Below are 115,343 nucleotides of genomic sequence, written 5' to 3' on the forward strand. Positions count from 1 at the left end.
TTCAACGCCGAAGCGGCCGACAAACAGCTTCGCAAGCCGCTCAAGCTCCTCGAAGGAGAGCAATTCCGTCTTTTGTAAAAATGGATAATCCGGTCCGAATAATTCGGCTGGCATACAGTACGTGCATCTGAAGTTGCAGCGGTCGGTTACAGAGATACGAAGATCCCTGAGCGGCCTTTCCCTTTTGTCTGTCACCCGGCGCGTTTCTGTATTCATAAGCCCAAGACCCCTTTCTATTGTTCAACCCGTTCAGGATGTGTGTATACGTTAAATGATCCGTTTCTGACAAAACCTATCGCGGTTATGTTCAGCTCTTCCGCCATTTGCAGCGCGAGCTCCGTCGGGGCCGATTTTGAAATGACAATCGACACCCCGATTTTTGCGGCTTTTAATAAAACCTCTGAGGAAATCCGGCCGCTGAAGACGATCAGCTTGTCACGGACCGGCATTCCGTTTTTCAAACAGCAGCCGTACAGCTTATCCAGCGCGTTGTGGCGCCCGATGTCCGTCCTCATGAAGAGCAGCTTATCCGTATCGCACAGCGCCGCATTATGGACACCGCCCGTTTCCCGGAAGGTGCCGCTCCCGCTTTGCATCTCCTTCATCAGGCGAAGGCACGTCTCAGGAGTTATGGTGATACGGCTGACGGCGGTTTTGGCCGTTTTCACATCCTGCTGAAAGTAAAAATGGCGGCCTTTCCCGCAGCATGAACCGATGACCCTCTTCGTATAGTCTTTTTGCTCAAGCACTCCGGGATTCGTCAGTTCCACATATGCAAATCCGAGACTTTCATCTATAGTAAAGCTTTTGATCTCTTTTTCAAAACGAATGACGCCTTCTGATGCGAGAAATCCGATGACGAGTTCCTCTAAATGGTCAGGCGTGCAGACGAGCGTAACAAATTCCTGCCCGTTCACCATGACGGTCAGCGGATACTCTGAAACCATCCGATCTGCCGTCTTTGTTAATACCCCTTTTTCATAGCGGTATATGTCTCTTACCGCTGTTGTTTTTTCATCCACTGTTTTCCCCTCCGCAGTATCCTTCTCTTTTATTCTTCCACAATCCCTGTATTTTGTCGAATTTGCGGTTTAAAAAAAGAGCCCTCTTAGGACTCTATGTTTCATTGCGATGATGTCTGCTCAGAATGGTGAATAAAATAACTGCGGCGATAATGGCCAATATACTGACGAATATGAAGGCGGCAAGCTTCAGAAAAATTCCCATCAGAACAAAAACGACTGCCGCCAGCACTAATATAATGCCTGCTCCTTTTAACAACAGCGTTCATCTCCTTTTATCCGTATCATTCCCGCGGTTCCGTTTTCTAAACAAAAAAGACGCCGCGCGGGCGTCCTTTTTTAACCTATTCTTTTGCTAAATCCTTTGCAGCGTCTTCCCAAGCCTGTTTGAACTCGTCCGCGCTGTCAGCTGAGACATATGTGCCGCCTCCCGCTTCCGCCGCTTTTTCAAGGCTTTCGCTTCCTTTCATGCCGAAGTTGAAGCCGATGATATTGACGATCGTGTTGACATTCGCTTTACGGAGCTTTTGAATTTCGGCCTGAGGATTCCCGCCGCATGTTTCTTCACCGTCTGTGATCAGATATACGACGTTTTTCCCCGTGGCGCCGGCCCGCTCAAATTCTTCACGCGTATCAGAAAGCGCTTTCGCAATCGGTGTCCAGCCGGTCGGTTTAATCTTGCTGAGTGATTGCTCAAATGGAGTCACGGCGTACGGCTGAAGGCCGTATAACGTTTCTGTCGCGTTACATGATACGGCTTTGCCTGAGTTTTTATTATTGCCCTTATGCCCGAATACCCGAAGCATCAGATTCGTGTCTTCAGGAAGAACTTCCGCAAAAGAAGTGACAGACTCTTTCGCAACATCTATTTTACGCTCTCCCCCTGTTTTTTGTATCATGCTTCCGCTTGCATCAAACAGCACGGCAACGTTTGTTTCTTCGTGCTTTTTCTCAGCTGCAAAAACAGGTGATCCGAGTGAAAGCGTCAAAAGTCCGACAATCCCCGCAGTGAACATTTTTTTCATTTCCTTCATTCCTCTCCGTTTGTTTTTGGCCGATGGGCCCCCGGCTCTTCTCTATGCTAGATGACGAGTATGCAAAAAGATATAGGGCGGGATTCCTTTTGTATAAGCGGCGGTACGCCGTTAAAAATGAGCAGAATTATGCGCATCATCCTAAAAAGATTGGATAAATGATGACAGATTTAATGCCTTTTTCGCCCTTTTTGTAATATAAGTCCGGAATCTGATTCTTTTTACAGTTTTCTCTTCATCTTTTCTTGAAATTTTTGTTAAATAAAAATAAAAAAAAGGGCCGATAAACGGCACCTTTTCTTATTCCGCTAATGAACTCGCTGCCATTGTAAAGATGCGGTTCATATCCTTTTGGCTGTGAGCTTCGTAATATTTTCCTCCGCCCGCTTTGGCAATCTCGTGAAGCTGGCCGTTGAAGCCTTCCTTAAAGTCAAAGCCGATCACGTTGACTTTAATATGCTGTTTGCGGAGTTCTTTCGCTGTCTTAACAGGATCTCCTCCGCATGTCTCCTCGCCGTCCGTCAACAGGAAAACGGATTTACTGCCAAGTTTGTGCAAACCGGTAAAGGAAGCCTTCGCATCCTCTAATGCTTTTGCAATCGGTGTCCAGCCCGTAGGCCCGATTCCGTTAAGAGAGTTAAGGAAGCTCTGTCTGTCAAACCTTTGGAATCCGTACACACCGCGAATGGATTCACAAGATTGAACCTTTCCGGAGTTTTTATTATTGCCTTCCGAACCGAAAACCGTCATTCTGACCTGTGATTTAGATTTAATTTGATCCGCAAAACGGACAATTTCTTCTTTTGCCATGTTGTATTTAGAAACACCGTCAATCCGTTTTGCCATACTGCCGCTCGCATCAAGTAAAATGGCGGTATTGTTTTTAAATGAAAGAGTCTTCTCGTTTGCATTCTCGGCAGCAAAAGCAGGAGATGCAGCAGTCAGCATCAATCCGAGCATGAGTATGAGTGAAAATGTTTTTTTCATTGCTTTTTCCCCTTTTCAATAGATTTACGTTCAACGCCGAACAATATTTATCGTAAATGAGATGAAAAGGGAAATAAATAGGACGGCGTTCCTCATTATTTTTGCGTATATTCACATAGAAGCGGCATTTTTATCAGTGATTTACACCCGGCGCTCAGCCTTCAATCGGCATTTGTCAGCCTTTAGGCTTTCGTTATATGAGTCTGTTGGTTGCTTTACCGTTTATGGAATAGTTTTCAAAAAAAACAGACGCTCATGAAAGCGTCTATTTTTTCGCCATATATTTGTTTAAAAATGAATCTGCTTCGGAAATGTCCACTCCCTGATAATAATGCTTGACGATGTCCGCCACGGATTTCCCCTGCTGCGCCATGTAATTGGCCCCGTACTGGCTCATGCCGACGCCGTGGCCGAATCCTTTTGTCGTAATGGTGATGCTGCCGCCGTTTCGTTTCCATTCAAAGTCGGCAGAACGGAGTCCGAGTTTTTCCCGGATGTCTCTTCCCTTCAGCTTTTTGCCGTTTATGACGGCCGTCGCCACTTGATGGCCCGGCGTTCTGGCTGTAATCTGTCCCACTGTGTTTTGTCCCGAGAGCTGTACGCCGAGCTTTTGCTGAAACTCCGGCACACTGAAGGTCTGGGTGGCGAGATATTTCGGCGATTGTTTATCCCACGGACTTTTCACGCTCTTTAAATAAGGAATGGCGCTTGTCCAATAGGCTTCCGCATTTTCCGTATACCCGTTGCTCGTAGAGAAGAAAGATGCCTCAATCGGCTTGTTGTCGTACGTTAAAATCTTTCCTTGCGTGCCGGCGACCGCGTTTGTGATTTTCTTGAGGTTGTGTGCGTACTTAGAACCCCATTCTTTTTTCAGCTGGCTTTTGCTTTGATAGACTTGGAACATTTGCGTATCATCCACCAGTGATCCTTTCGGCGCCTGAACGGCTGAGTCAGCGACCATCAGTCTGACGATGAATGTCCGGGCGGCGAGCGCCTGGGCTTTTAAGGCCTCCGGTTTAAAATCTGCGGGCATTTCGGAAGCCACAACACCGACCACGTACTCTTCAAGCGGAATGTTTTCTACAGAATGATTGGATGTCCGATAAACCGGAATGGATACAGGTGATTCTTTCAATGTTTCTGCTCCTTTTGTTTCTCGTGTGGTGTGTGCTGTTTTGTGTCCGGGCTCTCTGTTTACGGCTGCTCCTTTTTCTGCCTGAAACGGAAGGACGAGAATGGTGGGGACTAGAAGAATAAGTATACACAGCCCGGATAGTAGAAATACAATCGGTTTCATATATCAGCTGCCTCCTGCTTGGGATTCGACTCTACTTCATCTTATGGGCAGGGACAAGCTAATATGACTTCCTTTTGGACAGAATCTTTATTCCATTTTTCACGCGAAAAACGTATTCTTTTTTGGAAATCAGAGCATAATAATGATGATAAACCATAAAAAAACAGTATGCCAGATTGACATACTGTTTTTACAGCCATTATGCGTTTAGGTCAGTTACGACTTCTTTGCTTTCTTGTTCAGCGGCCGTTTCATCAACGACACGCTCGATGTCAGCTCCGAGAGCCGCAAGTTTTTGATGGAAATTCACATAACCGCGATCCAAGTGCTTCAGTTCCGTGACGCGTGTATGACCTTCAGCCACTAATCCCGCAAGAATCAGCGCCGCGCCCGCACGCAGGTCCGTAGCGGCAACTTCTGCGCCTTGCAGCTGTACAGGACCGTTAATGATCACAGAACGTCCTTCAATTTTAATGTCGCCATTCATCCGGCGGAATTCTTCAGCATGCATAAAACGGTTTTCAAACACAGTTTCAGTAATCATGCTTGTTCCGCTCGCACGGAGAAGCAGCGCCATCATTTGCGACTGCATATCAGTCGGGAATCCTGGGTGAGGCATCGTTTTAATGTCGATCGGCTTCAGCTGGGCAGGACCGATGACACGAAGGCCTTCTCCTTCATCCGTAATTTTGACTCCCATTTCTTCCATCTTCGCAATTAAAGACGTAAGATGCTCAGGAACCGCACCTTTGACTAATACATTTCCTTCCGTGATAGCCGCAGCCACCATGAAAGTACCCGCTTCAATACGGTCAGGAATGATGTTGTGTCTTACGCCGTGAAGCTTCTCGACACCTTCAATTTTAATGGTGCCTGTGCCGGCTCCGCGGATTTTTCCGCCCATCGCATTGATATAGTTCGCTAAGTCAACGATTTCAGGCTCTTTTGCCACGTTTTCAAGCGTTGTTGTTCCTTCAGCTAAAGCAGCTGCCATAATCAAGTTTTCTGTCGCACCCACACTTGGGAAATCTAAATAGATTTTTGCGCCCTGCAGACGGCCTTCCACTTCTGCTTCAATAAAGCCGTTGCCTACTTTGATTTTTGCACCCATTGCTTCAAAGCCTTTTAAATGCTGATCAATCGGTCTTGAGCCGATTGCGCAGCCGCCCGGAAGCGCTACTCTTGAATGACCCGTACGGGCTAACAGAGGGCCCATAACAAGCACTGACGCGCGCATTTTACGCACATATTCAAAAGGTGCTTCTGTTTCTAAAGCGTAAGAAGCGTTTACGGTAACTTCATTATTCTCAAAATGCACATCTGCTCCTAAATGACGCAACACTTCGTTGATTGTATATACATCGGAGAGCGTAGGTACATCACATATTACGCTTTTTTCTTCACTTGCTAATAAAGATGCAGCGATAACTGGTAAAACGGCATTTTTTGCTCCTTCAACTTTCACTGTGCCGTTTAACTTCTGACCGCCGCGGACGATGATTTTTTCCAAGGTATTCCCCTCCGCGTCCCTATATTCTCTATATTAATATTCAGTCGTCACGATTGGTGTGCCAACCGTAACGGTATGTTTTTCGCCCATTCCCGCACTTCTAAGCGCAACTTGCACATTCATCTTATGTTTCGATGTCATGATGTAATCTGTCCACTTATATGTAAATGCAGAAACAGAAACGAAATGAGGCTCAACTACATGTTCAACTGGACTTGCTTCAAATTCTTTCATGAGCTGTTCTGCTTTTTTTTGCAAAACAATACTCATATTATCATTTAAATGACCCTTTAGACAAGTAAAAATAAATACTTTATTTTGAAATATGTCATGTGCCTGCCGTTCAAACTGTTCATATGTATCATTCCAGTTTTCCGGTTGCTCCGGGCTCATTTGCTCATATAATAAATACGAAGTTGGGTTCTGGTTTTTGAGGGTAGTGACGAGCTGCAGTTTAAAAGTTGTGTGATTTTTTTTGTCAGAATACGTGCCGACGGCCTTTACGATTTTATCTTCCCGCGCGGTTTTCCAGTGATATTGCGGATACTGCGTCTTCAGTTCTTTTACCTTGTCATCAAATTCACTCAGTGACAGGTTCAGATTTTCTTTCGCATGAAGCGTCCATTCATCTACAGTGACCTGCTGCCGCTCCATTCCTTCGGCAATCTGGGCAAGCGGAGACAGCTCACTTGCATGAATGGAATGAAATACCGCTATTAAGGCGCTTAAAAAAACAAAAAATAAGATGATGCGGCCTTCTCTTTTTTTCTTCATATCGATCTCTCCCCCTTACTCCCATTTTTGCCGGAGCCGGGGAAAGCGATACATGGAAAACTTCGTCAAAACTCGCCAAGCGGGTGAAGAAAAATTGGTTGCTCACCCAGCGATTCCCTTCATTTCAACAGACGAAACATCTTAAAATAAGTATGGAAGCTGTTTCGAATAGGTAAGATAATCTAAAAAGAAGTCAGCGACTGCCGTACCGATCGCAATGGTAAGAAGAATGATCAGCAGCCTCGCCTGCACTATTTTTCCTTTTCGGATCAGCGGATCAAAGTTGACGGCCTGAAGCGCCCACCATGTCACCGCAATGCATACCAGGTGAACCAGGATGCTGATTGCGGCCTGCTGCCCCAATACATTCACAAATCCCATCTCCTTTCATTTTTTCCGCCCCTCATATCCTCTCTTATTATATAAGAAGAAGAGAGAAAGATGATCATTTTTACATCAGAATTTTTATCCAAAATTAGGGGCAATCCCCGCTTAAATGTCCGTTCTCCGGCATGATATACTTTTTTGGAAAGGAGATGGGAATATGAATCATTCCTTTTTTCATCCGGAAAAGCAGTATGGAGAAACACTTCCCGTATTTGACCACGAGTGGGAAGCGATAGCATTCTACTATGATTATAGACAGTCTCAAACAGAGGAACTGAAAGAATTATGTCAGTTTTTCAACATTTCTCTTGATTATTCACGCGGCAGCCTGCTGGAAGTGGAAGCTCTTTACTTCCGCAGCATACAAGAGCTGCTTTTGGCGGATTGGAACCTGCCGATTGACGAATTTGAGAAAATGCTCAGCGTGTATGTCATCGATTGCGCCATCCGACACCATGACGATGCCGAATGGGTCGTCAAACCTTATCCGTATACGGACGGCGCCTATACGACGGGTGTGCGGAGAGGAAACAAAACGTGGCACACCGACAACTGCTGCGAACATTTATATCTGCAAAAAGAAGAGGATCATCCGCTTATCGGCGTCTATGAATCTCTTATGCGTTAATATAGAAAAAGAATCCTTCTCAGACAGCCGAGAAGGATTCTTTTTTAGTTTCCTGCAACATCCAATCTGTTTACAGCCCGCTGTAGCGCAAGCTCAGCCCGACGAATGTCAGTATCATCTGATCGTTTGTTCAAACGGTCTTCCGCCCGCTTTTTCGCAGAAAGGGCGCGCTCTTTATCAATGCTTTCCGCTGTTTCAGCGGCTTGTGCAAGGATAGTGACCTGATCAGGACGGACTTCTAAAAATCCGCCGCTGACAGCCGCCAATTCGGTCTGCCCGTCTTTTTTAAGGCGGACAGCGCCGATTTTAAGCGGAGCCACGGTCGGAATATGGCCAGGCAAGATACCGAGATCACCGCTCTCGGCTCTTACACTTACCATTTCAATATCAGCATCATATACTGGGCCGTCGGGAGTAACGATATTGACTTTAACGGTCTTCATGCTTTTACCCTCCTAGGACCAGATTAAACTTCTACACCCATCTCTTTTGCATTCTCAATGACTTCTTCAATGCGTCCCACAAGACGGAATGCATCTTCCGGAAGATGGTCATATTTACCGGAAAGGATTTCTTTAAAGCCTCGTACCGTTTCTTTAACAGGCACGTAAGAACCCTTTTGTCCTGTAAACTGCTCAGCTACGTGGAAGTTTTGAGAAAGGAAGAACTGGATACGGCGGGCGCGGTGAACGACAAGCTTGTCTTCTTCGCCTAATTCGTCCATACCGAGAATCGCGATAATATCCTGAAGTTCTTTGTAACGCTGAAGCGTTGACTGGACTTCACGCGCCACCGCATAATGCTCTTCTCCGACAATTTCCGGAGCAAGCGCGCGGGAAGTGGAAGCCAGCGGATCAACCGCAGGGTAGATACCCATTTCAGTTAATTTACGCTCAAGGTTAGTCGTTGCATCCAAGTGAGCGAACGTTGTCGCCGGAGCCGGGTCAGTGTAGTCATCGGCAGGCACGTAGATCGCCTGGATAGATGTAACTGAACCAACGTTTGTAGACGTAATACGCTCTTGAAGCTGACCCATTTCTGTCGCAAGCGTCGGCTGATAACCAACCGCAGAAGGCATACGGCCGAGAAGCGCGGAAACCTCTGAACCCGCTTGTGTGAAACGGAAAATGTTATCGATAAAGAACAGTACGTCCTGTCCTTGTTTATCACGGAAATGCTCAGCCATTGTAAGACCCGTCAGTGCTACACGCATACGTGCGCCCGGCGGCTCGTTCATTTGTCCGAAGACCATGGCTGTTTTCTTGATAACGCCTGAATCGCTCATTTCGTAGAAAAGGTCGTTCCCTTCACGAGTACGCTCTCCTACACCGGCGAATACGGAAATACCGCCGTGCTCTTGCGCGATGTTGTTGATTAATTCTTGGATCAATACGGTTTTACCTACGCCGGCGCCGCCGAACAATCCGATTTTACCGCCCTTGATGTAAGGAGCGAGCAGGTCAACAACCTTAATTCCCGTTTCAAGAATTTCAACCTCAGTTGAAAGCTCATCGAATGAAGGAGCTGATCTGTGGATCGGGTCCTTTTGAGCATCCGCAGGCAGCGGTTCATTTAAATCAATTTTATCTCCCAGTACGTTAAATACGCGTCCGAGAGTCACATCACCGACAGGAACGGAAATCGGCGCACCTGTATCAACAGCTTCCATTCCGCGCTGAATTCCGTCCGTAGATGCCATGGCAATTGTACGGACTGTATCATCGCCTAAATGAAGAGCAACCTCTAGCGTTAGGTCGATGCCTACTTCATTTTCGCCTGTAGCTGGCTGTGAAACTTTAATCGCATTATAAATCGCAGGCAAGTGGCCGTCCTCGAAACGTACGTCGACAACCGGTCCAAGCACCTGACTTACGCGTCCTTTCTTCATCGCTATCCCTCCTGACAAAATCTTTCTATTCTAAAGCGGCTGCACCGCCGACAATTTCGGTAATTTCTTGTGTAATCGCCGCTTGACGCGCGCGGTTATATGAAAGCGAAAGTGAATCAATGAGTTCTTTCGCATTATCAGTCGCATTTTTCATTGCTGTCATTCTCGCAGCGTGTTCACTTGCTTTACTGTCAAGAAGCGCGCCGTAAATTAAGCTTTCCGCATATTGAGGAAGCAGCACTTCGAGCACCTCTTCTTCATCCGGTTCGAACTCGTAAGAAGCCGTGCGCTTCCCGCCGCTCGTTCCGAAATCCGTTAAAGGCAGCACTTTTTTCTCCGTCACTTCCTGTGAAATCGCACTGACGAAATGGTTATACACCAAATGCAGTTCATCAAAAGCGCCGTCGATAAACATTTGAACCGTCTGACGGGTCAAATCTTTAATCTGAGCAAAAGTGACCTCGTCGCCAAGCCCCACTAACTCAGACAAAATCGGCATTTCCCGTTTTTTGAAGAAATCGCGGCCGACTCTGCCGATTGCAATCACCGTATATTCATCTTTAGACTGATGGCGTTCTTGAATGGTGCGGTAAGCGTTTCGCAAAACCGAACTGTTAAACGCACCCGCAAGCCCGCGGTCAGACGTAATGACGAGATACGCCGTCTTTTTCACTTCTCTTGAGACAAGCATCGGGTGTTTCGCGTTTTTCGCGCCTTTTCCGACGTTAAACACAACCTCCTGGATCTTATCCATATACGGAGCAAATGACTTCGCGTTGGTTTCCGCACGGTTCAGCTTCGCAGCGGATACCATCTGCATGGCTTTTGTAATCTGGCTTGTTTTTTTCGTTGACGTGATCCTTGACTTAATATCGCGTAATGAGGCCAAAGATTTCACCACCTTTATTCTTCATTTGCGTAAAAAGAGAGAAAAAGAGAACCTTTTTCTCTCATCTTCTAAGGGTTAGTTGCTTGGTGCAAATGTGCGTTTGAAGCCTTCGATTGCAGCTTTGAAGTCTTCATCAGCAGGAAGGTTTCCTGTTTGCGCAATGCCGTCAAGCAGATCTTTATGGTTTTGATCAAGGTACATGTAGTACTCTTCTTCAAAACGTCTGATATCCGCAACCGGAATATCATCAAGATATCCTTTTGTCAGCGCATAAAGAATGGCTACCTGTTTTTCAACCGGAAGCGGTTTATTCAAGTCTTGCTTCAGCACTTCAACTGTACGCGCACCGCGGTTCAGTTTCGCCTGAGTCGCCTGGTCAAGATCAGATCCGAATTGGGCGAACGCTTCAAGTTCACGGTATGAAGCCAGGTCAAGACGCAATGTTCCCGCTACCTTTTTCATCGCTTTGATTTGGGCTGATCCGCCGACACGGGATACGGATAATCCGGCATTGATCGCAGGACGCACGCCTGAGAAGAATAGGTCGGATTGAAGGAAAATCTGTCCGTCAGTAATGGAAATGACGTTTGTCGGGATATAAGCGGAGATATCTCCTGCTTGTGTTTCGACGAACGGCAGCGCCGTAATTGATCCTGCGCCTTTAGCGTCACTCAGCTTGGCTGCGCGCTCAAGCAGACGGGAGTGAAGATAGAATACATCCCCAGGGAATGCTTCACGGCCCGGCGGACGGCGAAGAAGCAATGACAGCTCACGGTAAGCGGCCGCTTGTTTGGATAAATCATCATATACGACGAGAACGTGCTTGCCGTTGTACATGAATTCTTCACCCATTGTCACCCCTGCATACGGTGCAAGGTACAGAAGCGGAGCCGGCTGTGAAGCGGACGCCGTCACGACAATCGTGTAATCAAGCGCGCCATGCTTACGAAGTGTTTCCACTACGCCGCGCACTGTAGATTCTTTTTGACCGATCGCTACGTACACACAGATCATGTCTTGATCTTTTTGGTTTAAGATTGTATCAATCGCAACAGATGTTTTACCTGTCTGACGGTCCCCGATAATCAGCTCACGCTGTCCGCGGCCGATCGGAATTAACGCGTCGATCGCTTTGATACCCGTTTGCAGCGGCTCATGTACTGATTTACGGTCCATTACGCCTGGAGCCGGGCTTTCGATCGGACGTGTTTTGCTTGTCAGAATCGGACCCAGTCCGTCTACCGGCTGTCCGAGCGGGTTGACGATACGTCCGATTAATTCTTCACCTACAGGAACTTCCATGATGCGGCCCGTTCTTTTGACCTCATCACCTTCACGGATATCTCTGTAAGGTCCTAAGATAACGATACCTACGTTGGATTCTTCAAGGTTTTGAGCCATACCCAAAACGCCGTTTGAAAACTCAACAAGTTCACCGGCCATACAATTGTCAAGGCCGTGCACACGCGCAATACCGTCTCCGACTTGGATGACTGTACCTACGTCATGAACTTCAATTTCAGATTGGTAATTTTGAATTTGCTGCTTTATCAGCGTGCTAATCTCTTCAGCTTTGATGCTCACTTAGGTTTCACCCCTTCTATCGATTTCCTCCGGCAAGTTGACGTTCCATGCGCTCAAGCTTTCCGCTCACGCTTCCGTCATAAATCCGGTTTCCAATGCGGACTTTAATGCCGCCTATTAAATCCGTCTGCACTTCATTTCTGATTCTGAGCGAAGCGATTCCGGCTTTTTTTGCAAACACTTGAGACAATGATAACATTTCCGCTTCTGACAGCGGTTTTACTGAATAAACAACCGCGTCCTCTGTCTGACGGGCCTGATTGGCAAGTTTGATAAACTCGTCTGTGAGATCAGGCACAATCGAAGACCGGCGGCGGTCAATCAGAAGAAAAATCGTATGCAGCACAGACTCAGACAGTGCGCCGAACGATTGCTGAATCAGCTCTTTTTTCTTAGCGGCCGATACCTTCGGATGGCTTAACACTTCCTGTAATCCGGCTTCGTTCCGGAACACTTCTTTTAGTACGGTAAGCTCTTCTTCGATTTCATTGATTTGAGAAGTCTCAACGGCAATGTCGAAAAGCGCTGACGCGTATCGTTTAGAGACAGCAGATCCACTCATCGGCTTTCTCCTACCTCTTTAAGATAGTCCTGAATCAGTTGTTCCTGGGCTTGTTCATCAAGCTCTTTTTCAATCACTTTCGATGCGATTAAGACAGAAAGTGATGCGACTTGCTCGCGAAGTGCGGAAACCGCTTGTTCTTTTTCTTTGACAATTTCGGTTCTCGCCGCTTCTTTCAATCTTTCAGACTCGGCACGTGCAGCCTGAATAATGTCTTCCTTCTGCTTTTCACCCAGTTTTTTCGCATTTTCAATGAGTGATTGTGATTCCTGTTTCGCTTCTTTTAAAAGAACGCGCTGCTCTTCAATCAGCTTCTGCGCTTCTTTATTTCTTTCTTCAGCGGACGTAATTTCGCCGGCGATATGATCTTCACGCTGTTTCATTATATTTAATAGCGGTCCAAGAGCGAATTTCTTGAGAAGCGCTAATAAAACTAACATAGCTAACAATTGGAATAGGATATCTCCGCCGTTAAACGACAGTCCTAATTCAAGAGGTAATTGAGACATCTACTACGGCAACTCCCTTCTGCAGGTTTTCTCTGCTGATAAAAAGCCGTTTCGGTACGGCCTGCTTATCAGACATAAAGCAATGGCGAAGGTTCTCTTAGAGTGATCTTCGCCATTTTTAGTTCATATAAGGCTTTTTTGCTTAGCCAAAGAACGCTAAGAACGCGATAACGACAGCGATAATCGGAAGGGCCTCAACCAATGCGATACCCATGAACATAAGAGTTCTAAGTTCTTTTCCTGCTTCCGGCTGACGGGCGATTCCCTCTACCGTACGTGAAACGATCAGACCGTTACCAATACCTGCACCAAGTGCACCTAAACCGATTGCAATTGCAGCTGCTATTAAATTCATGAAAAAGTTCCTCCTTTAAAATGTTATCCGAATGGATATATGATTTTAATGATCATGACTGATTTTGTGTGACATGTACACCATCGTCAGCATCGTAAAGATAAATGCCTGGATGGTCCCGATGAACAAGCTGAACGCCTGCCATGCAAGCATCGGAAGAATGGCTCCGACTGTGCCGACCAAACCGAGAAAGAAGCTGTTTGAGTAGAAATTCGTCGCCAGATTCGCAAGCAGGCCAAGAAGAATTTCCCCGGCGAAAATGTTACCGTAAAGACGAAGTCCGAGTGTCAGCGTATTCGCAAACTCCTCAATGATCTTCATCGGGAACATAAGCGGAACCGGTCTGAGGTAATCCTTAGAGTATTCCTTCAAACCTTTCATCTTCACGCCGTAATAGTGCGTTAACGACACAACCATAACGGCTAGAGTCAGAGTAATAGCCGGATCGGCCGTCGGTGATTTCCACCAAAGCTCGTGTCCGACCGTTACAGAAAACGGCAGCCCCAGCATATTTGATACAAATATGTACATCAGCAAGGTTACACCAAGCGCCAAGAAGTTAGCCCCTGTTTTTAAATCCATTGTACTGCCTATAATATTGCGGACAAAATCAACAATCCATTCCATGAAGTTCTGGGCTTTTCCTGGACGTATAGACAGCGTTCTCGTAGTAAGAATCGCAATCAGCAGCACAATCACACTTGCCACAGTAATCATCAGAATGTTTGTCAGATTAAAAGTAAGACCAAACAAATCAATAGTTCTGTAATCGTGATTCAATGGGTTTTCACCTCTCTTCCATTGATGAACGTTTGAGCTGAATAATGGAATCTATCATAATGACGGGATAAATTGTCATTAATCCAATAATCACACTTGCCACACTGACTTTATCGGGATATTTAAAGGCGACAGCCATCGCAAGTATCGCATTGCACCAACGCGCTGCGCTCCCGAGTGATCGTATGGACTTTCCTTTCGCCACGGCCTTGTCAAAAGCATTCATTCTTCTGGTCAAGAGCCACAAATTAAACAAACTGAAAACAGTTCCCAAAAAGAGGCCTAAAAAAACAGTTTTATACGCCGTAAGACCATATCCCAGCAAATAGATTGCTAAGATCACAAATACATATCTTCGTTGTCTGCTGAATGTAAGATTGGGATCGTCCATCAACTATCTGTCTCCTGATGAAAATGTAATATAATTCCTGGATACGGCAAAACATGCGGTTAACCCTTTGCAGAAGGCCTTTTTTGTCCGCAAAACGGCCTGTTCGAAAAAACCACTCATCCTCCTGATGCCACGGGATGCTGTTTCATTCGCTTAGATAAATCCTCATATAACGGGTTTTTTGGAGGATTTAAAATGAGGATGGATACTAGAAATGAAAGGAATGAAAACCTTCTCATAATACCCTCGTTTAGCATACAATAGCCCCTAACATGTGTCAATCTGTTTAAAGTTAAAAAACTTTTTATACCGGAAGCATACACAGAATGTTCACAAATTCACCTATAAATGTATGAACTCTGCCCATTCAGCAAATATCTGGATAAAAAAAAGAAAACCCCTGAATGAGGTTTTCCGATTTATTTGGTTCCGTACAGTCTGTCACCCGCGTCACCGAGGCCCGGAACGATATAGCCTTTTTCATTCAGTTTTTCATCAAGGGCGGCGATATAAATATCAACGTCAGAATGATGTTTCATCAGCTCTTCCACGCCTTCCGGAGCCGCTACAAGACACATAAAACGAATGTTTCTCGCGCCGCGCTTTTTCAGGCTGTTTATCGCTTCCACCGCAGAGCCTCCCGTAGCAAGCATCGGATCCACGACAATAAATTCGCGTTCTTCTACATCAGAAGGAAGCTTGACATAGTATTCCACCGGTTTTAAGGTTTCCGGATCACGGTATAATCCGACATGTCCCACTTTAGCGGCCGGGATTAATTTCAGCATGCCGTCAACCATTCCGAGACCCGCTCTCAGGATCGGCACGATACCGAGTTTCTTCCCTGAAATCACTTTGGATGTCGCTGTTTGAACAGGTGTTTTCACTTCCACTTCTTTAAGAGGAAGATCACGTGTAATTTCAAACGCCATCAGTGATGCGACTTCGTCCACAAGGTCTCTGAAATCCTTTGTGCCTGTATTTTCATTCCGAATATATGTCAGCTTATGCTGGATTAAAGGATGATCAAATACGTAAACCTTTCCCATACTGTGTTCAGCTCCTTTTTTGTTGTCCGAGTGACTTTTTCACACTTCTATTGATTCTACAGAAAAAGACAAACAGTTTCAAGAAAATCATAAAAAAACCCGCCGGATTAAGGTTCCGGCGGGTTTCTTCCTTATTAATAGTCCAGTTCTTTATATAAAGGAAACTTTTCAGTCAAGGCAGATACGCGCTGTCTCGCTTCTTCAAGTTTTGCTTCGTCTTCATGATTTTTCAGTGCGAGGCCGATGATGGCGCCGACTTCTTCAAGCGCGTCACCGTCAAAGCCGCGGCTTGTCACAGCTGCCGTACCGAGACGGATTCCGCTTGTGACGAACGGTTTTTCCGGATCGTAAGGGATCGCGTTTTTATTAGATGTAATGCCGATTTCATCAAGAACGTGTTCAGCGACTTTTCCGGTCAGACCGAGAGAACGGAGGTCGACAAGCACAAGGTGGTTATCCGTTCCGCCTGATACGAGCTGAATGCCCTCTTTGTTCAGAGACTCAGCCAGGCGCTTCGCGTTCGAGATGACGTTTTGCGCATATGTTTTGAACTCATCTTCAAGCACTTCTCCGAAAGAAACGGCTTTGGCCGCGATGACATGCATAAGCGGTCCGCCTTGGATTCCCGGGAAAATGGATTTATCAATCTTTTTGCCGAACTCTTCACGGCAAAGGATCATTCCTCCGCGGGGTCCGCGAAGTGTTTTGTGAGTCGTGGTCGTTACAAAGTCAGCGTAAGGAACCGGATTCGGATGAAGACCGGCTGCGACAAGACCCGCGATATGCGCCATGTCGACCATGAAGTAAGCGCCGACTTCATCAGCGATTTCACGGAATTTTTTAAAGTCGATCGTGCGGGGGTACGCGCTCGCTCCGGCAACGATGAGTTTCGGCTTATGCGCCAGCGCTTTTTCACGCACATCTTCATAATCTATATATTGCGTGTCTTTATCGACACCGTATTCTACAAAGTTGTATTGAACGCCGCTGAAATTAACCGGGCTTCCGTGTGTTAAGTGGCCGCCGTGGGAGAGGTTCATCCCGAGCACCGTGTCGCCGTGCTCTAAAATCGTGAAGTAAACAGCCATGTTCGCCTGAGCGCCTGAGTGCGGCTGAACGTTTACATGCTCAGCTCCGAAAATCTCTTTCGCGCGGTCGCGGGCGATGTCCTCGACGACATCAACATGCTCACAGCCGCCGTAGTAGCGTTTGCCGGGGTAGCCTTCAGCATATTTGTTTGTTAAAACAGAGCCTTGTGCTTCCATTACCGCTTCCGTCACGAAGTTTTCAGAAGCAATTAATTCGATCTTAGTCTGTTGACGCTTACGCTCATCTTTGATGGCGTTAAACACTTGTTTGTCTTGTACAGGTAAATGTTTCATCAGCGAGATCCTCTCCTATCCGTTTCCTGTTCTTTATTTTTACCACCCTTATTGTACATGGTTTTTCAGGTGAATGTAACAGCTTATTTAAAAAAATCACAAAATTTAATTAGAAAACACGAACATTATATAGGAAAAGTATTTTCATCATTCGCATTCATAAACGGCGCGAATTCCGCCTATCAGCTTCGGCCTTGTCCGGGCCATTGTCACATGTGCTTCTCCAAGCTCACGGCTCGATATCCGGACAGGGACGGCAACGGGTTTCAGATGCATGCCGATGAACGTATCGCCGATGTCAATCCCGGCGTCAGCCTGAATCGATTCGGCGAGCACGGGAGAACGCATCTGCCGGTATGCATAAGAGGCCATCGCTCCGCCCGCTTTCGGGACGGGGACGGCTGAAACAATGGGGAGCCTGAACCGCTCGGCCGTTTCCGCTTCAATGACAAGCGCCCTGTTTAAATGCTCGCAGCATTGAAAAGCAAGATGCACACCCGTTTTTTCCTTAAACCGGTTAAGTCCGCCGTATATCAATTCAGCCCAATCCCCGCTTCCGGCGGTGCCGATCCGGCTTCCGGCGGCTTCACTTGTACTGCATCCGATCACCAGCAGACTGCCGTCCGTCAGTCCTGCCTGCTCTTGAAACTCAGTCAGCATGTCCGTCCATTTTTGCTTCATCTCTTCCATTGTCCAGCACCTCTTACAGATTTTTTTCTTCGTAATCTGCGATTTTGCCGATCCGCCGTTCGTGGCGGCCGCCCGTAAATTCAGTCGTCAGCCAGACTTTTGCGATTTCGCGCGCCAGCCCCGGGCCGATGACGCGTTCGCCCATCGCAAGAACATTCGTGTCATTGTGTTCACGCGTCGCTTTTGCGCTGAAGGTGTCATGGGCAAGCGCACAGCGTATGCCCTTTACCTTATTTGCGGAGATGCTCATGCCGATGCCTGTGCCGCAAATTAAAATTCCCCTGTCAGCTTCGCCGTTCACCACTTTTTCCGCTACCGGAAAAGCGTAGTCTGAATAATCGACAGAGCCGGCGCCGCATTCACAGCCCATATCAATGTATTCAATCTGCAATTCATCCAAAAGACTTTTTATTTCTTCGCGGATATGGACGCCGCCGTGATCTGACGCAATAGCTACTTTCATTCATTTACCTCCTAGGTGTGGCTGGGCGAAGACAGCCCAGTGTGCTTGTCCTTTTTATTACGAAATCCGTTGATTTCATTCTACTCTTTCACATTCGTTTTGCAAATGACCTGTTTGCAGATTTTCTGACAGATTACTTGCTTTTTCTGTCAAGCAATTGATCAGCCAAAAGGGTCAGCAGCTCCTCCAGTTCGTCCCGCGTCTGTTTATAAACATCAAGCGGACCGCCGAACGGGTCAGAGATATCGCCGTTTTCCCCCGTTACGTATTCTTTAATGGTAAAGACTTTGCCCTGACTGTTTTGATATCGGCCTTCAATCAGCTGTTTGTGCTGTTCAGTCATCGCCAGCACCAGATCAGCCGTCTCGATATGTTCTTCCGATAGGGGAGATGAACTGTGATTGAGAGCGATCCGTTTTTCAAACAGCGCTTCTACGGCATGGGCCGACGCTTTTCCGTGCGGAGACGCGAATACGCCGGCCGAGCTTACGCTGACATCCAGCCCTTTCGTTTCTGCAATGGATTTAAAAAGAGCCTCAGCCATAGGACTGCGGCACGTATTGCCTGTACATACAAAGATTATTTTCATGTCCGTCACCTCTTACTGCCTATTATAAATGAAGAAAAAAGAAACGGCATCTTCGTTTCTTTTTTTACGTATCTTATATCGGTAAAAGCAGTTTCAGCCCGAATCCGATCAAAATGGCTCCGCCAAGCGCTTCGCTGTAGGAGCCGAGCCACGACTGCACCTTTCTTCCAGCCAAAAGGCCCGCCCATGTTAAAACGGTGCTGAAGACACCGAACAGCGTAACGGCCAGAAACGGATTGGAGCCGTTCATCCCGAGACTGAGCCCGACAGAAAAGCTGTCCAGACTGACGCCGACCGCAAACAGCAACAGTCCCGAGCCTGCCGGAGATATGAGCGGCCCGTCTGATTGTTTAAACGCGGCAATGATCATCTGCACCCCTAAAATGAAGAGAAGAGATCCGCCGATGTAAACGGCGAGCATCCCCAGAAAACCGGACAGCAGATGCCCGGCCGCCATTCCCACAAGCGGCATCATGACATGAAACAGCCCGATGACAACCCCTATATGAAAAATCTGTTTTTTCTTCAGCTGAATCATTCCCATCCCGAGCCCGACGGAAAAGGCATCCGTCCCCAAAGCAAATGCCATGATGCTTAAGGAGACAAGTTCCCCGATGAATAGATTCGACATGAAATAAAAACCCCCTTGGACGTGCCCGCTTGTTTAGCTTATGCATGTCCGATAAGGGGTAGAACAAGTTAATGGATAACGGTGCCGCCTGCGGCTTTCATCAGCCTGTTCATAATGGCGAGCCCCACTCCGGTATCCGGAAAGGACTCAGAAATAATCATGTCCACTTCCGCTTCATCAAAGCTGCGGAGCGCATCGTATAAGGCGGACGCCACTGTTTCAAGGTCGGCGCGTCTGCCGCAGACCTTGATATAATCAGCCTGGTAACTATCGGCGTTCTCTTCTGTTGTCAGAATGCCGATTCGTTTCCCCCGGCTTTTATATGTGTCTGCCAGTTCTTGAATTCTCCGGGCGCCGCCGTCGGCAATAGCCATCGGTGCAGAAGGCGCGTAATGTGTATATTTCATACCCGGAGAAATAGGAACCTCATCTTCTTCGGTCAGCCCTTTATCCACAAGAACCGGACCGGCGGCGGATTCAATCTGCTCTTTTGTCACGCCGCCCGGACGAAGCAGCACGGGCTGTTTCCCCGTACAGGACAGAACGGTTGATTCCACTCCGATTCCCGTCGCGCCGCCGTCCACAATACCGGCAATGCGGCCGTTTAAATCATGAGCTACATGCTCGGCCTTCGTCGGGCTCGGTTTTCCTGATAAATTGGCGCTCGGCGCTGCGATCGGCAGTCCGGCCGAGCTGATGAGGGCTAATGCTGCCGGATGATCAGGCATTCTGACCGCTACCGTCTCAAGTCCCGCGGTGACACGGGGTGACAGCACACCGGGCTTACACGGCAGGACAAGGGTCAGTGCTCCCGGCCAGAATAGCTTCATAAGCTTTTTCGCCGTCTCAGGAATATGGCTGATAAAACGATCAAGCTGGCTGATATGGGATATATGCACAATCAGCGGGTTATCGCTCGGCCTTCCTTTCGCCTCATATATTTTCGTCACGGCTTCCGTATTTTCAGCGTTAGCGCCCAGTCCGTAAACGGTTTCTGTCGGAAAAGCCACAACCTCATTCTGCCGGAGCAATTCCGCGGCTTGTGTAATCTGGGGATCGGTTGTGGATAATTCTGCGGAACAATCCACAAACCATCTTCTTGTTTTCATGTATAACCAAACTCCTTATTTTAAAGCGGTAAAACTTTATTTTCTCTCGTGTATTCCTTTTGAAAGTATAAAAGATGTCCTTTAATAAAACAAGTGTTATCCACAAACTGTGGACAACACTTTTTAATAAGTGGATAACCTTGTGTATAAGTTAGATCAGGCAGAGGTTTTCACCATTAAAAACGAACCTTCTGTGCATAACGAATTGCGAAAATGTTCGGACGTATACAGTTCATCAGGCGCATCGGCGCACGCTTCAAATCCCATCACATTCAGAAACTCAGCAGATGAGGGCTGATTGGCGACTAAGTAGACATCTTGAATCTCATGTTTTTTGCACAGCACATCCATACTTTGAAACAGTGTAACGATATGGCTTTGATTCAGCCTGTCCGACATGACGAGTGAACGGAGAAGCCCTTTTCCGCCGCTGAATTTTTCGATCCCGAGACAGGCGGCAATCTTTTTTTCACTGTCTTCCAGCACGATAAAACGGCTGATCTGCTGATCGATTTCCGCATGTGCCGTATCAGCCTTTTTCAAAAAGGCCTCCAGCGCCTCCGTATCTTGATCTCTTGCCACTCTCAGCTGATAAAACATATATTTCCCTCCGTTTCGATCAACTCTTTCTTCCAATCTATGAATCGAATCCGGATTTATGCCTTTTGCTTCAGGAAAATAGATCTGAAATCCAATCGACGAGGAAAAACTTCACTTCCGTATCATCGTCATCTTTCTTTTCTTTCTTCGCTTTATCAGCCTTTGCTTTTACGTCATCCAGCACTTTTTTAGTCTGTTTCTGCGTTTCTTCCTGCTTCTGTCCGCCGTCTTCCTGATCTTTCACCGCTTCGCCGTTTGAGAAATCAAGGAAGCACAGCGGCGGAAACAAGACGCACCACCAGTTGGCGCCCTCGCCATTGCCGAGTGTAATTAAAATCGCTTCATATTTTCCGGCCGGATAGACCATATTGCCGTACAGCTTTGTCGGAAACGAGATTTTATTGAATTGAACTGAAACGGATTGATGCGCACCCTTTTCTTTCATCGTTTGTTTGGCGATTTCTTTAATTTCAGGAAGCTTCGAACGAATGAGCCGCCGCGCTTCTTCAATGGAAGTGATATCTTTCACCCAGTCCGTGATTTGCTTGTTTACAGCATCTCTGATCTGGCGCTTGAGCTTTTGATCCTCATCGTTATCACTGTTGGCCAAAATTCTGAGCCGGATCGCTTCATCCGGTATGACGACGGGCTCATCGGCTGATGCCCGCGCCGTTTCTTCTTTTGTCAAACCCGCAAGCGCTCCTGATAATAAAAGAAAAATATATATGCAGATCATCATTGTCTGTTTCATCGGTCCCCACCGTTCCTCTCCGTGCTTTTTTTATCTAGTCCCATTATGGACATGACGGAAAAGGTTTAAACCGGCGGGAAGAAAAAAATCTAGCAAGCTGATAATCTGCATTGACAGATTCAAAATATGGTACGATATTATTTTGATAGGAGGTTTTCAGATGAAATATAATTACACCGTGCTGCTGTCGGCGGCATGTATGTCTGTCATTTATTCTATTTTGTATGTTCATCAATTCATTATCGCGGCTTTCATTTCGATGGCGTTTTATTTTTTGTTTCCTTATTTGATTTTTGCGCTGCCGCTTCAATACTTTCTGAATAAAAAGCCGAAGAGATTTCATCCGCTGTATTTTCTTTATTATTTAGGGGTGTCATTCATTGCAAACGGGATCATCTTCGGTCTTTTGCAGCCGTCAGGCCAATCTCTGTTTTCTAATTCAGCCTTTTATATCTTTGCGGTTTTAACAGCCGTCGTCTATTGGGTATGGGATTCCGTATTGCTGCAAAGACAAAATCCGGCTACAGAAGCGTAATCAGCAGACAGCCGGCTGAAGGGAGAGCGGCGCAAAAGAAAACGGCGGCCATCTTTAAACGGGCGTGCCGTCCTTCTTCTGTTTCAGAATGATAATTGGCCCGCTGCTCCGCTCCGCTTACGGCCAACCCGGAAACGATGATCGCTGTGACGATAAGAACAGCCGTAACGGCGCCGAAAATGATGCCAAAGCCAAACGGCAGAACAAACCCCGCCGCATAAGCTGCGGCGGCGAGTATACATCCGAAGGCGAACGCTTTTTTCAAGGCGGATGCCCCTTTCATTTTCTTTCCATTGTAACAAAAGCCCGCCGTGTGCGTCACCGGCGGGCTTTTTTCATGATGTGATGACCGCGGATACGGTTCTGTCTTTTCCGTTGATGTCCTGTACGACTTCCACTTCCGCATTCGGAAAGGAATGACGGAACAGGTCTTTCACGGCTTTTCCCTGATTATATCCGATTTCAAAGACGACAAGCGCTTTATCTTTCATGACAAGAGGCAGCTCCTCCATAAACCGCTTGTAGAATTTCAAACCGTCACCGCCGTCCGTAAGAGCATGAAGCGGCTCATGGAAACGGACGATATCCGACAAATCCGCCATTTCTTCTTCAGAAATATACGGCGGATTGGAAACAATAATATCCGCTTTTTTTCCTGATGAAATAAAAGGAGTTAACAGATCTCCCTGCAAAAAACACACGCCCGCTCCGAGGTTTTGCGCATTTCTTTCCGCCACCTGCAGCGCTTCTTTTGAAATATCCGAAGCCGATACTGAAAAATGTCCGCATTCAAGGGCGAGCGTCACCGCAATGGCTCCGCTCCCCGTACCGATATCAATGACGTTCAGGCGTTCTGCCTCGGAAAATGCCCGCTTCTGTCTGTCCAGCAGATGAAAGACGACTTCTTCCGTTTCCGGACGCGGAATGAGAACATCGTCATTCACAAAAAATTCCCTGCCGTAAAACTGTTCTTTCCCGATAATATATTGAATCGGAATACCTTCTTTATGCATCTCCACGTGCCGTCTGAATCGATAAAGCTCGTCCTCGCCGACGGTCTCCTGCAGACTTGCGAGAAGTTTGCTCCGATCCATTCCGGTATCATTTAACAGCAGCAGCTCGGCCGCGTTTTTTTCTCTTCCCGCTTCGGTTAAATAAGAAGAAGCCCAGCTTAGGGCTTCAAAAACGGTCTTCATCTTAATTTTCCGCCTGCTGGAGCTTGCTTGACTGGTCTTCTACGATTAACGCTTCAACCACTTCATCAAGCTTGCCTTCCAGGATTTGATCCAGCTTTTGAATCGTCAGGCCGATGCGGTGATCCGTCACACGGTTTTGCGGGAAATTGTATGTGCGGATACGCTCGGAACGGTCGCCTGAACCGACGGCTGATTTGCGGGTCTGATCATATTCAGCCTGAGCTTCCTGCTGGAATTTGTCATAGATTCTGGCGCGGAGCACCTTCATCGCTTTTTCTTTGTTTTTAATCTGAGATTTTTCATCCTGACAGGATACGACGACACCGGTCGGTAAATGCGTCAGGCGTACGGCCGACATCGTCGTGTTTACGCTTTGTCCGCCCGGTCCGCTTGATGCAAATGTATCGACGCGGATGTCTTTTTCGTGGATGTCCACTTCTACTTCTTCCGCTTCAGGAAGACACGCCACCGTCGCCGTGGATGTATGAATACGGCCGCCTGATTCCGTTTCCGGAACACGCTGTACGCGGTGCGCGCCATTTTCATACTTCAGCTTGGAGTATGCGCCTTTTCCCGTAATCATAAAGATGATTTCTTTGTAACCGCCCGTTCCGGTCACGTTTGCTTCCATGACTTCAGTCTTCCAGCCTTGGATTTCGGCATAACGGGAGTACATTCTGTAGAGATTTCCCGCAAACAGCGCGGCTTCTTCTCCTCCCGCTGCTCCGCGGATCTCCATGATTACGTTTTTGTCATCGTTCGGGTCTTTCGGGATGAGGAGCACTTTCAAACGCTCTGATAAGGTTTCCGTCTCTCCCTGCAGTTCGGAGATTTCTTCCTTCACCATTTCTCTCATATCGGCATCAAGCTTTTCCTCAAGCATCGCTTTCGCATCGGCAAGCTGTTCTGATGCGTCTCTGTATTGTCTATAGACTTCAACGGTTTCTTGTATATCAGATTGCTCTTTCGAATATTCTCTAAGCTTTTTCGGATCGTTGACCACTTCCGGATCACTTAAAAGCTCATTTAATTTTTCGTATCGTTGTTCAATTGACTGTAAACGGTCTAACACGGTCTTCACCTCTGTTTTCCTGTGCGTAACATTCTCATTATAGTATAGGGCTTATCGCCAGTCAAAAGCAATTCGCCTCTGTTATACTGAAGCAAAAAAGGAGGGGCGGATATGCTGAAATCCATCCACCATATAGCAATCATATGCTCTGATTATGAAAAGTCGAAAGCTTTTTACACCGAGATTCTCGGTTTCGGCATTATAAAAGAAACATACCGAAAGGATCGCGGATCTTATAAACTTGATCTGGCGCTGGACGGCGCGTACGCGATTGAATTGTTTTCCTTTCCCGATCCGCCCGAACGGCCGACCAGACCGGAAGCCGCGGGTCTCCGGCATCTCGCCTTCACCGTAAACGATCTTGAAGCAGCCGTCAGGGAGTTAAAGGAAAAGGGCGTCGGCACAGAACCGATCAGAACCGATCCGCTGACGGGGAAACGGTTTACCTTTTTCTTCGATCCCGACAAGCTTCCGCTTGAATTGTATGAAGCGTAACGTTTTTTGAAGAAATGCCGCTTTCTTTGGCGAATTCCTTCTTGTTTTGTCTAACATGAAGGGAACGCCGCCTCATGGTCGAATACCTAGCAAAAAGGAGGTATGTGATCATGAATACAAACATGGCCGCGAAAGAGCTCGGTGTCTCCGCAAAAACGGTGCAAAGGTGGGTCAAGCAGCTGAATCTTCCGGCTGAACGGAATGAGCTCGGACATTATTCCTTTACACCTGAGGATCTTGATGTGCTGAAATCGGTCAAACGGCAAATTTCTGAAGGCACTGCCCTTCTGGATGTTCAAGTGCCCCGGCAGCCGAAAAAACGGACGGGCTTCATTTTGCAGCGTCCGAAAATCAATGGCGGCGCTGAACAAAGATTGGCAGAGCTGGAGCGCAAACTGGACATTCTCACGAAAGAGAAACAAGGTGAGAACCATCTGCTTTCAAGGATAGAGGAGCTTGAACGCCAGCTGAAACAAAAGGCGGATGAAGGGGTGTCTTATCAGCTTCTTCAGCACAGACGGGAAATTGACGACCTCAATTCCGAATTGCAGACATTGGCCTCCCGCATCCAGGAACTTGCCCAGACAGCTCCCCTCTCAGAAACAGCCGCTTCTTCAGAACATAAGAAACCCAGAAAAAAAACAAGATTTTCGCCTTTTAAATTTCAATTCTAATCAAAAAAGCTCCCTGAAACAGGGAGCTTTTCATTATGCAGTCAGCGCAATGATGATCGGCAGTGAGATTAGAGATAAAATCGCACTGATTACAAACGCGGACGCAGTTTCTTCCTCTTGTTTTTCGAAACGTGTGGCAATCATCGCCGCTACCGCAGATCCAGGGAATGCAACGAGCAATACCGCTTTCGTGATCTGGTCAGCCGGAAGTCCGACTGCAAGAGCGATCAAGTACATCAGCGCAGGCTGAACGGCAACTTTTAACAAAGCGATACCGAAAGCCGGCAGACTGAGCTTAATGTTGCGGATACCGACAGTTACACCGACGGCGAAGAGCGCAACACCTGATGTTGTGCTTCCGAGCTGATCAAGCATTTTTTCTCCCAAGCCAGGGAGTGTTACACCGCAGAGTACCAGAATGATACTGATAAGCGGTGCAGCCGCAAGCGGTTCGGAAAGACCGTGAAGAATAGACTTACCAGTCATTTTCCAGAAGTTCTCGTTTTCAGTGTCTTTTTTCTTAGATGACTCACCGACAGTAGCGATAATGATCGCAAGCGGGTCAAGGATGGCGTTAACCACGATACCCGTAACGGCGATAGGAATCGCTACTTCGCTTGCTCCGAATAAGCTTCCTAGTACGGGAATACCCATAAAAGCAAATGTCGGCTGTGCAGAGTTTAAAGAAAATACAGATGAATTCGTTAAATCATACTTGAAGATAAATTTGCAAACCAACAGAATGACGATAAAGAATCCGACAATCCCAATGATCAAAGCGACCATCAAAGGAACCTGTGATAAAAACGCACTTCTTGAAGTGGTTAAAATACTTGCGATAAAATGCGCCGGAAGCGCGTACTTCGTAACTAAGGTGCTTACCCCTTTTGCTGACTTCGCGTCATAACTTCCGAAGCGACCTGCGAACCATCCCAGCACGATCACGAAAAAGATCGGCGCCAGGAGGATTAAAATATCTAAGAAGCTCAAAATGTTCTCCTCCAAATCCTTAATGTCCGTATACTTTAGCCTTTACATAAAAGCTTTCCCTCGGACTGTAAAATTAATCGTAAAAATTATTTAGCGACAACTTGCTTATATTGCGGTTTCCACATTGCATCAAGAACGGCTTGTTCTACATTTTCAGGAATGCGGTTTGCCACGCCTTCTTTAATGGCAGTTTCCGCTACGGCGATCGCAACTTTAATTGAAACTTCTTGTAAGTCGCTCATGCTCGGCAGAAGGCCTGCACCCGGTGTTTCAAAATCAACGCTTTCTGCGATTGCGTCAGCAGTTGCCGCAAACATTGCAGGAGTAATCACTTTCGCTTCTACAACGATTGAACCGAGACCAAGTCCAGGGAACGCGAATGCGTTGTTAGATTGTCCGATTTCATGAGAAACGCCATTGTACTCTACATTGTCAAACGGGCTTCCTGTCGCCACAAGCACTTTGCCGTCAGTCCATTTGAAAAGATCGCTAGGAACGGCTTCAGCAAGCGGTGTCGGGTTAGACATCGGCATGATGACCGGACGCTCAACGTGTTTTGCCATTTCTTTGACGATTTCTTCACTGAACGCGCCGCTTTGGCCTGATGTACCGATTAAGATTGTCGGTTTCGCTTGACGGATCACTTCAATGAAAGGAATTTGTCCATTTTCATCGCGTTTCCAATCTTTAATTTCTTCAGCTGTGCGCAGGTACGGCTCTTGGAAATCAAGGATGTTTTCCATACCTTCTATTAACAAGCCTCTGTAGTCCATTGTGTAGAACGCTTTGTTGGCTTCTTCTTCAGAAAGACCGGCAAGCACCATAGTGTCTCGGATTTGGTCAGCGATTCCGATTCCGGCAGATCCCGCACCGAAGACAACCACACGCTGGTCTTTAATAGACGCGCCTGTTTTCTTCATAGCCGCAAGCACACCTGCAAGCGTAATCGCACCTGTTCCTTGAATGTCATCGTTGAATGTAAGAATTTCATGGTTGTATTTCTTCATGATATTGCGCGCGTTTTTGTTTCCAAGGTCTTCCCAGTGAAGAAGAGCTTTAGGGAAATATTTAAGCGCAGCTTTTACATAAGCGTCAACGAAAGCTTCGTAACGTTCGCCTTGGATACGTTCATGGCGGTTACCGATGTATAAAGGATCGTTCAGAAGTTTTTCATTGTTCGTACCGACGTCAAGAACGACAGGAATGACGCGGCTTGGGTCAATACCGGCAGCAGCTGTGTATACCGCTAATTTACCGATGGCGATGTTGATACCGCCTACACCCCAGTCACCGATTCCGAGGATGCTTTCTGAGTCTGTCGCAACGATCAGATCAATATCTCCGGCAGTGGCATGAAGGTTTTCAAATGCCTCTTCAATTCCTTCCACGTTGTCGATAGAAAGGTAAATCCCTTGAGGTCTTCTGTACTCATGGCTGTATTCTTGAATCGCTTCACCGACAGTCGGTGTGTAAACAACCGGCAGCATTTCACGAAGATGGTTTTGAAGCAATTTAAAGAAAAGAACTTCGTTACGGTTTTGCAAATCATTCAAATATACGTTTTGGCGAAGGCGGTCCGGCTGAGCTTGAAACTGCTCGTATGCGCGTTTTGCCTGCTCATCAAGAGACAGAATTGTCGGAGGAAGCAGCCCGTCTAATCCAAGGCTTTTTCTTTCTTCTGCTGAAAACGCAACACCTTTATTTAAAGTAGGGATAGATAGAACTTCTTTTCCTCTTAAAGTAGTTTCTAAGTTGCCTTCCTTCGTTACTTTAATATTATTCAAGAAAATCTCCTTCTTTCTTCAAATAGTTAACAAAGTTAAGTAATTACCCGTTTTGGCTAGTGTGATCGCGATCTGCTATATCTTTTTTTGACAATTATTCGAACAATGTCTCATAACTATTTACATTACTTAGTCATTTTATGCCTGTAAAAATGAAAATTCAAGAGATGAAAATTACTTAATTTTTTCATACTCTTTTTTAAGTTATTTAACTACAATTTTTGAAAAAACGTCAAAAAAACACCGGATTTTTTACCGATGTTTTCATGAAAAGGGTTATTTATCAGTCTGTTTTTTCGGCACTTCGTGATGATGTCTGCATCTCGCTTCGTATGACTCCGACGCGCCGACTAAAATGACCGGATCATCATAAGAAGCGGGCTTCCCGTCAATCAACCGCTGCGTACGGCTTGCCGGCGACCCGCAAACGGAGCAGACCGCCTGCAGCTTCGTCACCGATTCGGCAACCGCCATCAGATTCGGCACCACGCCGAACGGCTCTCCCCGGAAATCCATATCAAGTCCGGCCGCGATGACACGATAGCCTTTATCCGCAAGCGAGGATAAGTCGCCGATGATAGATTCGCCGAAAAACTGCACTTCATCTACCGCGATGACGTCCGTGCTTTCACTGATATGATCCCATATTTCAGCCGAAGACGAGATGACGTGGCTTGTCATGGATGTGCCGTTGTGAGAAACGACGGCCTCCTCGCTGTAGCGATTATCAATAGCAGGTTTGAACACCTTGACCTCCTGCTTCGCATATGTCGCTCTTTTCACTCTGCGGATCAGCTCTTCTGATTTCCCAGAGAACATGCTGCCGCATATCAGCTCAAGCCATCCGCTTTGCTTCATTATGTACATAGGCTATCCGCTCCCCTTTTTTTCCTGTTTATGAACATAAAAAACAGGCAAGAAGCAATTCTTGCCTGCCTGTAAAATCTATTATTACTTAAGACCGTATTTTTTGTTAAAGCGATCAACACGACCATCAGCAGAAGCGAATTTTTGACGTCCAGTGTAGAATGGGTGGCATTCAGAGCAAATCTCAACGCGTACCTCTTCTTTTACTGAGCCTGTTTCAAATTCATTTCCGCAAGCGCATTTAACTGTTGCTTTTTTGAAATTAGGATGAATTCCTGCTTTCATTGTATCCATCTCCTTCCGCCCTGAATCCCGTGTGGAAACAGAGTTATTATTCCGGAGTAATCCGGAACGCATATGAGAGAATTATATCAGTCATTTACTGCATTTGCAAATACATTTTTTATCAGCGGCGGGCTGATGATGAAAGGTTTGCCTGCTTCCATTCTTGGTTGATCAGATCGAAGAATTCCTGATTCGTTTTTGTTTTTTTCATTTTTCTCATAAACTTCTCTGCGAAGTCCGGAGAATCAGACATCGATTTGCGGATCGCCCATAGACGGTCAAGATGCTCTTTCGGCACGAGCAGCTCTTCCTTCCGTGTGCCGGAGCGGCGGATATCGATCGCCGGGAAAATCCGTCTTTCCGCAAGAGAACGGTCAAGGTGAAGCTCCATGTTGCCCGTTCCTTTAAACTCTTCATAGATGACGTCATCCATCCGGGAGCCCGTGTCTACGAGCGCCGTCGCCAAAATGGTCAGGCTGCCGCCCTCTTCAATGTTTCGCGCGGCACCGAAAAAGCGCTTCGGACGATGGAACGCAGCCGGGTCAATCCCGCCGGAAAGCGTACGTCCGCTTGGCGGGATAACGAGGTTGTAGGCCCGTGCCAGGCGGGTAATGCTGTCCATCAGAATGATAACGTCTTTTTTGTGTTCAACGAGACGCATCGCCCGTTCAAGCACAAGCTCCGCTACCTTAATGTGATTTTCCGGCACTTCATCGAACGTCGAGCTGACGACATCGCCCGCTACGGAACGTTCAATATCCGTTACTTCTTCCGGTCTTTCATCAATTAAGAGAACGATCAATTCAGCGTCAGGCTGATTTGTCGTAATGCTGTTAGCGATTTCTTTCAACAGCATGGTTTTACCGGCTTTCGGCGGCGCCACGATCAGACCGCGCTGGCCGAAACCGACGGGAGCCATCATATCGAGAATTCTTGTTGAGAGATAATTCGGTTTCGTCTCAAGCACCATTTGGCGGTCCGGATAAAGCGGAGTCAGCGCGGGAAAATGAACGCGCTCTTTCGCAGATTCCGGATCATCTCCATTTACCGCTTCAACGTGCAAAAGTCCGTAATAGCGTTCGTTTTCTTTCGGCGGCCGCACCTTGCCGGATACTTTGTCACCGTTTCTTAAATCAAAGCGGCGGATCTGGGAAGCAGAAATGTAGATGTCTTCTGAGCTTGGCGAGTAATTAATCGGTCTGAGGAAGCCGAATCCTTCCGATTGGATGATTTCGAGCACGCCTTCCATAAACAGAAGATCCTCCTGCTCGGCGTTGGCTTTCAGAATGGCAAAGATTAATTCTTTTTTAGTCAGTTTGCTGTAGTAGGAGATTTTATAATGTCTGGCCAGTTCATATAGTTCTTTTAATTTCATATTTTCCAAAGAGGAAATAGATACGTCTTTCATAAAAACACCACGCTTTTCATAGTCAATGTATTGCTGTTTTCATTAAATCGGCTGCTTCGCATGATTCCGCCAAAGCACATTCTTTTATAAAACGTTCAGGAACTTCTATCGGTAACACTTCCACCCATGATCGGCGCTTTTTTAAAAAAGGAATGTCTTAATGAGTTTTGAAGGAAGCGAGGACAAAAACTTGAGAAGATCAATATTTATATCGTCTGTATGCGGTAGAATTTGAAAATTTCCCAGTACTCAAAAGAAGGAATGACACAGAAAAATCGCAGCACTCTTTATTTTTACCTCATTTCAAAAAATTATTCAACTTAAATAATGCTTTGACATATAAATGATAGGGTTGACTCTTTATTGCAAAAGAAAAGCGGGACTTTCCGTCCCGCTTTTCTCTATTTATGGCCGGATCACAAGATTTGGTTTTTTCTTCAGGCTGTGTCTTCCGTCAACGAATCGGACCGTTCCTGATTTCGCCCGGATGACCAGACTTTCAGTCGTACCGACGGAGCCTTTGAACTGAACGCCTTTCAGCAGCTCTCCGTCCGTGACGCCCGTTGCGGCAAAAATGGCGTCATCCCCTCTCACAAGGTCCTCCATCCGGAGCACTTTGGATACATCAAGGCCCATTCGCTCACAGCGGGCCTGCTCTTCCGCACTTTGCGGCAGAAGCCTGCCGATGATTTCGCCGCCGAGCGCTTTTAACGCAACGGCAGACAGCACGCCTTCAGGAGCCCCGCCTGAACCGAAGAGAATGTCTACTCCCGTATGGTCAAAGGCCGTATTGATGGCGCCCGCGACATCACCGTCGTTGATCAGTTTGATTCTGGCGCCCGCCTCACGCAATTCAGAGATGATTTTTTCATGTCTGTCACGATTTAAAATGGTTGCCACGACATCTTCAATGTCTTTGTTTTTCGCTTTCGCAACGGCTTTTAAGTTATCAATGACAGGCGCTTCGATATCGATGCAGCCTACCGCTTCGGGACCGACCGCGATTTTTTCCATATACATATCCGGGGCGTTCAGCAGTGTTCCATGGTCGGCGACCGCGATCACCGTCAGCGCATTCCAGCCGCCGCTCGCTACGATGTTTGTGCCTTCAAGAGGATCGACGGCGACATCGACGCGCGGGCCGTATCCGTTTCCGAGCTTTTCGCCGATGTAAAGCATCGGCGCTTCATCCATCTCGCCTTCCCCGATCACGACCGTGCCTTTCATCGGCACCGTGTCAAACACGTCACGCATTGCGCTTGTCGCCGCATCATCAGCTTCATCTTTTTTCCCGCGGCCCATCCATCTGGCAGATGCTAAAGCCGCCGCTTCAGTGACTCGAACCAATTCCATCGATAAGCTTCTTTCCATTTCAACACGATCTCCTCTCAAAAGTCCGCATTTCTATGAATTTTGGAGCTGTTCTATCTCTTCGTCCGTCAGCCTTTGCCGCCAGATTGTGGCGCCCAGGCCTTCGAGTTTTTTCTCAAGATTGCTGTAGCCGCGGTCTAAATGCTCGAGACCGGTAATTTCGGTTACGCCGTCAGCCATGAGCCCGGCGACGACCAGACAAGCGCCTGCACGCAGATCGCTCGCCTTTACTTTTGCGCCCTGAAGCTCGGCCGGACCGGTGATAATGGCCGACCTGCCTTCCACTTTCATGTTGGCCCCCATCCGTCTCAGCTCATCTATATGTTTAAATCGGGCCGAGTAGATGGTGTCGGTTACGACGCTCGTGCCGCTGGCTCTCGTTAACAGAGATGTCATCGGCTGCTGAAGATCAGTCGGAAATCCCGGGTAAACAAGCGTTTTTACGTCGACCGGTTTTATCTGCTTCTGCCCGCCGAGCATAAGAAGCTGATCGTCACTCGTCTCAATGTGAAAACCCATTTCCCTGAGCTTCGCCGTTAAAGACTCCAGGTGAGTCGGTATGACATTATCAATAATGACTTCTTTCCCCATCGCGGCGCCGGCGATCATAAAGGTGCCCGCCTCAATTCTGTCCGGAATGATCGTATGCCTGCATCCGTGCAGCTCTTTTACGCCGTCGATTCTGATTACATTGGTTCCCGCGCCTTTGATCTTTGCGCCCATGCTGGTGAGCAATGTGGCAACATCAATAATCTCAGGTTCCTTGGCGGCGTTTTCTATCACGGTTTTACCTTCAGCCAGTACAGCGGCAAGCATGATATTGATCGTCGCTCCGACGCTGACGACATCTAAATAAATCCGTGCGCCTCTCAGCCTTTCGGCGCGCAGATAAATCGCGCCTTGTTCATTGGTGACTTCCGCCCCAAGCGCTTCAAACCCTTTGATGTGCTGGTCAATCGGCCGCGGCCCGAGATGGCACCCGCCCGGCAGTCCGATGACCGCCTGTTTGAAGCGGCCCAGCATCGCGCCCATTAAGTAATAGGAAGCGCGGAGTTTTTTCACTTTGCCGTTGGGAAGCGGCATGCTGATCATCGGGGAAGGGTCGACGACCATTTCTCCTTTTTCAAAATGGACGTTTCCGCCGATTTCTTTCAGCAGGTCACGCAGCGTTTCAATATCTGAGATCTCCGGAAGCCCTTCGATCGTTACTTCGGAATTTGCCAGAATGGTTGCGGGTATCAATGCGACGGCGCTGTTTTTCGCACCGCTGATATGTACGGTTCCGTTTAACGGATCGCCGCCGGCAATATTCAACTTTTCCATGATAGTCTCCTTCCATAAGAAGATAGCTGCGGAGCCCTAAATAAAATGGCATTTTATTCTGTCTCTGCAAATAAAGCTCTTGTCCAAAATGTAGCCAATTCGAAGAGAAAGAATACAAGGACATTATAAAATAACAGGAAGAAAATAGCGAAGCTTTGCGGGGCATTTTTAACACAGGATGCACAGAGGCCCGCCGGGTTCACATTCCGGGGGAAACACACTCTTCACTTTGATACTGAAGGCCCGCTGCCAAACAGGAAAACATAAGGGTGCGGCAAACGGATGGAACCGGTTTGCCGCCCTATTTATCTTTATTTATTCCAGTCTGCCAAGAATTGCTCGATGCCTTTATCCGTTAACGGATGTTTCGCCAGCTGGTGAATGACTTTCAGCGGCATCGTACCGATATGCGCACCGCGTAAAGCGGCTTCAGTCACGTGCTGCGCATGACGGATGGAAGCTGCGATGATTTGTGTATCAATATCATGAATGTCAAAAATCTGTCTTATTTCTGAAATCAGTTCAAGACCGTTATGGCCGATGTCATCCAGACGGCCTAAGAACGGAGATACATAAGTCGCTCCGGCTCTTGCCGCCAAAAGCGCCTGGTTGGCGCTGAAGATGAGCGTTACGTTTGTTTTAATGTTCAGGTCGCTCAGCGCTTTTACGGCTTTTAACCCTTCAGACGTCATCGGGATTTTCACCGTGATATTCGGTGCGATTTTCGCAAGTTCTTTACCTTCTTCAATCATCTCTTCAGCATTCAGGGAAATGACTTCCGCGCTTACTGATCCGCTCACGACTTCCGTAATCTCACGAAGTCTGTCATGGAAAGACACGTCAGCTTCTTTCGCCACTAAACTAGGGTTTGTCGTAACTCCGGCAAGAACGCCAAGTTCATAAGCTTCTTTAATCTCGTCAATGTTTGCTGTATCAATGAAAAATAACATAAGGAAAGCCTCCCCAGTAATAAATTTTCAGAACTGTAAAACATGATTGCGCTTTCTAAAGGTAAGACATAAAACCGCCTGTCAATGCTGTCAGGCGGTTTATGGATGTTACATTGGATTAAGCTTGGTTTGAAGAACCGAACTCACGCATTTTGCCGATAACCGTTTCTTTGATCGCTTCACGAGCAGGTCCAAGATATTTACGAGGATCGTATTCGTTCGGCTTAGCTGCCAATGTTTCGCGGACAGCTTTTGCAGAAGAAATTTGGTTTTCAGTGTTTACGTTGATTTTAGCCGTACCAAGTGAGATTGATTTTTTAATGTCGGCAGTCGGAATTCCTGTACCGCCGTGAAGTACTAACGGAAGGCCGGTTGATTTGCCGATATCTTCCATTTCTTTGAAACCGAGGTTCGGTTCGCCTTTGTAAGGGCCGTGAACAGAACCCAGTGCAGGTGCAAGGCAGTCGATGCCAGTGCGCTCTACAAGTTCTTGACACTCTTTAGGGTCAGCATAGATTACGCCTTCAGCGATCACGTCATCTTCCTGTCCGCCTACAGTTCCAAGCTCAGCTTCAACTGAAACGCCGTGGAAATGAGCAAGCTCAACCACTTTAGCTGTAGTTGCTACGTTTTCCTCAAACGGGTGGTGAGATGCGTCGATCATTACAGAAGTGAAACCTGCATGAATCGCTTTCGCACAAGATTCAAAGCTTGAACCGTGGTCTAAGTGAATGGCGACAGGAACTGTCACTTTGTATTCTTCCATAAGAGCTTTAACCATGGCAACCACTGTTTTGAAGCCGCCCATGTAGCGTCCCGCGCCTTCTGAAACACCAAGAATAACCGGGGATTTTTCCTCTTCTGCTGCTTGTAAAATAGCTTGAGTGAACTCAAGGTTATTTAAGTTAAATTGTCCAACAGCATATCCTTTTTCTTTAGCTGTATTCAACATTTCCGTCATTGAAACTAAAGGCATGTCGAAAGTCCTCCTTATGTAGCCTGATTTGCTTCTTCTCGAAAAAAGCTTTCCACCTATAGCATGACCATAAAAACCTGTCATATGTAAAACAACAGATCGCTTTTTCTCCATCTCTAGGATACCAACTTTTCGACAAATCGGCAACACAATGACATAATTGTTTCTAATTTTATTAATTCGATTTTAGAGGTAAATATTTTTTCACCGCGTCTCTGATCTCATCAATGTCAAAAGGTTTCGCAAAATGGGTCAGCGCTCCGAGCTCTTTTGATTCCTTAATCATATCGAGTTCTCCGTAAGCGGTCATGATAATGACGCGGATGGATTCGTCAATCATCTTCATGCGCTTGAGAATTTCGATTCCGTCCATGCCGGGGATTTTCATATCTAAAAGCACGAGATCGGGCCGTTCTTTCGTTACGATGTCCAGCGCCTGTATGCCGTTGGCGGCCTGAAACGTCTGGTACCCTTCTTTATGAAACACTTCATTGAGCAATATGCGTATACCGTATTGGTCATCTACGATTAAAATCTTTTCATTCATCATTTTACACCCCAATATTATCATTTTCGTCAAAAGGAAGCAGTTGTTTATGTATTCTGTTTGATTTTCACATTTCCTTTAATTATAATAGTCTACTTTCCGACATTTTCTGAGCATTTTCTCTTTTGTTGTATACTGTTCTTGTATGTGTAAAGGAGGTTTCACTCATGTTAAAGATATTTACGACACAGCTTGCAGGCATTTTTTCCCGCATTCAGGATAAGGAATCCGAAGCAATAGAAGACGGCGCGCGCCTGCTGGCGCAGGCAGCCGTCAGCGGTCATACCATTTATTTATACGGCGCAAATGAGATGCAGGGCATTTTGTGCGAGGCGGAACTCGGCTCAGAACCGATGCCTTCCGTCAAAGCGTTTCCGGATACAGCTGATTCGATTACAGAAAGCGACAGGGTGCTGATGTTTTGTTCAGGTCCGGGCACGGCTGAAGAACAGGCGCTGGCTCAAAAGCTTTATGAAAAAGGGATCGGCCTCGTTGGCGTATCTCCTGTCATCAAAGATCAAACCGGGATTGAGGAATTTTGTGATGTTCATATTGACAGCAAATTAAAAATGCCGCTTCTGCCTGATGAAGACGGGACAAGATACGGCTTTCCTTCATTAATGACAGGCCTGTATGTCTATCACGCACTGTCCTTTACATTAAAGGAAATGATGCAGGAATATACCTGATGCAGAAAAAAGACTTGCCGCTTTTAAAGGAGGCAAGTCTTTTTTTATTACTTCTGTTCTGCAGCTTGTACGGAAGCGCCGATAAAGTCTTTGAATAAAGGCTGAGGTCTTGTCGGTCTTGATTTGAACTCAGGGTGGAACTGGCAAGCGACATACCAAGGATGGTCTTTCAGCTCGATGATTTCCACAAGACGGCCGTCAGGGCTTGTGCCTGAGAACACAAAACCGTTCTCTTCCATTTGCTGTCTGTATTCGTTGTTGAATTCATAACGGTGGCGGTGGCGTTCGTATACCACTTCAACCGCATACGCTTCGAAGGCTTTCGTGTCTTCCTGAAGCTTACAAGGGTACAGTCCGAGACGAAGCGTTCCTCCAAGATCCTCGACATCTTTTTGTTCTGGCAGAAGGTCGATGATCGGATAAGGAGTGGACGGATCGATCTCCGCAGAGTGAGCCCCTTCCAGACCTAATACGTTTCGCGCATATTCAATGGATGCAATCTGCATACCGAGGCAGATGCCGAAGAACGGAATTTTATTCTCACGCGCATACTTGGCGGCGATGATTTTCCCTTCTACGCCGCGGTCTCCGAAACCGCCGGGCACGATGATTCCGTCTGTGCCGCCAGTCAGCTCTTGAATATTGCTTTCTGTCACTTGTTCGGCGTTAATCCATTTGATCTTCACATCAGCGTCAAACGCATAGCCGGCGTGGCGCAGTGATTCAACGACTGAAATGTAAGCGTCCTGAAGCTCGACGTATTTACCGACGAGGCTGATTGTAATGGTTTTAGACAAGTTTTTCACTTTCGTGACAAGGTCTTTCCATTCCGTCATATCCGGGTCTTTGCATTCTAATTTCATATGATCGCAGACAAGCTTATCGAGTCCCTGCTCCTGAAGGTTAAGCGGGATGGAGTAAAGGTTGTCCGCATCTTCGCACTCGATGACCGCTTTCGTGTCAATATCGCAGAAGAGCGCGATTTTATCTTTCATATCTTGAGAAATCGGCATTTCCGTGCGCACGACGATGATATTAGGCTGAATACCGAGGCTTCTCAGCTCTTTTACGCTGTGCTGCGTCGGTTTTGTTTTCAGCTCGCCCGCCGCTTTGATGTACGGAACAAGCGTACAGTGAATGTACATCACGTTTTCATGGCCGATGTCGCTTTTCATTTGACGGATGGCTTCAAGGAACGGAAGGGATTCGATGTCTCCCACTGTTCCGCCGATCTCAGTAATGACTACATCTGCGTTTGTTTCTTTGCCTGCACGGTACACGCGGTCTTTCAGTTCATTTGTGATGTGCGGAATGACCTGAACCGTTCCGCCGAGGTAGTCCCCGCGGCGCTCTTTTTTCAATACGGCAGAATAGATTTTACCGGTCGTCACATTGCTGAATCTGTTCAGATTAATGTCAATGAAACGCTCATAATGCCCTAAGTCAAGGTCAGTCTCGGCGCCGTCATCGGTAACGAATACCTCACCGTGCTGGTACGGGCTCATCGTTCCCGGGTCAACGTTGATATAAGGGTCAAATTTTTGGATAGTGACGCTCATGCCTCTGTTTTTCAAAAGGCGGCCAAGTGATGCAGCCACAATTCCTTTTCCGAGTGATGATACAACTCCCCCGGTTACAAAAATATATTTCGTCATTTCGTTTGCTCCTCTCTTCGGTCTGCGCTACATTCCTTAAAATGTGCCGTTTTATAGAAAATCATTTCACTAAAAACAAATGATGTGTAAAAGAATTTGGGAGATGAAAATAAGAAAGCTCCCTTTCAATTTCTTGAAAGGGAGCGTAGCACTCTTATGAATTCTCTTCTTTTTGAAGAGCCCAAAATACATACTACATAGTTCGACAATGAAAGTCAAGATCGTTTTGCTGATATAAAATCAGTCTTTGCGATCCTCTTCCTCATCATCATAATCTTCCTCATCTTCTTCAATCATCTCGTCTTCGATCTCAAGCTCGTCGTCATCTTCTTCATCGACATCTTCGTCGTCAAAGCTGTCTGCGTCAAGGTCAATATCTTCTTCCATTTCATCGAGATCGATGTCATCTTCATCAACTTCCTCGAATTCATCAAGGTCGAGATCTTCCTCAACGACTTTTTTCGCTTTTTTCTTTTTCGCTTTTACAGTCGGCTGTGTTTCTTCGTCCAGCTGATCGTACGGATACCAGCTGCGAAGCCCCCATGTCTGGTCTGACAGAGCAATAAAGCGGCCGTCAATGTTCAGGTCTGTATAAAATTGGGCGATACGGTCGCCCAGTTCCTCTTTCGTAACACCGAGCAAGGAGATCATTTCATTCAGCAGCTCCTGGAACGGAACCGGTTTTTTATGTTCTGAGAAAATTTCGTGAGCGATTTCAACTAAAGCCATCTGCTTCAGCTGTTCCTGAGAATATTGTTTGATACTCAAGGTCGGACACTCCCTTTCTATTACTTATATGTATCTGTTTCTATCCTATAATAAGAACGAATTTGTATTGTTTTGTTCATAAACCATACCTCTCATTATAAACAAATTAAAACAGAATATGCTACCCTTAACAGCGTAATTTAAGAAATTTTAGAGCCGTCCCTTCATAAATCGGCTGATGTGCGAAAACAAAGCCGCCGGCATATGCGCCGGCGGCCCGCTTCTTTCTATAAAGACTCTTGTTTTTCAGCGCCGAATACAGACATGGCGAGCAATTCACTGACATCATAAGTGCCGATCGCGTCTTCGGCTTCTTTCGCTTTCGTACCGTCACCGAGCATAGTCAGACAGTAAGGACATCCGGAGCTGATGATCGTCGGACTGACAGAAAGCGCCTGCTCAGTCCGGGCCGTGTTGATTCTCGCTCCCGTTTCTTCTTCCATCCACATGAGCCCTCCCCCGGCGCCGCAGCACATCCCGTTTTCGCGGCTGCGCTCCATTTCCTTCAATTGAACGCCCGGAATGGCTTTTAAGATCGCTCTCGGCGGCTCATACACTTCATTGTACCTTCCTAAATAGCACGAGTCATGGAAGGTAATCGTTTCATTCACCGGGTGAAGCGGTTTTAGTTTTCCCTGTGACACAAGCTCGGCTAATAATTCAGTATGATGATAGACTTCGGCCCGGAATCCGAAATCAGGATATTCATTTTTGAACATATTAAAGGCGTGCGGATCAATCGTGACGATTTTTTTGATTCCGTGTTTTTCAAATTCGCCGATGTTGTGTTCCGCCAGCTCTTGGAACAGAAACTCGTTGCCCAAACGGCGCGGCGTATCGCCTGAGTTTTTTTCCTTATTGCCGAGAATCGCAAAGGATACGCCCGCTTCATTAAGCAGCTTTGCAAATGAGACGGCAATCTTTTGGCTCCTGTTGTCGTAGGAACCCATTGAGCCGACCCAAAACAAATAGTCGAACTCTTTGTCTTGTTTTTTCATTTCTTTCACTGTCGGAATCTCTGTATCGGCCTGCTCCCGCCAGTTCTCCCGCTCTTTCCGGTTTAAGCCCCACGGGTTTCCCTGTCTTTCAATGCTTGTCATGGCCCGCTGCGCGTCGCTGTCCATCTTCCCTTCCGTAAGCACAAGATAGCGGCGCAGATCGATAATTTTATCAACGTGTTCATTCATGACCGGACATTGATCTTCACAGTTGCGGCAAGTGGTGCACGCCCAAATCTCCTCTTCCGTGATGACCTCGCCGATTAAGCTCGGGTTGTAATCAATGGCTGCGGCCGCTTCACGCGATCCTCCCCCTGAGGAAGCCGCGGCGAGCTGATTCGCCTTCGTGTGCTGAAAAACGGGCGCGGGCACCCACGGAGATTTTGACGTCACGGCAGCGCCTTTTTCCGTCAAATGGTCTCTGAGCTTTAAAATGAGGTCCATCGGCGAGAGCATCTTGCCCGTACCGGAGGCCGGACACATATTTGTACAGCGGCCGCATTCGACGCAGGCGTAAAGGTCGACAAGCTGAGAACGGCGGAAGTCTTCAATCTTTCCGACGCCGTAGCTTTCTTTCGTCTCATCGGTGAAATCGATTTTTTCCAGCTTTCCTTTTGAATCAAGCCTGCTGAGGAACACATTCGCCGGACCCGCAATTAAGTGCGCATGCTTTGATTGCGGCACGTACACTAAAAAGCTGAGCAAAAACAACAGATGAAGCCACCATGAAACATAAAACACGGCGGCGGCCGCCGGCGCTGAAAGACCGCCGAGCACAAACGCAATGGAGGAAGCGATCGGTTCCGTCCAAGACAGAGAATGATCGTGCCATAAAAGGTTCATGGCGTTCCCGAGAAGCACCGTCACCATCAGTCCGCCGATAAACAGCAGGACAAGCCCCGCTTTAAACCCGCGTTTCAGTCTGACGAGTTTTTCAATGTAGCGCCGGTAAAACGCCCAGACTACGGCGATTAAAATCAGAAACGTGACGATTTCCTGAAAAAAGGTAAACGCCGGATAAAGCGGACCGAGCGGCAGATGACGGTCAGGTAGCAACCCTTTCAGAATAAAATCAATTGCGCCGAACTGAACGAGTATAAAACCGTAAAAAAACAGAACGTGGATGATTCCGCTCTTTTTATCTTTCAGCAATTTTTTCTGTCCGAACACATTCACCCATATCTTCTGAAGACGTTCTTTCAGGCGTTTATCAAATTCTTCCCTTTGGCCGAGCTTAATATAAGCGATCCTCGTTCTGATCAGGTAAACGAATAAATAAACGGCGTAAGCGGTTACAGCTGAAAACAGCAGCGCGTTTACCATGAGAAATGCGTTCATCTTGTCTCCCCCTTTGTTCTGATACCCCTCTTCATTGTCATATCTTTACTTTATCATAAATAATGAATGAGTGTTCAGTCAATAATTAAATTCACATTCTCAGGGCACACTACGGATAGTTCGGAAAGGAGCGTCGGTATGAAGGTCATTTTTGTGTTGCTTGTCATTTTTATCATATTGATCGCACTTATGCTGCTTGATATGCTACTTGGCCGGGCGGCGTACAAAAAACAGGCGTATGAGCCCGTTTTTGACCCGAAAAAGAGTGATATCACACTCATTCACTGCGGCAGCGAGCTTGTGCGGCAGATGACGGCTGATATCCGCCAAGCCGTCTCTTCTATTCATATGATGTTTTTTATTATGAAGAACGACCAAGTCAGCCATGAGATGTTTCATTTATTGAAAGAAAAGGCCCAGGCCGGCGTCTCCGTATATCTGCTGCTGGATTGGGCGGGCAGCCGCCCAGTGAAAAAGCCTTCTATTCAAACGATGAAAAAAGCCGGCGTTCACGTTCATTTTCTAAATAAACCGGCATTTCCGTTTCTATTTTTCAGGCTGCAAAAACGGAATCACCGGAAAGTGACCGTCATTGACGGCAAAATCGGCTATGTCGGCGGTTTTAATATCGCTGAAGAGTACCTCGGCAAAAAAGCGAAGTTCGGAAACTGGGAGGATTATCACCTGCGGATGACCGGCGAAGGCACGGCGGATCTTCAGACTCTTTTTGTAAGCGATCTGAAACGAAACACCGGAAAAACACCCGGATCACCCGGGGTTTATCCGGCATTATCCGAAGGGAATATCTTTCATAGGACATATGCATCTGACGGGTTTTCGCTTGAATCGCATTATGAAAACTGCATCCGTAAGGCGGAGAAAAAAATCATTATCGGCACGCCTTATTATGTACCGAGCAAAAAGCTTCAGGAAGCGCTTATTTCAGCCTGCCGAAAAGGCGTCAAAGTCATCTTGATCGTGCCGATGAAGTCAGACCACCCGCTCGTTCGGGAAACAGCTTTTACTTATTATCCCGAGCTTCTGAAGGCCGGCTGCCTCATCTATCGGTATTATCAAGGCTTTTATCATGTCAAAGCCTTCATTATAGATGACCGCATCAGCATTATCGGCACGCCGAATTTTGATAAACGGAGCCTGTTCTGGAATGAAGAGGTGAATGTCATCATTCATGATGAAGCCTTTACAAAGGAAGTGCTTTCAACCATAAAGCAGGACATCGAAAAATCCGAGCTTCTCACATTAGAAAAAGTGAAACAGCGCTCCGTCAGACAGCTTCCTGCAGAATGGCTGGGAAAGGCCATATCTTACTTTTTATAAAGGAGAAACCATATGCTGTTCAGATTCGGATTCGTCGCAAACGCCATGTGCCTTTGGGACGCGTCCCCCGCCAAAACCTTAACATATGCGCGCTATACCAAGCTTTCCCGCAGTGAGCGGAAAGACGCCCTGCTTTCTGTGACGAAAGCAAATCTCACCAATACGCTGCGCACCATCCACTATGTGATCGGCCACGGCATTCCGCTGTACAGATTCTCAAGCTCGATTGTGCCGCTCGCCACGCACCCGGATGTGCTGTGGGATTTTGTTACGCCGTTTCGCCAGGAGTTTCGTGAGATCGGCGGGCTGGTCAGAAAATATGATCTCAGAACGAGCTTTCATCCGAACCAATTCACGCTTTTTACAAGCCCGAAACAGGAGATTACCGCAAATGCGGTCAAGGATATGGCCTATCACTATGACATGCTGGACGCAATGGGCATCGCGGACCGTTCCGTCATCAACATCCATGTCGGAGGCGCTTACGGTGACAAACAAAGCGCGCTTGGCCGTTTCCGCGTGAATCTGAAAGAACTTCCCGATGTCATCAAACAGCGGATGACTTTAGAAAACGATGATAAAACGTATACGTCCGAGGAAACACTCAGTGTATGTGAGCAAGAAGGCATTCCGTTTGTGTTTGATTATCACCATTTTTACGCCAATCCGACCGATGACGCTGATTTAGATGACATTCTTCCGCGGATGATCAAAACATGGCAGCGGATCGGCTTAAAGCCGAAGGTCCATCTCTCCTCGCCAAAATCGGAATCAGCCGTACGCAGTCATGCGGACTATGTGGATGCGAATTTTATTCTGCCGGTGCTGGAGCGGTTCAGACAATGGGATACGGACATCGATTTTATGATTGAGGCGAAAGAGAAAGACCGGGCGCTGCTCCGGCTCGTCGAAGAATTAAGCGCCATCCGCGGAGTCAAACGCCTGGCGGGCGGAGTGCTGAAGTGGAAGGCATAACCAGGTTTATCACCCGTTTATATGGGGAATTTCCGAAATAACAGACCATCAGACGGAGGAGAAAATACATGAAAAACATTACATCTTTGAAAATAGCCGCTAAGAAGTTCACTTTACGAAACATGCTTCAGCTTTATCAGCTTTGCCACACGGGAGGCCACGAGCTGTATATCTACTCTAAAAAAACGATGTGCAAAATCAAAGATATCATTGAGCTGGAAACGTTCAGAATGGCCCATAAAGAACAAGAATATTTAATTGTAGTGGAAGGAAAGAAAGCGGTGCAGCTTGTTGACCGTTTCAAACATATCATCGAACCTGCGCAAAAAGAAGCCCATTAAATACGGACTACATAAAAAAAGGATAGACAGGAGGCTGCTCGGCCCCTTTTGTCTATCCTTTTTCTTTTATTGATGTATCAGCTCGCCGAATTGCGCCTGATGAAGTCTCTGGTACATGCCGCCGGATTCCAGCAGTTCCTTATGATGACCTTGTTCAGCGATGCCTTCTTTCGTGACGACGACGATCCGGTCCGCATCCTTAATCGTAGCCAGCCGATGGGCGATCACAAGCGTTGTGCGTCCTTCAGACAGCTCTTGCAGCGATTTTTGAATGGCGGCTTCCGTTTCTGTATCGAGGGCTGATGTAGCCTCGTCTAAAATTAAGATCGACGGGTTTTTCAAAAACATTCTGGCGATGGAAAGCCGCTGCTTCTGCCCGCCTGACAGTTTCACGCCGCGCTCGCCGATCACCGTGTTTAAACCGTCGGGATACCCGTTTACCAAGTCCTCTAAATGCGCCTGGCGGACGGCCTGCCAGATTTCTTCCTCAGACGCATCGAGCCGCCCGTAAGCAATGTTTTCCCGCAATGTGCCGGAAAACAGAAAGACATCCTGCTGGACGACGCCGATTTGTCCGCGCAATGATGACAGCGTCATGTCCTTAATATCGATGCCGTCGATGGAAATCACGCCTTCAGACGGCTCATAAAAGCGCGGCAGCAGACTTGTCAGCGTTGATTTTCCCGCTCCCGAAGGCCCGACGAATGCGACTGTCTCCCCGGCATGAATGGACAAATTGATTCCCGACAGAACCGGACTGTTTTCTTCGTAACCGAACGACACCTGTTCATAGCGGATATTCCCTTTTAAACCGGACACATGTCTCGCGTTCGGGGCGTCCTTGATATCAGGCTCCGTTTTCAGTATCTCCATAAAGCTTTTAAAACCGGCAATGCCTCTCGGATACATCTCAATAATCGCATTGATTTTATCAATCGGACGGAACAGAACGTTCGTCAGCAGCACAAAAGCGACAAATTCCCCGTAAGATAGCGATCCGCGGATCACGAACCATGTCCCGCACAACAGGACGAACAGCGTGACGAATCTTGTCAGCATGTAACTGATCGAGCCGTTTTTCGCCATGATTTTATAAGACGTCAGCTTTGTTTTGCGGAAACGCTGATTGTTCACATCAAACCGCTGCGTTTCAAACGCTTCATTGCTGAAAGCCTGAACAAGACGGATGCCGCCGATATTGTTTTCAACCCTCGCGCTGAAGTCTCCGACGTCTTTGTTCAGTTTTGTAAACGCAGAGGTCATTTTTTTATTAAAATACAAAGCAAGCCAAATGACGACCGGCATAATGATAAAGGTCAACAGAGCGAGCTGCCAGTTAATGAACAGCATCACACCGAACGCGCCCAAAATCGTCATGATCGCGATAAACAGGTCTTCAGGCCCGTGGTGGGCGGTTTCTCCGATATACATCAAATCATTGGTGAGCTTGGACATTAAACTGCCCGTTTTGTTGTTATCGTAAAATTTGAACGAAAGCTTTTGCAGATGGTCAAAAAGCTTTTTCCGCATATCGGTTTCAATGTTAATGCCGAGCATATGGCCCCAATACGTCACAACATACTGAAGCGCCGAGCTGAGGGCGTACACCCCGAATAAAGCAGCGGAAGTCAAAATAATCAGACTCCAATCCCGCCCCGGGAGCAATGTATCGATAAAGTAATTGACGATCAGAGGAAAACTCAGCTCCATCAATCCGCCGGCGATGGCAGAAAAGAAGTCGAGAAAAAACAGCTTCTTGTACGGTTTATAATAAGAAAAAAATTGTCGCAGCACGATTCCGTCCTCCTTGTGCCTCTTTCTTAATGACAATATTTCTCAATTATACTATACACAAGGAGTTTTAAAAGCGTTTTTTATAAAACGCCGGAAAATAACCGTGCGAAGGATTCCTTCGTTCTTTCCCATAATGTGCGCTTATAGAAACGGACGGGGCTGATTTTTTCAGACTCCTTCATATCCTCCAGATAATGCGCTTCAAGATCTTTGATCGCTTCTTGATCTGTAAAAAAGACATTGACTTCAAAGTTCAGCTGAAAGCTTCTCATGTCCATGTTCGCCGTCCCGACAGAGGCGAGGTTTCCGTCAGTGATGAGCACCTTTTGATGCATAAAGCCTTTTTGATAAGAATAGACTTCGATTCCTTCGCGAAGAAGCTCGGGGAAATACGATCTCGTCGCGTACTGGGTTAAAAATCCGTCATTGGTTTCCGGCACCATGACACGCACCCGGACGCCTCTGGCAGCAGCCTCCTTTAGCGCTGTGCGGATCGGCTCATTCGGCACGAAATAAGGCGTCGCGATCCATACAGACGATTCGGCCGCCGCTATCATGGCATAATACAGATCGCTCATCCGCTCCTTCATATCGGGGCCTGTCGGAACGACTTGATAGACGCCGCCGCTTTCTGCCGCAACCGGGCGGGTATATGCTTTCTGATCAATCAGCACCTCATCTGAAACGTATTCCCAATCAAGCATAAAAATGCTGTGGAGCGTCTGAACGATTTCTCCTTCGACTTTCATATGGGTGTCCCGCCAAAAGCCGACATCTTGGTCTTTGCCGATATACTCCTTGCCGACATTCAGCCCGCCGACAAAACCGACTTTCCCGTCAACGATGACGATCTTGCGGTGATTCCTGAAATTGAATTTTTGGTTGAAAAAACCGTATTTCAGCGGCAGAAACGGGACGATGTTCACGCCCGCGCGTTTCAGTTTTTTAATATCTTTTCCGGCCAGCTTCAGGCTGCCGGCCGCGTCGAACAAAAACCGCACTTCCACGCCTTGACGCGCCTTTTCCATCATAATATCCATCATCTTGTGCCCGAGCATGTCTGATTTGAACATGTAATACTCAATATGTATAAATGACGCGGCCTCCCGGAGCGCCTCAAACAGCTCCGGAAATGTTTCATCCCCGTTTTTAAGCACCTTCAGCCTGCTTTTTGTATTGATATTCATATGGGACGCTTTGATTGAATATTGAAAGAAACGCTTCTGATTTCCTTTCAGCCCGGTCAGATCGGGAGTTTGTTCCATATCAAATATCGTTCTCAGCTTTTCCCGGTTGTATGTCCGTTTCGACCTGAACAGCTTGCCTTTTTCATAAAGCTGGCCGGAAAAAAGGTAAAATAAGTACCCGGCGATCGGAAAAAACACAAGAATATGAATCCATAACAGCGTGTGCTGCGAGGTGCGGTTTTCAAGAATTAACGAATAGATGCTGAACAAAATAATGCTTGCATAGCAAAGCACCCCTCCGTAAAACTCAAGCCTGGAAACCGGAAAAAACCATATGACATATGCTCCGATAAGCATCATATATAAAAAGCAAAATTCCAGTCTCCTTTTCAGCATCCCGACTCTCTCCCATCTGATCCGATATCTCTGTATACCCTCTGTTTTCCGGCTTGTAAACATATGAAAAAGCCTCTCCGCACGAGCGGAAAGGCTTATGATGACGCTTCCTGTGATTGGCCGGGTGTGATGTTTTGAAGCAATGTCGGATTGAGGGAGCAGCTGCCTTTGATTTTATTTTTGAAGATGCCGATGATCAGACCGGTGACCGCTATCGACACTAAGGAGAAGAGCCCTTTCAGCAACCCGACGGAAAAAATGCCGGCCAGCACGACGCCAAAATCGAAGAGGAAATTAACGGCACCCGGATTCCATCCGCAGCGCTTTTGCAGAAATAAAGCGAGGATATTGGCGCCGCCGAGCGATGCCTGATGATAAAACATGAGCGACAGGCCGAACCCGATCAGCGCCCCGCCGCAAATCGCCCCGGCAAGCGGTGAAACAGAAACCGGCGGCAGCCAGTGATCCGCACCGGTAAACAGAGTCAGCACTGTGACTGCAAAAACGGTGGATAGAGTGAATTTGATTCCCATTCTGATGAGAGAAAATATATAAAACGGGATATTGATCAGAAAGAAGATCATCGCAAACGAGGAATGAAACACGTATGACAGGCTTAGTGACAGTCCCGCTGTGCCGCCGGTTAATACATGGGAATGTCTGAGTGTCAGGACGCCGGCGCTTGTCATCAGACAGGCGGCTAAAATGAGGAAAATCCGCTTCATTCTTCACTCTCCTTTTGTTGATGTTATTTCCAAATAAAACATAACAGGAATCCACGCCGCCCAGCCATTACCTTGGCAGAAAATATCTTATGTTTTTATTTTTTCACCATAAAAAATCCCCCTCTTGCAGGGGGGATTTTTACGTGCGTTTCCGATAGACAACATAGCTGCGGGTTAAATACTTGAGGGGCAGGCTGAACACGTGAACCAATCTTGTAAACGGCCAGAGGATAAAAACGACGTACCCTATGATGATATGACACTTAAACCATAGCGGGACACTCTCCATCAAAGAAGCGTCAGGCCGGAACAAAACAATTTCCCTGAACCACGGCCCGACTGTTGCCCTGTAATCAAATCCTTTCGAGTCAATGTTGAGGAACGTGGCCGCAACACCCGACAGCATCATGAAAAGCAGCAGGATGAGCGTAAGGATATCCGATGGCGAGCTGGTTTTGCGGATTCTTTTGTCAAACAGCCGTCTGTACGTCAGGATGACAAGTCCGGTACATGCCGCAATCCCCGCCGGCAGGCCTGCATCAATCGCCATTTTGTGATACATATGCTCGGAAATGCCAAGAGAAGCATACACGCCTTCAGGGATCAAAATTCCCATGACATGTCCGCCGACAACGCATAGTAAGCCCCAGTGAAAAAGTGTGCTGCCAGCGGCGAGTTTTTTCTTTTCTAACAGCTCGCTTGATTTCGCCGTCCAGCCGAATTGGTCATGCTGATAGCGGTAAATATGCCCGCCGATAAAGATCGTCAATACAATGTATGGCATAACGCCCCACAGGATCTGCCCGCTCATCTCTGAACAGCCCCTTCTTCAATGCTTTCACGCACACCGATGTTTTCCAGCGCGGCCTGCAGCACGTGCAGCAGCTCAGCATAGATGCTGTCATTTTTTTCGAGGCGGGAAGCCAGCTCTCTCACATTGGACAGGTATTTTTCAAACACGCTTCTCGCCGCTTCAATCTCCGCAACCGCGGCGAATTCCAGCATCAGCGGCAGGTAATCTGGCAGTTCTTTATCTGTCGGCAGGAAACCGGATTGCTGGTAGGTGTTTTTTAAATGCAGCAATTCGATGCCGCGCTCTCTCTGCTCGCCTGAGTTAAAGTAGGTGACGTACATATTCGTTTTTTTCCCGAAATCGAACGTATACACATAGTGTTCAATCAGCGCTTCCGGAGAAAAGCCGGCTGCCGCCTCTAAAAAGTGCAGCAATTTCTCCCGGATTTGCTGATTGGTGATGTCATGGATAAGAGCCTTCCAATCGGGAATCTCGGCTCTCCACTCTTCATCCGGATAAGAGAGAAGAGTGGAAAGAGCGGAGAACGTCATTTGCCGGTCTGTGGTGTTCATCTTGTTACACCTCATTTATCAAAAGTTAGAAACAGGAGCCGGGGCCGCCTGAAAATGATAAGCCGCAGCTCCCTTGTTCAGCATATAAATCTGACACTTCTTCTCGATGGCTGCTCGGGATCACAAAGCGGTCATCATATTTGGCGATCGCCAGCAGCCGATACATGTCTTCAATTTGCTGTTCTGTTAAACCGACACTGGAGATCAATGCCGGGTCGATGGATTTATTCGTCTGCACCGCCCTCATATACTGGCGCATGACAGACATTTTCTTTAACGTGGACCGAATATGATCCGTATCCCCCGCCGTTAATAGCTGCGCCAAATAGTCAATCGGAATTCTCATTTGGTCGATAGCCGGAAAAATATCTTCCGCCGTTTGCCGACTGCCTTTTCCTTCAAAGAGATTCATAATCGGGCTGAGCGGCGGAATGTACCACACCATTGGCAGTGTGCGGTACTCAGGATGAAGCGGCAGCGCAATCTTCCAGTCAATGATCATTTTATAGATCGGCGATTGCTGCGCGGCCTCTATCCATTCAGCCGGGATGCCTTGTTCTTTTGCCAATTTGGCAATCTCAGGATCATTCGGATCAAGAAAAACGTCCAGTTGGGAATGGTAGAGATCCTTTTCATTTTCAACAGAGGCCGCTTCCTCCACTTTGTCCGCGTCATACAGCATGACGCCGAGATAGCGGATTCTGCCGACACACGTTTCAGAGCAAATAGTCGGCAGCCCCGCCTCCAAGCGTGGAAAGCAGAGTGTGCATTTTTCCGCTTTATTCGTTTGCCAGTTAAAATAGACTTTTTTATAAGGACAGGATGAGACGCAATATCTCCATGAACGGCATGCGTTTTGATCCACAAGCACAATGCCGTCCTCCTCGCGTTTGTACATGGCGCCGGACGGACAGGATGACACGCACGCCGGGTTGATGCAGTGCTCGCAAATACGCGGCAGATACATCATAAAGACCTCATCGAATTCTGTTTTGATCGATTCCTCCATCTTTTGCACGTTTGGATCTTCAAGACCCGTAATATGCCCGCCCGCGAGATCATCCTCCCAGTTCGGGCCCCATTCGATATTCATGAAATCCCCCGTTAAGGACGATTTCGGGCGCGCCACCGGCTGGTGTTTTTTCTGCGGGCTGTTTGTTAATGTTTCATAATCATAGTTCCAAGGTTCATAGTAGTCATCAATCGTCGGCTGGTTCGGGTTATAGAAAAGGCCTGCAAGCCGGTTTGTTTTCGGGCCGGATTTCAGCTCGAGCTTTCCTTTTTTCAATGTCCAGCCGCCTTTATATTTGTCCTGGTCCTCCCATTGCTTCGGGTAGCCGATGCCCGGCTTTGTTTCTACATTATTGAAGTACATATATTCCGCACCGGTACGGTTTGTCCACGTGTTTTTACAGGTGACGCTGCACGTGTGGCAGCCGATGCATTTATCCAAGTTCATGACCATACCGATTTGCGCTTTAATCTTCAAGCCAATCGACCTCCTTCAGCTTGCGGATGACGACATTCAGGTCGCGCTGATTCCCCGTTGGGCCGTAATAGTTAAAGCCGTAGCTGAGCTGGGCGTAGCCCCCGATCATCTGTGTCGGCTTGACGTGAATCCTTGTCGGGCTGTTATGGGTGCCTCCGCGGTTATTCGTCAGCTTTGTTCCTGGCACGTTGATGTGGCGGTCCTGGGCATGGTGCATAAACGCCATTCCTTTAGGAATCCGATGAGACAAAACGGCTCTCGCGACGACTACGCCATTTCGGTTGAAGCATTCAATCCAATCGTTGTCTTTGATATCCGTATCCTCTGCATCATCTTTATTCATCCATACGGTCGGCCCGCCGCGGAACAGCGTCAGCATCGGCAGGGAATCAAAATACATGCTGTGGACGGACCATTTATTATGCGGCGTCAAATAATTAAGGACGATCTCTTTTCCCTCTTGATCAGGCCGCTTGCTTAGAAACGGGCGGTGCTGGAGGATCGGTTTAAATGTCGCCATCGTTTCACCGAATTCCATCATCAGTTCATGATCGACATAATAGGATTGTCTGCCGGTCAGCGTTCGCCACGGGATTAATTTCTCCACATTCGTCGTAAACGGCGAATACCTGCGCCCGCCTTTTTCTGAGCCGGTAAACGCCGGAGATGTGATGACCGTTTTCGGCTGAGCTGTAATTTGCTCGAACGTAAAGCATTCTTCCTCGCGCTCTTCCGCCAGGTCTTTCAGCTTCAGGTTTGTGATGTGTTCAAGCGATTCCCATGCTTTCACGGCGACTTTTCCATTTGAGGTGGACGACAGGGTTAAAATCGCTTCCGCCGCCTGCTTCGCTTCACTTATATTCGGGCATCCTTTGGCAACGCTGTTTGAATCGGTTTCTCCCAGTCTCTGTTTGAGTGATTCATATTCATCCGCAATCGACCAGCTCATCCCTTTTGTTCCGCTCGGTTTTAAAGCCGTATGAGGGCCGAGCGCGGTCATTTTATGAAAAATGTGTTTGTAATCCCGTTCAACGACTTGGATGTTCGGCATCGTTTTTCCCGGAATGGCTTCACATTCGCCTTTGCTCCAGTCATTGATTTTGCCGAACGGCTGGGCCAATTCCTGCATCGTGTCATGGAGGAGCGGCGTCGCAACCACTTCTTTCACCGGCTCCATCTCGACTTCTTCCGCCAGATCGGAAACGGCTTTTGACAGTGCCTTAAAAATATCCCAGTCTGACCTCGATTCCCACGGCGCCGAGATGGCCGGAGCGAAAGGATGAATGAACGGGTGCATATCCGTGCTGCTGAGATCGTGTTTTTCATACCATGTCGCCGCCGGCAGCACGATATCGGAATACAGCGCCGTACCCGCCATTCGAAAGTCGAGATTGATTAACAAGTCGAGCTTGCCTTCCGGTGCCTGCTCCCGCCATTTGATTTCTTCAGGGCGGATGCTGTCGCTGTCGTCATTCATCAAACCGTTCGTCGTCCCCAGCAGATGCTTGAGAAAGTATTCATGCCCTTTTCCTGAGCTTGAGATCAGATTTGCCCGCCATACGAAGAGATTTCTTGGGAAATTCACTTCATTGTCAGGGTCTTCAATCGCGAATTTCAGTTTTTTCTCTTGAAGCCGTGAGGCCACGTACGCACCTACGTCTTCAGGTGTCGCCGCCCCCGCCTTCTCAGCTTCTTTGTACAGATCAATGCCGTTTTGATTGAATGTCGGGTAAGACGGAAGCCACCCTAATCGCGCCGCCAGCACATTGTAATCGGCGTGATGCTTGTAGCGGGATGACACAGCAATCGGTGATGCCAAATCACTGATCGGCTGGTCCTCATAACGCCACTGATCTGTCGCAAAGTAGAAAAATGAGGTGCCGTTTTGCAGTTTAGGCACGCCTTCCCAGTCCTTTGCGGTTGCAATCGTCTGCCACCCTTCAGCCGGACGGAGCTTTTCCTGCCCCACGTAATGGGCCCAGCCTCCGCCGTTTACGCCTTGGGCGCCTACAAGTAAAACAAGATTTAACACCGCACGGTAAATCGTGTCGGAGTTGAACCAGTGGTTGATCCCCGCCCCTACGATAATCATGGATCTGCCGTCTGTATCGATCGCATTTTGGGCAAACTCCCTGGCAATCTGTATAACGGCTTCTCTTTTAATTCCCGTGATCTGTTCCTGCCAGGCAGGTGTGAACGGACGGGGATCATCGTAGGATGCGGCTGATTGTCTGCCGATGCCCCGGTTCACGCCGTAGTTGGCCAATATCAAGTCAAACACGGTCGTGACGTACGTTTCTTCACCATTCAGATCCAATTTTTTAATAGGAAGATTCCGCTCAAGCACTTTGTTTCCGTCATTTGAAAAATACGGAATGCGCACCATGCCGATTTCGTCCTCTATTCCGAGCACGGAGAGACGCGGTTCAATCGGTTCCCCGGTGTCTTCGTCGATCATATGCAGATTCCATTTCTGCTGCCCGTCCCAGCGGGAGCCCATTGTGCCTTGCGGTATGGCAAACGCACCTGTCTGTTCATTCCAGACCGCCGGCTTCCACTGATCATTTTTTGTCTGCCGCCCGATGTCTTTCGCATGCAGAAACCGCCCGGCTGTATACACGCCGTTCTCTTTTGACAGAGTGACGAAGAATGGAAAATCGGTGTATTGCTTCGCGTACTCAATAAAACGTTCAGTTTCTTGGTTCACGTAAAATTCCTGCAAAATGACGTGACCCATCGCCATCGCAAGCGCCCCGTCAGTCCCTTGGCGGATACTCAGCCAGTCATCTGCGAACTTTGAGGATTCCGCAAAATCCGGGCTGATTGAAATGACCTTGGCGCCTTTATAGCGGGCTTCCGCCAGAAAATGCGCATCAGGCGTTCTCGTTAACGGAACGTTGGAGCCCCATGTGATGATATAGCCTGAATTGTACCAATCACTGCTCTCCGGAACGTCCGTCTGGTCGCCCCAAATTTGCGGGGACGCCGGCGGAAGATCCGCATACCAGTCATAAAAACTGAGCATTGGGCCGCCGATTAAAGACATGAATCGCGAGCCTGACGCATGGCTGATCATGGACATCGCCGGGATCGGGGAAAAACCGACATTCCGGTCAGGCCCGTATTTCATCACCGTATACAGCAGAGAGGCTGAAATCAGCTTCAGCACCTCCGGCCATTCCGCGCGGACAAAACCGCCTTTCCCTCTTGCCTGTTTATAGGACTTCGCTTTTTCAGGGTTTTCAACGATCGATTTCCAGGCATCCAGCGGATTTTGATGCGCCTGCAATGCTTCCCGCCACAAATTGATCAGCACACCGCGCACATATGGATATTTCACACGGAGCGGGCTGTAGATGTACCAAGAAAAACTGGCCCCCCGCGGACAGCCTCTCGGTTCGAAATCAGGCATATCAGGGCCTGTTGATGGATAATTCAAGTTTTGTCCTTCCCACGTGACAATTCCGTTTTTCACATAAATATTCCAGCTGCAAGAACCCGTACAGTTGACGCCGTGGGTGGAGCGAACGACTTTGTCGTACTGCCATCTGTTTCTATATACATTCTCCCAATCACGATCTTCGCTTGTCGTTTGGCTATGGTTATTTGAATGATGTTCGATAGGAGAAAAATAGTTTAATCTCCTGAGCAACGGACTCATTTTCTTTTTCTTCATGATCGTTCACTCCTTCCGAGTCAGGTGATGCTATGTACACTATAAACAGAGACGGCGCATCACCTTGTGAACTATGTCACACACTCTGCTTTTTTCACAAAACGTTCACACAGAGCAGCAGGAAGGATTTTCAAACGATATGGGGACGCCCGGCGTCATCAAAAAAACCGGTTCTGTTTAAGAACCGGGTTCGGCGTTTTCATCCCGTGATGTATGCAGATACCGCAAAAACAACTGATAGGAACAGAAGACATTTTGCTGAAGCATCGCCAAAAAGTTCATTTGCAGCCGCGGATGGTAAGACATCATTTGCTTAAATACGGAATATGGAATATGGAGTACCAGAATATCCGGTGAGGCATTGACTGAGATAAAAGGCGATAAAGAGAGCCCGCCTTTTTCATCAATCGGAAACACATCGCCTTTTTCCCACAGCGCAACGGTTTGCGACCCTTCAGGGAGCCTGCTGTCCGTAAAACGGATATTGCCTTTTAATACAATATAAACGGATTGTGAATGAAGAAAGGATGGAGATTGGTCAGATGAGCCGCGGATAAACGTCCCGTTTTTCAGCAAGGTTTCGACAATGGACAGAGGCACTTCATTAAACATAGGAAGTTGTTTCAGAAATAATAAATAGTCACACTGATTCATAGGAAAGCCTCCTGTGCTAAGGATAGCTTTAGTGTAGCCCGATTGAGCCTGCACGGCAGTGATGTATTTCACAGCTTGTATGATAAAAGTCACTTATCAGGAGAGTGTTTGCACTTATAATGAAATAAAAAGGGGGGGTTCGATGAAGGCGATGATTCCGAAGCAGCACGGCGCATGGGCGATGCTGCTGATTCCATTTTTACTCGGCATGGTCAAGGGAGGCCCGGTTTTCTGGCATATTCCGCTTTTTTTGGGCTGGCTGTTCCTTTACTTGACGGTTTATCCCGTTTCGCTCGCTTTGAAAAAGAAACAGCTTCAGCCCTATCAAAAGTGGATATGGTATTACGGTTTTCCGGCCTGCTGCTTTTTGATCATTTCTGTCTTTCATAAGCCGCAGCTCGTCTGGATCGGCGTTTTTTTATTGCCGCTGTTTCTCATACATACGCATTATGCCCGCCGAAAAAACGAACGGGCGCTCACGAATGATATTGCGGGTGTTCTGTTCTTTTGTTCAGGCGGGCTTGCGAGCTGCTGGCTGGGAACGGGAACCCTTGACGGCTGGGCTTGGTTTCTATTCTTGCAGTCTGCTTTATTTTTTATCGGGAGTTCTTTTTATGTGAAATCGGTCATACGGGAGAGAAAAAACAGAACCTTTGCATACTGGTCGTGGGGATATCACCTCTTGCTCCCCTTTTTATCGGCTCTTCTCGGGGCAGGCTGGGCGTTTCTCGCTTTTATCCCAAGCAGTCTGCGGGCCTGGTTTTTTCACGGAAGAGACTGGCCCGTGAAAACGATCGGCATTCTGGAAATCGTAAATGCCGGCTTCTTTTTCGCCGTCATGTGTGTATGTATCACAAGCTGAAAAACAAGGACACCGGCTGCCCTTGTTTTTTCAGTCAATATTGCAGATCTCAAGCGGACAATTTTCACACTCGATCTCGCATCGTAAATAGTCCCGCTTGTGCAAAATAATTTTTCCGGTTTCGTCTATCGATATAACCCCTTGTTTGCGGAGGTCTCCCAGCATGCGGTTGACGCTCTCCCTTGCCGCCGCGCAAAACTTAGCCAAATCCTGATTTGTCAGCACAATGTTAATCAGAATCCCGTCGCTTCGTTCCACCCCGTAGCTGTTTGATAAGCGGATAAGGGTGGAATAGAGCGCCCCCTTTTTGCCGTGAAGAAGCAGGTCCCTGATCTTGGACTGGATTTTTCGAAGATGGGTGCTCATCCATTTCATAAATTCAAACGTCAAAACACCGTTTTGGATCAATTCCTTTTCCAGCTTGTTTTTATTAATGACGAGCACCTCGCCATCCTCTAACACTTTCGCACTTAGCATATATCTCGGCTCATCTGTGAATAGCGTCAATTCCCCGACAATATCGTGTTTTTGGCAGATTCTAAGCGTCAGGTCTTTTCCGTCAGACGTCAGCTTGCCGATTTCAATGAGTCCTGATTGAATCAGATAAAGCTCTTTTGCATCCATTCCTTCTTGAAACAAATAAGTGTGTTTTTTCATTTTCCTTTTCGTACTGATCGATTCCAGCAATTCATGCAGTTCGCGGGAAAGAAGTTCTTTATCAGATTTTCGGACAGAGAGAATATTCATGAGCTCACCTCGAAGAAAGTCACGTTGCGTATGTATATTGTAACGTGACTTGATTTGCACTCACCCAGAAAAAACTAACAATCTTGTGAATGGATCATTATGAATTGAGGCTCTGACTGTTTCTCTCCGTATGTGTTTTCATTCTTTCCTGCCAATACATCCAGATCACAAGAACAAAGCTGGCTAACGCGACCTCTGAAAGCGCCATAAACCCGATCGCGTATTGGCCTGTTGCCTGAAATACACTTGCCAGAATCAGCGGAGGGAAAAAACCGCCCAGTCCGCCCATAGCTGACACAATACCGTTGGCAATCCCCGCTTGCTTCGAAAAGTAGAAAGGCACCAGTTTAAATACCGTCCCGTTTCCAATCCCTGAGCAGACTGCCACTGTCAGCGATCCAAACGCATAAAGGCCGATCGTCGGGGAGAATGACAGCATGACGCCTGACAGCGTAAGCCCTGCGAAAACGAACATCAGAATACGGAGCGGACTCAATTTATCTGCAAGAAACCCTCCCACAGGCCTGAGCAGTGTAGAGACCGCAATAAAGCCGGCCGTCCGTAAACCGGCGTCCGCAGGGCTCAGCCCAAAATGCTCAACCAAAAAATTCGGAAGATAGATGGTAAAGGCGACAAAGGCGCCGAACGTAATAAAATAAAACAGGCTCAACATCCACAGCACATGATTTCGGTAAACGGCTTTCATTTGTGTCTTTATGGAAACTTTGACTTTCTTCTCATGCCGGTCGCCGAACAAAACGTGCAGTAATGCGAAAACAGCGAGCAAAACAAGATACATCTGCACGGTTGCTTTCCATCCCGCGGCTTGAGCGATAACCGGCGCCGCAAAGGTAGTAACGGCGGTCCCGATGTTTCCGGCACCGTAAATCCCATTGACGACACCGTGCTTTTCTTTCGGATAATATTTCGGGAGGGACGTCACTCCGATGGAGAATACCGCTCCTCCGATCCCTAAGAAAAAGCCGCCCGCGATTAAATCAAATAAAGAATCCGCGATACTGATCCAAAATACAGGAAACAAAAGCAGGATGAAGCTGATCATAAACATCAGCCGCGCGCCATACCTGTTCGTTAAATATCCTAAAGGAATACGGAGAAGCGATCCGAGAATAACGGGAATCGCCGTCACCAATGAAATCTCGCCTTTGCTTAAATGAATATCTGATGTCATTTGAGAAATGAGCGATGAAATCAGCACCCACACCATAAACCCTGCCACTAAGCTTAATGACTGCAACGATAATTGAATATGTTGACGATTGATCATTCGGCTTGCCCCTTTCACTGATTCAATATCAGTCTTATCATACAAAAACTCAGTGTGCAGGATTGTGAATTACATCACAGGCTTTATATACAAAAAAAAGAACAAAGCCCGAAGACTTTGTCCTTTGATCATCATTACATTTTTTCCGGAGCGGATACGCCGATCAGCTGAAGCGCATTGTTCAGCGTAATTTGCGTGGCCTTCATTAAAGCGAGACGCGCGCGGCTCTTCTCTTTATTTTCCGGATCGATGACTTTCTCCGCATTGTAGAAGCTGTGCAGAGCGGAAGCCAGATCATAAATATAGTTTGTGACACGGTGAGGAATGCGTTTTTCCGCCGCTTCTGCCACTGCCTCAGGGAAGCCGCCGATCGTTTTCAGCAGGTCATATTCTTTTTCTGATTGAATATGGCTGAAATCAAGATCTGCCGCCGGTTTAAGTCCCTGCTCTTCCCCTTGGCGAAGCATGCTGCAAATACGTGCATGTGCGTATTGCGCATAATACACAGGGTTTTCGTTAGATGTGGATACGGCAAGATCCAAGTCAAAATCCATGTGCGTATCAGCACTGCGCATCGCGAAGAAATAACGGACCGCGTCAAGGCCGACCTCTTCAATCAGATCGCGCATCGTTACGGCTTTCCCCGTACGTTTGCTCATCTTCATTTTTTCGCCGTTTTTGTATAAATGAACGAGCTGAATGATCTCAACTTCCAATGTGCCTTTCTTGTAACCGAGCGCTTCAATTGCCGCTTTCATACGCGGAATATACCCGTGGTGATCCGCGCCCCATACATTGATGAGCTTGTCGAATCCGCGGTCAAGTTTGTCTTTATGGTATGCGATATCCGGCAGCAAATAAGTGTATGAGCCGTCTTTTTTGATCAGCACACGGTCTTTATCGTCGCCGAACGTTGTGGAGCGGAACCATGTCGCGCCGTCCTCTTCGTATACATGGCCCTTTTCGCGAAGCGCCTCGAGCGCCTGATCAATTTTTCCGTTTTCGTACAGTGACGTTTCAGAATACCATACGTCAAACGGCACGCGGAAATTTTCCAGGTCGGAGCGAAGTTTATCAAGCTCGTACTTTAAGCCGTATTCACGGAAAAACGCCTGACGTTCGCTCTCCTCTTCATGTACGAAACGGTCTCCGAAATCTTCGGCAAGCTTTTTCCCGATGGCGATAATATCCTCGCCGCGGTAGCCGTCTTCCGGCATCGGTTTCTCGAGACCGAGCGCTTCAAAATAACGGACTTCAACGGAAAGCGCCAGGTTGTTAATCTGATTGCCCGCATCATTAATATAGTATTCGCGGCTCACATCATAGCCCGCTTTAGAAAGCACGCTGCACAGCGCGTCACCTACCGCCGCGCCGCGCGCATGGCCTAAGTGAAGATCTCCCGTCGGGTTGGCTGATACGAATTCGACCTGAATCTTTTCGCCTTGCCCGATGTTTGTCTCTCCGTAATGTTCACCCGCTTCAAGCACGGACGGAATCAGTTTTGTTAAGTAGCTGTTGTTCATGTAAAAGTTGATAAAGCCGGGCCCCGCAATATCCATCTTTTCAATGGAAGCTTTGCCTTTATCAAATGACGCCACGATCTCCTCAGCGATTTGTCGCGGCGCTTTTTTTGCGATTCTCGCCAGCTGCATCGCCATATTTGTGGAATAATCACCGTGTGTTTTTTCTTTCGGCGTTTCTAACAGTACGCTTGGAATCTGGCTTTCTTCCGCCAGGCCCGCTTTCAGAACGGCCGCTTTGATCTCTTCCTTCAGCACGTCCTTCATCTGTTCCGCAATATTCATGCCTTTGTTTCCTCCTTATATTGGATCGTCATGTTATGTACATGTTCTTGGTTTTCGCCTACAGTCATGTTATATGTCATTTTGACGGAGCCTTCCGAACCGCCGACATCAGCTTGTATGTTTTTTGTTTCCGTACGGAGCTCCATTTGTCCGAACGGCAGTTTATATTGAGTGAGTGTCGATGCCCCCGGAATGAACCGCTGTTTCATTTGGATGGCGCCCGATCTCATCACGAGAATCTCTTTTTCTGTAATCTTGACGACCGTTTTAATCTTGCCCAAATCATGCTCTTCGTGATAGGAAAGATACGTTTTGCCGTTTCTCACGTAATAGAATCCACTCGATGTAAATTCAACCGACTCTTCTTCTGAGCCGTTGTGTATGAATGATTGCACATGAATGGCTACTGGTGTCTCCTGTCTCATGCTGACACTTCCTTTTCATCATCCCGCTTAACCTGAATAGTATAAGTTTTCAAGGGAAAAAGTTCAACCGCTTCCTCCTATCTTACCATCTTTGCTGATTGGTTTTGAAGATAAACATGATTTTTAAGGAAAATGAAAAAACCGGAAATCCCGGGCTGCGGGAAAAATGCGGTTCCTTCGGCGGACGGCTTTGTCAAAGGGGAAAAGTTTGCGGTATTTTTGCGCTATCCTTCCGAATGAAAATGATAAAATATGTCATATACATAACGTGGAAGGGAGGGATTCGGAATAGTGGCGAGTGTTTTATCGTCTTCAGCGGTTGGAGAAAAAATCAACGAATGGTATATGTACATTCGAAGGTTCAGCATCCCGGACGCCGAGTACTTGCGGAGAGAAATCAAAGAAGAACTTGCAGGTCTGGAAGATGATCAGGATCTTCATCTATACTATTCTCTCATGGAATTCCGCCACAATCTGATGCTCGAATACCTCGAACCGCTGGAATCGCAGCGGATAGAAGAACAGCCAAGACTATCGGAGCTGCTCGCGGATATTGATAAAAAGCAGGCCCGGCTGACCGGACGTCTTGATTATTATTTTAATTTTTTCCGGGGGATGTATGAGCTGGAATGCCGTGAATATCTTTCAGCGATTCAGTTTTTTAAGAAAGCTGAATATAAGCTTGATTTTGTCAAAGATTGTATCGAGAAAGCTGAATTTTATTTTAAGATGTCAGAGTCCTACTATTATATGAAACAGACTTATTTTTCTATGGATTATGCCCGGCAGGCTTATAAAATTTATCATAAGCAGGAGGCATATAATATAAGGGTGCTTCAGTGCCATTCATTGTTCGCTACCAACTTTCTTGACTTAAAGCAATATGATGAAGCAATTCAGCATTTTAAAAAAGCTTATGCCATGGCAGAGGCAGAACAGCAGCCTCAATTAATGGGCCGGACTCTATATAATATCGGACTTTGTTTTAACAGCCAAGAAAATTACAAACCAGCCATTGACTACATAAAACGGGCAATAGCTGTTTTTGAAGATGGGAACATCATCACTTCTCTCCCGCAAGCCTATTTCTTAATCACACAAATACATTATAAAATCGGAAATACGGCCATAGCCAGACAATATCATGACAAAGGGGTATCTTATGCAGAGGAGGCAGAAGATTCCCTATATATAGTCGAGTATGAATTTTTAGAATCTTTATATGTCGGTGAGCCTGATGAAGAAGCAATCATGGAATGTTTTGACTTTCTCAGAGATAAATTGATGTATGCTGATCTTGAAGATTTTGCCTTAGATGTGGCAAAATATTATCATGAAAGAGAAAATTTCGAGAAGGCTTCCGCATATTTTTTAAAGGTGGAAGAAACAAGACAGCAGATTCAAGGAGGTGTGAAGTTGTATGAAATTGAAGTATAAATTAGCACTTACTTGCTTAGCGATAGGCACTATTTTTGTTTCAGCCGACATTGCAAGTGCACCGGAACATCAATTTGAAGTTGCTCAGCGCGGAATGATTTAAATAATGATTACTTTTAGGCTTGCAGGTTAAACTGCAAGCCGTTTTTTATATAAACAACTAATTTGCAAAAACAAAAAGTATCCCTTAAAATTCAAATGTGTAAAAAGTATTTGACACATATACATATATTATTTAAAATAAATATATATAAATTTGAAAATTTAAAATAAAGATAAAAATATTTAAGGAGGGTTTTAGTGGATAACAATATAAAAAAACTTAGAACAGCAGCTGATATTTCACAAAATGATCTGGCTAAGCTCTGCAATGTGACCAGACAAACCATCAATGCAATTGAAAATAATAAATATGACCCAACTTTAAGTCTGGCATTTTCGATAGCCCACGCATTAAATACGGGAATAGATAAAGTATTCAACTATAACGCCAAAAAAAATTAAGGGAGCGGTTCTTATGAAGAAAATGGATGAGATGCAAAAACACCAATCGGGTATAGCCGCCAGAATAGCATTTAGTTTTTATACTGTCGCTTTACTGATATGGTCATTAATAGATTATTTTAAAAACGGAAATACAGGATGGCAATTTCCAATACTTTTAATAGGCTGCGCACTCTATTTATGGATTCAAGTTTATCATAATCGAAAAACAAGGTAACAATTCCAATACACTTCCGGAGGATTATACAGCAATGTACGAATATAAGTTCATAAAAGTAGAAGTAAACCGATGGAAAGGAAAACCTAAAGAAGACTATAAAGAAATTATTGAAAAGTATTCGCAGCAAGGATGGAAGCTGGTTCAAATTTTTGCTCCTGCTATTTCAGGCTATGGGGCAGCCGATTATTTTGATATTATTTTTGAAAAAAAAGTATAATGTTTCAGTACCAAAGAAAGCCGGATCATACATATGGTCCGGCTTTCTTTGTACGAAATAAGTCAGCAGATACTTTTACGGATTTCACCTCTTAACTATAATTTTTCGGAAATCCGCAATTCAAATAGCTTCCAATATAATTTATTATTTAACTTGCTGGGGATATTGAAAAAATTGGAGGAAAAAATGAATCTACTTTTAAAAACACAAAATAGTAAAGCGATTTTTACATTAGTAGCATCAGGAATCATTGTTCTCGCTCTTTTCAGTATAAAACATAATCATTTAAGCATGGATGTCATCGATATTTTAAACAGAGCTGGAATAATAGCTCCTAGTTGGATTGTCAGTGCTATCACCGCAACGGGTTCAGTCCTGGCTATCATTACTGTTTTAGGATCTCTTGGTGCAGGCTTGCCATTAGCCGTTTTAGAACAATTGGCTGCAGCAAGTACAGCAGCAGCTTAACATAAAACATTAAATTCAATATCCCTGGCAGTCCCTTAAACGAATGGATGAAAATACTTTGTTTAAAAAGAACGTTTTAGTCAAATTGTACATACTCTGTCTGATCTTATTTTTAATTGCTTTATTTACAGCTTATTTTTATACAGATCCCGCTTCAAATGTAAATAATCTAAATCGAAATATCCGTCCGGATTTTTTTCAGATTTTCTTTAATAATATTAAAGTAGCGAGTCTGCTTGTTTTTTTAGGCCCGTTGACGCTGTCACTTGGCACGATTGCAGTTTTAATTATTAATGGATTAATTTTAGGAAATGCCATAGGAAACATCAAAGACAATTTAAACCTTTTACTGCTTGTTATACCCCATGGAATAATTGAAGTCCCGGTATTGCTTCTTGCAGCTTCTGTAGGAATGAAATTAACTTTGGATTTATTACTCCTCAAAATAAATTTAAAATTCACTTTTAAATATATTGGTATTATATTTCTCGGTTTAATGATAGCAGCTATGTTAGAAACATTTATTACACCTATCTTTATAAAAGGAGTCTCTTAGGATTATGCAAATTGAATTATCTTCATTTAAGGACCGAAACATTAATTTTTTGTCCTCATTTTTGTTTTATATTATCGGGCTAGCTTTTTATTTAAGTTCCCTATTACCTTTTATGAAAAGTTTAATTCCCAAAAACATCCCTATACAAGTTGTTGAGCAAGTAAAACATTTAGATTATATCATTGCAATAGCCGCACTGTTTCTTTTAATGTTCGGGGTGATTTTTGAAGGATTTGTATTATTTCTCATTATAAATTTTCTTGGCGCTCAAATTAAGATCAAAACTTTTTATTCCCTATTTATGTTTTCTAACATCCCGGTCGCAATTAAGTTTTTACTTATATCATTCAAAAATATTTTCGCAGAACATCCAAACACTAGTTTATTTTTCACAAGTAATCATTTGATTTTTTCTATCTTTGATTTGTTCAATATTGCATACTTATTTCTTTTGTTTATTCTTCTGAAATGGAGAACAAATTTGAACTACCTGACAATCTCAGTTTTTATTTTTACGGCATTCCTGTATAGAATGTTTTTTTAGCATATATAAATAAACCCCCTCAATAGGGGTTTTTCTTTCATATCGTTCACTGTATACAATTCCTTTTATATGCTTCCGAAACAATACCGACTCTAGTACTCACATTCCACTTTTTACAGAGACCGGCTATGATATATTCGACATTACGCTGCGAGTAGTTTAATGACTTAGCGATCTCTTTATTAGGTTTTTCAGCAATTATCAGTTTAATTACAGAAATTTCAATCTTTTTTAATTCCAATTCATTTTCTACTGCTGTTTTCATTCTAACTTCCTTTCTAAAGATGTATTTACTAAATAATACCCTATTATATAATTTTTATCAATAACATCAATTATTAATGGTAAAATAACTAACTTCTAAGTAGTTTATATACAATAAAAATCCCCCGCGTGTTTCAAGCGGGGGAAATTCTTTTATTTCACAAACCCAAGCAGCATTTCACGAATCATCTTGCTTGCCGTGTTTGCGGTTTGTTCTGAGTGGTCATAGACCGGCGCGACTTCTACGAGGTCGGCGCCTTTTACGTTGACTTCTGAGCGTGCGATTTCATGGATGGACGCGAGCAATTCTTTAGACGTGATGCCTCCTGCGTCAACCGTGCCCGTTCCCGGCGCATGAGCGGGGTCAAGCACGTCGATATCGATCGTGACATAAACAGGGCGTCCCGCAAGCTGCGGCAGCACTTTTTTCAGCGGCCCAAGCACTTCAAACTTAGAAATGTGCATGCCGTTTTCTTTCGCCCATTCAAATTCTTCCTTCATTCCGGAACGGATGCCGAATGAAAATACGTTTTGCGGCCCGATGAGCTCGGCCGCTTTGCGGATCGGAGTAGAGTGGGAAAGCGGTTCGCCTTCATAATCCGTGCGCAGGTCGGTGTGCGCGTCAAAATGAATGATGGCAAGGTCCGGAAATTTCTTATACATGGCTTTTATGACAGGCCATGATACAAGGTGCTCCCCTCCCATGCCGAGCGGGAACTTTCCTTTTTCTAAAATGCTGTCCACGTATTCTTCAATCATATCAAGGCTTCTTTGCGGATTGCCGAACGGAAGCGGAATATCGCCGGCGTCAAAGAAATTCAAATCAGCCAAGTCACGGTCGAGATACGGGCTGTATTCTTCAAGACCGATAGACACCTCGCGGATTCTCCCCGGGCCGAAACGCGAACCCGGACGGTAGCTGACCGTCCAATCCATCGGCATGCCGTAAAGGATGGCGTCCGCCTCTTTCCAGTCGGGGCGGCTTGCGATAAATACTTTTCCTGAATATGCTTCATCAAACCTCATGATAAAACCCTCGCTTTCCTGTAAAAAAGCGCAAGATTCGCTCCTGCGCCGTACGTTTTTATTTGATTAAGTCGCTCACAAATTTCGGAAGAACAAATGCCGCTTTGTGAAGCTCTTTCGTGTAATATTTCGTGTCGATGTCAAAGAAACGGCTGTCCTCCACCTCAAGCGGATCGTACTTTTTAGAACCGATCGTAAATGTCCACAAGCCGCTCGGGTACGTCGGGATATTAGCCGTATACAGACGGGTGATCGGGAAGATTTCTTTCACGTCACGCTGTACGTTTGTAATCAGCTCCGGTGTAAACCACGGGTTGTCCGTCTGCGCGACGAAGATGCCGTCTTCTTTTAACGCCTTGGAAATTCCGGCATAGAAGCCTTTTGAGAACAGATTGACGGCCGGTCCGACCGGTTCTGTTGAATCAACCATGATGACGTCATACTCATTCTCTGATTTCGCGATGTGCATGAAACCGTCATCGACTCTCACGTCGACGCGCGGATCATCAAGCTTGCCCGCAATGGACGGAAGGAATTTTTTAGAGTATTCAATAACCTTGCCGTCAATGTCGACAAGCGTCGCTTTTTTTACGCTTGGGTGCTTCAGAATCTCTCTGATGACACCGCCGTCTCCGCCGCCGACAACGAGGACGTTTTCCGGATTCGGGTGCGTAAATAACGGGACGTGCGCAACCATTTCATGATAGACGAATTCGTCTTTTTCAGAAGTCATGACCATTCCGTCTAAGAACAGCATGTTGCCAAATTCTTCTGTCTCCACCATTTCCAGATGCTGAAATTCCGTCTGTTCCGTATGTAATGTTTGTTTCACCTTTAATGTAATGCCGAAATTCTTCGTCTGCTTCTCCGTATACCAAAGCTCGCTCAATTGTCATCTCCCTTTCAAGGCTTATTTCATTTATTGTAAGCGTCTGTATCGCTTTTATTCCGGTTAAAATCTCATTTTCACCTAAGGAAAAAGTATAGAGGATGGAGGGGAAAAAGTAAAGAAGTGTCCGGTTTGATATGTTTAAAAAACCCCCTTTTTTCACATAATAATAGAATCATGAAAAAGGGGGTTCCCAAAAGTGGATAAAGTATCTGGAAAACAGCTCAGAATCACGTTCAAAATCATCCGCGCCTGCATCTTTCTGACACTGATCGGCGGAATGCTGGCCGGCGTCTGCTTCACATCCGTTCTTCTTGCAGCGAAATGGCAGGGGGCCCCCTCCGTCCGGGTTCCTCAGTCTACGATTCTTTATGCAAATGACGGCTCAAAGCTAGGTGAGACCGATTTCGGGGAAAAGCGCTACTGGGTCCGGTTAAAAGATATCAATCCGATAGCGGTGCAGGCCGCCATTGCGGTGGAGGATCAAAACTTTTACAATCACCACGGTTTTGATTACCGGCGGATGGCTGCCGCCGCGCTGGCTGACATAAAGGCAATGGCCAAGGTTCAGGGCGCAAGCACCATCACCCAGCAATACGCGAGAAATCTCTACCTTGAGCATGATAAGACATGGAAACGAAAATGGAACGAAGCATTTTACACGATCCGCCTTGAACAGAACTATTCTAAAAACGAGATTTTAGAAGGTTATGTAAATACGATATATTACGGCCACGGCGCATACGGAATTGAAGCCGCCTCGCGCCTGTATTTCGGCAAACACGCCAAAGATCTGAACGATGCGGAAGCCGTGCTTTTGGCGGGCATACCGAAAGGCCCGTCCGGCTATTCGCCATATGTCAGCGAAAAGAAGGCCAAACAGCGCCAGGAAACCATTCTCCGACTGATGATCGGCCAAAAAATGATCTCAAAAGAAAAGGCGGAAAGGCTTAAGAAAACGCCGCTTGCCTATCAGCCGCTGAAAAACAGAACCGCGGCGAAAACGGCGCCTTATTTTTACGATGATGCGATGAAAGAACTCGGGAAAAAGCTCGGCATGACGCGCGAACAGCTGGCAACGAGCGGATTGCGTGTTTATACGACGCTTGATAAGCGCATGCAGCGGATTGCGGAAAACACTGTGGCACATACGATCCGTACCGGCTCTGACATTCAGGTCGGCTTTTCCGCGATTGATCCGGCAACAGGGCGCGTGCTTGCGCTTCTCGGCGGACGTGACTACGAAAAAAGCCCGTTTGACCGGGCGACACAGGCGAAACGGCAGCCGGCTTCCACGATCAAGCCGCTTTTGTACTACAAAGCGATTCAAAGCGGCTTTACACCGGTCACGCTGATGAAAAGCGAAGCCACAGAGTTCCAGATTGACGACAACGGAGATACCTATTCTCCAAGCAATTACAACGGCTACTACGCCAATAAACCGATTACGCTGCTTCAGGCGCTTGCGTTATCAGACAACATTTATGCCGTGAAGACCCACCTCTTTCTCGGCATGAATAAGCTCGTGTCGGCGGCAAAGGAATTCGGCATCAGCGAACATTTAAAGCCCCTTCCGTCTCTGGCGCTCGGAACTGAACCCGTGCGCCCGATTGAGATGGTTAATGCCTACGCGATGCTCGCAAACGGGGGAAAACAAATCACCCCTTCCTTTATCACAAAAGTGACGGATACCGCCGGCAACGTCTTGTATGAACAGCCGCGCGGACATCAGCAGACGCTTGATAAAAAAGCCGCTTTTGTGACGGCGAGCATGATGACGGGCATGTTTGATCAGGATTTAAACGGCTATACTTCCGTCACGGGACGCACCATTTCTGACCGGCTGACCCGAACCTATGGCGGTAAATCAGGCACGACGAGCGCAGACAGCTGGATGATCGGCTTTAACCCGGCTCTTGCCGCCGGTGTATGGACAGGCTATGACAAAAGCAGCACGATTGATTCAGTAGAAGAAAAAAGCTATGCGAAGACGATTTGGGCGGACTTTATGGAGAAGGCGCTCGAAGGAGAACCGGAAATAGCGCTTAAACCGCCGAAGGGCGTGACGGGCGTCTATATCGACCCCGCTTCCGGCTACACTTCGGGACCCGGCTGCGCCGCAAAGCATTATACGTATTTCATCGCAGGCACTGAGCCCGCGGATGTATGCTACGGACCGGAACCGTCTAAAAAAGAAAAGGAACACGCCCCCGCCCGCAAAGAAGCTCCGCGCAAAAAATGGTGGGATAAGTGGCTCGGCAAAAAAGACTGAGCCCGGTGCATTGCGCGCCGGGCTTTAATCCGCGTCTTCCTCAAGCACCCACGGGAGCAAGAGTGAAAAGTCGAGATGGATAATGGGGTCAGGAAAACCCTTCGGTATAAAAAATGTTGTACTCGCCAATGAAAACGAAAAGCGGATATCTCCCGCCCTCTCGATATGAAACTTCGGCCAGCCTTCCCTAAACCTGCCGACAATCGGATAGCTGCCCGCATAATGATGCAGGCCGTTTTCCTTTCCATGCTCCCCCAAATCGTGACAGACAGCCGGACGAATCCCAAACTGCGTAAACAGCCTTGTTTTCTCGGCGGGAAGGAGATTCACCGCCTCGGAAAAGTTCCGGCAGTGCCCGCAATCACAAGGATCAGGCCATGATTTTTCGTATTGTTTTCTCGTTGCCGCCGCATCTGCTTCAATGACCCAAGGCCCGATTTCAAAGACGGTGAACATGATGAAACCTCCGCGTAAACATGAAAAACCCCGAGTCTTGGTTCGGCTCGGGACTTTCCATGTCCTGATTCTGTATCAACAGTTTACTCAGTACAATTGCAAAATAGTGCAAATATTTATAAAGTTCACAAAAAGTTCATAAATTATTTTTCTTCCGGGAGCAGACCTGTTTTCAATTCATCGGATGAACGTTCCCAGAGCCCTTGGTCATGCTTCTGCAGAAATTCAGCAAGCACCTGCTTTGAGCTGGCGTCCATTTTATCCACGATAATGCAGCGCTTCATTGATTTATCCATTAAATTCACATGCTCCGGCAATGACTTATAGCCTCTGCGGATACTTCTGTCCACGGTCATTTCACAAGCCGTCACACCCGCGTAATAAGGGCCTTCTTCTTTTCTGTCGATGGTGACCCACACGAGCCAGTACGGTTTTCCGTTCGGCACTTCATCTTTGTTCGGCAGGAATTTGATGCCTTTTTCAACGACACTGCGGGCATGCATTGCGCCGATGTCAACGAAGGCTTCCTTCTCTTCCACATCGACAAATACCGGAGAAATATTGTCAAGGCTCAGCGCCCCGGCGCCAAAACCGCCATGTCCGTCGGTCGGATCACTTTTAATAATATTAAATCCGATTGTTTTCTTCTTTTTTTCTTCCATGAAAATACCCTCCTACAAAAGCGGTTGAAATATAATGGCAAATACCTTGAGAATCCAGTCTCTCCCCTCGCTTAACAGCGGCCACACGACATAGGAGCCGACCGGTGTCACAAACAGCACGAGAAACACGATAATCCCGTAACTCTCAAACTGAGTCATTTTGGCGCGCACCCGCGGCGGCACGAGATCCTCAATAATCCGGTAGCCGTCAAGCGGAGGAAGCGGCAGCAGGTTGAATAAACACAGCGCGAGATTCAGCTGAATCCAAATAGAGAAAAAGCGGTCAAGGCCCATGCTGAATGCTGAAAGCAGCTCCATTCCGTAAGCATGCATCAACACTAGCAAAAAGAAACCGATAAAGGCAAGAAGCAGGTTGCTTACAGGCCCGGCGACGGAAACCAGCACTCCCGCCAGCCGCGGTCTTTTAAAGGCGCGGCGGTTCACCGGCACCGGACGGGCCCAGCCGAAACCCGCGACCAAAATTAGAATCGTTCCGAAAACATCAAGATGTTTAATCGGATTGAGCGTTAATCTGCCCTGTCTCGCCGCGGTATCGTCTCCGAACCGATACGCAACATACGCGTGCGCCAGTTCATGCATCGTAAATGCCACAATCAGCGTAATCACGACATAGGGCATAAGCTCCAGCGGATAATATAAAAATCTGTCCAAATGTAAAAATCCCCTTTTTTAAAAAATGCAAGATTGTCCTTCATTCAGTATACTATAAGTGACCTCTCTTCCAAAGAGAGGAAACGATAAAGGAGGATCAGCACCATGCCGCTCGTAACCGTTAAAATGCTTGAAGGCCGCACAGATGAACAAAAACGGAATCTGGTTGAAAAAGTGACAGAAGCCGTAAAAGAAACGACAGGCGCAGCCGAAGAAAAGATCATTGTCATGATTGAAGAAATGAGAAAGGATCATTACGCCGTCGCCGGCAAACGGATCAGCGATACGGAGTAATCCTTGATAACGGCCGGCGCTGCTATGTCAGGCCGGCTTATTTCATTACTTTTTCAACGAGGCTGAAAAAGGTATTCTTTTCTTCCTCTGTCAATTTTTCAAACAGCTCGTCAATGAGCATCTGCCGGTTTTCAATCATTTGCATGGCCGCCATTTTTCCCGATTCGGAAAGCGTCATCCATACCGTGCGCCGGTCTTCGTTATTTCTCGACCTTTCCACGAAACCCTCTTTTTCTAAATGATTCAGAGCGGTTGTCGTGGCTGAAGGCGATAATGTGACTTCCTGCAATATATCTTTAATCGTGCACGTGCCGTGCCGGTAAATAATCCTGAGAATAAATCCTCTGATATTGTTTATACTCTTCGGAATTGTCGCCTCATCAAGCTTTTTCGTGCTCTTTAAATATTTCGTGAGCGCGTAATCCAGTACATTTGCTTGCAATATATCGTGCTCCATGCAGAAACTCCCCATTTCAAGATGCATCCATCATCATTTGATTGTTTTTTATTACATTTTACTGATACTTCGCGGGGAAAGTCAAAATTTCGGCCGGAAAGCCCGCAACTTTTATCCTGCCCTATACAGACTATTATCTCCTACTTTTTCACCCATCCCTTTTATGCAATGCTGGTTTTATAGACATGATTCAGGTAAAATCATTAAGGGTGACTGCGTTTGACGGAAAGGATAATCTGATCGGATGCGGCAGACAATATGACTGGAAAAGAAACGGAACAGACGGGGAAACAGAACACAGGATTGTCGATTACACAGAAGATGTGACACGGGTAAAAGCCAAAGAGCCCCTCTTGGCTTTTGCTTTTGGATGGAGGGATGCGTGTTGCGGAATATCCTACAAAAAAAAGACATCACCCAGCTGCTTGAACAAAGCAGAAACAGGCAGACTGCCAAAACGATGGGTGGATTTGATTTAACTTTACTGGGCATCGGCGCCGTCATCGGGACGGGCGTCATGGTTCTTACAGGCATTACGGCCGCGAAAAATGCCGGGCCTTCCGTAATCTTTTCTTTTATCATTGCAGCCGTTGTCTGCAGCCTTGCAGCATTATGTTACGCCGAAATCGCTTCTGTTCTCCCGGTTTACGGAAGCGCCTATATTTACTCTTATACCACCATGGGAGAAATTGTCGGCCATTTAATGGGCTGGACGCTCTTATCCGTTTATATGGTGACGGCGTCGGCGGTGGCAAGCGGCTGGTCAAGTTATTTTAATAATCTGTTAGCCGAAATCGGCATGCCTTTGCCGGACAGTCTGCTGCACGTGCCGAGCCAGGGGGGCATCGTCAACCTTCCTGCCATCATCATTACTCTATTAATTGCCGTCGTTCTGTCACGCGGCTCCAAGGAGAGCAAAACCTTTAATAATGTAATGGTTCTCGTAAAAATCGGAATTGTTTTGCTGTTTATCATCACAGGAAGCTTTTTTGTAAAGCCGGGCAATTGGCATCCTTTTATGCCTTTTGGAATCAAAGGCGTGATTACAGGGGCTTCTGCCGTCTTTTTTGCGTTTCTCGGGTTTGACGCGATTTCCGCTTCGGCTGAAGAAGTCAAAAAACCGCAGCGCAACCTGCCGATCGGTATTATCGGTTCCCTGGTGATCTGTACATTGGTATACGTCATCGTCTGTCTCGTCATGACGGGTATGGTTCCGTATTCACAGCTTAATGTGCCGGAAGCCATGTCTTATGTGTTACAGACTGTCGGACAAAACGCGGTGGCGGGCGTTATCGCTGCCGGTGCGGTGATCGGACTGATGGCCGTCGTTCTCGCCCATACCTATGCGGCGACCCGTATATCTTTTGCGATGGCAAGAGACGGAATGCTGCCGAAAGTCTTTACCATTGTCGGAAAGAAATCGGGAGCGCCGATCTTTAATACGTGGCTGATCGGACTGATCAGCGCCTGCATCGCGGGTTTTGTTGATCTGAAAGAGCTGTCGGATCTCTCAAACATCGGCGCGCTATTGACATTTGCCATGGTCAGTCTGTCCGTGCTGATTCTGCGCCGCACCCATAAGGATCTGCCGCGGGGATTTAAAGTGCCTTTTGTACCCGTACTGCCGATTTTGGCCATTATCTGCTGTTTGTTTTTAATGGTCAATCTGCCGCTGAAAACGTGGCTTTATTTTGCCGTCTGGCTGATCATCGGCGTCATCGTTTACTTTTTATATTCGTACAAGCACAGCAAATTGAGACAATAAACAAAACCAGGCCCGCTTTATCGCGGCCTGGTTTTTTCATCAAAAAAGACGAAAGCCATCGCCTTTAACAAATGTGTTTCAGCTCTTCTATGTAGTGAAGCGCCTCATCATATTCTTCATCCGTATATTTCTGTTTGCTTTTTATCGTAAACACTTTCTCTTTCTTTTCCTCAGCTTCAAGACCGTCAAAATACAAAATCGTAGACACCAGCTCCAGAAACCGGGATGAGCGGCTGTTGACGCTGTCGATGTACTTCTTCATATCCGGCATCGTAAGCTCCGCATGATGTAAAAACTCGGCTCCCGTCTCCGTCAGCGAGTACCGGTATTGAAAGTAGCCGCCCTTTTTTTCCTTCACCTCATCCAGAAACCCAAGATTGCACAGCTCTTCAATTCGAAGCGTCAGTTCTTCGGAATACGGGCCGTAAAAATGAAAATCATATTTTTCGTAGAAAGGATACTGCATTTTCTTCGCGATATAAATGATTTTCTGCAGCTTTTTCCGCCCGATGATTTCTCCAGAATCCGAGAACACCTTCATCAGTTTTGCATGTTCTTTCAACAAATTCCCGACATCTCCTTTTCCTTCTTTACCAAAATCCTTCTATGTCAGTCCCAGCAGCTGCCGGATTTTTAATTTTGCTTCAGGGTTTTCTGAATCGTCACAAATGAGGTCCATCGGATAGTAGAGCTTATGGTCCGTCCGGCGTTTGCCCGAAATGGATTCGACAATGGCGGACTGCCTGGACAGCTCTTTGATCTGGCCGTTCTGCGTTAACAGGTGAATCGGCAGACGCTCCTCCTCTTCACCCGGCCGGTAAAAATCATACGGCAGATCCGATGAAGAATCGACCACTAAATAATAATTGGGATCAATTCCCGCCTCTTTAAACAGAGCGGTCAGTTCAAAATAAGCCGACATTTCCTCATTGGGGTTAAATTCGGCATATTGAAACAGCTGGCGGTTAATGAAGCGGCGGCACAAGTCGGACAGAATCGGGTCCTCTTCTTCCTCCCAAGCCTGGAAATAATATAAAATGATGGCTTCATCAAGCTTCAGATAATCCGCAAGCGTCAGCTTCCCTTCAAAAATGGAATAAAAATGAACGGGAGCATGCGTGAATATATACCCTTCTTCATGGAGCTGCTTCGCACGGTGGAGAATTTTCGTCAAAATGACTTCAGCGCTTCTCGTCACTGGATGAAAATACACCTGCCAGTACATTTGATAGCGGCTCATAATATAGTCTTCGACGGCGTGCATGCCGCTTTGCTTAATGACGATCTGGTCCTCTCGCGGACGCATCACCCTTAAAATCCGTTCCATATCAAAATGTCCGTAGCTGACGCCCGTATAGTATGCGTCCCGCTGAAGGTAATCCATCCTGTCGGCGTCAATCTGGCTCGAAATCAGGCTGACCACCTGCTTGTTTTTGTATGTTTTGGCAATGACTTCAGCAACATCCTGCGGAAATCCCGGTCCCGCCTTTCTGAGAACCTGATTCACCTCGGTGTCGCCGAGAATGATTTCCCTCGTATAGTCTTCATGATCCAGATGAAAAACCTTTTCAAAGGAATGCGAAAACGGCCCATGTCCCAAATCGTGCAAAAGCGCGGCGCTGAGACAGAGTTCGCGTTCATTGTCATCCCATTCAGGACGCCCTTTAAAAACATCATCAACCATTCGTCTGACAATCTCATAGACGCCGAGAGAATGGTTAAAACGGCTGTGTTCCGCGCCGTGAAACGTCAAATACGTCGTACCGAGCTGTTTGATCCGGCGCAGCCGCTGAAATTCACGGGTGCCGATCAAATCCCAGATCAGCTTGTCCCGCACATGAACATAGCGGTGAACGGGATCTTTAAACACTTTTTCTTCTGATAATTTTCCGTTTGGATACGCCATCGTCATTCCCTCTTTTTTTTAGCCGTGATTCTATTATATCGGCTCTGTAATTTGAAAACATCCTTGAATTTGTCCGGCGTTTTGTTCCAGTTTTCCGTCATTGATTTTTTGAAGCAAAAAAGCCTGACCCATCGGGCGAGGCTGTCATAAAAATACACATTTACTTTTTGATCTTCTTTTTCACTTTCTCAATCAGCTCGTCCTCAGTCGGCGCCGACAGCGGGCGGTTGTTTACGAAAGCAAACGATTTTTTGCGTCCGGGCCCGCAATATGACTGACATCCGACCTCCACTTTTGCATCCGGGTCAGCTTCTTTCAAACGCGGCAGCAAAGTCTTAATATTGGTGGCCTGGCAATCATCACACACTCGGAATTCATTAGCCATGATGTACGCTTCCCTTCATTCAATGTTCCTCTATGTTAAATCTTAATTTTAAAAACGAAAAAAATCACATCACATCTCATTGTACAAGGATTCATCTTATCCTGCAAGGCTCTGCGTATCTCTCATTCTTTCAGCCAATTTGTATAAATATTTTCCAATCTGGACATTCTAATACCATCAAAGATATTGGGGGTTGAGAACATTGACAAAACAAAGACAGGACGCCTGGTCGGAGGAAAATGACCTGCTGCTTGCGGAAACCGTGCTCCGTCACGTTCGGGAAGGAAGCACGCAGCTGAATGCCTTTGAAGAGGTAGGCGATAAATTAAACAGAACGTCGGCAGCGTGCGGATTCAGGTGGAATGCTGTCGTCCGCCATCAATATGAAAAAGCGCTTCAGCTTGCCAAAAAACAGCGGAAACAGCGGATGCGCGCGCTCGGAAACGGCCAGCCGGCCAAGAAGAAACTATTATACCAGCCGCCTGCACCGGATGCGGACATCATGCAGGAAACCGCAGCCGAAGAGACGGTTCAAACGGAAGCGCCAAAAGAAGATCGGCAAGCCGTCATGTCCGGCGAACATATGCCTTATGTCGATGAAAGCTTCAAGGAAGAGTTAGCTAGTTTATCACATTTGCTGGCGCCTCAGCAGCCGAGCCAAAAGGCGGAGCTCACAATGGCAGACGTCATTCAATTTCTGCAGAGCTATGAAGGCAGCGGAAAGCAAACTTCCGCCCTGCAAATGGAAAATGACCGTTTAAAACGGGAAAACCAAGAACTTCAGTCTAAAACCGAGCAGCTGGAAGCGGCCGTCGAAAAGCTTGAAAAAGATCAAAAAACCATTCAGGAAGACTACGAAACCTTGGTGAAAATTATGAACAGAGCCAGAAAACTAGTTTTATTTGAAGACGACGAGCATGCCTCTCCGTCCTTTAAAATGGACCGGAACGGCAATTTAGAAAAAATGGCCGAATAACGGAAAAACCCCTTTCCTTGTCATGGAAAAAGGGGTTTTTGCCATTTGTCAATGACGCGCATCCTGATCTATATTAATGTAAACATTGTTCAGGAGGCCTTCTTCCCGCAAGGGCTGCGCATCTCGGTCCCCGCCCGCACATAAGCATAAAGATTCAATTCCTCATCCCAAATGGTTCTTGGGAATTATTGATCGATTAGCTACTGTGCAATACACTGTATAGAGAATACAATTATTAGATATGATGGGAATGATAGTAAATGAGTAGCCAATTACGAAAAGGAGCGTTGGAACTTTGTGTGTTGTCCCTGCTTCTTTATGAAGATTTATATGGTTATGAATTAATCAAGATCATAAGTGAAACGTTCCCTGTATCGGAGGGCACCATCTACCCCATATTACGAAGACTCACAAAAAATAACTGCCTAAAAACGTATACAGCAGCTTCCGATCAAGGCCCATCACGCAAATATTACAAAGTAACAGAAGAAGGCGCCTTTTATCATCAAACATTAAAATCGGAATGGCTTGACCTGTCCGAAAAAGTGAACAGCATCATTAAGGAGGGAAAATGAATGTGTAAAGACCAATATTTAAAACATCTCCGGCGGGAAATAAAAGATCTGCCGGAACTTGAGCAAAAAGAGATACTCGCCGATATCGGCGAAATATTCCAAATGGGCGGCGCTGAAGGAAAAAGCGATGAACAAATCGCCGGCAATTTAGGAAACCCCAAAACACTTGCGCGCGCCTTAAAAGCGGATATTTTCATCAATGATGCCGAGGAGCAGAAAACATGGCGCTCCTTTTTCAAAGCATTCGGCCTGATGCTGGGTATGGGCATGTTCAACTTCATGTTTATGCTGACACCGTTTCTTTTTGCCTCTGTTGCGGTGTTAAGTTTGATGGCGATCGGCCTGATGCTGATGACCGGATCATTCTTTCTCCTTGTAAAAGTGCCGATTGTAACAGCCATTTTTAACGGATGTATGGTTCTTGGAGCGGGTATGGCGGTGTTTATGGCCGGATTTGATCTTTCGAAACTGATATTCCGCATCTTTTTGCGCTATTTCAAATGGAATGTCAGCGTTGTAAGGAGGGAAACCATTGAATCGAAAAATGTGGTATAGCATTGCTCTCATTTTAATCGCTGCCGGCCTGATCGGAAGCATGTTCTTCGGTTTTGACGGCTTTTACCCTAAATCATAAGGAAGGTGTGCAAATATCATGACTGAACCAGCCCTGATATTAAAAGATGTCTCTAAAACAATCAATCATACCCCTATTGTACAGTCAATTTCTTTCGATGTGAGAAAAGGCGAGATATTCGGCCTTTTAGGGCCGAACGGCTCAGGAAAAACCACTATTTTCAGAATGATCGTACAGCTTATTAAAAAAACAGAAGGAGCCATTTCATTCAGAGGCAGACCGGACAGCGACTTTGAATATTTTATGAGACATATCGGGGTTATCATTGAAGGCCCGGATATGTATCCGAATATGACCGCTTTGCAAAACCTGAAATATTTCACCAGACTGCGGAGCACCTCGCTGAAAACGGATGACCTTATGAATACCCTTGCAAAAGTCGGACTAGATCAGGCTGCCAGCAAAAAAGTGAAACATTTCTCATTAGGCATGAAACAGCGCTTGGGGCTCGCTTATTCTCTTCTTCACAATCCCGGGTTATTAATTCTGGATGAACCGATGAACGGCCTCGATCCTAAAGGTATGAAAGAATTGCGCACCATTCTTTCTGATTTAGCGAAGCAAGGGGTTTCTATTTTATTATCAAGCCATTTATTGTCGGAAATGGAAGAGATTTGCGATAGGGTTGCCTACATTAAAAAGGGACGGATTTTAGGAATTGAAGACATGAAGAACAGACATAATCTTGGTCAGAAAAAGCTGTTTACCGTCACGGTCGATCATCCGGCAAGGGCGAAAGAAATATTAGAGCGGGAAGGTATTCTTCAAGTACAGCAAAAAGACAGCCGCGTCATTGAATTGGAAGCGGAAGAAGATACCATCCCGTATGTCATTAAATCTTTGGCAGAGAAAGAGATTCTGATTTCCCGCGTTTCTGCAAGAACTTTGTCATTGGAAGAGAAATACATGATGATTACAGATCAGGAGGACGCGGTATGAGCATATTTCATCTGGCGCAGAACGAATTCATAAAAATAACCCGAAAAAAAGGCACACTTTTATCTCTTTTTTTCCTGTTTCTCATCGTTTTGCTGGCCGGCCTTATTATGAATCATGAGTTAGATGCTTCCTCGGATAACAATTGGAAAGAACGGCTTCTCGCCGAAAAAAAACAGGAAGAAATTGATAAACCGGCTGAAACGACAGGCGTTTATTATTCTGCTGATGTTAAGAATAAAGACTATTATTTGGAGCATAACATCAACCCTTATGAATGGAACGGCTGGAGGTTTTTCGGCACGGTTACTTCAAACGGGCTTGAGATTTTCGTAAGCTTAACCGCGATTTTAACCGTCAGCGGGGTTGTTTCTAAAGAGTTTGCCCTTGGGACGATTAAGTTTATCGCTACAAGCCCGAACCGAAGATGGCGGATTTTAACATCGAAATTTCTGGCCTCCCTTCTGTTTACCGGTATGGTTTACTTATTTTACTGTATGAGCTGTTTGCTGATCGGCGGCGTGTTATTCGGTTTTTCCAATGCTTCATATCCGCTCGTCTATACTCATTTAAATGACAGTCTGTATACCATCAGTTCAATCAAAGCATCCGGAATCATTCTGCTTTTGCGTTTCATATCAATTATAAGCATTGTCACCATTGCGTTCACTTTGTCAGTATTGTGCAAAAGCCAGGCGCTCTCCCTCTGCTTATCGATTTTACTGCTGTTTGCCGGCAGTATATTGGGCGGAACTGATTTGCTTGCCCAATTTACGTGGTATAAATTTACGCTCTTTCCGCATTTAAACCTCGTTGCTTATGTAAATAAAAGCGCGGGTGATGCGATTTCAACGTTAAACATCCCCTATTCCGTGACGGTTATAGCGATCTACTTTCTTATTTGTTTATTGATTTCTTTTTCCGTCTTTCAAAAGAGAGACATTACAGCATAGACAGAGAGGCGGCGGCATAATGAGCGGACGGCAGGAAATACTGCCGGTCCAGCAATTTGCCGCTGACCGCCCCTTGGTCCATCGCTAATGGATTCAAATAACCGAAGCTCCCGCTGCTTCGCTGCTGAAAGCGTAGAAATTCCCGCCCTTCCCGTATAAAAAGCGCCTCATCGAATTGGAGAAATTTCATAATGGCTGTGTATTTTGCAACGGCGTCAATGTGATACTTTCTGCACTCGGCTAACATTAAACCTGAAAAAGCAAAGTCTGATGTTTTGTACCATTCCGTGAGAAAAGGCTGCAATTCTTTCATTTGCAAATAAGTGACGGCATAAAGGGCATCCGCCTGTTCTTCCTGGATGCCGCCCGGTGCCATGAGCAAATCGGCCTCACGTTTCATTACGGTTTCTAAGAACACGATCAGTTCTTCCGGAGTCATCGCCCCAAAATAAGCCCCTAACACCATGAGGATCATAGAGGAAGGCTCTGATTTCAGTTCCTCTTGTAAACCGCGGACCATTTGTTCAAGTCCGTTATGAAAAAAGATGCTTTTTGCGGCATCCATCCTGCGGTATATATGATACGCATACGCGAACAGGACCGGATGGCATTCGTGCGTTTTTTCTCCAAAATAACGGTCTAAGAATAGAATGACTTCTTCTGTATCCTTTCTTTTTTCAAAGTGATGACATGCCGCTAAACCGCAAAACAGGTGCATGAGATCATCTGCTTCCATTTCTTCCGGCTGCAGCTGAATGTTCTTCCAAAAACCCAGCAGCCATTCTTCTGTTTTTTTTATATTAAAATGTTCCTTGACTATCCGCATGTTCCACACTCCAGATTCAGAATCTCAATCGCCGGCAGAAGAGCCGGAGCACAATGAATGGATGGATTCTCGTTATTTATATGATGAAGAGCCGCTTGACAGCCATAAAAAAATGGATCGATACACGATTGGATAAATAACATATTGCACAGCTGTTTCATTTTTCGGCTGCCGAGACAAAACACAAGCCATTTTTGAATGGACGCCTTCAAGCCGGGATGAAGCAGATGCTCTCCCTCATTCAAATGAAGAAGACAGTACTCGACAAACTCCAGCTCGTTTTCAGCTGTTCTTTTCCATGCGTCATGGAGCAAAGGCTGAAACATCGAATTCTTGTAAAAGCGCACTTTTTCATGGTCAGTTGACATTCCCAGCTCGTTCAGCAAACCGGCGAATTCGGCGTATTTAAAATAAGGCCATTCTTTTTTTATAAGATAGCCGTTTTGCAATCCGTGACGTATGACCTGATCATCCGAATCCATTCCCTGCTTCTTTTTATAAGCTTTTGCCGTTAAATAGATATGAATCAACTCATTGACAATGGCCGTGTTACAGTGAAACAGATCTTCCCAGCATGACTTATCAACGAAAGCGGAGGCAATCCTTTCAGTATGTTCTTTTACAGCGGAAGAATGGCTCGTCTTCCTGCAGTATTTGCAGAAGCCGGCAAACAGCTGAATGCTCTTTTGATCCGGAAGCGATTGTTCAGCAAAAGATAATAAAAATTGATCCGCCTCTTCAGCTAATCTGTTCAAGTTAATCGTTCCTTTCTGCTCTAAGACAGGCATGCGCGGCACCCGCGGCGACAAGTGTTGTATGATAGCAATGTTTGAACACATCTTCTCTTCGCTGTTCACCTTTCAAACCGGGTTTATGTTGATAGGTGATGCTCGGGACATTCCCCTCTTTCATTCGGCCCTGATAGATTTTATTCCAGGCTGCTTCATAGAGCGGTTTATGGTTGTCCTTATCCATGTCGATATGTAAAAAAGAGCTGCACATCAATAATTCACTGGTAATATCTAAATTCTCAAGACAGATATAGATCCCGAGAAATTTCAGGACCTTTTCTTTTAAGGACGGCAGATGATACTCTTTATCCGTAAGCGAAGAACATCCCATGTCTGTTATATAAAAAATCGTATGAGTGATACTGTACGCATCATGATCCGTCATATATGTATTTGGGATATCCTGACCAGCTGCTGTGTAGTGATATAAGTCAGAAAAATCCGTTATTTCCGAGGTTACGCCTGCTCTTTGCAGACTGTACTTCAGATCCATTTTCCGAAAGGGAATTTTAGCAAGGCTGCGATCAAAACGCGCTGCCGTGAATTTTTCCAGCTCCCATATCACCGAAGCCCGTGACGGATGATCAGTCAAGGTAAGAAATTCACCCGCAATAGCCAATCCGGCGAGACCGTCCGGATCAAAATGAATAAATTCTTCAAGCTGATCATTACGGAGCCTTTCTGTAATAAACTCCGTTAAAACAGCAACTTCCTTATCATCTGCCTGATTTCTGATCAGGTAATTGGTAAGAAAAATGAGTTCTATAAATGTTTTAAGGCGCCACCTGAAATCATTCGCTACTTTATGATTCATATCAAAGTAATGGATATTTTTAACAATCCATGACAGTGCTCCCCGCTTAATTTCTCTTATATACTCTTGTGTCACACTCTCACCGCCTCGTCTCAGATGTGTAGGCTCCAAACAGTGATTATCCTACTTTTGAGCGGCTAAATCAGAGAAATTCAAATTCGGGTTTTGATTGTCTTCTTGGCTCGGCACTACAAGCACCCAGCCGCTCCAAGCGAAAGAATTGCCTGATTGTTCCGCATCTCCGGCTAACAAATGCGTCGGGATCGTGATTCTTTTTTCTTCTTTTATTTTTTTAAAGTTCATATCTCCATCTCCTTCAGTTTATAGAATTATTTGGAACCTACATAAATATATTAATCAAATAAGGTATATAATGTAAACTAGTTTTCATATAACACTTCTTTTTCACTATAACTAAATAGTATATAATTACCAAAAACAAAAAAAGCCCGGACTTAGTCCAAGCTTTCCTGCGTGCCGAACACCTTCTCATTCCGTTCCAGCATTCGGGTCAGATTTTTTTCAAATACCTTCTCTTCTTCCGGCGATAATCCGGCTTCATACAGGCGGCCGCTGAGTTCCTTCAGTTCGGTCAAAAGCGCCAGCATTAAGTCTTGCACGGTAATGTCCGTTTGCAGCAATTCGCTTAATGAAGCCATCGTTTCGGGCCGGATATCGGGATATACGCCTTTTGTATCGTTGCTTTTGTCTTTTAAAGCGGCTTGATAGAAACGTCTGATCAGATCGGCGCGTTCGCTTCCGCTTTTATCGGCGCAGAGATAAATCTGAACCGCGGTTCCGCCCCGCAGGCGCCTTTGTGAGATTCCCGCGAATTTTCGGCCGCCGATGCTGAGATCGTAGCTGCCCGGACAGTACGATCCTTTAATTTCATATGCTTCAATTTCAGCATTGTGCGGACGCAGCATCCGCCGCACCAGCTCTGTCATCGCCTCGTAGCCTCTGTCGATGTCGATGCCTTTTTTCTCATCTTCAAAAATAAGCGAGATATTCAATACGCCTTCGTCCAGTACGACGGCGAGGCCTCCGGAATTGCGGACAATGACACTGTAGCCTTCGTCCTCCAGCAATTTCACGCCGTCCTCTAAAAACGGCAGACGCGTGTCCTGAATGCCGAGCACGATCGTCCGGTGGTGCACCCAGGAGCGTGCCGTCGCAGGCGATTCCCCTTTGCCTACGGAGGCGCACAGCGTATCATCCATTGCGAATGACTGCTTCGCATCAAAATAAGGGCCGAGGCTGGATTGGTCAATGATTCTCCAGCTCGGCTGCATCAGTAAATCAATCGGTTGCTTTCCCATCTATATTAAATCCCTTTCGTCATAGGCTTTCCATGCATTTATTATATCACTCCGCTTGAGATGATTGAAATTGGCTTTTCAAAAGTGCGATGAAGATTTCTTTGTTTTTTGTGTTCTCCATAATGGAAGATTGGATGATAGACAGCTTCCGTTTTAAGGAGAATCCTTTTATCTCAAGCACGGAAATGCTGCCGTGAAGCAGATCCTTTTGCAGCACGCTTTTTGACAGAACGGAAAGACCCATTCCGCTGATCACGGCTTCTTTGACGCCCTGGTTGCTGCTGATCGTCATCATGGATTTCGGCCGCAGTCCGTTTGATTGAAGGACGTGGTCTAAATATTCCCTCGTTCCCGAACCCTTCTCCCTCGTCACCCACGCTTGATTTTGCAATTCGGCAGCCGGGATGTTTTTTCTGCCGGCGAGCGGGTGTCCGTTCGGTGCGGCAATACACAATTCATCCTCCATAAACGGCTGAATGTCGAGCTCGTTTTTCCCCGTATGCCCTTCAATTAATCCGATATCGGCTTGAAGCATCCGAACCGCTTCGCTGACCTCCTCCGTGTTTCCGATCATGACGTCCAGGTTCAGCTCGGGATACTCGTTATGAAGCTTTGCGAGAAGCGGCGGCAGAATATATTCGCCGATGGTAAAGCTCGCGGCGATTTTGAGCTTCCCTTTGACATAATGATGATGGGCGTAAATTTCGGTTTTCGCCTGTTCGTACAAAAAGACCATCTGCTTGGCGCGCTGATAGAGGATGTCCCCCGTCGGCGTAGTCGTAAAGTGCTTCGGAGAGCGGTTCAGCAAGGCGGTTTGAAATTCTTTCTCCAGGTTTTTAATGTGAAGGCTGACGCTTGGCTGAGAAATCATCAGCTTCTGCGCCGCCTTTGTAAAGTTTTTTTCTTCCACGACGGCAATGAATGTTTTCAGTTCCCCATAATACAAAAAGCATCGCCCCTAATCATTATTTTTCCTAATCGTTTAGATCATATAAATATATTTTACTAATGATTAAGACCGCAGTAAAGTGGAGTTATCAAGATAATGGGAAGTGACTGAGATGAAGATGGTAAAAGGTGTTTCAGTTACCGCAGGAATTGCGTTTGCGGCTTTCTATGTCAGCCGCCTGCCGTTTTTGCATATGTTCGGAATGCTTGTCCTTGCAATGCTGATCGGCATGCTTTGGCGCGCCGTATTCGGACAGCGGGCGGCATTAGAGCCGGGGATCGCGTTCTCAAGCAAATACTTGCTGAAAGCAGGCATCATCCTGCTTGGTATGAGACTGAATCTGGCGGATATCTATCATGCGGGCTGGCACGTATTTGCAATTGCCGTCTGCTGTATGATGTTTGCGGGTGCCGTTGTATACGGACTGTCCCGGCTGTTCCGTATAGATCAGACACTCAGCACGCTGACAGCCTGCGGCACAGCGATCTGCGGAGCGGCTGCCATTGCCGCGATCGCGCCGCAGATCAGATCAAATGAAAATGCAGCCGCCATCAGCGCGGCCGCCGTTTCGTTATTAGGAACCGTTTTTACTGTTGTATATTCTCTTTCTTATCATGTATTGGGCTTTTCTCCTGCGGCTTACGGAGCCTTTTGCGGGGCAACGCTTCACGAGGTGGCGCATGCGGCGGCGGCCGGCAGCGCCGGAGGAAAAGCAGCCGTCGAGATGGCGGTGATCGTCAAACTGACCCGGGTCGCGCTGCTCGTCCCGGCCGCATTCATGCTCGGAATGCGGGCGCGCCGCAGCGGAAAGTCAAAGACGGCTTCTGCCGCTTCACTCCCCATCCCTTGGTTTATCTTCGGATTTCTCGGAATGAGCGCCATCCATACATCAGGCGTCATTTCAGCCGCGCATTCCGAATTTCTTGTTCAAGTGTCTTATGTTTTAATTGGCATGGCGATGGCGGGTCTCGGTTTGAAAGTCCATATATCGGCGTTTCGTCATAACGGCTGGCGGGCGCTCGCAGCAGGCTTGATTGGCTCTCTCTGTTTGTCCCTGTTCGGCTGGGCCGCAGTGACGTTTTTTCTATAAAAAATGCCGGCCCTCGTAAAGGCCGGCTTTTGCGGATTACAGCGCTTGAGCAGCCGTAATTAACGCAAGATTGTAGACGTCTTCCGCATTACATCCTCTGGAAAGATCGTTTACAGGCATATTCAATCCTTGCAGAATCGGTCCGACCGCTTCAAAGCCGCCTAAGCGCTGAGCGATTTTGTAGCCGATGTTTCCTGCTTCAAGGCTTGGGAATACAAATACATTCGCGTCTCCTTTAATGTCGGAGTCCGGCGCTTTTTTCTCCGCGACAGACGGCACAAATGCAGCGTCGAATTGGAATTCGCCGTCCAGCGTAAGCTCAGGCGCTTTTTCCTTCGCAATTTTCACGGCTTCAGCCACTTTGTCCGTCTCATCTGATTTCGCCGATCCTTTTGTAGAGAAGCTGAGCATGGCAACGCGCGGGTCAATGTCAAACATTTGAGCCGTATTGGCGCTTTCAATGGCAATTTCGGCAAGGTCCTGGCTGTCAGGGGCAATGTTGATCGCGCAATCAGCGAATACATATTGCTCGTCACCGCGGGCCATGATGAAGACGCCTGATGTTTTTTTCACGCCTTCTTTTGTTTTAATGATTTGAAGTGCAGGGCGCACCGTATCGGCTGTAGAATGTGCAGCTCCGCTGACAAGTCCGTCTGCGAGACCTTTGTACACAAGCATCGTGCCGAAATAGTTTTCGTCCAGCAAAGCTTTGCGGGCCTGTTCTTCCGTCGCTTTGCCTTTGCGGCGTTCTACGAAAGCCTGAACGAGTTCTTCCATGCCTTCATATGTATGCGGGTCAAAAATGTCCACGCCGTCAAGCGTAAGGTTTAATTCTTTCGCTTTTGCTTGAATGTCTTCTTTATTGCCGACTACGATCGGCTTTAATACCTTGTTGCCCGCCAAGTTGTTGACCGCAACCAGGATACGTTCGTCCAACCCTTCAGGAAATACGATTTTCACATCTTTTCCTGCGACTTTTTCTTGTACTTTTGTAAATAAATCTGCCACGATATACCCTCCTCTATGTTGACAAAAAACGCTTACTTTTACAGCATACTCTTCTTCCAGCTAAATTCAAATAACCAACTTCCATTATAGCGCTTTCAAAAAGAAATCTTATTTTTCTAACTAATTTAATTGACCGTTTGTTCACGGCATAGTTTCTGACACAAGGCTTCGGATTATTCAAGGTTTCTCCACAGCCGAAACGGTTAAACTGTGATATAGTGAAGGCATCAATGAAAAGATATAGGAGTGAAGATACATGAGTGAGCAGCAAAAAACGAACGAAGCCGCCCAAACGCTTGACGGTTGGTACGCGCTTCACGATTTCCGCACAATAGACTGGACGTCATGGAAGATGTTATCCAGCGATGAGCGCCTGTCGATTATTCACGAATTTACGGGACTGCTTGAAAAATGGGGCGTCGCCCAAAAAGAAGGCAAAGGCTCGCAAACCATCTACAGCATCGTCGGACAGAAAGCTGATTTTATGCTGATGATTCTTCGCCCGACAATGGAAGAGCTGAACGAAATCGAGCTTGAATTTAACAAATCAAAGCTTGCTGAATTTACAATCCCGGCTTATTCTTACGTGTCCGTGGTTGAGCTGAGCAACTACCTGGCAAGCGGAGAGGGCGATCCGTATGAAAATCCGCATGTCCGCGCCCGCCTGTATCCTGAGCTGCCTGAAGCGAAATACGTCTGCTTCTATCCGATGGATAAAAGAAGAAGCGGCAATGACAACTGGTACATGCTTTCTATGGATGAACGCAGAAATCTGATGAGAAGCCACGGCTTGATCGGACGGAGCTATGCCGGCAAAGTCAAACAGATTATCACGGGATCTGTCGGTTTTGACGATTACGAATGGGGCGTCACGCTCTTCAGCGATGATGTGCTTCAGTTCAAAAAACTTGTTTACGAAATGCGCTTTGATGAAGTCAGCGCGCGCTACGGCGAATTCGGTTCATTTTTTGTCGGAAACCGCTTGTCTCTCGACACGCTTCCGAAGTTTTTGCACGTGTAACACCCACCCGCCTGTCCGGCGGGTTTTTTCTTTGTCAGAATTTAAATAAAATTTGCTATTTTTATCATTTTTTTTTACGATGTAAAGGAGATTCCATTTTGGTAAAGGGGTGCAGACAGTTGTCAAAACGAACCGCATTTATTATGGGAGCCAGTCAGGGGATCGGCAAAGCAATCGCTCTGAAACTGGCGGACAATGGCTTTCATACCGTCATTAATTCACGAGTTCCCGAAAATATCGAATCGGTAAAAGAAGAGATCCTCGCCAAACATCCGGATGCGGGCGTCACCGTTCTGGCCGGCGATATGTCGGACCAGAAGACAAGAGCCGGCATTTTTGAAGAGATCAGATCACAATGCGGACGGCTTGATGTATTGATCAACAACATTCCGGGCGGCTCGCCGGATACCTTTGAAACCTGCGATATAGAGGATATGACAAATACCTTTACGAATAAAACAATCGCTTATATCGACTCTATGAAAACGGCCGCAGCAATCATGAAACAGCACGAATTCGGCAGAATCATTAATATCGTCGGAAACCTATGGAAAGAACCCGGCGCCAATATGTTTACCAACAGCATGATGAACGCCGCTTTAATTAATGCCAGCAAAAACATCGCCATTCAGCTTGCGCCTTTTCACATTACTGTCAACTGTCTGAATCCCGGATTTATCGCCACAGACCGTTATCACCAATTCGTGAAGAATGTCATGAAGCAAAACGGCATTTCTAAAGCGGAAGCGGAAGAACGGATTGCCTCAGGCGTCCCGATGAAGCGTGTCGGAACTGCGGAAGAAACCGCGGCGCTGGCTGCCTTTCTTGCCTCTGAAGAAGCCTCTTATATTACCGGGCAGCAAGTGTCAGCCGACGGCGGCAGCATGAAAAGCATATAATAAAAACATCCCGCTCTCAGCGGGATGTTTCTTGTAATGAAGGAAAGGACAAACCGAGCTTTTGAATCCGCAGCACGAATTCCCTCAAATCGCCCTGCTTGGCCACCATTGATATTCTGACATAACGCTTTCCGCCGCTGCCGAAAATCTCGCCGGGCGTCACGACAACATGGGCATGCTCCAGCAGATAGTCCGAAAACTGGTGTGAGGACTCGAATTCATTTGGAATTTCAGCCCAAACATAAAAAGTCCCTTTCGGTTTTTCAATGCTCCAGCCTAATTCCTTTTCACATAACGCCGTGAAAAAGTCAATCCGTTCTTTATATGTGCGCTTCAGACGCTCCGTATGCTCAGGACTTCCTGACAGCGCCGCCGCTGCCGCCTGCTGAAGACCGCCGAACATGCCGACGAATACGTGATCCTGAAACTCATTGACCGCCTGAATGATTTTCTCATTCCCCACGGCAAATGCCATTCTCCAGCCTGCCATATTGAAGGTTTTTGAAAATGAATAAAGCTCCGCGCCGACCGTTTTCGCTTCATTCGCCTGAAGAAAGCTGGCCGGGTTCTGATCAAATTCGAACGCGCCGTATGCAAAATCGTGAATAAGGTGGATGTCATGTTTTTTTGCAAACGCTGCCGCTTTTTCATAAAACGCCTGATCCGCAGTTGCGCCCGTCGGGTTATTCGGGTAATTCAAAAACATCAGCTTGGCTTTTTTCAGGACGGCGGGATCAATCCGCTCAAAATCCGGCAAATAGCCGTTTTCCGGATGAAGCGGCATCTCATGCAGCTCCGCTCTGGCCATTGTAATGCCCGATAAATACTCAGGGTAGCCGGGGTTCGGGACTAAGGCGATATCGCCGGGGTTCAGCAGGCATTGCGTCAAAACGTACAAACCAGCTTTCCCTCCGCCGAACAGCGCGACTTCTGTCTCCGGATTGACCGATACCCCGTACTCTCTCTCATAAAATTCCGCGATGGCTTCTTTCAGAAACGGATAGCCTCTGAACGGGCCGTATCCGTGGTACGAAGGATTCAGCGCAGCCTCCCGCAAAGTTTCAACGATATGCGGCGGAGTGGGGAGATCGGGATTCCCCTGGCCGAGATTAATGATCTGGGCTCCCGTTTTCTCCATCTCTTTTACCTTTTGAAAAACGAGCGAAAATTCCTGTTTCGGAAGTGTCTTGATGACGTCGGACGGTATGATTTCCATCTGAAAGGCTCCTTATAAATGAATTTGCTCTGATTCGTTATTCCGTTCTGAAAAGGATTTATTGACCAGTTTTGTATGCAGAAACAGTCCGCTGACCAAAAGGACGATAAACGCCATGATGACTGCCGCGTCTACAATGTTGATCAGCATGGAACCGACGGCGATGCACAATCCGATGGAGGCCTCCGCCACCGAAAAAATCCGGCCCTGAATCTGGTTCGCCGCGTTCTCCTGAACTTTGACCTTCGCCAGCACCTCACCGTATTCCATTGCGATAAAGAAAAGAATGGCGGCAATGACTGACACGGCGAAAATCGGGGTAAACAAAAACAGCGCAAGCGAGACGATCGATAACACTGTAAAATACATCAGCCCTTTATTGTTGTTAAAGCCCCATTTGCTGACAAGAGCGGCGCCGATAAAGCCGCCGAAGCCGATGCAGAACGTCAGGATGAAATTGCCGATTTCCCCGTCGCCTAAAAAGCGGCTGACAATCGGGAAATAGCTGTAGACGACACCCCACAAAAGCGCCATCGTAATCATCGTGAACATGGCGTTTAACACAAAAGCATTTGTTTTGATTTCCTTCAGGCCTTCTTTAAACGACTGAAAAGCTTCTCTCACGTTTTCTGACTGAATCGGCACGTATTGAAGCTTAATGCGGCTGATGAAAAACGCGGAGACAAGATAGGTCACCCCGTTAAACGCGACGGCAAGCTCCACAGAACCGCCTAACAGAAAAAGTCCGCCGGCTGCAGCGCCGACAATAATCGAAATCGTCGTGGCTTTTGCAAACAAAGTGTTGATATTTTTAATATCCGCTTCTAAAGACGACATGACCGCGAGACGTGCCGGATTAAAAAACACGCCGCTTCCGTAAGAAACAAACAGCAGCGCCAGAAAAAGCAGCGGATATTCGCCTTTCGGGAGAAATGTCAGCCCCAAAAAGATGATACCTCTGATCACATCCGTCCACAGCATGATTTTCACCCTGTCGAGCCGGTCCACGAGCACGCCTAAAAACGGCTGAAACACCATCGGAATACTGCGGACCGCGATGACGCCGGACGTCACCCAGTAGTCGTGATAGTATGTAGACAAAATGAGCAGGGCCGGGAGAACGCAATAGTCTCCCATAAACGAAAGCGCCTGCCCGAAAAGCAAATACTTAGAGTTCGGTTTCAGCTGTTTCATACCGGTAACGCATACTTTGCAGTCAGCTTCGCCTGCTGCTGAATTTGTTTGATTGATTCGGCCACGTCACCCGAATTGCTTCCTTTCAGCTCGAACGCCGCAATGCTGTTGAACGCTTCGAACAGCCGCAGATCCACGGACGTACCCGCCTCGGCCGCCGAGAAAGAAACGATTTCGGTGTCTCCCTTTAAGACGCCGTCGGGAATGTCAATGCTTTCAATGACGAAATCGACAGCCGTCTCAGGCAGCTGGCCGTTCTCTTTGAAATGCTGAGGATACAAGTGGCAGTCGGCGACATAGCATGGCTCCTGCTCCAATAATCCTTTCGGCAGATCGGCTTCTTTTCCGAAACAGAGAACATCCAATAACAGCTGCGCCATATCGACGCCGAAGACCTTTTTAATATTCGGAATCATGTTCCAGCCCGCAAATCGTGCCGCTGATTCAATCAGTCCGGCTTCCCGGTTTTTCATTAATTTAATCTCTGTATGTGTTGCGCAGTTTTCGAGGCCTAGTCCTTCATTCGCCTTTTTGGCTGCTTCGACGATTTTTCGCTTCGCGTCATCATCCAGGATGGACGGCGTAATATGCGATGTCTCCGTGAATCCGATTTGCGGTGTTTTATCATGAATCGCGACAGGGAAGTATTCCCCGTCGGCCATGATGCCTTCTATGCTGATATAGTCGGAATAACCGCTTGTTTCGTACCAGTCGTCATACTCGCCCTGCAAAAATTCTTCCGCGATAAACGGCGCTTCAAACGTGACCGCTTTCGGTACGTTGATCGACTTCAGGTATTCATTGACTCTGTTAAATTCGGCTTCGGCCGTTTCCATCTCTTTGATAAGCGTCACGCCGATGGAGCTCGCCAGATATGTAGGCTTCAGAATGAGCGGCGTTCCGATTTCCTGAAGCGCGGCGCGGAAATCTTCCAGCGTCGTCACCCGTTTGTTTTTGATGGATTTGACGCCGGCCCGGTTGAAGGCGGCTCTCATTTTGTTTTTATCTCTGGCATTTTCAGCGGCCTGTACGCCCGCTCCCCGCAGGCCGAGACGTTCACACGCTTTTGCCATCGGAGCGATAAACAGTTCATTGTTGGTCGTAATGGCGTCAACCGCGAACATGCCGGCCACCTTGACGATTTCTTCGACTACTTCTTCCTCAGGTTTGTCATGATCTTCATGAGCCCAGTAAATCGAATCGGGATGCTCAAAATCAGCCAGACTCTTAAAATAGTCTTTATCTTTAATGACCGCGACCGAGTATTTTTCAATCAAAGCTGCATGAGAGGCTGTAATTGCAAAAGGCCTTGGAATAAAGCTGACCAGGTTATATTTTTCAGCAGCGCTTTTATAAAACATGTGCGGCGGGCAGCCTCCAAGATCAGCAATGACCAATACTGTTTTTCTCTCCATATGTAAACACTCCTTCTCTATTGTGCGGTGTATCCACCGTCTGCGGTGATCGCGCTTCCGGTCATATAGCTTGATAAATCCGACGCGAGAAACAGCATGACGTTCGCTATTTCTTCAGGCTTGCCGAGTCTCAGCAGCGGATTGACTTTCGCTTTTTCTTTTTTGATTTCTTCAAGCGTGCCTTCGTTGTTTTCAAGGAACGACTTTTCATTCAAAGGTGTGTCAATGATTCCCGGGCACACGCAATTGACGCGGATGTTGTGTTTGGCGTAATCGACGGCCATCGAACGCGTCAGCTGCAATACGCCGCCTTTAGAGGCGTTATATGCGGGAATGTCGGGCCATGCAACGACTCCTCCGACGGAGCACGTGTTAATGATATTGCCCTTGCCGCTTTTGAGCATATACTTGAGCGCGTGCTTGCTCATAAGAAACATGCCCGTCAGATTGACATTAAGCACCTTGTTCCAATCGCTCAGCTCCATCTCATGAATCGGCGCGACAATTTCGATGCCGGCGTTATTGATTAACACATCCAATCCGCCGAACTTGTCAACCGCTGACCGGATGGCGTTTTGACATGCCGGTTCATCTGTAATATCCGTCCGGACAAAGTGCAGCCTGTCATTGTTTTCTTTCCGGATCATCGCTTCTCCCTGCGCCTCATCAATATCCGCGACGACCACATTCGCCTGCTGATTCAGAAACGCCTGAACCGCGGCATAACCGATGCCTGATGCGCCCCCTGTGATGAGGACGGTTTTATCCGTCAGGTTCATGACTCTTTCGCCTCTAATTTTTTCGCTTTTGCTCTGTTATAGCGCGGAGGGAAAAAGATATTGACTGATTTTGAATCTTTTTCAAATCTGTTGATGGCGCCGTGATCTTCTCTCGGATCGCAGAAATAAGCTGTGCCGAATGTCATATCCACTTTGCAGCCTTCAATGGTCATATCATAGCCGCCGCCGATGCAGATGCCGATCTGTTCATTGCGGTGTTTATGAAACGGCATTTCTCCTCCATTGCCCGGAATGTTGGCAAGCATGATTTCCACCCAGTCTTCCACGAAGAACGTGACTTCCATCCCAGGCAATAAGTCTCTCGTTTTAAAAATATTCAAAAAATAGTCCTCGGGGCTTGTGTAGGTTTCACCGGCTTTCAGGCGTTTAATATCAATGGCGATCACTTCTTGATCCGTCTCATTTCTTGCGCCGTGAGGCACGTTAGGAGGCGCGATATAGGCTGATTCCAGCGCGGTCATCTTTCTTGTGACATCTCCGACAGTCATGGACAGCTCGCCGGAAACGACAAGGCCGATTTGGACTTCCTTATGCTGATGCGGTTCCACGTTTGTATGCGGCGGAACGTAAGAAAGCAGAACTTCCGTATCGCCTCTGACGGACGAATATTGTCTTACTCCGTTATCCCATTCTATTAATTTAGGCGTCGGGAAATAAAGTTCCTGCAAATCTTGTTCAGTTTTCATCATGAATCTCTCCTTTTCCGAATAATGACCAGCTCATGGGAATGCTTTTAAATGTTTTGACAAAGTGAAGGCCGTACTTTTGTCTGGCCAGCTCATTTGTCAGCGCGATGTCGGACAAACCGTCCTTCACTCTTTTCGCGGCTGCGCTCGTTGAGTTCACCAGATCAAACGTGACATCTTTACGGGTAAAATACTTAATCAAATTGATAGGAGACGGGTGGGATACGATGACAGCCTTATCAAGCATGTCATCCGTATATTCAAAACCGGGCCGGACAGCCAGGCCGTACATCGGGGTGTCGCACCTGAAAATTTGCAGAAGCTGCAGATCCGGTCTCATGTAGAAGTGCTTAATGCCGTCATACGCGTGAGGCACAATTGTGTATTCCAGCGGACTTTGAAGCGTTTTTTCAATGCACGATTCAAATGTATCATGCAGTGATAATTTACTGTTCACCCCTTGGAGAAGGGTAAAATTGGTGATGAAGTTTTTTGCTGCGTACTCACTGCTTGTCCCTTCAGGACCGAGCGTGTTGATCGTAATCAGTTTAGATATTGAATAAGCCTTGCTTTTCGTTTGAATGCTATTATCCAATATAATCATGAGCACCAACCAATCTGTTAAATTTTAAGTAAATATTATCCATAGACGTTCAAGCTGTCAATATTATTTGAAAATATTGATAATTATTCCTATATATTAAAAAACACCTTAAGATATAAGGTGTTAAAAATTAACATTTACAAAATTATAGAAACTTTATTTTACCGATACAATGATTGGTCGGCCTGATGCTCATATTTCCCATACCTTCTGTATGCGAAAACGCTGAGGACAAAACCGATGAGGGTGACGGCCGCACAGATAAATCCGACAGCTGCATATCCGTATCCGACATAGACTGGACCCATGACAGCAGAACCCAAGGTGACGGCCAAATTGGACGCCAGGCTGTAAAATGCCATGATTTTGCCCCGGCGGCTCTGTGAGCAATCACTTAAAATGGTGCTGAGCAAGGTCACCGTCAGGCTTTGCATCAATCCCCAGACGAATAACCCGATGACCAAAAACGGCATTGATGACGGCGCATAGGCGAGACAGGAAAGCCATATGCTGATCACGGCCAATGCCGCGATCAAAGAGCGCATTTTCCCCGCTTTATCTGCAATTTTTCCGGTGAACACGCTCATGGAAAAACCGATTCCGTACACCATGATCAGCAGCCCTGAAGCTGTATTTCCCCCCGGCAGCACGCGGTGAAGATAGGTGCCGAGAAAGGAATACATGCCGTAAAAACCGATCATGTTGCAAAAAGTGATCGTGAGGTATACAGGGACACGGGGCACCTTCAGCGCATCCCGGAAAGTGCCTGCCTGCCGTCCGTTTTCCTCTTCTGTTTTATCCCCATCCTCCGTACTGCGGCGCGCCTCAATGAAAATGAGCGAAGCAACGAGGACAGACATGAGGGCGAAAATCCAAAACGTCCACCGCCAATTCAAAACGCCGCCGATAAAAGAGCCGATCGGAACGCCGAAAATCAAAGCGAGCGACCAGCTTGACACGATCAGACCCATCACCTTGCCGCGGTACGCATAAGGCACACGGTCGCCGACCACCGCATAAGCTGTCGGCACAAACGCACCCGCCGCAAGCCCGGAAAGCGCCCTGCCCAGAAAGAAGAAAAAGAGATTGTGCGCCAGCGCGCAGATCACCGTGCCGGCCGTAAATATAAGCAGCCCCGCCATCAGGCTGAGCTCCCGGGAATATTTATCTCCCAGCGGAACGAGAAGCGGCGCGCCGATAAAAATCATCACTCCGTAAATACTGATGGAAAGCGCCAGCACACTGACATCCGAGCTGAAAGCCCGCGCTAAATCCGGAAGCAGCGGAGAAATCACCAGCTCTTCAGAACCCGCGGCAAATACGCCTAATGTCAAAGCAAGCGCGAGACAGATCGGAAATCGGCGTTTCGTTTCGATGTGATCGGTTTGTTTGCTGTTCATGCTCTTTGAACACCTCTTCCGTAAAACTTTTCTACCTTTTGTTGTTTTATAGTTTAGCATCCTTATGTTTCATTTTACATTTCACATGAAAACCAATTCTGATTTTTTATTTACATTCAGATTTTAAATAAAATATTTAGTTTATATTCAACAAATAATATAAAATACGCCGTCCGGTTATGCTATAGTGATAGAATCATTTGTTAAGGTGGGGGTCATGGAATGAATAACGCTGATTCAAAGGCCGCCCGCGCAGGCCTCGGCATGGTACTGATTCTCGGGACGCTCGCTTCATTCGGGCCGCTTTCGCTCGATATGTATCTGCCCGCTTTGCCTGAAGTGGCGGCCGATCTTCATACGACAGCGTCACTTGCGCAGCTGAGCCTGACGTTTTGTCTTTTGGGGCTGGCGGTCGGGCAGATCGTTGTCGGGCCGCTCAGTGATATGATCGGGCGCCGGAAGCCGCTGATTCTGTCATTGCTGCTTTATACGCTGTCTTCTTTATTATGCGCCTTCAGCCCTTCTGTTTCGTTTTTAATTGTCATGAGGTTTATTCAAGGATTCACCGGGGCGGCCGGAATCGTCATCGCACGGGCTTCCGCACGCGATATGTATTCCGGAAAAGAATTGACGGCTTTTTTCTCATTACTGATGCTCGTCAATGGGGCGGCGCCGATTTTAGCGCCGATTACAGGGGGATTTATCCTTCAGTTCGCCGGCTGGAAAATCGTATTTATCGTGCTGGCGGTGATCGGCTGTATCATTTCTGCCGCCGTGCTTACGGCGTTGCCTGAATCACTTCCGCCGGAAAAGCGGACAAGCGGCGGACTCCGGGAGACGCTGATGACGTTTCGCGGCCTGCTTGGCGACCGGATGTTTATGGGATTTGCGCTCAGCCAGGCATTTGTGATGACCGGCATGTTCGCATATATTGCCGGGTCACCGTTTGTACTGCAAAACATCTACGGCGTATCAGCGCAAATGTTCAGCCTGCTGTTCGCCGTAAACGGTGCGGGAATCATATGCGCCACCCAAATCACCGGACGGATGGCCAAAACACATGATGAACGGAAGCTGTTTGTCTCCGGGCTGTTGATCGCCGTCATCGGAAGCATCGCTTTGCTTTTATCACTTGCGTTTGGTTTAGGCCTGACGGCGGTCTGCATTTCTTTATTCATCATTGTTTCTTCTGTCGGGATCGTCACGACGACGGGGTTTTCTCTGGCTATGCAGAAACAGGAGAAAGGCGCGGGAAGCGCTGCGGCTCTTCTCGGACTCCTGCCCTTTATCGGCGGTGCGGCTGCCGCTCCCCTTGTCGGTATTGCCGGAGAAGAAAATGCCTGGCCGATGGCCGTCAGCATTTTCGGTTTTGAGTTCTGTGCCGTTCTATCCTATGTGCTGTCGGCAAAACGGAAAACAAAGTAAAGCCCGCCGCTTTAAGCGGAGGGCTTTTTTTCTTATCCGGCAGCGCCTTTTTCCGAAGAAGCCGGCTCACGCTTCAGGCGTTTTTTGATACCGAAGTGATAATACGCGTAACAGATGATCATCAGCGGGACGCCGCAGTACAGACCGATACGCTGGTCGGGGATAAAAATGAGACTGATTAAGATAAGACCGTAAACCGAAAATCCGAGAATCGGCACGATCGGATAAAGAGGCGTTTTAAACGCCAGGTCTTTCAGATTTCCTCCTTCAGCGAGAAAGCGTCTCCGGAAAACGAATTGTGAAGCGCAGATTGACATCCACGCGACGACGGTAATCATACCGGAGATGGAAATGAGCCACACATACACCGTTTCAGCCGCGAATACACTTGTCAGCAGGGATAAACCGGAGATAGCGATGGTGATGGAAAGAGCTTTCAGAGGCACGCCTTTTTTCGTCAGTTTCGTTAAGGAAGCGGGGCCCATCTTAGTTTTTGACAGGGACCACATCATTCTGGACGAAGCGTACAGCCCGGAATTCGCCACCGACAGCATGGCGGTCAGAATGACAAAGTTCATGATATCAGCCGCATAGGGAACGCCGATTTTATCCAGCACAGCCACAAACGGGCTTTCGATGACACCTGCCGTTTGGTACGGCAAAATGGACACGAGAACAAACATCGCCAGCACGAAGAAAAACAGCGTCCGCCATATGACGTTTCGGATCGAGCGGGGAAGCGTCTTTTCCGGATTTTCGCTTTCTCCCGAGGCGATTCCGACCAGTTCGGTGCCCTGGAATGAAAAATTCACCATGACAAGGGTAAACAGCACGGCTTGGGCGCCGTTCGGGAAAAGCCCTTTGTCCGTCGTAAAGTTTGACAGATACGGAGCCGTCTGCCCGCCGTTAAAACCGACAAAGCCGAATACCGCAGCGCAGCCGAGAATAATAAACAATACAATGGCCATGACCTTAATGCTGGAAAACCAAAATTCCATTTCCGCAAAACTCCGCGCAGACAGCGCGTTAATGGAAAAAATGACGACGCCGAATACCAGGCACCACACCCAAATCGGAACGGCCGGAAACCACCGCTGCATTAAAATCCCCGCCGACGTCAGTTCAAGCCCCACTGTATTGGCCCAGCTGAATGCGTACATCCATCCGATCGTAAAACCCGTCGACGGCCCGAGAAACTTTGCGGCATACGCCTGAAATGATCCTGCAACCGGCATGGCGACCGCGAGCTCCCCCAAACAAAGCATCACCAGATACATTAAAAATCCGCCGATCACATAAGCCAATATCGCGCCGATCGGTCCCGCTTCACTGATCGTAAAACCGGAGCCCAGAAAAAGCCCCGTCCCGATCACGCCGCCGAGGGCGATCATAAACAAATGCCGGCCCTTCATCGTGCGCTGCAATTCAGTTTGATTGGTATCTCCCTGCATATACATCCCCCTTATTCCGTTATGTCAGCCATTTGTGCGTATGTCTAGTCGGTAGCTGTGCAAAAGGTGCATTGTCGTCTGCTGAATGAGCTCCGGCAGCACATGGAATGTGTACGGCTTGTACACGCGTTCCGTCCATTTATGGCCGTCCTTTCCGTATACCCCTATATTGACCGACGGAATATTCAATTCCCTGATTTCTTTAAAAGGAATCGTCCCGATGACATCCCATCCCGGAAAATTATCTGTAAAGGCGGAGACCTCCTCGTCTGTTTCATGCAGCGATAAAAAGCTTCCGTCCGCTAAATAAGGGAAAAACTTTTTAAAGACGAATGTTTCTCCGGTTGATGCAGCTGTTTTATCGACGGCTTCTTGAATGACATGCTGCAAAAGCCGGTCCCGTGTGCTTTCTTCCTTCAGATAATTGTGCGGAAGGTAAGGCGGCGCATAGAAAATAATGACCTTGGCTCCCTGCTCAGGATCGAGTTTTTGCAGTTCCTCGACGGCTTTAAAGCATCTCATCCGCAGTTCAAGATGTTCATATGTTTTAAATGCCTGCTCGATACACTGCGCCGGGTCTATCCCGCGGCTTCTCAGCCTTTTCAGATAATCTTCCAGACTGTACACTTGAACGTTCCATGACATCTCTTTTTTCGGCAGGCTCGTTCTCTCACAGTATTCATCGTAATAATCAGATAATTTTCGTTCTGTCTCTTTGCAGGCTTCGTCAGCCACCGCAGTCAGCTGATCCATGACTTCTTTGGCGGTTTTCTCGTAAATAAAATAATTAAAATAGACATAGCTGCTGACGGCGGTCTGCACGTTATACGCTTCCTTGTTGTCACGCAGGTAGAGGCAGGTCGGCGGAAGCACAAGCTCTCCCTCAATGTTTTCCGCCATATGAATATTGTTGTGAATTCTTCTGGTGATTTCTGACGCGATCAAATTCGGGTCGATGCCGGACAGCGTATCTCCGACATGCACCTCCCGCCCGTAAATCGCAAAGCAAGGCAAAAGCTTCCCTGCCGCGCCCGTGTAGATGTACCTTGTCGTGTCACCCTCATACAGCGGCGTGATGAAGTCGTTATTAATCGCTGCTAAATAACGAAGCTGCTTTTCTTGTTTCAGCCGTTTTAATTCAGAAATGCTGGTTAAAATGCCGGAATGCTGGCTTTCTTCATCCGGGTTTGCCATGAACAGAATATGGCCCGGCAGCTGATCGCGCCGCTCAGAAAAGTGAAGCAGATTGGCGAGATGAACGGCAATACCGCTCTGCATATCAACCGAACCCCTTCCGAACATCCACTCGCCTGAGCGGGCGTCCCGCTGCACATCACGATCAAATTCATAGTTTGAGAAATACTCCGCGAGACGGTCGGAATCAAAAGCGATATCTTTTAAAGGGCCGAAATCCTCGATGCCGACCGTATCAAGATGAGCGTGATAAATGACCGTATTCAGGCTGTCGCCGTTTCCCTCAATAAATGCGAAAATATTTTTGCGGCCGTAAGGGTCCTCTGGAATCGCCTGCTCCCACACATGTGACGGGTTCTCCTGAAAGTAGGGAAAGCTCTTGATCATATCTTTGATATAGTCGGCTTTTTTTCCTTCTCCCAATGTGCCGTTGATGCTGTTTAACGCCACCAGTGATTTCGTAATGGCTTCTATTTTCTCCTCCGGAAGCATTTTGCTGAGCTGCTGATACATGTTCCATCCTCCTTACCCTCATATAGAGAAAATAGCGCGACTCTCTTTTTCATCGCGCTATTTCCGAAAGATTAATAGGCTTCAGACGTTGTTTTTGCCTGCATATGAAGAATCAGATAGTCAGGTCCTCCGGCTTTTGAATCGGTTCCTGACATATTGAAGCCGCCGAACGGCTGGTATCCGACAATCGCTCCTGTACAGCCGCGGTTGAAGTATAGATTCCCGACGTGAAAATCTTCGCGGGCGCGTTCAATGTGCGCGCGGGTTTTTGATAACAGAGCGCCCGTCAGTCCGTAATCGGTATTATTGGCAATCTCAAGCATATGGTCGAAATCACGGGCTTTTGAGATCGCGACGACCGGCCCGAAAATTTCCTCCTGCATCAGGCGGGCGTTTTCATCAACATCCGCAAAAATGGTCGGCTGAATAAAGTATCCTTTTGAATCATCACCTTCGCCTCCCGTCAGGAGTTTTCCTTCTGTTTTGCCGATTTCGATATACCTCATGACTTTATTATAAGATGCTTCGTGGATGACTGGCCCCATGTATGTATCAAAATCTTCCGGACTTCCGACGGTGAGTGATTTTGTTAAAGCGACGGCTTTTTCAACAACTTCATCATAGACGTCCTGATGAATGACCGCACGCGAACCGGCTGAACATTTTTGGCCTGAGAATCCGAAGGCGGAATACACGATTGAGGAAGCGGCAAGATCAAGATCAGCATCTCTGTCTACAAGCACCGTATCTTTCCCTCCCATTTCAGCAATGACCCGTTTCAGCCACTTTTGGCCCGGCTGTACTTTTGCGGCGCGTTCATAGATGCGGCATCCGACCGCGCGGGAGCCTGTAAACGACACAAATCTCGTCTTCGGATGCTCAACCAGATAGTCGCCGATTTCTCCTCCGTCGCCCGGTATGAATTGGAGCACGCCGTCCGGCAGGCCCGCTTCTTTCATCACTTCAACAAATTTCGCCGCCACGACAGGCGCCGCATCCGCCGGTTTCAGCAGTATCGTGTTGCCTGTTACGATGGCTGCCGCCGCCGTTCCCGCCATGATCGCAAGCGGGAAGTTGAATGGAGAAATGACGATTCCCACCCCAAGCGGCTCATAGTGATACTGATTAAATTCTCCGTCACGGCTCTTTACAGGGGAACCGTCTTTCAGTTTCAGCATCTGACGGGCATAATACTCTAAAAAGTCGATCGCTTCCGCCGTATCAGCATCCGCTTCCTTCCACGGTTTTCCGGCTTCTTTCACTAGATACGCGGAGAATTCGTGCTTTCTTCTGCGGATGATCGCCGCCGCTTTAAACAGAACATTCGCGCGGTGTTCCGGCCGTACTTTTTTCCATGTTTGAAATGCCTGCAGCGCAGCCAGCATGGCCTTTTCCGCAAGTTCTTTTCCGGCTGCCGATACAGAACCGATCACTTCTTTTTTATCTGCCGGATTGACGGAAATGATCTTTTTATCCGTTTCAATCGCTTCACCGTTGATGATAAGCGGATAATGCTTGCCGAGCTGTGAATTCACATAAGCCAGCGCTTCCTGAAACGATTGTTTATTTGTCTCTTCCTGAAAATTTGTAAATGGTTCGTGTGCGTATGAAACTGTCATTAGAATTCCTCCCCGTATTTTGTAATGTGTGCTCACGCTTTATGAAGATGCAAGAAGCATACCAGCATAGCAATTTGTGATAAAAATAAGAAAATCTTTGCCGAAAGCGGACGAAGCTTGTCCGAATTTGTCAGCTGCAATCTGAAAAAGCAAAGAAATTTTGCGATCTGCTAGCTAACTGATGCAAAATCTCTTTGCGGATAACACTTATACCCAGCCGCGGAACCGGGCCGCTTCAGCCGACTTTCTGATGCCCGTCATATAGGCGGCCAAACGCATATCGACTTTGTGGGTATGCGCTGTCTGATAAATGGATTCAAACGAATTCACCATGACGCTGCGCAGTTTTCCGGCGACTTCCTCCTCAGACCAGTAAAAGCCTTGATTATTTTGCACCCATTCAAAATAAGACACCGTCACGCCGCCGGCGCTTGCCAAAATATCCGGCACGAGAAGCACGCCTCTTTCATTCAGGATTTTCGTGGCGTCTATCGTTGTCGGCCCGTTCGCCGCCTCCACAATGATTGAGGCTTTAATGTGATGGGCGTTTTCAGCCGTAATCTGATTGGAGATTGCGGCAGGCACGAGAATATCACAGTCCTTTTCCAGCAGCTCCCGGTTCGTTATGACATCCGAGAAGAGATTCGTCACCGTGCCGAAGCTGTCCCGCTTATCCAGCAGGTAATCAATGTCAAGGCCGTCAGGGTCATACAAAGCGCCGTGGGCGTCTGAGATGCCGATCACCTTGGCGCCGGCGTCATGCATAAATTTAGCGAGAAAGCTCCCCGCATTTCCGAACCCCTGAATGATGATCCGCGCATTTTCCAATGGAATCCCTTTTTTCTTAACGGCTTCCTCAATACAAATCGTGACGCCTTGCGCGGTCGCCGTCTCCCGCCCCTGTGAACCGCCGAGAACGATCGGTTTGCCCGTAATGAATCCCGGTGAATCAAATTCTCTCAGGCGGCTGTATTCGTCCATCATCCATGCCATAATCTGCGAGTTGGTATATACGTCGGGAGCCGGAATATCCTTTGTCGGACCGACGATCTGGCTGATCGCGCGCACATATCCGCGGCTCAGCCGTTCCAGCTCTCCGAATGACATCGTCCGCGGATCACAGATGATGCCGCCTTTTCCGCCCCCGTAAGGAAGATTTGTGATGCCGCATTTTAAAGTCATCCAGACCGAAAGCGCCTTAACCTCTTCTTCACTGACTTCCGGATGAAACCGCACGCCTCCTTTTGTCGGGCCGACTGCGTCATTATGCTGTGAGCGGTAGCCCGTGAAAACCTGTACTGAGCCATTGTCCATTTTGACGGGGATGCGGACGGTCAAAAGCCGCATCGGCTCTTTCATCAATTCATACATATTGTCAGGATAGCCCAGTTTGCGCAGGGCCTCTTTTATGATCGATTGTGTTGACAAGAACAAATTAAGAACTTCTTTTTCTTCATCTTTCTGATTGCTTTTAGAAAGCGGGTTGGCTGACATGTTTTATCACCTCATCGTATTTTACGTGTAAGCTTCAATTACCGGCAGAACAAAATGTAAGCGCTTTTACACCAAAACCCATCAATCCCTTTCACATTGTCGTTACGCCCCTTTTTATATGCAAGATTCATGCCAGGTTTTTGTGTGTAAAAAAAGAGGCTGTTGTCAGCCTCTCAGATTAAAGAGAAAGGGGATTTGAAGACGTATACAGAAGAAACCTTACTGCATTTATTAAAATTTAATACGTCTTAAACGTACAGAAAACGTTGTTTCTTTGAAGGGGACACTATTTAGAGATATACTTCCTTCCATTTGCTCTACTAATCTCTTAGTAATCGTCAGCCCCAATCCGCTTCCCTGATAATTGGTATTTCTCGAGTCCTCCAATGTGTACATTCGTTCAAAGACACGGTCTTTATGCAATTCATTTATCCCTTTTCCTTTATCTGATACTTCTACAAAAACATCATTATCAGTTATTCTGATCTTTAAACCCACCATCTTACCATCGGAACCATATTGAATTGCATTCGTAATTAAATTATTCAGAACCCTCTCAATTGCATCTTCATCTCCGCTAACAAAGACAGAATCATCGGGTATATCAATCACTACTTCAAATTCTTTGCTGATTAAAATTTCGTAGTAATCCAAAATTATTTTTCGGCTGACTTCACATATGTCAATTCGTGAAGAATTTAATTTTTTATCTCCTGACTCTAATTTTACAAGTTCAAAAAAACGGTTTATTAACGCTAATACCTCGACCGTTTTTAAATTAACTGTTTTTAGTAAACTCATAACCTTTTCCGAAGTCAGACTTTTATCGTTATTTATCATTTCAATGTAACCTAGTATAACTGTTAAAGGCGTCTTTAAATCGTGTGAAATATTTGATAACATTTTTCGCATGGACAGTTCAATACTATTGTAGTTCCCTTTGATCTTTTGATTATGGTCTAAAAGACGGTTTATTTGAATTAACAAGGATTTTATATATTTATCTTCCGTGTTAAGCAATAATCTTTCGCCTGTCTCTTCATTAACAACTTTTCGAAGTTTATTTCTTATATATTTAATCTCAGTCCTTAGATTTAATCGGCTTCGGAAAAGAAATATATTTACTGCTGCAGAGCATATGAATAAAATAACCAACATATAAAACAATTTAAAAATCTCCCAACTTATAACCGATTCCCCACAAAGTTTTTATGTACATTGGATGAGATGGATCGTCCTCAATTTTCTCTCTAAGCCGTCTAATATGAACATTAATTACATTCTCATCTCCATGATACTCATCTTCCCATACGGATTTATAAAGTTGAGACTTAGTATATACTTGTGAAGGATTAGAAATAAAGAGTTTTAAAATATTAAATTCTTTTGCTGTGAGATTAATCTTTTCATTGAATTTTTTAACAGAAAAGCCATGCAGGTCAACACTTAAATCACCTATTTTAATGATTTTTTCTTCCTTTGAAGACAGGGAGCTCTTATAGTGTCTTTCTCTTCTAATGGTTGCTTTAATTCTGGCTATTACCTCCAGCATAGAAAAAGGTTTAGAAATATAATCATCAGCCCCGAGGCCGAGACCAAGTGCCTTATCTACATCTTCATCTTTTGCAGACATGATAAGAACGGGAACCATACTTTTGGAACGAATCATTCTTAAACATTCCATCCCATCTATCTTCGGAAGCATTAAATCCAACAATATAACCTCAAACTTTTGGGTGTTCAATATGTCTAAAGCTTCTTCACCATCAAAAGCTGCTGTTACTTCAAACCCTTCTTTCGTTAAGCTTTCGCTTACCATATCGCTTATGAATTGGTCGTCTTCTACAATTAATATTTTGTAACCCAAGCTTTCCGCTCCTTAAATATAAAACTGATATTCCTAATTCACTGTTTATTTCAATCATTATACAGATAATTAATCTCATTATAATTATTTTTTATACAAAAGGAGATAAATATTCCAAAACATTTTAAATACAAACAAATAAGACAACCATTCTTCAATAGCGGGAATTGTTGTCTTGTGTTTTTCTCTTTTTATCTCACCTTTATCGAACCATCTTCACTAGATAGACTCACTTTATTACTTCCCGCGCCAATTTCACCTTTTTTCAGTTTTACGCCATCATGGCTCTTATTAAGCCCATCTAGATCAAACGTTACATCAGAATTACTCTGAGCAAAAACAGCAAGTGAAGTTGGCGCTTTTTTATAAGATACACCTATATCTCCTGATTTCGTATTTACTGATAAAGATGTTCCTTCTGTTATGTCCTTGATTGAAACCGCTCCATCTTTAGAAGTAACCTTTACATTGGAACTATGTATTTCCTTCATCTCGTTATCGCCGCTTGCAGATGTTATATTTAATTTCTCAAAAGAACTATTTTCAACGCTTAACGCCCCATCCTTGGATGAAAACTTTCCAGTATGAGCCGAAACATTATTGATTTTTTCATCACCGGAATGATTATCAACGACAATATGTTCAGCTGAAATTTCACTTAATTGTATATTCCCATCTTTATTGGTTATTTCAATATTGTTCATACCTGAATCGGGAACATTAATATAGATTGTGCCGCCCTGCTTCCCAAAAGTAAATCCATCCAAAAAGCCGCCATTCTTTTGTTCTTTTTGAGTAACGACCAAATCTCTCCCATTTTCTTGAAATGCAACTGGAGCCTTATCTTTCTGTTTCCCATCAGCAGATATTGTTGCCTTATTTGAATTACTCTTTTTAAACTTCACATCCCATGAGTCAGTATATACTTTTAAAGTATCAATTTTTTCAACATTGTAGGACACGTTCTTTTTAAAGTTTTTTGTATCTGTCTTATCAAGGATTAAAACAATTCCGCCGATTACGATTAACACTGCACATGATGCTATAATCTTCTTCATTGTATAATTTCTCCTTTTATCTACAATAAATCTTTCTGATCCACCTTACGGTAAGAAAGATAACCCACTAAAAAACCAAATAAACAAAGTATAATTGGAATGATAATAAATTGACTTAAACTGACTGTTTCTCCTCCGTCGGAAACTGTTGCATTGATAAAGACCCCGATTATGACAGCCCAAGTGATTGTAGCAGAAGTTGATTTTTTTCTCATGCCGAAAAATAAAGGAATCAGACTCACTCCTCCCATCATAAAAGCGGTGAGAAGAGTCGATGGCATAGCGGAAATAACTTCACTCATTTCAACAGGCTTCTCGAATAAATATAAGTGCGGACTCACGAAGAGAATTAACAAGTTAATAACAAACGTAGCAATAACAATACTTACAAAGCAGAATAGGAAGACAATAGATAGTTTAGCTTGCATTAATTTTTTTCTTTGTAAAGGATAAGTAAACAGCAATTGTATTGTTTTATTTTTATATTCATCAATAACTAAACGGGATAAAATCACAGCAGAAAAACAAATAAACACAATTCTGATTAAAATATTAGTTAGAGATATAAAATCTGCATAATCACGAAACATAAGTTCATTTTCATTTTTAGATTCCCATCCCATAAGAGCCACTAAGGCAAAGATGATGAATATCCAAAGTGCCACCCATTTAAAATACTGTGATAAGTGATGTTTTTTGTACTCTAATTTCATAAGTTTTAACATGCTAATAGCCTCCAGCAGAAGAATTTAAGACAATGCAAATAGGTGCATAACACAGACGGGCAATCTATCTAGTGTGTATTCCCTCCCCATTCATAGAATTTAAGAAGTATTCTTCTAAAGAACTGTGTTTTTTATTTATACTTTCTATACCAATGTCATTCAGAATAAGTGCTTTAGAGATTTCTTGTTGTGTAACTGCTGTTTCATAGATACGAATTAATTGCTGGTCAATCATTTTAAAATTTCTTATCCCCAGATTTTGCTCTAAAATATATAACGCTTTTTTTATATTTTGGACTTTTACCTCCACATACTCTGTTTGTTTTCCGTTTATACTCTTCATAGAAACTTCTTTTATTAACTTGCCATTCTGTATGATACCAACAGTATCTGACATTTGTTCCATTTCGGCTAAAATGTGACTGGAGACTAATAATGTAATTCCATATTCTCTGCAAAGTAACTTAAAGAGATCCCTCAACTCTTTTATACCTATTGGATCCAGACCGTTAATCGGCTCGTCTAAAATGAGAAGTTCTGGTCTTGTAGAAATAGCTCTGGCTATTCCTAACCTTTGTTTCATTCCTAAAGAAAACTCTTTCACTTTTTTATTATCAATATTATGTAACTTTACAAGCTCGATAGCGTGGTCAATGGATTTTTTATCGTAATAGCCCATATATTCACAATGGAAATCTAAATTTTCTTTAGCAGTGAGGTTGTCATAGAAAATGGGATATTCAATAATGGTGCCCATTCGTTTTAAAACTTCAAATGACGTATCTGTTAATTTCTCACCGAAAATTTCTATTTCCCCACTTGTTGGCTTGATTAAATTGGTAATCATTTTCATAATGGTTGTTTTACCTGCACCATTGGGACCCAAGAATCCATAAATCTCCCCTTTTTTCACGTGCATATTAACCCCGGAAACAACTTCTTTTCCTTTAAATGTTTTTGTAAGCTGACTCGTTTTTAAGATGTATGTCATTCGCTTTCCCCTTTCCATATATACTCCTACTATATAAAGGAAAGTTCTCTTTTCCCTTAAGCAAATATTACTTTTTTCTTAAGATTTTTCTAATTAAATCCTAATCCTATCCCCATTCTATAAATCATTTATTGTTTTTTAGGATGTATGTTCTTCATAGGAGAAGAAAATAAGAATCTCTTAATTTTTGGTTCCATTAAGGATTAACCGACATCTTCCAAGACATTTTTGATGAAATTGTCCTTCAGGCCAGCAATCATGATAGTCGACGGTCGTATCTTATTCACTAGCTCCATTCACAGCAAATGCTAACATCAGCACAAAAAAACGAAGACATCCGCTGTCTTCGTCTTGTGCGCTACCGGTGAGCCGTCTGCCAGTCAAATCCGATGGTGTCATCATTCCACGGAATTCTTTTTTCGTCAGGCTGATCCGGATTGTAGGACATCGTCGTGAAATAAATAATGGTCAGCGGGGTTTCGCCCAGCACTCTGTACCCGTGTGCGACGCCTTTGGGAATGAGAAGGAGCATCGGATTGTCTTCTCCCATGTAGTAGACATCCGTTTCTCCCTTGGTTGCCGACTCTTCGCGAAGGTCATGGAGCACGACCTGGGCGTGACCCGTCGGAAAAAACCACAGGTCATCCTGTTTCTCATGATAGTGAAATGCTTTAATGACGCCGGGATAGCTTTTGGACCAGGAAGCCTGCCCGAAACGCTCTAAGAGATGTTCATCGTCACGGACGAGTTCTGAGAAAAAACCCCGGTCATCGCTGTGTTTGATCAGCTTTTTGATTTTTACGCCTTCGATCACTTGCACTGTCCCTCCCTTTGTAAATAATCATGCAGCGCTTCCCGCCAATGCCTCATGCCGAGCCCCTGCCGTTCAATCGACTCAAGACTCAACACCGAATAAGCGGGGCGCGGCGTCTCATTTCCGTATTCCTCCGTCGTGACGGGCAGCACGGCGGCGGTTCTGCCGCTTTCTTCAAAAATAGCCTTGGCAAATTCATACCAGCTGCACACTCCGCTGTTTGCGGCGTGATATAAGCCCGGCGGCCTGTCAAACAGACCGATCACCGTTTCGGCTAAATCCTTTGTGTACGTCGGTGCGCCGACTTGATCGTTAACGACACGCACCTGATCATGTGTATCCGCAAGTTTCAGCATCGTATTGACAAAGTTGTGCCCGCCGCTGCCGTACACCCACGATGTTCTGATAATGGTGTGGTTTTTTCCCGTTAACCGGATCAGTTCTTCGCCGAGTTTTTTGCTTTTTCCGTAAATCGTGCCCGGATCTGCGGGATCGTCGGTCTGGTATGGCCGTGTTCCTTTGCCGCTGAAGACGTAATCGGTGCTGATGTGAATGAATTTCGCGCCGGTGTTTTCAGCCTCAAGCGCGGCATAATAAGCGCCGATTCCGTTTATTAAATACGCTTTGTCGAGTTCCGTTTCACATTTGTCAACGGAGGTGTATGCCGCCGTATTGACGACGATATCCGGCTTGTAATGGCTGAACGAGTGCCGCACCGAACGCTGGTCGGATATGTTCATCATCGCTTTTGTCAAGGCGATCACTTCATACCCTTCCCGCTTCAGCTGGCGGCATAACTCCCGTCCCAGCTGGCCGGCCGCTCCGGTTACTAATACCTTCGTCAATCGGATCCCCTTCTTTCCGATTAGTCTTGGCTGTCTGTATACCAGCGAATGGTTCTTCTCATTCCTTCTTCAAATGTGACGTCCTGCCGCCATCCCAGCTCATTTTTCAGCTTTGAAGCATTGATGGCGTAACGGCGGTCATGCCCTTTTCTGTCTTCGACATGAGCAAACCGTTCCTCGACACCGAGCTCCTTCATGATAAATGACGCAAGCTCTTTATTCGTCCGTTCATTTCCTCCGCCGATATTGTAAATGTCACCGAGCGTTCCTTTTTCCAGGACGAGCTTAATGGCGCGGCAATGGTCTTCGGCAAACAGCCAGTCTCTGATCTGCATCCCGTCGCCGTACAGCGGAACCGGCGTGCCGTTTACGGCATGCCTGATAATGGTCGGAATCATTTTCTCATGATGCTGGTACGGCCCGTAATTGTTGCTGCATCTTGTAATGATGGCTGGAAGCTTATGAGTTTTCACATAAGACATGACGAGCAGGTCTGAGCTTGCCTTGCTGGCGGAATACGGATTGTTCGGAGAAAGCGGCGTCGTCTCTGTAAAAGCGGGATCATCCGGCGCCAAATCTCCGTACACCTCATCTGTGGAAATGTGAATCAGCCTGCCGGCTTTTCCCTGCAACACCGCGTCCACCAGTCGGTATGTGCCCATCACATTTGTTGTGATGAACGGCTCTGCCTGATTTATGCTTCTGTCCACATGGGATTCAGCCGCAAAATGAATGACAGCGTCATACATGTGGGAAAAGACTTTGTCAATGTCCTCTTTTTTAGAAATGTCACCTTTGATAAAACGGAAACGGCCGTTCTTTTTTAAGGCTTCTATTTCAAGCGGCCTGCTTGCATACGTGAGATTATCCAGGACGGTAATCTGCGCGTCCGTTTCTTTCAGCATCATCTTTGTGAAGGTAAGGCCGATAAATCCGGCGCCGCCTGTAATTAAATATGATTTTGGCATGATTAATGCTCCTGTCCTTTCTGTATTGCCTGATGCGCCAGGCTTCCGGCGAGGTAAAGCGATTCATGCGTGCCCGCATCCACCCACCAGCCCGTTAACACATCATACGTCAGCTCACTGTGTTCAATGTATAAATTATTGACATCCGTAATTTCCAGTTCGCCGCGTTTTGAAGGGGAAATTTGTTCAATATAAGAAAACACTTCTGCGTCGTACATGTAGATCCCTGTGACGCATAGTCTGGTCGGCGGCTGCTCCGGCTTTTCAATGATCGACTTGATCCGTTTGTTTTTCTCATCAATCTCGGCGATGCCGAAGCGCTCCGGATCGTCCACTTCTTTCAGCAGCACTTTCGCTCCTTTTCCCTGCTTTGCGAAACGCTCCGTATAAGGTTTTAATGAATCTTCAAAAATATTATCTCCCAAAAGCAGAACGAACGGATCGCGCCCGGTAAACCGCTTTGCGTATGATAAACCGTCGGAAATGCCGGATGCGGCTGGCTGAACCTGATATGTGATTGAGACGCCGAGTTCTTCTCCGGTTTCGAGAAGTTTATGAAATTGCGGAATATATTCTTTTTGCGTAATCAGCAAGATATCCGTAATCCCCGCTTCTTCCAGCTTCATGATCGACCAGTAAATCATCGGATATGGACCGACAGGGAGTAAATGCTTATTGACCGCTTTTGTCAGCGGCATAAGGCGTGAGCCGGTGCCTCCGGCTAAGATAACACCTTTCACATGAACACTTCCTTACGTGTGGTTTTATCACAAATCATAAAGAATCGCCGCCGCCCGTTTGATGCCCCTGCCGTCAACCAGCGGCTTTCCGTTTTGATGAAGTCCGGACCGCATCGGATAATCAGCGGCCATGTCAGACATATGCCGTGCGAGAACGTCCGCTGATATGCATTCACCAAGGCCGAGATGAACGGCGGCCCCCCGTGCGGCGAATTTTTCCGCCGTCTCAGTTTGATGCTCCACTTGAGAAAGTACGATGCAGGGCACACCCGTACAAATGGTCTCATATAAAGTGATCCCGCCGGACACGACGGCCATATCAGCCCTCGAAAGAAGCGCGGCCATGTCATTTGTCTGCCTTACCATCTCGGCATAAGGCATTTGTGTAAGATGCGCGCCCACGCCATCAGCATGAGGCGCGGCGCCGCCCATGACGATGATCACTCGTTTTCGCTGAATATCGGGGATGCGGCGGCATGCTTCCATCACTTTAAAGACAAGCTTCTTCGGGTCGCTTCCTCCTAATGAGACCAATATGGTCCGGCATTCTTTTCTCAGCTGATAGAGCTGCTTTGCTTTTTCAAAACCCGGATGAAGAATGATATATTCCGGGCCTTCATATACAACGGCGCCGCCCATTTGAACCGTCCGGCTTTTCAGCCCTCCGTAAATGCCGTTTATAACGGCATCGCATAAATGAATGACATGTTCCCGTTTTTCTTCAAATAAGACGATACGTGCCGATGAATGCTTTTTGACTTCCGCTAACCAGTCACACGGCATATCGAGCAGATCGAATATGAGAAGGTCAGGAGCCTGCCTGTTTATTTCCCGGACAATAAATTCCTTCTGTCCCTTGTCAGGCTTGATGATCACTTCCCATTGATCAGAAGACAGATAAGAAGAAGCCTCTTTATTTGTGTAGAACGTTATTGCGCAATTGTTCTTAATGGCACCGGCAAGCAGCTTCATCCGGACCGCGTGCCCCATGCCGATGTCACGGCCCCCGTCCGCGAAAATCAAAACCCGCATGCTAATCAGCCTCTTTTTGCCGGATCATTTGATTAATGGCCCTGAGCTCCGGATCACTATTCAGCAGATGGATCAATTCTCTTGCCGGAATATCAGGACGCGAGCCCGCTTTTACGTACAGCTCGCGGGCCAGCCTGTAGTCCTCTTCTGTATCGACGGTCAGCCGCAAGTGAGGAGCCCGGAGTTCCTGCGGGGGCTCAGGAAAGAGAAGCCGGTACTTCTCAGAGGATTCTCTTATTAAAAGCGTGACATGCTCCTGATATTTGTCCGCCAGCGTTTTGTCGGCATTGATCTCTGTTAAAAGGCGCGCGTTTACCGCCTCGCCGCCGATGCCGAGCGGTGTACCGCAAATATACGTGTAGTCTGCGTGCTGATCTAAATGCGATTGAATCAGAAAATCAAGCAGCGAAGGGTCGACAAACGGGTTATCCCCCGTCAGTCTGACTGCGATGTCCGGTTTTACTCGTTCGATGACTTGTGCAAACCGGTCAAGCACGCGCTGCTCGCTGCCGCGGTGCACACGGTAGTTCTTGCTGAGGCAGTGCGCAGACAGAATGTCGTCGGTCTTGCTGTCAGACGAGGCGACGATCAGATTATCCCGCGATTGATCATAATACGCGCTTTGCCGAACCCTTTTGACAATCATATCGAGGATCGTATACCCGCCGATCGGTTTCAGCACTTTACCGGGAAGACGCCCGCTTCCCATCCGCGCCTGAATGATAAACAAAATGTCAGTCATCATATGGGCTGCCTTTCGTCAAAAGGTCATCCCAAGTGATGCCCGTGTCGGCGGGGATATCCCTGACCGCACGCGCGCCGTCAGTTAAAAGCTCAAAATATCTCGGGTGGAGCCCCTGCGGTTTTTGGCCGGGACGAAGGACGGCAAGGTTTTCCGCCGTAAAACATTCGCCTTTTTGAATCGGCGCTGTTGAAAAAATGCCTCTGTAAGCGAACCTTCTGATATCCCCTTCAATCGGTGTCGTCGTTTTATGGGAGCTTCCCGACAGCACTTCCGGAACCGGAGCGTGATGCCCCTGCCGCAGCTCCGCTTCAACTGAGCGGATCGCCGCAACCATTTCTTTTAATTCATCCGGATTGAGGGCGAAGGAGTGATCGGCACCGGGCAGGTTTTTATCGATCGTAAAATGCTTTTCAATCAGTTTCGCTCCGAGCCTGACAGCCGCGCACGGCACATCATACGGATGGGCGCTGTGATCGGAGAAACCGATCACAGCATCCGGGAATGCGGCGGCAAGCATGGGAATGACGCTCAGATTGCTGTATTCAGGCGGCGCGGGATATTTCGCCACACAATGCATGATCGCAATTTCTGTGTTCCCCTCGCCGGTAATGGTTTGATAAGCCTCCTGAATATCTGAAATATCAGCGCCCGCGGTGGAAAAAATAATCGGGGTCTTCAGCCCCGCGACATATTTCAATAACGGCAGATGGTTCAGCTCGTAGGAGGCGATTTTAAAGGCTGAAGGGGAAGTCGCATACAGTAAGTCGGCAGAGCCTTCGTCACATACTGTGCTTAAAAACAGCACGCCTTTTTTCTTACAATATTCAAGCAGCGGTTCGATCCACTCGGCGGGCATTTCCATTGATTGCACCAAAGAAAAAATAGAGACGTTTTTTCCCGCAGCGGTTTTGTACAAGCCGGGGTCTTTCTGATACATTTTGTCAGCCTGAAACATTTGGAACTTGACCGCGTCCGCGCCGGCCTCACTGGCCGCATCTATCAATTCAAACGCCTGGCTCAGTTTTCCGTCATGATTAATTCCGGCTTCGGCGATGATGAATACGGGCGAACCTTCGCCGATTGACTTCGTTCCGATTTTGCATGATGCCATCAGTCCGCCTCCTTCCCGGGCCACACATGATAGTAGTAATAGGACGCATCCGCTTTAAATCCCATTCTTTCATACAGGCGGATGGCTCTTACATTGTGGAGCTGCGTTCCCGCTGATACAGTCTTATGCTGAAAGCGCAATGATTGTTCAATCACGTGCGCCGCTAAATGGAATCCCGCTCCTTTTCCTTCAAAGCCTGGCTTTACCGCCATCAGATCAAGGACGAATTCATCGCCTTTAGACAGCCCCTGAACAAAGCCCACGGTCTCTCCCTTATATGTGGCGGCGAATTGTAACGAAGCTCTGCCTCCCGCGTTATTCCGCGCCCACTCTTCAAACAGGCGGTTTGCACTTTCATAGCTGAGGCGGGGATCTTGGTAATACCTGCTTTTTGTAAAGGCGTCGCGGGCCAGCCGGCTGATCGCTTCCATGTCGCCGGGTCCGGCTTCTGTAATCTCAAACGGCGGCGTGCTGTTATATACACGCACCGGGCTGACGAGCTTGAGCAGACTCCCTACAAAATAAGCGTTCGGAAGCTGCTGAACGACCTGCATCGCGCCGATATCTTCAGCCGGTATTTTAATAAATATAAAATCAGTGCCTGCCGCCCGCCTTGCCGCGTAAAATTCCTGAAACAGCCTTTTGAGCTGACCGGTGCTGTTTGCGGCTGCAAGCTTCACATTGATGATATTTTTTCGGAACAATTGACTTTCCCACGAAGAGTTTTCATATAAAATCACGCCTTGAAGGCTGTTTTCTTCCAATAAACAGAGCGACGATTCATAGGCTTCCGGCTGGATGC

124 protein-coding genes and 1 pseudogene (2 of these 125 cut by a window edge) are annotated in these 115,343 nt (G+C 46.6%); 28 read left to right on the top strand and 97 right to left on the bottom strand.

What is annotated here, in order from left to right; all coding sequences use genetic code 11:
- The 9 genes from moaA to AR442_RS15935 all read right to left on the bottom strand — a co-directional run.
- Positions 1–216 carry the start of a GTP 3',8-cyclase MoaA gene (gene moaA, locus AR442_RS15900; protein ID WP_014419094.1) on the bottom strand. Its footprint begins 810 nt before the window's first position, so 216 of the gene's 1,026 nt are visible here — the first part of the coding sequence; its start codon is at positions 214–216; its stop codon lies off the left edge, out of view.
- A gap of 17 nt (positions 217–233) precedes the next feature.
- Positions 234–1,022 (bottom strand): formate dehydrogenase accessory sulfurtransferase FdhD, encoded by a 789-nt coding sequence (gene fdhD / locus AR442_RS15905; protein ID WP_014419095.1) that lies wholly within the window; start codon positions 1,020–1,022, stop codon positions 234–236.
- Positions 1,023–1,116: 94 nt separating this feature from the next.
- On the bottom strand, positions 1,117–1,281 hold the full coding sequence (locus AR442_RS20675) for a hypothetical protein (protein WP_007407587.1): 165 nt from the start codon (positions 1,279–1,281) through the stop codon (positions 1,117–1,119).
- A gap of 85 nt (positions 1,282–1,366) precedes the next feature.
- A complete protein-coding gene (locus AR442_RS15910) occupies positions 1,367–2,047 on the bottom strand; it encodes a VWA domain-containing protein (protein WP_012118657.1) in 681 nt (226 codons plus the stop codon).
- Positions 2,048–2,356: 309 nt separating this feature from the next.
- Positions 2,357–3,043 carry a VWA domain-containing protein gene (locus AR442_RS15915; RefSeq protein WP_007407590.1) on the bottom strand — a complete coding sequence of 229 codons (687 nt, stop codon included), beginning with the start codon at positions 3,041–3,043 and terminating at the stop codon, positions 2,357–2,359.
- Positions 3,044–3,308: 265 nt separating this feature from the next.
- Positions 3,309–4,340, bottom strand: coding sequence for a stage II sporulation protein D (gene spoIID, locus AR442_RS15920; RefSeq protein ID WP_014419096.1), 1,032 nt, complete (start codon positions 4,338–4,340; stop codon positions 3,309–3,311).
- Positions 4,341–4,539: 199 nt separating this feature from the next.
- Entirely contained in the window at positions 4,540–5,850 is a 1,311-nt protein-coding gene (murA, locus tag AR442_RS15925) for a UDP-N-acetylglucosamine 1-carboxyvinyltransferase (RefSeq protein WP_007614362.1), read from the bottom strand.
- A gap of 33 nt (positions 5,851–5,883) precedes the next feature.
- Positions 5,884–6,624, bottom strand: coding sequence for a YwmB family TATA-box binding protein (locus AR442_RS15930; RefSeq protein ID WP_053285345.1), 741 nt, complete (start codon positions 6,622–6,624; stop codon positions 5,884–5,886).
- Positions 6,625–6,765: 141 nt separating this feature from the next.
- Positions 6,766–6,996, bottom strand: coding sequence for a DUF1146 family protein (locus AR442_RS15935; protein WP_007614366.1), 231 nt, complete (start codon positions 6,994–6,996; stop codon positions 6,766–6,768).
- Positions 6,997–7,168: 172 nt separating this feature from the next.
- On the opposite strand from AR442_RS15935, the gene AR442_RS15940 reads away from it, so the two are divergent.
- Positions 7,169–7,639: a hypothetical protein gene (locus AR442_RS15940; RefSeq protein ID WP_007407595.1), complete on the top strand. Its 471-nt coding sequence runs from the start codon at positions 7,169–7,171 to the stop codon at positions 7,637–7,639.
- A gap of 44 nt (positions 7,640–7,683) precedes the next feature.
- Here AR442_RS15940 and AR442_RS15945 read toward each other — a convergent pair whose 3' ends face one another.
- The 18 genes from AR442_RS15945 to spoIIR all read right to left on the bottom strand — a co-directional run bounded on the left by AR442_RS15945 (position 7,684) and on the right by spoIIR (position 21,861).
- Positions 7,684–8,082, bottom strand: a complete 399-nt coding sequence (locus AR442_RS15945) for a F0F1 ATP synthase subunit epsilon (protein ID WP_053285344.1) — start codon at positions 8,080–8,082, stop codon at positions 7,684–7,686.
- Between the two features lie 23 nt (positions 8,083–8,105).
- Entirely contained in the window at positions 8,106–9,527 is a 1,422-nt protein-coding gene (gene atpD, locus AR442_RS15950) for a F0F1 ATP synthase subunit beta (protein ID WP_003151173.1), read from the bottom strand.
- Between the two features lie 25 nt (positions 9,528–9,552).
- Positions 9,553–10,416, bottom strand: a complete 864-nt coding sequence (gene atpG, locus AR442_RS15955; RefSeq protein ID WP_003151172.1) for an ATP synthase F1 subunit gamma — start codon at positions 10,414–10,416, stop codon at positions 9,553–9,555.
- A 75-nt stretch (positions 10,417–10,491) separates the two neighbouring features.
- Positions 10,492–12,000, bottom strand: coding sequence for a F0F1 ATP synthase subunit alpha (atpA, locus tag AR442_RS15960; RefSeq protein WP_053285343.1), 1,509 nt, complete (start codon positions 11,998–12,000; stop codon positions 10,492–10,494).
- 16 nt (positions 12,001–12,016) lie between these two features.
- Complete coding sequence (locus AR442_RS15965; protein WP_003151169.1) at positions 12,017–12,562, bottom strand: F0F1 ATP synthase subunit delta; 546 nt, start codon at positions 12,560–12,562, stop codon at positions 12,017–12,019.
- A complete protein-coding gene (atpF, locus tag AR442_RS15970) occupies positions 12,559–13,071 on the bottom strand; it encodes a F0F1 ATP synthase subunit B (protein WP_003151168.1) in 513 nt (170 codons plus the stop codon). The genes AR442_RS15965 and atpF overlap by 4 nt, the downstream gene beginning before the upstream one ends.
- Positions 13,072–13,213: 142 nt before the next feature.
- A complete protein-coding gene (gene atpE, locus AR442_RS15975) occupies positions 13,214–13,426 on the bottom strand; it encodes a F0F1 ATP synthase subunit C (protein WP_003151167.1) in 213 nt (70 codons plus the stop codon).
- Between the two features lie 45 nt (positions 13,427–13,471).
- Positions 13,472–14,206 (bottom strand): F0F1 ATP synthase subunit A, encoded by a 735-nt coding sequence (atpB, locus tag AR442_RS15980; RefSeq protein ID WP_014419099.1) that lies wholly within the window; start codon positions 14,204–14,206, stop codon positions 13,472–13,474.
- Positions 14,207–14,213: 7 nt separating this feature from the next.
- Entirely contained in the window at positions 14,214–14,597 is a 384-nt protein-coding gene (atpI, locus tag AR442_RS15985) for an ATP synthase subunit I (RefSeq protein ID WP_003151155.1), read from the bottom strand.
- 419 nt (positions 14,598–15,016) lie between these two features.
- Complete coding sequence (gene upp / locus AR442_RS15990; protein ID WP_014419100.1) at positions 15,017–15,646, bottom strand: uracil phosphoribosyltransferase; 630 nt, start codon at positions 15,644–15,646, stop codon at positions 15,017–15,019.
- 134 nt (positions 15,647–15,780) lie between these two features.
- Positions 15,781–17,028 carry a serine hydroxymethyltransferase gene (gene glyA, locus AR442_RS15995; RefSeq protein ID WP_014419101.1) on the bottom strand — a complete coding sequence of 416 codons (1,248 nt, stop codon included), beginning with the start codon at positions 17,026–17,028 and terminating at the stop codon, positions 15,781–15,783.
- Between the two features lie 147 nt (positions 17,029–17,175).
- The gene (locus AR442_RS16000) at positions 17,176–17,718 is read right to left on the bottom strand and encodes a TIGR01440 family protein (protein WP_007407598.1); all 543 of its coding nucleotides are present in this window, start codon (positions 17,716–17,718) and stop codon (positions 17,176–17,178) included.
- 13 nt (positions 17,719–17,731) lie between these two features.
- Positions 17,732–18,181, bottom strand: coding sequence for a ribose 5-phosphate isomerase B (gene rpiB / locus AR442_RS16005; protein WP_003151149.1), 450 nt, complete (start codon positions 18,179–18,181; stop codon positions 17,732–17,734).
- Positions 18,182–18,314: 133 nt separating this feature from the next.
- A complete protein-coding gene (locus AR442_RS16010) occupies positions 18,315–18,770 on the bottom strand; it encodes a low molecular weight protein arginine phosphatase (protein ID WP_017418735.1) in 456 nt (151 codons plus the stop codon).
- Positions 18,771–18,843: 73 nt separating this feature from the next.
- Positions 18,844–19,401 carry a manganese efflux pump MntP gene (locus AR442_RS16015; protein ID WP_021494810.1) on the bottom strand — a complete coding sequence of 186 codons (558 nt, stop codon included), beginning with the start codon at positions 19,399–19,401 and terminating at the stop codon, positions 18,844–18,846.
- Positions 19,402–19,469: 68 nt separating this feature from the next.
- On the bottom strand, positions 19,470–20,510 hold the full coding sequence (locus AR442_RS16020; RefSeq protein WP_053285342.1) for an L-threonylcarbamoyladenylate synthase: 1,041 nt from the start codon (positions 20,508–20,510) through the stop codon (positions 19,470–19,472).
- 156 nt (positions 20,511–20,666) lie between these two features.
- The gene (locus AR442_RS16025) at positions 20,667–21,110 is read right to left on the bottom strand and encodes a GNAT family N-acetyltransferase (protein WP_007614382.1); all 444 of its coding nucleotides are present in this window, start codon (positions 21,108–21,110) and stop codon (positions 20,667–20,669) included.
- A gap of 70 nt (positions 21,111–21,180) precedes the next feature.
- On the bottom strand, positions 21,181–21,861 hold the full coding sequence (gene spoIIR, locus AR442_RS16030) for a stage II sporulation protein R (protein ID WP_014419106.1): 681 nt from the start codon (positions 21,859–21,861) through the stop codon (positions 21,181–21,183).
- Between the two features lie 160 nt (positions 21,862–22,021).
- Between spoIIR and AR442_RS16035 the strand changes: the two genes are divergently transcribed.
- A complete protein-coding gene (locus AR442_RS16035; protein ID WP_003151143.1) occupies positions 22,022–22,396 on the top strand; it encodes a UPF0715 family protein in 375 nt (124 codons plus the stop codon).
- On the opposite strand, the gene AR442_RS16040 is transcribed toward AR442_RS16035, so the two are convergent.
- From AR442_RS16040 to prfA, 3 genes are all read right to left on the bottom strand, one after another.
- On the bottom strand, positions 22,383–22,661 hold the full coding sequence (locus AR442_RS16040) for a DUF5316 family protein (RefSeq protein ID WP_025649375.1): 279 nt from the start codon (positions 22,659–22,661) through the stop codon (positions 22,383–22,385). The genes AR442_RS16035 and AR442_RS16040 overlap by 14 nt on opposite strands.
- 70 nt (positions 22,662–22,731) lie before the next feature.
- The gene (gene prmC, locus AR442_RS16045) at positions 22,732–23,592 is read right to left on the bottom strand and encodes a peptide chain release factor N(5)-glutamine methyltransferase (protein WP_017418732.1); all 861 of its coding nucleotides are present in this window, start codon (positions 23,590–23,592) and stop codon (positions 22,732–22,734) included.
- A 1-nt stretch (position 23,593) separates the two neighbouring features.
- Positions 23,594–24,664, bottom strand: a complete 1,071-nt coding sequence (gene prfA / locus AR442_RS16050) for a peptide chain release factor 1 (RefSeq protein ID WP_003151139.1) — start codon at positions 24,662–24,664, stop codon at positions 23,594–23,596.
- Between the two features lie 111 nt (positions 24,665–24,775).
- Between prfA and gloA2 the strand changes: the two genes are divergently transcribed.
- Positions 24,776–25,159, top strand: a complete 384-nt coding sequence (gloA2, locus tag AR442_RS16055; protein ID WP_007614387.1) for an SMU1112c/YaeR family gloxylase I-like metalloprotein — start codon at positions 24,776–24,778, stop codon at positions 25,157–25,159.
- A gap of 110 nt (positions 25,160–25,269) precedes the next feature.
- On the top strand, positions 25,270–25,833 hold the full coding sequence (racA, locus tag AR442_RS16060; protein ID WP_021494805.1) for a chromosome-anchoring protein RacA: 564 nt from the start codon (positions 25,270–25,272) through the stop codon (positions 25,831–25,833).
- A gap of 33 nt (positions 25,834–25,866) precedes the next feature.
- Here the strand turns inward: racA and AR442_RS16065 are convergent, their stop codons facing one another.
- The 11 genes and pseudogenes from AR442_RS16065 to spo0F all read right to left on the bottom strand — a co-directional run bounded on the left by AR442_RS16065 (position 25,867) and on the right by spo0F (position 36,337).
- Positions 25,867–26,823 (bottom strand): AEC family transporter, encoded by a 957-nt coding sequence (locus AR442_RS16065; protein ID WP_007407608.1) that lies wholly within the window; start codon positions 26,821–26,823, stop codon positions 25,867–25,869.
- 86 nt (positions 26,824–26,909) lie between these two features.
- The gene (gene malS / locus AR442_RS16070) at positions 26,910–28,607 is read right to left on the bottom strand and encodes an oxaloacetate-decarboxylating malate dehydrogenase (RefSeq protein WP_007407609.1); all 1,698 of its coding nucleotides are present in this window, start codon (positions 28,605–28,607) and stop codon (positions 26,910–26,912) included.
- A 276-nt stretch (positions 28,608–28,883) separates the two neighbouring features.
- Positions 28,884–29,474, bottom strand: coding sequence for a thymidine kinase (locus AR442_RS16075; RefSeq protein WP_038464350.1), 591 nt, complete (start codon positions 29,472–29,474; stop codon positions 28,884–28,886).
- 84 nt (positions 29,475–29,558) lie between these two features.
- A complete protein-coding gene (rpmE, locus tag AR442_RS16080; protein WP_003151132.1) occupies positions 29,559–29,759 on the bottom strand; it encodes a 50S ribosomal protein L31 in 201 nt (66 codons plus the stop codon).
- A 121-nt stretch (positions 29,760–29,880) separates the two neighbouring features.
- The gene (gene rho, locus AR442_RS16085; protein WP_003151107.1) at positions 29,881–31,167 is read right to left on the bottom strand and encodes a transcription termination factor Rho; all 1,287 of its coding nucleotides are present in this window, start codon (positions 31,165–31,167) and stop codon (positions 29,881–29,883) included.
- Positions 31,168–31,189: 22 nt separating this feature from the next.
- Positions 31,190–31,371: pseudogene (locus tag AR442_RS21120) on the bottom strand (hypothetical protein).
- Between the two features lie 201 nt (positions 31,372–31,572).
- Positions 31,573–32,538, bottom strand: coding sequence for a class II fructose-bisphosphatase (glpX, locus tag AR442_RS16090; RefSeq protein ID WP_003151105.1), 966 nt, complete (start codon positions 32,536–32,538; stop codon positions 31,573–31,575).
- Between the two features lie 33 nt (positions 32,539–32,571).
- The gene (locus AR442_RS16095; RefSeq protein WP_007407612.1) at positions 32,572–33,861 is read right to left on the bottom strand and encodes a UDP-N-acetylglucosamine 1-carboxyvinyltransferase; all 1,290 of its coding nucleotides are present in this window, start codon (positions 33,859–33,861) and stop codon (positions 32,572–32,574) included.
- Positions 33,862–34,172: 311 nt separating this feature from the next.
- Entirely contained in the window at positions 34,173–34,811 is a 639-nt protein-coding gene (gene fsa, locus AR442_RS16100; protein ID WP_007407613.1) for a fructose-6-phosphate aldolase, read from the bottom strand.
- Positions 34,812–34,929: 118 nt separating this feature from the next.
- Entirely contained in the window at positions 34,930–35,787 is an 858-nt protein-coding gene (locus AR442_RS16105) for a class II fructose-bisphosphate aldolase (protein WP_003151102.1), read from the bottom strand.
- 175 nt (positions 35,788–35,962) lie between these two features.
- Complete coding sequence (gene spo0F / locus AR442_RS16110) at positions 35,963–36,337, bottom strand: sporulation initiation phosphotransferase Spo0F (RefSeq protein WP_012118670.1); 375 nt, start codon at positions 36,335–36,337, stop codon at positions 35,963–35,965.
- 164 nt (positions 36,338–36,501) lie between these two features.
- On the opposite strand from spo0F, the gene AR442_RS16115 reads away from it, so the two are divergent.
- Entirely contained in the window at positions 36,502–37,023 is a 522-nt protein-coding gene (locus tag AR442_RS16115; protein ID WP_014419112.1) for a DUF2529 domain-containing protein, read from the top strand.
- A 47-nt stretch (positions 37,024–37,070) separates the two neighbouring features.
- On the opposite strand, the gene pyrG is transcribed toward AR442_RS16115, so the two are convergent.
- The 3 genes from pyrG to AR442_RS16130 all read right to left on the bottom strand — a co-directional run bounded on the left by pyrG (position 37,071) and on the right by AR442_RS16130 (position 41,782).
- A complete protein-coding gene (gene pyrG / locus AR442_RS16120) occupies positions 37,071–38,678 on the bottom strand; it encodes a glutamine hydrolyzing CTP synthase (protein WP_053285341.1) in 1,608 nt (535 codons plus the stop codon).
- A gap of 240 nt (positions 38,679–38,918) precedes the next feature.
- Positions 38,919–39,446 (bottom strand): DNA-directed RNA polymerase subunit delta, encoded by a 528-nt coding sequence (rpoE, locus tag AR442_RS16125; protein ID WP_014419114.1) that lies wholly within the window; start codon positions 39,444–39,446, stop codon positions 38,919–38,921.
- Positions 39,447–39,673: 227 nt separating this feature from the next.
- On the bottom strand, positions 39,674–41,782 hold the full coding sequence (locus tag AR442_RS16130; RefSeq protein ID WP_014419115.1) for a (Fe-S)-binding protein: 2,109 nt from the start codon (positions 41,780–41,782) through the stop codon (positions 39,674–39,676).
- A 138-nt stretch (positions 41,783–41,920) separates the two neighbouring features.
- Here AR442_RS16130 and cls (AR442_RS16135) point away from each other — a divergent pair, with 138 nt between their 5' ends.
- From cls (AR442_RS16135) to AR442_RS16145, 3 genes are all read left to right on the top strand, one after another.
- Positions 41,921–43,120 (top strand): cardiolipin synthase, encoded by a 1,200-nt coding sequence (gene cls / locus AR442_RS16135; protein ID WP_014419116.1) that lies wholly within the window; start codon positions 41,921–41,923, stop codon positions 43,118–43,120.
- A gap of 12 nt (positions 43,121–43,132) precedes the next feature.
- The gene (gene uvsE / locus AR442_RS16140) at positions 43,133–44,095 is read left to right on the top strand and encodes a UV DNA damage repair endonuclease UvsE (RefSeq protein WP_029972871.1); all 963 of its coding nucleotides are present in this window, start codon (positions 43,133–43,135) and stop codon (positions 44,093–44,095) included.
- A gap of 68 nt (positions 44,096–44,163) precedes the next feature.
- Positions 44,164–44,436, top strand: coding sequence for a hypothetical protein (locus AR442_RS16145; protein WP_003151087.1), 273 nt, complete (start codon positions 44,164–44,166; stop codon positions 44,434–44,436).
- Positions 44,437–44,502: 66 nt separating this feature from the next.
- Here AR442_RS16145 and AR442_RS16150 read toward each other — a convergent pair whose 3' ends face one another.
- The 8 genes from AR442_RS16150 to AR442_RS16185 all read right to left on the bottom strand — a co-directional run bounded on the left by AR442_RS16150 (position 44,503) and on the right by AR442_RS16185 (position 55,722).
- Positions 44,503–46,230, bottom strand: coding sequence for an ABC transporter ATP-binding protein (locus AR442_RS16150; RefSeq protein ID WP_014419118.1), 1,728 nt, complete (start codon positions 46,228–46,230; stop codon positions 44,503–44,505).
- Positions 46,231–46,310: 80 nt separating this feature from the next.
- Positions 46,311–47,813, bottom strand: coding sequence for a cardiolipin synthase (cls, locus tag AR442_RS16155; protein ID WP_014419119.1), 1,503 nt, complete (start codon positions 47,811–47,813; stop codon positions 46,311–46,313).
- 95 nt (positions 47,814–47,908) lie between these two features.
- Positions 47,909–48,538 (bottom strand): YitT family protein, encoded by a 630-nt coding sequence (locus AR442_RS16160; RefSeq protein WP_014419120.1) that lies wholly within the window; start codon positions 48,536–48,538, stop codon positions 47,909–47,911.
- 139 nt (positions 48,539–48,677) lie between these two features.
- Positions 48,678–49,349: a respiratory nitrate reductase subunit gamma gene (narI, locus tag AR442_RS16165; RefSeq protein ID WP_014419121.1), complete on the bottom strand. Its 672-nt coding sequence runs from the start codon at positions 49,347–49,349 to the stop codon at positions 48,678–48,680.
- A complete protein-coding gene (gene narJ / locus AR442_RS16170; protein WP_014419122.1) occupies positions 49,346–49,903 on the bottom strand; it encodes a nitrate reductase molybdenum cofactor assembly chaperone in 558 nt (185 codons plus the stop codon). The genes narI and narJ overlap by 4 nt, the downstream gene beginning before the upstream one ends.
- A 25-nt stretch (positions 49,904–49,928) precedes the next feature.
- Positions 49,929–51,392 carry a nitrate reductase subunit beta gene (gene narH, locus AR442_RS16175; protein ID WP_014419123.1) on the bottom strand — a complete coding sequence of 488 codons (1,464 nt, stop codon included), beginning with the start codon at positions 51,390–51,392 and terminating at the stop codon, positions 49,929–49,931.
- Positions 51,382–55,068, bottom strand: a complete 3,687-nt coding sequence (locus AR442_RS16180; protein WP_014419124.1) for a nitrate reductase subunit alpha — start codon at positions 55,066–55,068, stop codon at positions 51,382–51,384. Before AR442_RS16180 ends, narH begins: the two co-directional genes overlap by 11 nt.
- A 177-nt stretch (positions 55,069–55,245) precedes the next feature.
- Positions 55,246–55,722, bottom strand: a complete 477-nt coding sequence (locus tag AR442_RS16185) for a cyclic nucleotide-binding domain-containing protein (protein ID WP_007407629.1) — start codon at positions 55,720–55,722, stop codon at positions 55,246–55,248.
- A 142-nt stretch (positions 55,723–55,864) separates the two neighbouring features.
- Between AR442_RS16185 and AR442_RS16190 the strand changes: the two genes are divergently transcribed.
- Positions 55,865–56,584: a YwiC-like family protein gene (locus tag AR442_RS16190; RefSeq protein ID WP_014419125.1), complete on the top strand. Its 720-nt coding sequence runs from the start codon at positions 55,865–55,867 to the stop codon at positions 56,582–56,584.
- Positions 56,585–56,614: 30 nt separating this feature from the next.
- On the opposite strand, the gene AR442_RS16195 is transcribed toward AR442_RS16190, so the two are convergent.
- From AR442_RS16195 to AR442_RS16210, 4 genes are all read right to left on the bottom strand, one after another.
- Positions 56,615–57,331 (bottom strand): fumarate/nitrate reduction transcriptional regulator Fnr, encoded by a 717-nt coding sequence (locus tag AR442_RS16195; RefSeq protein ID WP_014419126.1) that lies wholly within the window; start codon positions 57,329–57,331, stop codon positions 56,615–56,617.
- Positions 57,332–57,428: 97 nt separating this feature from the next.
- Positions 57,429–58,619, bottom strand: a complete 1,191-nt coding sequence (narK, locus tag AR442_RS16200) for a nitrate transporter NarK (RefSeq protein ID WP_007407632.1) — start codon at positions 58,617–58,619, stop codon at positions 57,429–57,431.
- A 134-nt stretch (positions 58,620–58,753) separates the two neighbouring features.
- Complete coding sequence (argS, locus tag AR442_RS16205) at positions 58,754–60,424, bottom strand: arginine--tRNA ligase (protein ID WP_014419127.1); 1,671 nt, start codon at positions 60,422–60,424, stop codon at positions 58,754–58,756.
- Positions 60,421–60,849: a YwiB family protein gene (locus AR442_RS16210; RefSeq protein WP_014419128.1), complete on the bottom strand. Its 429-nt coding sequence runs from the start codon at positions 60,847–60,849 to the stop codon at positions 60,421–60,423. Before AR442_RS16210 ends, argS begins: the two co-directional genes overlap by 4 nt.
- Positions 60,850–61,140: 291 nt before the next feature.
- Here AR442_RS16210 and AR442_RS16215 point away from each other — a divergent pair, with 291 nt between their 5' ends.
- From AR442_RS16215 to AR442_RS16245, 7 genes are all read left to right on the top strand, one after another.
- A complete protein-coding gene (locus tag AR442_RS16215) occupies positions 61,141–62,286 on the top strand; it encodes a response regulator aspartate phosphatase (RefSeq protein ID WP_014419129.1) in 1,146 nt (381 codons plus the stop codon).
- The gene (locus tag AR442_RS16220) at positions 62,270–62,389 is read left to right on the top strand and encodes a PhrC/PhrF family phosphatase-inhibitory pheromone (RefSeq protein ID WP_021494790.1); all 120 of its coding nucleotides are present in this window, start codon (positions 62,270–62,272) and stop codon (positions 62,387–62,389) included. Before AR442_RS16215 ends, AR442_RS16220 begins: the two co-directional genes overlap by 17 nt.
- A gap of 197 nt (positions 62,390–62,586) precedes the next feature.
- Positions 62,587–62,790 (top strand): helix-turn-helix transcriptional regulator, encoded by a 204-nt coding sequence (locus AR442_RS16225; protein ID WP_003151064.1) that lies wholly within the window; start codon positions 62,587–62,589, stop codon positions 62,788–62,790.
- A gap of 13 nt (positions 62,791–62,803) precedes the next feature.
- Positions 62,804–63,007 carry a hypothetical protein gene (locus tag AR442_RS16230; RefSeq protein ID WP_007407641.1) on the top strand — a complete coding sequence of 68 codons (204 nt, stop codon included), beginning with the start codon at positions 62,804–62,806 and terminating at the stop codon, positions 63,005–63,007.
- A 34-nt stretch (positions 63,008–63,041) separates the two neighbouring features.
- A complete protein-coding gene (locus tag AR442_RS16235) occupies positions 63,042–63,227 on the top strand; it encodes a DUF4177 domain-containing protein (protein ID WP_014419130.1) in 186 nt (61 codons plus the stop codon).
- A gap of 186 nt (positions 63,228–63,413) precedes the next feature.
- Positions 63,414–63,695: a hypothetical protein gene (locus AR442_RS16240; RefSeq protein WP_045209208.1), complete on the top strand. Its 282-nt coding sequence runs from the start codon at positions 63,414–63,416 to the stop codon at positions 63,693–63,695.
- Positions 63,696–63,738: 43 nt separating this feature from the next.
- Positions 63,739–64,251, top strand: coding sequence for a stage II sporulation protein M (locus AR442_RS16245; RefSeq protein WP_031304384.1), 513 nt, complete (start codon positions 63,739–63,741; stop codon positions 64,249–64,251).
- Between the two features lie 590 nt (positions 64,252–64,841).
- Here AR442_RS16245 and AR442_RS16255 read toward each other — a convergent pair.
- The 3 genes from AR442_RS16255 to speE all read right to left on the bottom strand — a co-directional run bounded on the left by AR442_RS16255 (position 64,842) and on the right by speE (position 66,974).
- Positions 64,842–65,060: a helix-turn-helix transcriptional regulator gene (locus tag AR442_RS16255; RefSeq protein ID WP_003151056.1), complete on the bottom strand. Its 219-nt coding sequence runs from the start codon at positions 65,058–65,060 to the stop codon at positions 64,842–64,844.
- Positions 65,061–65,212: 152 nt separating this feature from the next.
- Positions 65,213–66,085, bottom strand: a complete 873-nt coding sequence (gene speB / locus AR442_RS16260) for an agmatinase (RefSeq protein WP_053285340.1) — start codon at positions 66,083–66,085, stop codon at positions 65,213–65,215.
- A gap of 58 nt (positions 66,086–66,143) precedes the next feature.
- Positions 66,144–66,974: a spermidine synthase gene (gene speE, locus AR442_RS16265; RefSeq protein ID WP_003151052.1), complete on the bottom strand. Its 831-nt coding sequence runs from the start codon at positions 66,972–66,974 to the stop codon at positions 66,144–66,146.
- A gap of 199 nt (positions 66,975–67,173) precedes the next feature.
- Here speE and AR442_RS16270 point away from each other — a divergent pair, with 199 nt between their 5' ends.
- Positions 67,174–69,246: a transglycosylase domain-containing protein gene (locus tag AR442_RS16270; RefSeq protein WP_014419133.1), complete on the top strand. Its 2,073-nt coding sequence runs from the start codon at positions 67,174–67,176 to the stop codon at positions 69,244–69,246.
- 24 nt (positions 69,247–69,270) lie between these two features.
- Here the strand turns inward: AR442_RS16270 and AR442_RS16275 are convergent, their stop codons facing one another.
- From AR442_RS16275 to AR442_RS16285, 3 genes are all read right to left on the bottom strand, one after another.
- Complete coding sequence (locus AR442_RS16275; RefSeq protein ID WP_014419134.1) at positions 69,271–69,702, bottom strand: hypothetical protein; 432 nt, start codon at positions 69,700–69,702, stop codon at positions 69,271–69,273.
- A gap of 143 nt (positions 69,703–69,845) precedes the next feature.
- A complete protein-coding gene (locus tag AR442_RS16280) occupies positions 69,846–70,364 on the bottom strand; it encodes a YwhD family protein (RefSeq protein ID WP_007407649.1) in 519 nt (172 codons plus the stop codon).
- 12 nt (positions 70,365–70,376) lie between these two features.
- Positions 70,377–71,036: a site-2 protease family protein gene (locus tag AR442_RS16285; RefSeq protein ID WP_003151043.1), complete on the bottom strand. Its 660-nt coding sequence runs from the start codon at positions 71,034–71,036 to the stop codon at positions 70,377–70,379.
- Positions 71,037–71,141: 105 nt separating this feature from the next.
- On the opposite strand from AR442_RS16285, the gene AR442_RS16290 reads away from it, so the two are divergent.
- On the top strand, positions 71,142–71,330 hold the full coding sequence (locus AR442_RS16290; protein WP_003151042.1) for a 2-hydroxymuconate tautomerase: 189 nt from the start codon (positions 71,142–71,144) through the stop codon (positions 71,328–71,330).
- A gap of 37 nt (positions 71,331–71,367) precedes the next feature.
- Here the strand turns inward: AR442_RS16290 and AR442_RS16295 are convergent, their stop codons facing one another.
- Positions 71,368–71,787, bottom strand: coding sequence for a MarR family transcriptional regulator (locus AR442_RS16295; RefSeq protein ID WP_029972881.1), 420 nt, complete (start codon positions 71,785–71,787; stop codon positions 71,368–71,370).
- A 385-nt stretch (positions 71,788–72,172) separates the two neighbouring features.
- On the opposite strand from AR442_RS16295, the gene AR442_RS16300 reads away from it, so the two are divergent.
- Entirely contained in the window at positions 72,173–73,552 is a 1,380-nt protein-coding gene (locus AR442_RS16300; RefSeq protein WP_015240784.1) for an amino acid permease, read from the top strand.
- 64 nt (positions 73,553–73,616) lie between these two features.
- On the opposite strand, the gene AR442_RS16305 is transcribed toward AR442_RS16300, so the two are convergent.
- The 3 genes from AR442_RS16305 to AR442_RS16315 all read right to left on the bottom strand — a co-directional run bounded on the left by AR442_RS16305 (position 73,617) and on the right by AR442_RS16315 (position 75,843).
- On the bottom strand, positions 73,617–74,117 hold the full coding sequence (locus tag AR442_RS16305; protein ID WP_007407653.1) for a YwgA family protein: 501 nt from the start codon (positions 74,115–74,117) through the stop codon (positions 73,617–73,619).
- A gap of 39 nt (positions 74,118–74,156) precedes the next feature.
- Entirely contained in the window at positions 74,157–75,458 is a 1,302-nt protein-coding gene (locus AR442_RS16310; protein ID WP_003151035.1) for an HD domain-containing protein, read from the bottom strand.
- 160 nt (positions 75,459–75,618) lie between these two features.
- Positions 75,619–75,843 carry a YuzB family protein gene (locus tag AR442_RS16315; protein WP_003151034.1) on the bottom strand — a complete coding sequence of 75 codons (225 nt, stop codon included), beginning with the start codon at positions 75,841–75,843 and terminating at the stop codon, positions 75,619–75,621.
- Between the two features lie 202 nt (positions 75,844–76,045).
- On the opposite strand from AR442_RS16315, the gene AR442_RS16320 reads away from it, so the two are divergent.
- From AR442_RS16320 to AR442_RS16340, 5 genes are all read left to right on the top strand, one after another.
- Entirely contained in the window at positions 76,046–76,819 is a 774-nt protein-coding gene (locus AR442_RS16320; RefSeq protein ID WP_012118695.1) for an RsfA family transcriptional regulator, read from the top strand.
- A 260-nt stretch (positions 76,820–77,079) separates the two neighbouring features.
- Positions 77,080–77,394 carry a PadR family transcriptional regulator gene (locus AR442_RS16325; protein ID WP_026092292.1) on the top strand — a complete coding sequence of 105 codons (315 nt, stop codon included), beginning with the start codon at positions 77,080–77,082 and terminating at the stop codon, positions 77,392–77,394.
- Positions 77,395–77,949 (top strand): HAAS signaling domain-containing protein, encoded by a 555-nt coding sequence (locus AR442_RS16330; protein ID WP_017418702.1) that lies wholly within the window; start codon positions 77,395–77,397, stop codon positions 77,947–77,949. It begins immediately after the preceding gene.
- Between the two features lie 97 nt (positions 77,950–78,046).
- Positions 78,047–78,967, top strand: coding sequence for an ATP-binding cassette domain-containing protein (locus tag AR442_RS16335; protein WP_014419137.1), 921 nt, complete (start codon positions 78,047–78,049; stop codon positions 78,965–78,967).
- Positions 78,964–79,917, top strand: a complete 954-nt coding sequence (locus tag AR442_RS16340) for an ABC transporter permease (RefSeq protein WP_053285339.1) — start codon at positions 78,964–78,966, stop codon at positions 79,915–79,917. Before AR442_RS16335 ends, AR442_RS16340 begins: the two co-directional genes overlap by 4 nt.
- Here AR442_RS16340 and AR442_RS16345 read toward each other — a convergent pair.
- The 6 genes from AR442_RS16345 to AR442_RS16370 all read right to left on the bottom strand — a co-directional run bounded on the left by AR442_RS16345 (position 79,907) and on the right by AR442_RS16370 (position 84,613).
- Complete coding sequence (locus AR442_RS16345) at positions 79,907–80,743, bottom strand: hypothetical protein (protein WP_014419139.1); 837 nt, start codon at positions 80,741–80,743, stop codon at positions 79,907–79,909. The two genes, AR442_RS16340 and AR442_RS16345, sit on opposite strands and share 11 nt — an antisense overlap.
- Entirely contained in the window at positions 80,734–81,531 is a 798-nt protein-coding gene (locus tag AR442_RS16350; protein WP_053285338.1) for a hypothetical protein, read from the bottom strand. Before AR442_RS16350 ends, AR442_RS16345 begins: the two co-directional genes overlap by 10 nt.
- Positions 81,500–82,423: a DUF6895 family protein gene (locus tag AR442_RS16355; protein ID WP_014721963.1), complete on the bottom strand. Its 924-nt coding sequence runs from the start codon at positions 82,421–82,423 to the stop codon at positions 81,500–81,502. Before AR442_RS16355 ends, AR442_RS16350 begins: the two co-directional genes overlap by 32 nt.
- 48 nt (positions 82,424–82,471) lie before the next feature.
- The gene (locus AR442_RS16360; RefSeq protein WP_003151018.1) at positions 82,472–82,651 is read right to left on the bottom strand and encodes a hypothetical protein; all 180 of its coding nucleotides are present in this window, start codon (positions 82,649–82,651) and stop codon (positions 82,472–82,474) included.
- 152 nt (positions 82,652–82,803) lie between these two features.
- Entirely contained in the window at positions 82,804–83,667 is an 864-nt protein-coding gene (gene lipL, locus AR442_RS16365; RefSeq protein WP_053285337.1) for an octanoyl-[GcvH]:protein N-octanoyltransferase, read from the bottom strand.
- Positions 83,668–83,713: 46 nt separating this feature from the next.
- Positions 83,714–84,613, bottom strand: a complete 900-nt coding sequence (locus tag AR442_RS16370; RefSeq protein ID WP_014419143.1) for a cysJI operon transcriptional regulator CysL — start codon at positions 84,611–84,613, stop codon at positions 83,714–83,716.
- A gap of 115 nt (positions 84,614–84,728) precedes the next feature.
- Here AR442_RS16370 and AR442_RS16375 point away from each other — a divergent pair, with 115 nt between their 5' ends.
- Positions 84,729–85,706 carry a YeiH family protein gene (locus tag AR442_RS16375; protein WP_014419144.1) on the top strand — a complete coding sequence of 326 codons (978 nt, stop codon included), beginning with the start codon at positions 84,729–84,731 and terminating at the stop codon, positions 85,704–85,706.
- 36 nt (positions 85,707–85,742) lie between these two features.
- On the opposite strand, the gene pta is transcribed toward AR442_RS16375, so the two are convergent.
- Positions 85,743–86,714 carry a phosphate acetyltransferase gene (gene pta / locus AR442_RS16380; RefSeq protein ID WP_003151012.1) on the bottom strand — a complete coding sequence of 324 codons (972 nt, stop codon included), beginning with the start codon at positions 86,712–86,714 and terminating at the stop codon, positions 85,743–85,745.
- A 256-nt stretch (positions 86,715–86,970) separates the two neighbouring features.
- Between pta and hemQ the strand changes: the two genes are divergently transcribed.
- Positions 86,971–87,735: a hydrogen peroxide-dependent heme synthase gene (gene hemQ / locus AR442_RS16385; RefSeq protein WP_014419145.1), complete on the top strand. Its 765-nt coding sequence runs from the start codon at positions 86,971–86,973 to the stop codon at positions 87,733–87,735.
- A gap of 119 nt (positions 87,736–87,854) precedes the next feature.
- The gene (bacG, locus tag AR442_RS16390; RefSeq protein WP_021494773.1) at positions 87,855–88,634 is read left to right on the top strand and encodes an NADPH-dependent reductase BacG; all 780 of its coding nucleotides are present in this window, start codon (positions 87,855–87,857) and stop codon (positions 88,632–88,634) included.
- Positions 88,635–88,650: 16 nt separating this feature from the next.
- Here bacG and AR442_RS16395 read toward each other — a convergent pair whose 3' ends face one another.
- From AR442_RS16395 to AR442_RS16425, 7 genes are all read right to left on the bottom strand, one after another.
- Entirely contained in the window at positions 88,651–89,850 is a 1,200-nt protein-coding gene (locus tag AR442_RS16395) for a transaminase BacF (protein ID WP_014419147.1), read from the bottom strand.
- Between the two features lie 12 nt (positions 89,851–89,862).
- On the bottom strand, positions 89,863–91,044 hold the full coding sequence (locus AR442_RS16400) for a bacilysin exporter BacE (protein WP_014419148.1): 1,182 nt from the start codon (positions 91,042–91,044) through the stop codon (positions 89,863–89,865).
- Entirely contained in the window at positions 91,041–92,459 is a 1,419-nt protein-coding gene (gene bacD, locus AR442_RS16405; protein ID WP_014419149.1) for an alanine--anticapsin ligase, read from the bottom strand. Before bacD ends, AR442_RS16400 begins: the two co-directional genes overlap by 4 nt.
- 17 nt (positions 92,460–92,476) lie before the next feature.
- Positions 92,477–93,238: a dihydroanticapsin 7-dehydrogenase gene (gene bacC / locus AR442_RS16410; RefSeq protein ID WP_017418684.1), complete on the bottom strand. Its 762-nt coding sequence runs from the start codon at positions 93,236–93,238 to the stop codon at positions 92,477–92,479.
- Complete coding sequence (bacB, locus tag AR442_RS16415) at positions 93,235–93,945, bottom strand: 3-((4R)-4-hydroxycyclohexa-1,5-dien-1-yl)-2-oxopropanoate isomerase (RefSeq protein ID WP_003151000.1); 711 nt, start codon at positions 93,943–93,945, stop codon at positions 93,235–93,237. Before bacB ends, bacC begins: the two co-directional genes overlap by 4 nt.
- Entirely contained in the window at positions 93,935–94,549 is a 615-nt protein-coding gene (locus tag AR442_RS16420) for a bacilysin biosynthesis protein BacA (RefSeq protein WP_017418682.1), read from the bottom strand. Before AR442_RS16420 ends, bacB begins: the two co-directional genes overlap by 11 nt.
- A 161-nt stretch (positions 94,550–94,710) precedes the next feature.
- Positions 94,711–95,949, bottom strand: a complete 1,239-nt coding sequence (locus AR442_RS16425; protein WP_053285336.1) for an MFS transporter — start codon at positions 95,947–95,949, stop codon at positions 94,711–94,713.
- Positions 95,950–96,171: 222 nt separating this feature from the next.
- Here AR442_RS16425 and AR442_RS16430 point away from each other — a divergent pair, with 222 nt between their 5' ends.
- Positions 96,172–97,374 carry a multidrug effflux MFS transporter gene (locus AR442_RS16430; RefSeq protein ID WP_014419153.1) on the top strand — a complete coding sequence of 401 codons (1,203 nt, stop codon included), beginning with the start codon at positions 96,172–96,174 and terminating at the stop codon, positions 97,372–97,374.
- Between the two features lie 32 nt (positions 97,375–97,406).
- On the opposite strand, the gene AR442_RS16435 is transcribed toward AR442_RS16430, so the two are convergent.
- The 17 genes from AR442_RS16435 to AR442_RS16515 all read right to left on the bottom strand — a co-directional run.
- Positions 97,407–98,825 (bottom strand): amino acid permease, encoded by a 1,419-nt coding sequence (locus AR442_RS16435; protein ID WP_012118711.1) that lies wholly within the window; start codon positions 98,823–98,825, stop codon positions 97,407–97,409.
- Between the two features lie 24 nt (positions 98,826–98,849).
- On the bottom strand, positions 98,850–100,532 hold the full coding sequence (locus AR442_RS16440; protein WP_014419154.1) for a M20 family metallopeptidase: 1,683 nt from the start codon (positions 100,530–100,532) through the stop codon (positions 98,850–98,852).
- A gap of 71 nt (positions 100,533–100,603) precedes the next feature.
- The gene (gene pruA / locus AR442_RS16445; RefSeq protein WP_022553947.1) at positions 100,604–102,151 is read right to left on the bottom strand and encodes an L-glutamate gamma-semialdehyde dehydrogenase; all 1,548 of its coding nucleotides are present in this window, start codon (positions 102,149–102,151) and stop codon (positions 100,604–100,606) included.
- Positions 102,152–102,358: 207 nt separating this feature from the next.
- A complete protein-coding gene (locus tag AR442_RS16450) occupies positions 102,359–103,645 on the bottom strand; it encodes a Glu/Leu/Phe/Val family dehydrogenase (RefSeq protein ID WP_014419156.1) in 1,287 nt (428 codons plus the stop codon).
- A gap of 231 nt (positions 103,646–103,876) precedes the next feature.
- A complete protein-coding gene (locus tag AR442_RS16455) occupies positions 103,877–104,812 on the bottom strand; it encodes a sensor histidine kinase (protein WP_053285335.1) in 936 nt (311 codons plus the stop codon).
- 1 nt (position 104,813) lies between these two features.
- The gene (locus tag AR442_RS16460; protein WP_014419158.1) at positions 104,814–105,512 is read right to left on the bottom strand and encodes a response regulator transcription factor; all 699 of its coding nucleotides are present in this window, start codon (positions 105,510–105,512) and stop codon (positions 104,814–104,816) included.
- Between the two features lie 191 nt (positions 105,513–105,703).
- Positions 105,704–106,570, bottom strand: a complete 867-nt coding sequence (locus tag AR442_RS16465) for a DUF4097 family beta strand repeat-containing protein (RefSeq protein ID WP_053285334.1) — start codon at positions 106,568–106,570, stop codon at positions 105,704–105,706.
- 20 nt (positions 106,571–106,590) lie between these two features.
- Positions 106,591–107,295: an ABC transporter permease gene (locus tag AR442_RS16470; RefSeq protein ID WP_053285333.1), complete on the bottom strand. Its 705-nt coding sequence runs from the start codon at positions 107,293–107,295 to the stop codon at positions 106,591–106,593.
- Between the two features lie 64 nt (positions 107,296–107,359).
- Positions 107,360–108,286 carry an ABC transporter ATP-binding protein gene (locus AR442_RS16475; protein ID WP_025649399.1) on the bottom strand — a complete coding sequence of 309 codons (927 nt, stop codon included), beginning with the start codon at positions 108,284–108,286 and terminating at the stop codon, positions 107,360–107,362.
- Positions 108,287–108,644: 358 nt separating this feature from the next.
- Positions 108,645–109,100, bottom strand: coding sequence for a dTDP-4-dehydrorhamnose 3,5-epimerase family protein (locus AR442_RS16480; protein WP_003150986.1), 456 nt, complete (start codon positions 109,098–109,100; stop codon positions 108,645–108,647).
- Positions 109,097–109,945, bottom strand: a complete 849-nt coding sequence (gene rfbD / locus AR442_RS16485; protein WP_015418465.1) for a dTDP-4-dehydrorhamnose reductase — start codon at positions 109,943–109,945, stop codon at positions 109,097–109,099. Before rfbD ends, AR442_RS16480 begins: the two co-directional genes overlap by 4 nt.
- A gap of 20 nt (positions 109,946–109,965) precedes the next feature.
- Entirely contained in the window at positions 109,966–110,913 is a 948-nt protein-coding gene (gene rfbB / locus AR442_RS16490; RefSeq protein WP_014419163.1) for a dTDP-glucose 4,6-dehydratase, read from the bottom strand.
- Between the two features lie 2 nt (positions 110,914–110,915).
- Positions 110,916–111,653, bottom strand: coding sequence for a sugar phosphate nucleotidyltransferase (locus tag AR442_RS16495; RefSeq protein WP_014419164.1), 738 nt, complete (start codon positions 111,651–111,653; stop codon positions 110,916–110,918).
- Between the two features lie 27 nt (positions 111,654–111,680).
- Complete coding sequence (locus AR442_RS16500) at positions 111,681–112,685, bottom strand: PseG/SpsG family protein (protein WP_014419165.1); 1,005 nt, start codon at positions 112,683–112,685, stop codon at positions 111,681–111,683.
- 1 nt (position 112,686) lies between these two features.
- A complete protein-coding gene (locus AR442_RS16505) occupies positions 112,687–113,427 on the bottom strand; it encodes a cytidylyltransferase domain-containing protein (protein ID WP_014721972.1) in 741 nt (246 codons plus the stop codon).
- Complete coding sequence (locus tag AR442_RS16510; RefSeq protein ID WP_007614529.1) at positions 113,420–114,541, bottom strand: N-acetylneuraminate synthase family protein; 1,122 nt, start codon at positions 114,539–114,541, stop codon at positions 113,420–113,422. The genes AR442_RS16505 and AR442_RS16510 overlap by 8 nt, the downstream gene beginning before the upstream one ends.
- Positions 114,541–115,343: the 3' portion of a GNAT family N-acetyltransferase gene (locus AR442_RS16515; protein ID WP_053285332.1), read on the bottom strand. It continues 61 nt past the right edge of the window; 803 of the gene's 864 nt are visible here — the last part of the coding sequence; its start codon lies beyond the right edge, outside the window — the gene reads right to left on this strand; the stop codon is at positions 114,541–114,543. Before AR442_RS16515 ends, AR442_RS16510 begins: the two co-directional genes overlap by 1 nt.

This window comes from Bacillus velezensis (genome assembly GCF_001461825.1).
Taxonomy (GTDB): Bacteria; Bacillota; Bacilli; order Bacillales; family Bacillaceae; genus Bacillus; species Bacillus velezensis.

Coding starts and splice junctions, on each gene's coding strand:
- AR442_RS15910 (WP_012118657.1), bottom strand. CDS start 2,047: ATGAAAAAAATGTTCACTGCGGGGATTGTCGGACTTTTGACGCTTTCA.
- AR442_RS15915 (WP_007407590.1), bottom strand. CDS start 3,043: ATGAAAAAAACATTTTCACTCATACTCATGCTCGGATTGATGCTGACT.
- spoIID (WP_014419096.1), bottom strand. CDS start 4,340: ATGAAACCGATTGTATTTCTACTATCCGGGCTGTGTATACTTATTCTT.
- AR442_RS15930 (WP_053285345.1), bottom strand. CDS start 6,624: ATGAAGAAAAAAAGAGAAGGCCGCATCATCTTATTTTTTGTTTTTTTA.
- AR442_RS15940 (WP_007407595.1), top strand. CDS start 7,169: ATGAATCATTCCTTTTTTCATCCGGAAAAGCAGTATGGAGAAACACTT.
- AR442_RS15945 (WP_053285344.1), bottom strand. CDS start 8,082: ATGAAGACCGTTAAAGTCAATATCGTTACTCCCGACGGCCCAGTATAT.
- atpD (WP_003151173.1), bottom strand. CDS start 9,527: ATGAAGAAAGGACGCGTAAGTCAGGTGCTTGGACCGGTTGTCGACGTA.
- AR442_RS15965 (WP_003151169.1), bottom strand. CDS start 12,562: ATGAGTGGATCTGCTGTCTCTAAACGATACGCGTCAGCGCTTTTCGAC.
- atpF (WP_003151168.1), bottom strand. CDS start 13,071: ATGTCTCAATTACCTCTTGAATTAGGACTGTCGTTTAACGGCGGAGAT.
- atpE (WP_003151167.1), bottom strand. CDS start 13,426: ATGAATTTAATAGCAGCTGCAATTGCAATCGGTTTAGGTGCACTTGGT.
- atpI (WP_003151155.1), bottom strand. CDS start 14,597: ATGGACGATCCCAATCTTACATTCAGCAGACAACGAAGATATGTATTT.
- upp (WP_014419100.1), bottom strand. CDS start 15,646: ATGGGAAAGGTTTACGTATTTGATCATCCTTTAATCCAGCATAAGCTG.
- glyA (WP_014419101.1), bottom strand. CDS start 17,028: ATGAAACATTTACCTGTACAAGACAAACAAGTGTTTAACGCCATCAAA.
- AR442_RS16000 (WP_007407598.1), bottom strand. CDS start 17,718: ATGGAAGAGATGAAGCAAAAATGGACGGACATGCTGACTGAGTTTCAA.
- rpiB (WP_003151149.1), bottom strand. CDS start 18,181: ATGAAAGTAGCTATTGCGTCAGATCACGGCGGCGTCCATATCCGCGAA.
- AR442_RS16010 (WP_017418735.1), bottom strand. CDS start 18,770: ATGAAAATAATCTTTGTATGTACAGGCAATACGTGCCGCAGTCCTATG.
- AR442_RS16015 (WP_021494810.1), bottom strand. CDS start 19,401: ATGTCGAATCTATTCATCGGGGAACTTGTCTCCTTAAGCATCATGGCA.
- AR442_RS16020 (WP_053285342.1), bottom strand. CDS start 20,510: ATGAAAACAAGAAGATGGTTTGTGGATTGTTCCGCAGAATTATCCACA.
- AR442_RS16025 (WP_007614382.1), bottom strand. CDS start 21,110: ATGTTTTATCAGCTGAGAGTGGCAAGAGATCAAGATACGGAGGCGCTG.
- spoIIR (WP_014419106.1), bottom strand. CDS start 21,861: ATGAAACAGACAATGATGATCTGCATATATATTTTTCTTTTATTATCA.
- AR442_RS16035 (WP_003151143.1), top strand. CDS start 22,022: ATGAAATATAATTACACCGTGCTGCTGTCGGCGGCATGTATGTCTGTC.
- prmC (WP_017418732.1), bottom strand. CDS start 23,592: ATGAAGACCGTTTTTGAAGCCCTAAGCTGGGCTTCTTCTTATTTAACC.
- gloA2 (WP_007614387.1), top strand. CDS start 24,776: ATGCTGAAATCCATCCACCATATAGCAATCATATGCTCTGATTATGAA.
- racA (WP_021494805.1), top strand. CDS start 25,270: ATGAATACAAACATGGCCGCGAAAGAGCTCGGTGTCTCCGCAAAAACG.
- AR442_RS16075 (WP_038464350.1), bottom strand. CDS start 29,474: ATGTACATAATGAAGCAAAGCGGATGGCTTGAGCTGATATGCGGCAGC.
- rpmE (WP_003151132.1), bottom strand. CDS start 29,759: ATGAAAGCAGGAATTCATCCTAATTTCAAAAAAGCAACAGTTAAATGC.
- rho (WP_003151107.1), bottom strand. CDS start 31,167: ATGAAAGACGTATCTATTTCCTCTTTGGAAAATATGAAATTAAAAGAA.
- glpX (WP_003151105.1), bottom strand. CDS start 32,538: ATGGAAAGAAGCTTATCGATGGAATTGGTTCGAGTCACTGAAGCGGCG.
- AR442_RS16095 (WP_007407612.1), bottom strand. CDS start 33,861: ATGGAAAAGTTGAATATTGCCGGCGGCGATCCGTTAAACGGAACCGTA.
- fsa (WP_007407613.1), bottom strand. CDS start 34,811: ATGTTATTTTTCATTGATACAGCAAACATTGACGAGATTAAAGAAGCT.
- AR442_RS16105 (WP_003151102.1), bottom strand. CDS start 35,787: ATGCCTTTAGTTTCAATGACGGAAATGTTGAATACAGCTAAAGAAAAA.
- spo0F (WP_012118670.1), bottom strand. CDS start 36,337: ATGATGAATGAAAAGATTTTAATCGTAGATGACCAATACGGTATACGC.
- AR442_RS16115 (WP_014419112.1), top strand. CDS start 36,502: ATGTTAAAGATATTTACGACACAGCTTGCAGGCATTTTTTCCCGCATT.
- pyrG (WP_053285341.1), bottom strand. CDS start 38,678: ATGACGAAATATATTTTTGTAACCGGGGGAGTTGTATCATCACTCGGA.
- AR442_RS16130 (WP_014419115.1), bottom strand. CDS start 41,782: ATGAACGCATTTCTCATGGTAAACGCGCTGCTGTTTTCAGCTGTAACC.
- cls (WP_014419116.1), top strand. CDS start 41,921: ATGAAGGTCATTTTTGTGTTGCTTGTCATTTTTATCATATTGATCGCA.
- uvsE (WP_029972871.1), top strand. CDS start 43,133: ATGCTGTTCAGATTCGGATTCGTCGCAAACGCCATGTGCCTTTGGGAC.
- AR442_RS16145 (WP_003151087.1), top strand. CDS start 44,164: ATGAAAAACATTACATCTTTGAAAATAGCCGCTAAGAAGTTCACTTTA.
- cls (WP_014419119.1), bottom strand. CDS start 47,813: ATGCTGAAAAGGAGACTGGAATTTTGCTTTTTATATATGATGCTTATC.
- AR442_RS16160 (WP_014419120.1), bottom strand. CDS start 48,538: ATGAAGCGGATTTTCCTCATTTTAGCCGCCTGTCTGATGACAAGCGCC.
- narI (WP_014419121.1), bottom strand. CDS start 49,349: ATGAGCGGGCAGATCCTGTGGGGCGTTATGCCATACATTGTATTGACG.
- narJ (WP_014419122.1), bottom strand. CDS start 49,903: ATGAACACCACAGACCGGCAAATGACGTTCTCCGCTCTTTCCACTCTT.
- AR442_RS16180 (WP_014419124.1), bottom strand. CDS start 55,068: ATGAAGAAAAAGAAAATGAGTCCGTTGCTCAGGAGATTAAACTATTTT.
- AR442_RS16185 (WP_007407629.1), bottom strand. CDS start 55,722: ATGAATCAGTGTGACTATTTATTATTTCTGAAACAACTTCCTATGTTT.
- AR442_RS16190 (WP_014419125.1), top strand. CDS start 55,865: ATGAAGGCGATGATTCCGAAGCAGCACGGCGCATGGGCGATGCTGCTG.
- AR442_RS16195 (WP_014419126.1), bottom strand. CDS start 57,331: ATGAATATTCTCTCTGTCCGAAAATCTGATAAAGAACTTCTTTCCCGC.
- narK (WP_007407632.1), bottom strand. CDS start 58,619: ATGATCAATCGTCAACATATTCAATTATCGTTGCAGTCATTAAGCTTA.
- argS (WP_014419127.1), bottom strand. CDS start 60,424: ATGAATATTGCGGAACAGATGAAGGACGTGCTGAAGGAAGAGATCAAA.
- AR442_RS16210 (WP_014419128.1), bottom strand. CDS start 60,849: ATGAGACAGGAGACACCAGTAGCCATTCATGTGCAATCATTCATACAC.
- AR442_RS16220 (WP_021494790.1), top strand. CDS start 62,270: ATGAAATTGAAGTATAAATTAGCACTTACTTGCTTAGCGATAGGCACT.
- AR442_RS16230 (WP_007407641.1), top strand. CDS start 62,804: ATGAAGAAAATGGATGAGATGCAAAAACACCAATCGGGTATAGCCGCC.
- AR442_RS16235 (WP_014419130.1), top strand. CDS start 63,042: ATGTACGAATATAAGTTCATAAAAGTAGAAGTAAACCGATGGAAAGGA.
- AR442_RS16240 (WP_045209208.1), top strand. CDS start 63,414: ATGAATCTACTTTTAAAAACACAAAATAGTAAAGCGATTTTTACATTA.
- AR442_RS16245 (WP_031304384.1), top strand. CDS start 63,739: ATGGATGAAAATACTTTGTTTAAAAAGAACGTTTTAGTCAAATTGTAC.
- AR442_RS16255 (WP_003151056.1), bottom strand. CDS start 65,060: ATGAAAACAGCAGTAGAAAATGAATTGGAATTAAAAAAGATTGAAATT.
- speB (WP_053285340.1), bottom strand. CDS start 66,085: ATGAGGTTTGATGAAGCATATTCAGGAAAAGTATTTATCGCAAGCCGC.
- AR442_RS16275 (WP_014419134.1), bottom strand. CDS start 69,702: ATGTTCACCGTCTTTGAAATCGGGCCTTGGGTCATTGAAGCAGATGCG.
- AR442_RS16280 (WP_007407649.1), bottom strand. CDS start 70,364: ATGGAAGAAAAAAAGAAGAAAACAATCGGATTTAATATTATTAAAAGT.
- AR442_RS16290 (WP_003151042.1), top strand. CDS start 71,142: ATGCCGCTCGTAACCGTTAAAATGCTTGAAGGCCGCACAGATGAACAA.
- AR442_RS16295 (WP_029972881.1), bottom strand. CDS start 71,787: ATGGAGCACGATATATTGCAAGCAAATGTACTGGATTACGCGCTCACG.
- AR442_RS16310 (WP_003151035.1), bottom strand. CDS start 75,458: ATGGCGTATCCAAACGGAAAATTATCAGAAGAAAAAGTGTTTAAAGAT.
- AR442_RS16315 (WP_003151034.1), bottom strand. CDS start 75,843: ATGGCTAATGAATTCCGAGTGTGTGATGATTGCCAGGCCACCAATATT.
- AR442_RS16325 (WP_026092292.1), top strand. CDS start 77,080: ATGAGTAGCCAATTACGAAAAGGAGCGTTGGAACTTTGTGTGTTGTCC.
- AR442_RS16330 (WP_017418702.1), top strand. CDS start 77,395: ATGTGTAAAGACCAATATTTAAAACATCTCCGGCGGGAAATAAAAGAT.
- AR442_RS16335 (WP_014419137.1), top strand. CDS start 78,047: ATGACTGAACCAGCCCTGATATTAAAAGATGTCTCTAAAACAATCAAT.
- AR442_RS16340 (WP_053285339.1), top strand. CDS start 78,964: ATGAGCATATTTCATCTGGCGCAGAACGAATTCATAAAAATAACCCGA.
- AR442_RS16345 (WP_014419139.1), bottom strand. CDS start 80,743: ATGCGGATAGTCAAGGAACATTTTAATATAAAAAAAACAGAAGAATGG.
- AR442_RS16350 (WP_053285338.1), bottom strand. CDS start 81,531: ATGCCTGTCTTAGAGCAGAAAGGAACGATTAACTTGAACAGATTAGCT.
- AR442_RS16360 (WP_003151018.1), bottom strand. CDS start 82,651: ATGAACTTTAAAAAAATAAAAGAAGAAAAAAGAATCACGATCCCGACG.
- lipL (WP_053285337.1), bottom strand. CDS start 83,667: ATGGGAAAGCAACCGATTGATTTACTGATGCAGCCGAGCTGGAGAATC.
- AR442_RS16375 (WP_014419144.1), top strand. CDS start 84,729: ATGAAGATGGTAAAAGGTGTTTCAGTTACCGCAGGAATTGCGTTTGCG.
- hemQ (WP_014419145.1), top strand. CDS start 86,971: ATGAGTGAGCAGCAAAAAACGAACGAAGCCGCCCAAACGCTTGACGGT.
- AR442_RS16395 (WP_014419147.1), bottom strand. CDS start 89,850: ATGGAAATCATACCGTCCGACGTCATCAAGACACTTCCGAAACAGGAA.
- AR442_RS16400 (WP_014419148.1), bottom strand. CDS start 91,044: ATGAAACAGCTGAAACCGAACTCTAAGTATTTGCTTTTCGGGCAGGCG.
- bacD (WP_014419149.1), bottom strand. CDS start 92,459: ATGGAGAGAAAAACAGTATTGGTCATTGCTGATCTTGGAGGCTGCCCG.
- bacC (WP_017418684.1), bottom strand. CDS start 93,238: ATGAACCTGACGGATAAAACCGTCCTCATCACAGGGGGCGCATCAGGC.
- bacB (WP_003151000.1), bottom strand. CDS start 93,945: ATGAAAACTGAACAAGATTTGCAGGAACTTTATTTCCCGACGCCTAAA.
- AR442_RS16420 (WP_017418682.1), bottom strand. CDS start 94,549: ATGATTATATTGGATAATAGCATTCAAACGAAAAGCAAGGCTTATTCA.
- AR442_RS16425 (WP_053285336.1), bottom strand. CDS start 95,949: ATGAACAGCAAACAAACCGATCACATCGAAACGAAACGCCGATTTCCG.
- AR442_RS16430 (WP_014419153.1), top strand. CDS start 96,172: ATGAATAACGCTGATTCAAAGGCCGCCCGCGCAGGCCTCGGCATGGTA.
- AR442_RS16435 (WP_012118711.1), bottom strand. CDS start 98,825: ATGCAGGGAGATACCAATCAAACTGAATTGCAGCGCACGATGAAGGGC.
- AR442_RS16440 (WP_014419154.1), bottom strand. CDS start 100,532: ATGTATCAGCAGCTCAGCAAAATGCTTCCGGAGGAGAAAATAGAAGCC.
- pruA (WP_022553947.1), bottom strand. CDS start 102,151: ATGACAGTTTCATACGCACACGAACCATTTACAAATTTTCAGGAAGAG.
- AR442_RS16450 (WP_014419156.1), bottom strand. CDS start 103,645: ATGTCAGCCAACCCGCTTTCTAAAAGCAATCAGAAAGATGAAGAAAAA.
- AR442_RS16465 (WP_053285334.1), bottom strand. CDS start 106,570: ATGAAGAAGATTATAGCATCATGTGCAGTGTTAATCGTAATCGGCGGA.
- AR442_RS16470 (WP_053285333.1), bottom strand. CDS start 107,295: ATGTTAAAACTTATGAAATTAGAGTACAAAAAACATCACTTATCACAG.
- AR442_RS16475 (WP_025649399.1), bottom strand. CDS start 108,286: ATGACATACATCTTAAAAACGAGTCAGCTTACAAAAACATTTAAAGGA.
- rfbB (WP_014419163.1), bottom strand. CDS start 110,913: ATGCCAAAATCATATTTAATTACAGGCGGCGCCGGATTTATCGGCCTT.
- AR442_RS16500 (WP_014419165.1), bottom strand. CDS start 112,685: ATGCGGGTTTTGATTTTCGCGGACGGGGGCCGTGACATCGGCATGGGG.
- AR442_RS16505 (WP_014721972.1), bottom strand. CDS start 113,427: ATGACTGACATTTTGTTTATCATTCAGGCGCGGATGGGAAGCGGGCGT.
- AR442_RS16510 (WP_007614529.1), bottom strand. CDS start 114,541: ATGGCATCATGCAAAATCGGAACGAAGTCAATCGGCGAAGGTTCGCCC.